General features: G+C 42.1%; 84 protein-coding genes, 1 tRNA gene and 1 pseudogene. 51 read left to right on the top strand and 35 right to left on the bottom strand.

Annotated elements, in window-relative coordinates:
* The 5 genes from OS173_RS09100 to OS173_RS09080 form a co-directional block, all read left to right on the top strand.
* Window positions 1–1,343: C-terminal helicase domain-containing protein (locus OS173_RS09100; RefSeq protein ID WP_267183969.1), on the top strand; the 1,343-nt coding region annotated here is incomplete at its 5' end.
* Window positions 1,344–1,632: 289 nt separating this feature from the next.
* Entirely contained in the window at window positions 1,633–3,762 is a 2,130-nt protein-coding gene (locus tag OS173_RS09095; RefSeq protein ID WP_267183968.1) for an McrB family protein, read from the top strand.
* Complete coding sequence (locus OS173_RS09090; RefSeq protein WP_267183967.1) at window positions 3,749–5,032, top strand: McrC family protein; 1,284 nt, start codon at window positions 3,749–3,751, stop codon at window positions 5,030–5,032. The genes OS173_RS09095 and OS173_RS09090 overlap by 14 nt, the downstream gene beginning before the upstream one ends.
* Before the next feature lie 410 nt (window positions 5,033–5,442).
* Entirely contained in the window at window positions 5,443–6,240 is a 798-nt protein-coding gene (locus OS173_RS09085; RefSeq protein ID WP_267183966.1) for a type IV toxin-antitoxin system AbiEi family antitoxin domain-containing protein, read from the top strand.
* Window positions 6,234–7,145: a nucleotidyl transferase AbiEii/AbiGii toxin family protein gene (locus OS173_RS09080; RefSeq protein WP_267183965.1), complete on the top strand. Its 912-nt coding sequence runs from the start codon at window positions 6,234–6,236 to the stop codon at window positions 7,143–7,145. Before OS173_RS09085 ends, OS173_RS09080 begins: the two co-directional genes overlap by 7 nt.
* A 266-nt stretch (window positions 7,146–7,411) precedes the next feature.
* Here OS173_RS09080 and OS173_RS09075 read toward each other — a convergent pair whose 3' ends face one another.
* The 3 genes from OS173_RS09075 to OS173_RS09065 all read right to left on the bottom strand — a co-directional run bounded on the left by OS173_RS09075 (window position 7,412) and on the right by OS173_RS09065 (window position 8,932).
* The gene (locus tag OS173_RS09075; protein WP_267183964.1) at window positions 7,412–7,909 is read right to left on the bottom strand and encodes a GNAT family N-acetyltransferase; all 498 of its coding nucleotides are present in this window, start codon (window positions 7,907–7,909) and stop codon (window positions 7,412–7,414) included.
* Window positions 7,910–8,103: 194 nt separating this feature from the next.
* Window positions 8,104–8,361, bottom strand: coding sequence for a cytochrome C oxidase subunit IV family protein (locus OS173_RS09070; protein WP_267183963.1), 258 nt, complete (start codon window positions 8,359–8,361; stop codon window positions 8,104–8,106).
* A gap of 4 nt (window positions 8,362–8,365) precedes the next feature.
* The gene (locus OS173_RS09065; RefSeq protein ID WP_267183962.1) at window positions 8,366–8,932 is read right to left on the bottom strand and encodes a cytochrome c oxidase subunit 3 family protein; all 567 of its coding nucleotides are present in this window, start codon (window positions 8,930–8,932) and stop codon (window positions 8,366–8,368) included.
* Between the two features lie 320 nt (window positions 8,933–9,252).
* Here OS173_RS09065 and OS173_RS09060 point away from each other — a divergent pair, with 320 nt between their 5' ends.
* Both OS173_RS09060 and OS173_RS09055 read left to right on the top strand, forming a co-directional pair.
* Window positions 9,253–11,139 carry a DEAD/DEAH box helicase gene (locus OS173_RS09060; protein WP_456085712.1) on the top strand — a complete coding sequence of 629 codons (1,887 nt, stop codon included), beginning with the start codon at window positions 9,253–9,255 and terminating at the stop codon, window positions 11,137–11,139.
* 118 nt (window positions 11,140–11,257) lie between these two features.
* Entirely contained in the window at window positions 11,258–11,638 is a 381-nt protein-coding gene (locus OS173_RS09055) for an endonuclease domain-containing protein (protein ID WP_267183960.1), read from the top strand.
* A 406-nt stretch (window positions 11,639–12,044) separates the two neighbouring features.
* Here OS173_RS09055 and OS173_RS09050 read toward each other — a convergent pair whose 3' ends face one another.
* Window positions 12,045–13,388 carry an MATE family efflux transporter gene (locus tag OS173_RS09050; RefSeq protein WP_267183959.1) on the bottom strand — a complete coding sequence of 448 codons (1,344 nt, stop codon included), beginning with the start codon at window positions 13,386–13,388 and terminating at the stop codon, window positions 12,045–12,047.
* A gap of 225 nt (window positions 13,389–13,613) precedes the next feature.
* Here OS173_RS09050 and OS173_RS09045 point away from each other — a divergent pair, with 225 nt between their 5' ends.
* Both OS173_RS09045 and OS173_RS09040 read left to right on the top strand, forming a co-directional pair.
* On the top strand, window positions 13,614–13,745 hold the full coding sequence (locus tag OS173_RS09045) for a hypothetical protein (protein ID WP_267183958.1): 132 nt from the start codon (window positions 13,614–13,616) through the stop codon (window positions 13,743–13,745).
* Complete coding sequence (locus tag OS173_RS09040; protein ID WP_267183957.1) at window positions 13,746–16,802, top strand: S8 family serine peptidase; 3,057 nt, start codon at window positions 13,746–13,748, stop codon at window positions 16,800–16,802.
* Between the two features lie 98 nt (window positions 16,803–16,900).
* Here OS173_RS09040 and OS173_RS09035 read toward each other — a convergent pair whose 3' ends face one another.
* The 3 genes from OS173_RS09035 to OS173_RS09025 form a co-directional block, all read right to left on the bottom strand.
* Window positions 16,901–17,389: an Hsp20 family protein gene (locus OS173_RS09035; RefSeq protein WP_407659816.1), complete on the bottom strand. Its 489-nt coding sequence runs from the start codon at window positions 17,387–17,389 to the stop codon at window positions 16,901–16,903.
* A 124-nt stretch (window positions 17,390–17,513) separates the two neighbouring features.
* Window positions 17,514–18,392: a 4-hydroxybenzoate octaprenyltransferase gene (gene ubiA / locus OS173_RS09030; RefSeq protein WP_267183956.1), complete on the bottom strand. Its 879-nt coding sequence runs from the start codon at window positions 18,390–18,392 to the stop codon at window positions 17,514–17,516.
* Window positions 18,393–18,991: 599 nt separating this feature from the next.
* Window positions 18,992–19,207: an addiction module protein gene (locus OS173_RS09025; protein WP_267183955.1), complete on the bottom strand. Its 216-nt coding sequence runs from the start codon at window positions 19,205–19,207 to the stop codon at window positions 18,992–18,994.
* A 409-nt stretch (window positions 19,208–19,616) separates the two neighbouring features.
* Between OS173_RS09025 and OS173_RS09020 the strand changes: the two genes are divergently transcribed.
* On the top strand, window positions 19,617–20,096 hold the full coding sequence (locus OS173_RS09020) for a hypothetical protein (RefSeq protein WP_267183954.1): 480 nt from the start codon (window positions 19,617–19,619) through the stop codon (window positions 20,094–20,096).
* A 129-nt stretch (window positions 20,097–20,225) separates the two neighbouring features.
* Here OS173_RS09020 and OS173_RS09015 read toward each other — a convergent pair whose 3' ends face one another.
* Window positions 20,226–20,675 (bottom strand): DUF4124 domain-containing protein, encoded by a 450-nt coding sequence (locus tag OS173_RS09015; protein WP_267183953.1) that lies wholly within the window; start codon window positions 20,673–20,675, stop codon window positions 20,226–20,228.
* 204 nt (window positions 20,676–20,879) lie between these two features.
* Here OS173_RS09015 and OS173_RS09010 point away from each other — a divergent pair, with 204 nt between their 5' ends.
* The 9 genes from OS173_RS09010 to OS173_RS08975 all read left to right on the top strand — a co-directional run bounded on the left by OS173_RS09010 (window position 20,880) and on the right by OS173_RS08975 (window position 24,777).
* On the top strand, window positions 20,880–21,077 hold the full coding sequence (locus OS173_RS09010) for a hypothetical protein (protein WP_267183952.1): 198 nt from the start codon (window positions 20,880–20,882) through the stop codon (window positions 21,075–21,077).
* Window positions 21,078–21,090: 13 nt separating this feature from the next.
* Window positions 21,091–21,369: a hypothetical protein gene (locus OS173_RS09005; protein WP_267183951.1), complete on the top strand. Its 279-nt coding sequence runs from the start codon at window positions 21,091–21,093 to the stop codon at window positions 21,367–21,369.
* Window positions 21,370–21,451: 82 nt separating this feature from the next.
* Window positions 21,452–21,730: a hypothetical protein gene (locus OS173_RS09000; protein WP_267183950.1), complete on the top strand. Its 279-nt coding sequence runs from the start codon at window positions 21,452–21,454 to the stop codon at window positions 21,728–21,730.
* Window positions 21,731–21,858: 128 nt separating this feature from the next.
* Window positions 21,859–22,044, top strand: a complete 186-nt coding sequence (locus OS173_RS08995) for a hypothetical protein (protein ID WP_267183949.1) — start codon at window positions 21,859–21,861, stop codon at window positions 22,042–22,044.
* Entirely contained in the window at window positions 22,032–22,337 is a 306-nt protein-coding gene (locus OS173_RS13410; RefSeq protein WP_407659815.1) for a type II toxin-antitoxin system RelE/ParE family toxin, read from the top strand. The genes OS173_RS08995 and OS173_RS13410 overlap by 13 nt, the downstream gene beginning before the upstream one ends.
* A gap of 67 nt (window positions 22,338–22,404) precedes the next feature.
* Window positions 22,405–22,638: a hypothetical protein gene (locus OS173_RS08990; protein ID WP_267183948.1), complete on the top strand. Its 234-nt coding sequence runs from the start codon at window positions 22,405–22,407 to the stop codon at window positions 22,636–22,638.
* A 74-nt stretch (window positions 22,639–22,712) separates the two neighbouring features.
* Window positions 22,713–23,003, top strand: a complete 291-nt coding sequence (locus tag OS173_RS08985; protein ID WP_267183947.1) for a hypothetical protein — start codon at window positions 22,713–22,715, stop codon at window positions 23,001–23,003.
* A 167-nt stretch (window positions 23,004–23,170) separates the two neighbouring features.
* Window positions 23,171–23,632 carry a tRNA (cytidine(34)-2'-O)-methyltransferase gene (locus tag OS173_RS08980; RefSeq protein ID WP_267183946.1) on the top strand — a complete coding sequence of 154 codons (462 nt, stop codon included), beginning with the start codon at window positions 23,171–23,173 and terminating at the stop codon, window positions 23,630–23,632.
* A 107-nt stretch (window positions 23,633–23,739) separates the two neighbouring features.
* Window positions 23,740–24,777: a phosphatidate phosphatase App1 family protein gene (locus OS173_RS08975; protein WP_267183945.1), complete on the top strand. Its 1,038-nt coding sequence runs from the start codon at window positions 23,740–23,742 to the stop codon at window positions 24,775–24,777.
* On the opposite strand, the gene uvrC is transcribed toward OS173_RS08975, so the two are convergent.
* Entirely contained in the window at window positions 24,774–26,609 is a 1,836-nt protein-coding gene (gene uvrC / locus OS173_RS08970) for an excinuclease ABC subunit UvrC (RefSeq protein WP_267183944.1), read from the bottom strand. The two genes, OS173_RS08975 and uvrC, sit on opposite strands and share 4 nt — an antisense overlap.
* Window positions 26,596–27,321, bottom strand: a complete 726-nt coding sequence (locus OS173_RS08965; protein WP_267183943.1) for a 3-deoxy-D-manno-octulosonic acid kinase — start codon at window positions 27,319–27,321, stop codon at window positions 26,596–26,598. The genes uvrC and OS173_RS08965 overlap by 14 nt, the downstream gene beginning before the upstream one ends.
* 54 nt (window positions 27,322–27,375) lie before the next feature.
* On the opposite strand from OS173_RS08965, the gene OS173_RS08960 reads away from it, so the two are divergent.
* Entirely contained in the window at window positions 27,376–28,416 is a 1,041-nt protein-coding gene (locus tag OS173_RS08960; protein ID WP_267183942.1) for a glycosyltransferase family 9 protein, read from the top strand.
* Between the two features lie 5 nt (window positions 28,417–28,421).
* On the opposite strand, the gene OS173_RS08955 is transcribed toward OS173_RS08960, so the two are convergent.
* On the bottom strand, window positions 28,422–28,835 hold the full coding sequence (locus tag OS173_RS08955; RefSeq protein WP_267183941.1) for a Slp family lipoprotein: 414 nt from the start codon (window positions 28,833–28,835) through the stop codon (window positions 28,422–28,424).
* Window positions 28,836–28,901: 66 nt separating this feature from the next.
* The gene (locus OS173_RS08950; RefSeq protein WP_267183940.1) at window positions 28,902–29,162 is read right to left on the bottom strand and encodes a hypothetical protein; all 261 of its coding nucleotides are present in this window, start codon (window positions 29,160–29,162) and stop codon (window positions 28,902–28,904) included.
* A gap of 129 nt (window positions 29,163–29,291) precedes the next feature.
* Here OS173_RS08950 and recQ point away from each other — a divergent pair.
* The 3 genes and pseudogenes from recQ to OS173_RS08940 form a co-directional block, all read left to right on the top strand.
* Window positions 29,292–31,079: pseudogene (gene recQ / locus OS173_RS08945) on the top strand (DNA helicase RecQ); the annotation flags it as partial.
* 36 nt (window positions 31,080–31,115) lie between these two features.
* On the top strand, window positions 31,116–31,406 hold the full coding sequence (locus tag OS173_RS13475; protein ID WP_456085711.1) for a helix-turn-helix domain-containing protein: 291 nt from the start codon (window positions 31,116–31,118) through the stop codon (window positions 31,404–31,406).
* Between the two features lie 21 nt (window positions 31,407–31,427).
* Window positions 31,428–32,504 (top strand): 4-phosphoerythronate dehydrogenase, encoded by a 1,077-nt coding sequence (locus OS173_RS08940; protein WP_267183938.1) that lies wholly within the window; start codon window positions 31,428–31,430, stop codon window positions 32,502–32,504.
* Here OS173_RS08940 and OS173_RS08935 read toward each other — a convergent pair.
* From OS173_RS08935 to OS173_RS08910, 6 genes are all read right to left on the bottom strand, one after another.
* Window positions 32,493–34,325 carry a nitric oxide reductase activation protein NorD gene (locus OS173_RS08935; protein ID WP_267183937.1) on the bottom strand — a complete coding sequence of 611 codons (1,833 nt, stop codon included), beginning with the start codon at window positions 34,323–34,325 and terminating at the stop codon, window positions 32,493–32,495. The two genes, OS173_RS08940 and OS173_RS08935, sit on opposite strands and share 12 nt — an antisense overlap.
* A 2-nt stretch (window positions 34,326–34,327) precedes the next feature.
* On the bottom strand, window positions 34,328–35,140 hold the full coding sequence (locus OS173_RS08930) for a CbbQ/NirQ/NorQ/GpvN family protein (protein WP_267183936.1): 813 nt from the start codon (window positions 35,138–35,140) through the stop codon (window positions 34,328–34,330).
* A 54-nt stretch (window positions 35,141–35,194) separates the two neighbouring features.
* A complete protein-coding gene (locus tag OS173_RS08925; RefSeq protein ID WP_267183935.1) occupies window positions 35,195–36,604 on the bottom strand; it encodes a cbb3-type cytochrome c oxidase subunit I in 1,410 nt (469 codons plus the stop codon).
* A 12-nt stretch (window positions 36,605–36,616) separates the two neighbouring features.
* Entirely contained in the window at window positions 36,617–37,051 is a 435-nt protein-coding gene (locus OS173_RS08920) for a c-type cytochrome (RefSeq protein WP_267183934.1), read from the bottom strand.
* Window positions 37,052–37,185: 134 nt separating this feature from the next.
* Complete coding sequence (locus tag OS173_RS08915) at window positions 37,186–38,409, bottom strand: alginate export family protein (protein WP_267183933.1); 1,224 nt, start codon at window positions 38,407–38,409, stop codon at window positions 37,186–37,188.
* A gap of 79 nt (window positions 38,410–38,488) precedes the next feature.
* Window positions 38,489–39,865 carry an L-serine ammonia-lyase gene (locus tag OS173_RS08910; RefSeq protein WP_267183932.1) on the bottom strand — a complete coding sequence of 459 codons (1,377 nt, stop codon included), beginning with the start codon at window positions 39,863–39,865 and terminating at the stop codon, window positions 38,489–38,491.
* Between the two features lie 14 nt (window positions 39,866–39,879).
* Between OS173_RS08910 and OS173_RS08905 the strand changes: the two genes are divergently transcribed.
* Complete coding sequence (locus tag OS173_RS08905; RefSeq protein ID WP_267183931.1) at window positions 39,880–40,101, top strand: glutaredoxin family protein; 222 nt, start codon at window positions 39,880–39,882, stop codon at window positions 40,099–40,101.
* Window positions 40,094–41,458: a DNA repair protein RadA gene (radA, locus tag OS173_RS08900; RefSeq protein ID WP_267183930.1), complete on the top strand. Its 1,365-nt coding sequence runs from the start codon at window positions 40,094–40,096 to the stop codon at window positions 41,456–41,458. Before OS173_RS08905 ends, radA begins: the two co-directional genes overlap by 8 nt.
* 97 nt (window positions 41,459–41,555) lie before the next feature.
* Here the strand turns inward: radA and OS173_RS08895 are convergent, their stop codons facing one another.
* Complete coding sequence (locus tag OS173_RS08895) at window positions 41,556–41,867, bottom strand: ArsR/SmtB family transcription factor (RefSeq protein WP_267183929.1); 312 nt, start codon at window positions 41,865–41,867, stop codon at window positions 41,556–41,558.
* Window positions 41,868–42,126: 259 nt separating this feature from the next.
* Between OS173_RS08895 and OS173_RS08890 the strand changes: the two genes are divergently transcribed.
* Window positions 42,127–44,982, top strand: a complete 2,856-nt coding sequence (locus OS173_RS08890) for a M16 family metallopeptidase (protein WP_267183928.1) — start codon at window positions 42,127–42,129, stop codon at window positions 44,980–44,982.
* Window positions 44,983–45,057: 75 nt separating this feature from the next.
* On the opposite strand, the gene OS173_RS08885 is transcribed toward OS173_RS08890, so the two are convergent.
* Together OS173_RS08885 and OS173_RS08880 are read right to left on the bottom strand one after the other, a co-directional pair.
* Entirely contained in the window at window positions 45,058–48,285 is a 3,228-nt protein-coding gene (locus OS173_RS08885) for an efflux RND transporter permease subunit (RefSeq protein WP_267183927.1), read from the bottom strand.
* An 18-nt stretch (window positions 48,286–48,303) separates the two neighbouring features.
* A complete protein-coding gene (locus OS173_RS08880; protein WP_267183926.1) occupies window positions 48,304–49,314 on the bottom strand; it encodes an efflux RND transporter periplasmic adaptor subunit in 1,011 nt (336 codons plus the stop codon).
* A 436-nt stretch (window positions 49,315–49,750) separates the two neighbouring features.
* Between OS173_RS08880 and OS173_RS08875 the strand changes: the two genes are divergently transcribed.
* A complete protein-coding gene (locus tag OS173_RS08875) occupies window positions 49,751–50,833 on the top strand; it encodes an endonuclease/exonuclease/phosphatase family protein (protein ID WP_267183925.1) in 1,083 nt (360 codons plus the stop codon).
* Window positions 50,834–51,013: 180 nt separating this feature from the next.
* Here OS173_RS08875 and OS173_RS08870 read toward each other — a convergent pair whose 3' ends face one another.
* Together OS173_RS08870 and OS173_RS08865 are read right to left on the bottom strand one after the other, a co-directional pair.
* On the bottom strand, window positions 51,014–51,277 hold the full coding sequence (locus OS173_RS08870) for a hypothetical protein (RefSeq protein WP_267183924.1): 264 nt from the start codon (window positions 51,275–51,277) through the stop codon (window positions 51,014–51,016).
* Window positions 51,274–51,735 carry a hypothetical protein gene (locus OS173_RS08865; RefSeq protein WP_267183923.1) on the bottom strand — a complete coding sequence of 154 codons (462 nt, stop codon included), beginning with the start codon at window positions 51,733–51,735 and terminating at the stop codon, window positions 51,274–51,276. Before OS173_RS08865 ends, OS173_RS08870 begins: the two co-directional genes overlap by 4 nt.
* A gap of 125 nt (window positions 51,736–51,860) precedes the next feature.
* Here OS173_RS08865 and cfa point away from each other — a divergent pair, with 125 nt between their 5' ends.
* Entirely contained in the window at window positions 51,861–52,979 is a 1,119-nt protein-coding gene (cfa, locus tag OS173_RS08860; RefSeq protein ID WP_267183922.1) for a cyclopropane fatty acyl phospholipid synthase, read from the top strand.
* Between the two features lie 42 nt (window positions 52,980–53,021).
* On the opposite strand, the gene OS173_RS08855 is transcribed toward cfa, so the two are convergent.
* A complete protein-coding gene (locus OS173_RS08855; RefSeq protein ID WP_267183921.1) occupies window positions 53,022–53,234 on the bottom strand; it encodes a TIGR02450 family Trp-rich protein in 213 nt (70 codons plus the stop codon).
* Window positions 53,235–53,297: 63 nt separating this feature from the next.
* Window positions 53,298–54,953, bottom strand: coding sequence for an amidohydrolase (locus tag OS173_RS08850; RefSeq protein WP_267183920.1), 1,656 nt, complete (start codon window positions 54,951–54,953; stop codon window positions 53,298–53,300).
* 147 nt (window positions 54,954–55,100) lie between these two features.
* Here OS173_RS08850 and OS173_RS08845 point away from each other — a divergent pair, with 147 nt between their 5' ends.
* The 9 genes from OS173_RS08845 (at window position 55,101) to OS173_RS08805 (ending at window position 65,724) form a co-directional block, all read left to right on the top strand.
* Window positions 55,101–55,529, top strand: coding sequence for an SUF system Fe-S cluster assembly regulator (locus OS173_RS08845; protein WP_267183919.1), 429 nt, complete (start codon window positions 55,101–55,103; stop codon window positions 55,527–55,529).
* Entirely contained in the window at window positions 55,526–56,998 is a 1,473-nt protein-coding gene (gene sufB / locus OS173_RS08840) for a Fe-S cluster assembly protein SufB (RefSeq protein ID WP_267183918.1), read from the top strand. The genes OS173_RS08845 and sufB overlap by 4 nt, the downstream gene beginning before the upstream one ends.
* Window positions 56,998–57,738, top strand: a complete 741-nt coding sequence (gene sufC / locus OS173_RS08835; protein WP_267183917.1) for a Fe-S cluster assembly ATPase SufC — start codon at window positions 56,998–57,000, stop codon at window positions 57,736–57,738. Before sufB ends, sufC begins: the two co-directional genes overlap by 1 nt.
* Window positions 57,719–58,894: a SufD family Fe-S cluster assembly protein gene (locus tag OS173_RS08830; protein WP_267183916.1), complete on the top strand. Its 1,176-nt coding sequence runs from the start codon at window positions 57,719–57,721 to the stop codon at window positions 58,892–58,894. The genes sufC and OS173_RS08830 overlap by 20 nt, the downstream gene beginning before the upstream one ends.
* The gene (locus tag OS173_RS08825) at window positions 58,888–60,090 is read left to right on the top strand and encodes an aminotransferase class V-fold PLP-dependent enzyme (protein ID WP_267183915.1); all 1,203 of its coding nucleotides are present in this window, start codon (window positions 58,888–58,890) and stop codon (window positions 60,088–60,090) included. Before OS173_RS08830 ends, OS173_RS08825 begins: the two co-directional genes overlap by 7 nt.
* Window positions 60,091–60,095: 5 nt before the next feature.
* A complete protein-coding gene (sufU, locus tag OS173_RS08820; protein WP_267183914.1) occupies window positions 60,096–60,542 on the top strand; it encodes a Fe-S cluster assembly sulfur transfer protein SufU in 447 nt (148 codons plus the stop codon).
* Window positions 60,543–60,547: 5 nt separating this feature from the next.
* Window positions 60,548–61,411: a hypothetical protein gene (locus tag OS173_RS08815; RefSeq protein ID WP_267183913.1), complete on the top strand. Its 864-nt coding sequence runs from the start codon at window positions 60,548–60,550 to the stop codon at window positions 61,409–61,411.
* Between the two features lie 18 nt (window positions 61,412–61,429).
* Window positions 61,430–63,313: a DNA topoisomerase IV subunit B gene (parE, locus tag OS173_RS08810; RefSeq protein WP_267183912.1), complete on the top strand. Its 1,884-nt coding sequence runs from the start codon at window positions 61,430–61,432 to the stop codon at window positions 63,311–63,313.
* A 170-nt stretch (window positions 63,314–63,483) separates the two neighbouring features.
* The gene (locus tag OS173_RS08805) at window positions 63,484–65,724 is read left to right on the top strand and encodes a putative bifunctional diguanylate cyclase/phosphodiesterase (RefSeq protein WP_267183911.1); all 2,241 of its coding nucleotides are present in this window, start codon (window positions 63,484–63,486) and stop codon (window positions 65,722–65,724) included.
* Here OS173_RS08805 and OS173_RS08800 read toward each other — a convergent pair.
* Window positions 65,698–66,720, bottom strand: coding sequence for a threonine aldolase family protein (locus OS173_RS08800; protein WP_267183910.1), 1,023 nt, complete (start codon window positions 66,718–66,720; stop codon window positions 65,698–65,700). The two genes, OS173_RS08805 and OS173_RS08800, sit on opposite strands and share 27 nt — an antisense overlap.
* Window positions 66,717–67,847, bottom strand: coding sequence for a Card1-like endonuclease domain-containing protein (locus OS173_RS08795; RefSeq protein WP_267183909.1), 1,131 nt, complete (start codon window positions 67,845–67,847; stop codon window positions 66,717–66,719). The genes OS173_RS08800 and OS173_RS08795 overlap by 4 nt, the downstream gene beginning before the upstream one ends.
* Window positions 67,848–67,981: 134 nt before the next feature.
* Here OS173_RS08795 and carA point away from each other — a divergent pair, with 134 nt between their 5' ends.
* The 8 genes from carA (at window position 67,982) to OS173_RS08755 (ending at window position 80,957) form a co-directional block, all read left to right on the top strand.
* Window positions 67,982–69,178, top strand: coding sequence for a glutamine-hydrolyzing carbamoyl-phosphate synthase small subunit (gene carA, locus OS173_RS08790; protein ID WP_267183908.1), 1,197 nt, complete (start codon window positions 67,982–67,984; stop codon window positions 69,176–69,178).
* Window positions 69,171–72,383: a carbamoyl-phosphate synthase large subunit gene (carB, locus tag OS173_RS08785; protein WP_267183907.1), complete on the top strand. Its 3,213-nt coding sequence runs from the start codon at window positions 69,171–69,173 to the stop codon at window positions 72,381–72,383. Before carA ends, carB begins: the two co-directional genes overlap by 8 nt.
* Window positions 72,384–72,405: 22 nt before the next feature.
* On the top strand, window positions 72,406–72,879 hold the full coding sequence (gene greA, locus OS173_RS08780; RefSeq protein WP_267183906.1) for a transcription elongation factor GreA: 474 nt from the start codon (window positions 72,406–72,408) through the stop codon (window positions 72,877–72,879).
* Window positions 72,880–72,894: 15 nt separating this feature from the next.
* Window positions 72,895–74,616 carry a single-stranded-DNA-specific exonuclease RecJ gene (recJ, locus tag OS173_RS08775; protein ID WP_267183905.1) on the top strand — a complete coding sequence of 574 codons (1,722 nt, stop codon included), beginning with the start codon at window positions 72,895–72,897 and terminating at the stop codon, window positions 74,614–74,616.
* A 75-nt stretch (window positions 74,617–74,691) separates the two neighbouring features.
* Window positions 74,692–76,143, top strand: coding sequence for a WS/DGAT/MGAT family O-acyltransferase (locus OS173_RS08770; RefSeq protein ID WP_267183904.1), 1,452 nt, complete (start codon window positions 74,692–74,694; stop codon window positions 76,141–76,143).
* 73 nt (window positions 76,144–76,216) lie between these two features.
* Window positions 76,217–76,783, top strand: a complete 567-nt coding sequence (locus OS173_RS08765; RefSeq protein ID WP_267183903.1) for a LemA family protein — start codon at window positions 76,217–76,219, stop codon at window positions 76,781–76,783.
* A 4-nt stretch (window positions 76,784–76,787) separates the two neighbouring features.
* Window positions 76,788–78,611, top strand: coding sequence for a DUF2207 domain-containing protein (locus OS173_RS08760; RefSeq protein WP_267183902.1), 1,824 nt, complete (start codon window positions 76,788–76,790; stop codon window positions 78,609–78,611).
* 81 nt (window positions 78,612–78,692) lie between these two features.
* Window positions 78,693–80,957, top strand: a complete 2,265-nt coding sequence (locus OS173_RS08755) for an AsmA family protein (RefSeq protein WP_267183901.1) — start codon at window positions 78,693–78,695, stop codon at window positions 80,955–80,957.
* Between the two features lie 216 nt (window positions 80,958–81,173).
* On the opposite strand, the gene uvrB is transcribed toward OS173_RS08755, so the two are convergent.
* A complete protein-coding gene (gene uvrB, locus OS173_RS08750; protein WP_267183900.1) occupies window positions 81,174–83,195 on the bottom strand; it encodes an excinuclease ABC subunit UvrB in 2,022 nt (673 codons plus the stop codon).
* 162 nt (window positions 83,196–83,357) lie between these two features.
* Between uvrB and OS173_RS08745 the strand changes: the two genes are divergently transcribed.
* Complete coding sequence (locus OS173_RS08745) at window positions 83,358–83,735, top strand: hypothetical protein (protein ID WP_267183899.1); 378 nt, start codon at window positions 83,358–83,360, stop codon at window positions 83,733–83,735.
* A 15-nt stretch (window positions 83,736–83,750) separates the two neighbouring features.
* On the opposite strand, the gene OS173_RS08740 is transcribed toward OS173_RS08745, so the two are convergent.
* The gene (locus OS173_RS08740; protein ID WP_267183898.1) at window positions 83,751–84,794 is read right to left on the bottom strand and encodes a cysteine synthase A; all 1,044 of its coding nucleotides are present in this window, start codon (window positions 84,792–84,794) and stop codon (window positions 83,751–83,753) included.
* Window positions 84,795–84,981: 187 nt separating this feature from the next.
* Between OS173_RS08740 and OS173_RS08735 the strand changes: the two genes are divergently transcribed.
* Window positions 84,982–86,514 carry a S10 family peptidase gene (locus OS173_RS08735; protein WP_267183897.1) on the top strand — a complete coding sequence of 511 codons (1,533 nt, stop codon included), beginning with the start codon at window positions 84,982–84,984 and terminating at the stop codon, window positions 86,512–86,514.
* Between the two features lie 203 nt (window positions 86,515–86,717).
* Here the strand turns inward: OS173_RS08735 and OS173_RS08730 are convergent, their stop codons facing one another.
* The gene (locus tag OS173_RS08730) at window positions 86,718–87,464 is read right to left on the bottom strand and encodes a hypothetical protein (protein WP_267183896.1); all 747 of its coding nucleotides are present in this window, start codon (window positions 87,462–87,464) and stop codon (window positions 86,718–86,720) included.
* A 302-nt stretch (window positions 87,465–87,766) separates the two neighbouring features.
* Between OS173_RS08730 and OS173_RS08725 the strand changes: the two genes are divergently transcribed.
* Window positions 87,767–88,165 (top strand): hypothetical protein, encoded by a 399-nt coding sequence (locus tag OS173_RS08725; protein ID WP_267183895.1) that lies wholly within the window; start codon window positions 87,767–87,769, stop codon window positions 88,163–88,165.
* 336 nt (window positions 88,166–88,501) lie between these two features.
* On the opposite strand, the gene truD is transcribed toward OS173_RS08725, so the two are convergent.
* Entirely contained in the window at window positions 88,502–89,542 is a 1,041-nt protein-coding gene (truD, locus tag OS173_RS08720; protein ID WP_267183894.1) for a tRNA pseudouridine(13) synthase TruD, read from the bottom strand.
* 211 nt (window positions 89,543–89,753) lie between these two features.
* On the opposite strand from truD, the gene OS173_RS08715 reads away from it, so the two are divergent.
* Window positions 89,754–90,713 (top strand): DUF6923 family protein, encoded by a 960-nt coding sequence (locus OS173_RS08715; RefSeq protein ID WP_267183893.1) that lies wholly within the window; start codon window positions 89,754–89,756, stop codon window positions 90,711–90,713.
* Between the two features lie 322 nt (window positions 90,714–91,035).
* Window positions 91,036–93,342 (top strand): winged helix-turn-helix domain-containing protein, encoded by a 2,307-nt coding sequence (locus OS173_RS08710; RefSeq protein ID WP_267183892.1) that lies wholly within the window; start codon window positions 91,036–91,038, stop codon window positions 93,340–93,342.
* Between the two features lie 82 nt (window positions 93,343–93,424).
* Here the strand turns inward: OS173_RS08710 and OS173_RS08705 are convergent, their stop codons facing one another.
* From OS173_RS08705 to OS173_RS08690, 4 genes are all read right to left on the bottom strand, one after another.
* Window positions 93,425–93,820, bottom strand: coding sequence for a hypothetical protein (locus tag OS173_RS08705; protein WP_267183891.1), 396 nt, complete (start codon window positions 93,818–93,820; stop codon window positions 93,425–93,427).
* Between the two features lie 27 nt (window positions 93,821–93,847).
* Window positions 93,848–95,260, bottom strand: a complete 1,413-nt coding sequence (locus OS173_RS08700) for a hypothetical protein (RefSeq protein WP_267183890.1) — start codon at window positions 95,258–95,260, stop codon at window positions 93,848–93,850.
* A gap of 539 nt (window positions 95,261–95,799) precedes the next feature.
* Entirely contained in the window at window positions 95,800–97,671 is a 1,872-nt protein-coding gene (locus OS173_RS08695; protein ID WP_267183889.1) for a GGDEF domain-containing protein, read from the bottom strand.
* A gap of 989 nt (window positions 97,672–98,660) precedes the next feature.
* Window positions 98,661–98,751: transfer RNA gene (locus OS173_RS08690), tRNA-Ser, on the bottom strand.
* 546 nt (window positions 98,752–99,297) lie between these two features.
* Here OS173_RS08690 and OS173_RS08685 point away from each other — a divergent pair.
* Complete coding sequence (locus OS173_RS08685) at window positions 99,298–99,747, top strand: peroxiredoxin family protein (protein WP_267183888.1); 450 nt, start codon at window positions 99,298–99,300, stop codon at window positions 99,745–99,747.
* The last annotated feature ends 184 nt before the right edge of the window (window positions 99,748–99,931 follow it).

Raw genomic sequence — 99,931 nt, 5'->3', positions numbered from 1 at the left:
TCTTTATGGGCTTGAATAAGCTCAATCCATTGTTCTTTGCTTCGGTAAGTTTTGCTCATGTAATTCACTGTGTTAAAAACACACAGTGTGCATCAGACATCAGAAAAATAGTAGAATGGGGTTCGCTTGGCGCTTACGTTCTTAATAAAGAAACCGACCCAAAAAGAAAAGTTATATTATTTACAGAATATACAGATACTGTAAGACACCTTAAAAAATATTTTGAAAATGAATTATTGGGTCGTGCAATGTTCTGTGATGGCGGAATTAGCAAAAAATTCGCAAAAGAATTGGATGCTAATTTTAACGCAATACACAATGAACAAGTCGATGATTTCGATGTATTGATAACAAGTGATAAACTTTCAGAAGGTTTTAACTTGAATAGAGCTGGGTTAATTATTAATTATGATATTCCTTGGAATCCAACTCGTGTTATACAGCGTGTTGGTCGTATCAATAGAATGAGTGCAAAAGTTTTTGATGAATTATATATTTATAACTTCTTTCCTACTGATCAAGGTTCTGACATTGTAAAAAGTAGAGAAATTGCTCAACAAAAAATGTTTTTAATACATAGTGCGTTAGGAGAAGATTCCAAAATTTTCAATGCTAATGAAGAACCAACACCCAGTGGATTATTCAGCAAAATAAGTGCAAACCCAGAAGAAAATGATGAATTAAGTACTTCAACAATTATACGAAATGATTACAATAAAATTGTTGAATCTCATCCAGAGGTTATAAAGAAAATAAGTGATTTGCCGAACAGAGTTAAAACAGCCAAGCAATTTGAGGAAAACAATGTTGTTGTTTTGCGGAAAAAAGGAATGGCCTTATTTTCAATAGTTCATCAATACGATAATGAAAAACCAAATGATAAGCCAACCGAAAAGACATTTGAGGAATTAATTGAATTTGTAAAATGTGGTCCTGACGAAGAACGTTTAACGTTAAATAGTGATTTTTGGAATTCGTACGAAGAAATAAAAACATATAAACCAAAATATAAATCAGGTAGAAGTGAGTTGGCTCTAGAGAATCAAGCAAATATTGCATTGAAAACATTACTTAAAGAAAAGAGAGACGATTTAGATCAGGAATTAGTATCCTTTATTGATACACTTTTAAAAGACATTAAAAAGTATAAAACACTACCAAAATATACGTTGAGACAATTAAAACTCTCAACAAAAAACAACAGCATTGATGAATTAATATTTAATATAAAGGATTTAAGGAGGCGATTAGGAGATGACTATTTGAATGTGATTTTAAGCAGAATAAATGACATTCAAAATGATGTAATTATAGCGGTCGGGAATAAGAAAGGTTTGGAATAACAATCAAATAACATGGTATAAATAATAAATAACATGGGACAGGCACTCTTTAAGACTATTCAATCCTAATGAAATTTTTATATTTTGCACTTAATTAAGAAAAAAATGATCCCCAAACTATCCAAATATTCCTCCCCGAAGGCTCACCGACTTCAGTTAAAGAAGCCGAGCTCACGAATCGGCTGATTAAAACCATTTGGTTTCCGCGGACGGCGATGGCTAATCCCGTTAAACATTAAATCAATCAAATATATTGTCCTCACTAATAAAAATAGATAGAGAAATTTAAATGACGAATTGGAAAGAATCAAAACAAAAGTTTTTAGAAAGATGGCCACTTGAAAAAGTTAAAAGTTTAACCTTAGAAGAATATACTAATACTGAAAGAAATGATTCTTTTACCTATTGGATGGAAACCAGAACTGAAGATGTTATAAGCATGTGGGGTGGTTCGGCTTATAAATTCGGTGTTTTTAAAAGAAATCCCGAAGCTGAACAAAAGCAATTACAAAGCAACCAAAAGAGTGATGGCGTATATGGTTGGTATTCAAAATATGGCGATTCACCTGAAGTAGCTTTTTCAGAAGTAAAGAACCAACTAATTAAGACTATTAAATCGGCACAAAATGAAGATTTTCATGAAATTGATGGCATTGACTTAGGACACTCATTCAAATGGAAGATAGCATACATGTATGCGCCTGAGAACACTTTGTTAAGGTTTGTAAAGGACGGCGCACTTAAATATTTAAGCCAGGAAATTTTAGGTAAAAAACTAAAAAAAGCATCTGAAATTCATCGGCAACTAATTGAAGCCAAGCCTGAAGATGAACCCTTTGACGATTATTCATCAAGATTGTGGGATATGTTCGATAAGAAAGATAAATTAAGTAAGGCCACTGAATCAGATAAGCAAAGTGACGGTTACAAACGCACTCAATCAGAAATAAACACGCCATTAAACCAAATCTTATTCGGACCGCCGGGAACCGGTAAAACCTATTCGACCGTTATTAAAGCTTTAGCAATTATTGAAGAGAATTCAGAAGCTGAAATAGAAACCGAAGACTATCCGAGGTTGAAAAAAAGATATGATGAGTATGTAAAAGAAGGCCAAATTGTCTTTACCACTTTTCATCAAAGTCTGGCGTATGAAGATTTTGTTGAGGGTATTAAACCCATTGAGCCTGAAAAAGAAGGTGATTCAATTAGTTATAAAGTTGAAGAGGGTATTTTTAAAAGATTATGTATTGAGGCAGGTTTTTCACTGGCGAAAGAAAGTAATTCTGTCTTGATTGATCATGTGGTTGACTTTTCACTGGCGTTTGATGAATTTTCACAACGTATTGAAGAAAAATTATCATCCAGTGAAACGGTTGAACTGAAAACTAAGAATGGTGGAAAGGTTATTGTTGACGGTATATCCTCTCAAGGTAACATTATAGTAAAGCATGTCGGGGGATCCAGAGCATATACAGTTTCAAAATCTCGATTAGCGAAGCTTCAAGAGGGCATAGACGATTTAGAAGAGGTCAATAACATTAATGATGAATTTAGGGCAATAATTGGTGGTAGTAATTCTTCTGCTTATTGGTCAGTTTTAAACTCAATTCAAGAACAATCCATACACTCAAACTTGAATAGAACGCCTAAAAAATATTCATGGAGCGATAAAGTTCAAGTTGTAAAATCTTTAAAATTGTCAGAATTATCAGGTAAAACGAGTAAGCCGTATATTCTTATCATCGACGAAATAAATCGGGGGGATGTGTCGGCTATTTTCGGCGAGTTAATAACATTAATTGAACTAAGTAAACGTGCCGGGAATGAAGAAGGGTTAGAAATTATTTTGCCGTATAGCAAGGAACCATTTTTTGTGCCCAATAACCTGTATATTATCGGCACTATGAACACCGCTGACAGAAGCGTTGAAGCGTTGGATTCGGCTTTAAGGCGGCGTTTTAGTTTTACTGAAATGCCACCGCAACCGGATTTAATAGAACAAGTGGGTGTGCGTTTTATTGACGCAATTGATGAGCCCATTGATTTAGTCAATTTACTGACGGTCATTAATGAGCGGATTGAAGTCTTGTTGGACAGAGACCATTTGATTGGTCACAGTTATTTTATGAAAATCACTGATATCGCCGGATTAAGGCATGCTTTTTATAATGAAATTATCCCACTGTTGCAGGAATACTTTTTCGGCGATTACGGTAAAATTTCGATGGTGTTAGGCGAGGGCTTTTGTCAGGCTGAGAGCGCTTCTGAAGTTAAGTTTGCCACGGTATCTACACATTATGATGATTATGATTACAGCGAAAAGCTAATATACTCTTTTCCCAATCATGAAACCGATGCTGAATTTATCGACGCCATCAACAAACTACTGAATAAGTCGGGTGATGAGAGCCAATAAAACCATCACTGTTTATGAACACGACCGTTTAAAGGTCGGTATGGTTTTTGATACGGGTAATCGAAAAGTTGAGTTTAAACAAAGTCATTTGCAAGCCTTAGAAAAGCACTATGGCAATGGTGGTTTAAATTACTACCAGCTCATTAACAAAGGTATAAAATTTAATCAATTCGTCGGTGTTTTACAGGTCGGTGAGTTAACCATTGAAGTGCTACCTAAAGTTGATAAAACGCATGATGAAAATCGTTGGCGGACTTTATTAATCGGCATGTTAAAAACGGTGGGGACTTTTAATATTCAAGCGCCGAGTTCAGCTGCTTTAAATACAAAAAACAACTTTATACTGGATTTATACTTTGCGCTTTTTCTGAAAGAAGTGGCGTACTTAGTCAACTTAGGCCTGGTTAAGAAATACACGAAAACCGAAGGCCAGTCACTGGCTTTAAAAGGGGCTTTACAGTTCGGGCAACACATCAGCAAAAATCTGGTGCATCAAGAACGTTTTTTTGTGCGTTATAGTAAGTATTCGTACCAACAGCCGCTCAATCAAATTTTATTTAAAACCTTAAAACTGCTTAAACGCATTAACTCCAACGCCGCTTTGCACAGCCGTATCGGTTCGTTGTTACTGCACTTTCCTGAGTTACCTGACATCACAGTCAGAGAAGCCGATTTTGAGAAAATTATTTATAACCGAAAAACCACGGTTTATAAAGATGCCATCGAAATCAGTCGTTTGTTGCTACTTAATTACCATCCTGATGTCAGTGCCGGTAAAAATCATATTTTGGCCATTATGTTCGATATGAATGCCTTGTGGGAACGTTTCGTCTATATCAGCCTGAGAAAAAACAGAGCTCAGTATCAAAATATAACAGCCCAAGCGCATAAATATTTCTGGCGACCTAAAAAAGGCAATCGCTCAAGTATTCGACCTGATATTGTGATTAAAAACAAAGTTAGCTCAGTCGGTGAAAAGCCTAAAGCGATTGTATTTGATACTAAATGGAAGAACATTCAATCAAGCAATCCCTCATCGCATGATTTAAGACAAATGTATGTTTACCACGATTATTTTAATGCAGAAAAAGTGGCTTTGGTTTATCCTGGAGAGATTAATCAACAAATATCAGGGCAGTACCTCAATAAGATTAACGGCCAAGAATCTAATAAAACCTGTGGCATCATTACGATCGGTATCCATGAGAATGTTAAGGTATGGCAAGATGAAATTTATAAGCAACTAAATGGTTGGATAGTTAACGCATGAGACAACCAACTCAGTTAAATAACTTAGTCGCCCCTGAACGATTTCGATGCCTGTCCTTAGTTAGAGTTAAACGGCTGGCCAGAATGGAAAGACAAAAAAGGCAACAGTTGTTGCAATTTTTGCAACATGTTGGATTTGTTGACATTTGGGTTGATTGAAAAAGCCAGTAAAAGCCATGACAGGCATGTCATTAAAATATAAATAGCTTACAAATTGATATTTTAATTTTGAATTATCAACAACCGCTATTTCTCAAAACAGCCAAATGTGAAATAAGCTGGTCGCTATCCTAGATAACAGATGAAATCCATATTAACGGTTTAAATATACTCCTATATGCGGCGAATAACGCCGCAAAAGCACTATCTAAGTAAACTTTTTTAGCTTTTTTAGTTTATAATTGTGCTTTAATGCGGCGATTAGTGCCGCATCAACTGATACTTTTAAACCTAATTATGCGTGAACAGAATAAATTAGAACGGATCTTACCTTTGGGTTTAGTCGCTACCCGGGCCTATATATTGGCACAAGGTATCGAGCGGCATAGGTTCGATAATGCGGTCAAGTCTGGGAAATTAAAGGCGGTCAGTAGAGGTGTCTATATACGCGAGGGATTACCTATAACCTGGCAAGGCGTGATGTCTTCTTTGGCCAGGCTAAATCCTGAAAATCCAGCTTATGTTGGTGGCGTTTCGGCCATCCAATTAAGTGGCTTTGGGCATTATGTTCAAGATTTGACAGTGGTTCATGTTTATTCCAATTCGCCTAAGCCAAGTTGGATAGATGGACTTGATTTGTCAGTTAAATTTAAATGGCATGGTTGCAAAAGGCTTTGGCGTGATTTGGATGTGGATGTTTTACAAGTTCAACAGTGGCGCGATGATGTATCTGTTTATTTTCAGGCTTCAGTTGAACAGGCTTGTTTGGAGCTTTTGTCTGGCGTTCCTCACAGTGTGAGTTTTGAATATGCGGATATGTTGTTCCAAGGATTAACATCGATGTCTCCGAAAAGATTAGATGGCATGCTAAAGCGTTGTAACAGTATCAAGGCCAAACGATTGTTTTTCTGGTTTGCGCAACGTCACAATTTTCAATGGTCGAAAAAGCTTAAATCATCTGATTATGATTTGGGTAGTGGTAAACGGGTTATCGCTGAACAGGGGCGCCTGGATAATGAGTTAATGATAACGGTGCCCAGTTCATGGTGAAGGTTTATCAACAACAAGTTAAGTTGGTGATTCAGCTTCTGGGCTTGGTGGATACAGAAACCTGTTTCGCTTTAAAAGGTGGCACAGCAATTAATTTATTTGTTGAGGATTTACCACGTTTGTCGGTCGATATTGATTTGGTTTACTTGCCAGATGAAGCGCGGAATGAGGCATTGGATCGCATTCGTGAAGCGTTGGATCGTTTGGCCGAAAAAATATCAGAGCAGTGGCAAATGGCTCAAGTCATTAAAGCATATGATGACAAGAATGATGCTTTGCGCTTAGTCGTTCAGCATGATGGTGTGGTGGTAAAGGTTGAATTATCACCTGTGTTACGTGGCACTGTTTATGAGCCTAAAAGGTTGTCTGTGATGCCTTCGGTTGAAGACCGGTTTGGTTATGCGGAGATGAACGTGGTGTCGAAAGCTGATTTATATGCCGGTAAAATGTGTGCCGCGCTCGACAGACAACACCCACGGGATTTGTTCGATGTGATGTTGTACTTCAGACACAATGAATGGGATACAGCATTGCGCAAAGCATTTCTGCTTTACCTCATAAGTCACCCACGTCCTATCAGTGAATTATTAAATCCACATTTGAAGCCATTAAATGCCGTGTTTGATGCTGAATTTAATGGCATGGCATTTGTAGAGGTGAGTTTAGATGAATTAATCAAAACGAGACAACAACTTATTGATACCATAATGAGCTCACTAACAGGTGATGAAAGAAAGTTTTTGTTGTCGTTTCAAAACAGTCAGGCAGATTGGTCATTATTGGGATTAGATGCCGTAGATCGCTTGCCGGCCATACAATGGAAAATGTTAAATATCAAAAAAATGACAAGCAAAAAGTTAACACAAGAATTAGAAACGCTAAAAAATATTTTAGGGATTGATTAATCATAACCACCCATTCAATCAATAATAAGGGACTGGCATTCTTTAGATAATTTTAAGCCGTTTATTTGATTGATAGACCATTAACTACCTGGTTGTTTACAGATAATTTTGAAAGGATTTTGACTGAGGTGTAGTCACACTATAGACTTGGTTGGTTATTAATGTTGAATCTGGTGTATGTCCTTAGTTAGATCATGACGACAATTCTGTTTGGCACTTCAGGAAAAATAAGGCTCAGACTCTTTCCAGGTCTGAGCCATTAGGGTTTAATTGATAACCTTTTCCATAAAAACAGCGTCCATTGAACTGCCATTACTTAACAGTTGTTTGGCTTCCTCAATTTTTTTGTAACCCATACTTTTATAGAATGAAATTGAGTTGATTGAAGCTTTGAGGTGTAGTTTGTCGACCGCTTTTTTGTTAGCGAATCGCTCAATTCTATTTAACAATCGCGTTCCTATGCCGATACCTGCGTGTTTGGGGTCAACGTACAATGATCTGATGCATTGCTCAGCGATCAAGTATATGGCTACACCCAATACTTTACTTTTTTTATTGGTGGCCACAAAACAACGAACGTTGTCATTTTTAATAAAAGCAGCCAACCATTGAATTCTTTCACTGTTTGGTTTAGGTGACCAGGCAGATAAGATCTGTTTGGTATAATCATCTTTAGGTATGGATTGAACCGCTTTAAATTGAACGGTTATCATGTCTTTGGCATCTTTAGACCTCGCGGCCCGGTATTCTATTTTATTTGTCATATCTATTTATACTAGCACATTGGCAAGCCGGTTTGGGATATTAATTAAAATAGTTCGTTTAGTCCTGATCAATCTATTGAGTCGAATACAGCTTTCAAACACACCTAAAATAAAAAAATATGTGAAATAACATGGGAATAACATGCGACAGGCACTTGATTACTTCATTAAATCCTTAGTTAGACCCCATTAATTCACACAAGTAAATAAGCCACGACGATGGCCAGACTAACGACAGTTATCCAGCCATACATTATGATTTTCCAGAGCAGTGACACGCCTTTTAATTCCATATAATCACGAATAATCATGACGCCTTTGGTAAGCGCAACAACCATTAAAATCAGCATAATGACCGTGTCATTAGCGTCTATGTAACTTAAGCCATAGGTCAATAAGGTCAGCAGGACCAGCATCAGCCAGACGGTATGTATATTGTAAATTTTATTCATTTTGTCACCTGATCACATAGATTAATGGAAACATGATGATCCAGACTAAATCGACCATATGCCAATAAGAACCTGCGGTTTCCATGGCATGGGTTTGGTTCGCGTTGTAATGTCCTTTCTGGGTTTTTAAGGCCACCACAAATAAAATCATCAGCCCTAAAATGACATGAAAATAATGAAACAGGGTCAATAAAAAATAAAACATATAAAACGTATTGGTGCCGATGTCGATGCCGGCAGACATTTTGTCATGAAATTCTAAGGTTTTAATCAGGATGAAGAGTGAACCGGAAGCGATTGCTGCATATAAATAACGGCTGCTTTTTTTGGTTGTGTTGTTTTTCAAAGCATGGATTGCCATGACAACGAAGTAACTGGCCGTAATCAGTAAAATCGTATTGATGGCACCCGTCTCACGGTTTAAAGTGAGCTGAGAGTCGTTGAACATGTCAACGTTATTAATTCGAACGACTGCGTAAGCAATGAAAAATATGCCAAACACCAACAGTTCAGCAAAGATGATAATCCACATGGCTAAGTCGCCGGGTATTGGTTTGGGGTATTTTTTCATGAGGAAATTAACTCAAAATAAGGCCAGGTTGGGGTATTCAAAACTTTAATAATTGATGTATTGTAATTGATTTAAAGCAACAAACATCAGCAAGTCATTAATCTCATAGGATATAGCTGACGTCAATAATGGTAAATAATATCGAACAGGCGTTATATAATAAATATTTTTTATCAGCTGGGCTGTATTTAGATTGGGTCTAAAGTGATTGTTTACAGTGTTATCTCTGTCGGCTTACTATATAATCCGCGAACTTTTCTAACCACTGCTCAAAACACTAAGCGAGCAGGTATCAATTAAATATCATGCCGAAATCTAATATGTCGCAAACCAACTCCCCACAACGCTTTGATGATTTGGGTTTATCCGCAGAGGTTCTTCAAGCCGTTAAAGAAAGTGGCTATGAGCAGCCTTCACCGATTCAGGCGGCCAGTATTCCGCCGATATTGGCGGGGGAAGATGTGCTGGGACAGGCGCAGACAGGGACCGGTAAAACCGCGGCCTTTGCTTTGCCGATTTTGTCGAATTTGGATGCAAACGCAAAAGGTGTGCAGGTGCTGGTGTTAACGCCGACGCGGGAGTTGGCAATTCAGGTGGCAGAAGCATTTCAGACCTATGCGCGTCATATTAAAGGTTTTCATGTGCTGCCGATTTACGGTGGCCAGAGTTACGACATTCAATTAAAGCAGCTAAAACGCGGTGTTCAGGTTGTGGTGGGTACACCGGGCCGGGTGATGGATCATATGCGGCGGAAAACCTTGAAGCTGGATCATCTGCGGACTTTGGTGTTGGATGAGGCGGATGAAATGTTGCGCATGGGTTTTATTGATGATGTCGATTGGATTTTAAGCCACACACCAAAAGATCGCCAAATTGCCTTGTTTTCAGCGACCATGCCGAAGCAGGTTAAAAAAGTCGCGGTGAACCATTTGCATCAGCCGGTTGATATTAAAATTGAAACCAAAACCACCACCGCCAAGAACATCAATCAACGCTATTGGATGGTCAGTGGCTTGAAAAAACTGGATGCCTTGACGCGGGTGTTAGAGGTCGAGGATTTTGACGGGGTGCTGATTTTCGTCAGAACTAAAATGGCCACTGAAGAACTGGCTGAAAAACTGCAGGCGCGCGGGTTTTCTGCGGAAGCCTTAAATGGCGACATGGTGCAGAAGCAACGTGAACGTTTGGTGTCGAAATTAAAAAGTGGGGCCATCGATATCCTGATTGGTACTGATGTGGTGGCGCGTGGACTGGATGTTGAACGGATCAGCCATGTCATCAATTACGACATTCCCTATGACATTGAGTCGTATGTACATCGGATTGGTCGCACCGGACGCGCCGGTCGTTCCGGTGAAGCGATTTTGTTTATCACCAAACGTGAACAGCGGATGTTGCGGATGATTGAAAAAGCCACCAAACAACCCATTCAGACCATGAATATGCCATCGGTGGATGACATCAATGTCAATCGCATGCGACGCTTTAAGAATCAAATCAGCGAGACGCTGGCGGCCAAAGATTTATCAATTTATCAACAGCTGGTGGATGAATTTGAGTCGGAAACTGACTATGACCCAAACCAAATTGCCGCGGCCTTGGCCTATATGATTCACGGTGACAAAGGTCTGTTATTGACCGAGAGTAAAAGTGAAGGGCATGAGCGCAACAAAGGTGTTAAAACCGGCTTTAATCATGACGCGGATCGCGTTAAATCACCCCGCCGCAGCCGCGGCAACACCGGCCATGATGACATTGACCCAACACCGGTACCATTACTTGAGCATCCTGAGATTGAAATGGAGCGCTTTCAGGTTTCAGTCGGCCGCGAGCAGGGTGTTAAACCCAGTAATATCGTAGGCATGATTTGTAATGAAGCGGAATTGGATCGTGAATACATCGGCCAGATTGATATCTATGATCAAATCACCACCGTCGATCTCCCGGCAGATATGCCCAAAGAAATCATGAACATCCTGTGGAATGCCCGTTTATGCGGACGCAAAAGCGAAATCAAGAAACTCGGTGCTTCATCAGGACGACCCAAAGGTCCTAAAGGCCCTAAAGGAGAACACGATAACGATAAGCCGAGCAAACGCAAATCCAAAGACCGTAAAAGCGAAAAAGATAAATCAGCCAACCGCAAGCCTCGCAGCAAAGCCAAACGAAAAGATGGTAAAAAGCCGGGCAGGAAGCCGAAGAAGTAAAAAAAGAAACACACCCCTCAATCCCCTCTCGAGAGGGGAGGTTTTGTAATAATTTATTCTCCCCTCTTGAGAGGGGGGTTAGGGGGTGTGTAAAATCGTTAAAAAAACCGCAGTTAACATGCGAAAGATTATTCCCTATAACCCAAAATTAAAAGAATTAGCCAGGCAGTTGAGGAATCAATCGACGAAATCTGAAATCAAATTATGGCAGTTTTTGAAAGGTAAACAGCTTAAGGGTTATCGATTCATCAGGCAAAAACCGTTACTTAATTACATCGTTGATTTTTATTGCTATGAATTGAAGTTGGTTATTGAGCTTGATGGTTATACGCATGATTTTGAAGAGGGTCAAAATAGGGATATTCAGAAACAGAAGGCATTAGAGGATGTTGGTTTAATGGTTGTTCGTTTTACAGATAAAGACGTGATGGATAATAGTGAGGGCGTCGTGACTCATCTAAAACGTGTTATTGATGGGATAGAGGAAAACCGGTTCTAAAAACATACACCTAAAGGGCATATATTGTTGTACTTTATGACATCCATGCCAACAGCCCTTCGGGTTGCTTCGCATGGTAAAACGGCAGTCCTGCCGTTGCCTTAATGGCCTACTGTTGGTGATCAGACAATCTATGCATTCCTTGCGTCCTTGTAAATCAATTTAGGTGTACAGCGATAGCAGGATGCGGTAACACCCGTCGTTCCCCTCTCGAGAGAGGAGGTTTTATTGGATCGATATTCAGGTTATATTTTCGAATTTTACGTGGTGTTTTGAAACTAATCAGGAGTAGTCACGCCAAATTCGTTTAGCTAAAAAATGGTCGGAATTTTGATTGTCTGAATATCTGGATAATTTTTGTAAACCCACTCAGGTTTTTACAAAATAGGGCTAGCCTGACATAGCGTCAGTCCTTAGTCGATAAAAGCCCTTTAAGTCGTCTGTGGGTGTAGAAGTAAGCTAACACAGCGCTGGAAAGCACAATCACGACAATGGACCAGAAAATGGCCTGTAAGCCATAATCCATAACTTCAATAAGCAGGTAAAATGCGATGATTGGTAGGATCATCTGCCGTAAGATTCCGATAACCAGTGGGAACATCGGTTGTTTAATGGCCTGTAAACTTGCGTTTGAGCAAAATAGCATGGTGTAGCCGTAAAAGGCAAAGGCATCGACGCGCAAATAATAGACGCCCACGGCAATTATTTCCGGGTTGTCGGTAAATTGATCCATCATCAAGGGTGATAAGAAGATCATGATGGGGATAAAGATGACAGAGACCAATAAAGCTAATTTTAGAGATTTTCTGTATATCTCATTGACCCGGTTGTATTTGCCTGCGCCGTAGTTTTGTCCGATTAATGCCATGACCGAGGCATTTAAACCCAATGCCGGCATTAATAGTAATTGCTCAAGCCGAATTCCGACCGAATAACCGGCGACCGGATTGTCACCAAATTGTGAGATAAAATAAATCGTAATATAGCCACCGATAATAATGGTCAGCATGTTCATGCTGGCGGGCATGATTTGCGCCAGTAATTGTTTCCAGTGACTGAAATCGTAGCCAGGTTTTGCATAGTGACCGGTTTCTGATTTAAGTTCTTTCCAGAGGTAGGCCGCTGATCCTAATTTGATGAATACCGTGGACCAGGCCAAACCGGCAACGCCAAAATCAAAGACAAAGATAAATAAGGGATTTAACAGCCAGTTAGCAACAAAACCGATCACCAGTACATTGCGGTAACTGGTGGTATTACCGTGGGCAATTAAAGCACCTGCAAAGGCGCTGGTGAGGTTAAAAAAGACATTGCCAAACAGTATTACTGAAGTGTAATCCCAGGCTTTATCAATAATCGCCTGGTCTTGGCTTAAGAATTTAAGTAAGTCTTTAGCGAACCATAAGCCAAGGACTAAAATCAGTAATGATAAAAACCAGGTTATGCCATGGGAATAATTAATCCAGTGCCGGACTTTTTCAGGTTTCTTGGTGCCTAAATCAGCCGCCACCATCGCAGATGTGCCACTTTGTAAACCCATGCCCAACGCTAAAAATGCCGCGAACACGATGCTGGCAATGGCCAGGCCCGATAAGGCATCATCCGAAATTCGCCCGGCGAACCAATTATCCGTGAGGTTATATAAGGTATTGAACAACATGCCCAAAGCCGCCGGAATACCGATACGGATCATGTGTTTATAAATCGAACCTCGGGTTAAATCACGTTGTTCAGCAGATTCAGATAACATCGCTTCTGATAAAAAGACAATTCGAGATTGTAGCAGACTATCGGCTGGGGATTGGGTGAATTATGTGGGCTTGAAAATAGATTGTTCTTTTGACTATTCGTCGGCTTTGACTAAGTCAGTTAATTAGTAAGAATGATAATTCCATGTGTGATTGTTAATATCACATATATTTACATTGTTGGTATTCGTTAATCCATTTCATTGGACCTTTTACCGGACATTTATATGAAACGTGATGTGGCCAATATTATCTTTATAGGAACACAGGCTTCAATAAAAATGGCAAAAATTATTTTAGTGGTTTTATTGATCAGAGATATCGGTATACAATGCAGCTCAAAAAAAGAGGTAAAATAAATGAAAATCAAACAGCAAATTCTTAAACCCACACTGTTAATGTCAGCTTTGGGTCTTGCCATGTCGCATTCTGTGATGGCATCTGAGTTAAAAGACCAACTGATTATTAAGTATAAAGATTCTGATATCTCATACATTCAACAAAGTGACAATAACATTAATCACCTCAGTGTCTTAACAGGTGTGTCCTTGATGCATCATCGTTATATGTACAATGATGCACAGGTGGTTAAATTGGATAAAGATTACTCTGACAAAGAGTTACAAGATATTTTAGCAAAAATAAAACAAGACAGTTCCGTTGAATATGTAGAAGAAGACAAGCGTTTATATCGATTTGCAACGGCCGATGATAGTTATTATGAAGATCAATGGCATTATTATGAAGCTGTTGGCGGTATTAATTTAGAAGCCGGATGGGATGTATCAACCGGTTTAGGTGTCACCGTTGCTGTGATTGATACCGGATATCGTCCTCATGTTGATTTGAATGCGAATATCGTTGGCGGCTATGACATGATGAGTGATGTATTCATGGCGAACGATGGAGATGGTCGAGATGCCGATGCCAGTGATCCCGGTGATTGGATGAGCGCCGGTGAATGTGGAAACGGTTATCCGCCTCAGAATCAAAACTCATCATGGCATGGAACCCATGTGGCCGGTACCATTTCAGCAGTTACCAATAACAATCAAGGTGTGGCCGGTATTGCCTATGATGCCAAAGTAGTACCAGTTCGTGTACTGGGTAAATGTGGTGGTCTTATGTCAGATATCGCTGATGCCATGGTCTGGGCTTCCGGTGGTACTGTGACCGGTGTACCGAATAATGCTAACCCGGCACAAGTTTTAAACTTAAGTCTTGGTGGTCAAGGTAGTTGTTCTAGCACTTCACAAAACGCCATTGATGCTGCTGTGGCCAATGGTTCCGTGGTGGTGGTTGCTTCTGGTAATTCCAATGCCAACGTATCCGGTTATAATCCGGGCAATTGTGATAATGTGATTTCCGTGGCTGCGACCGATCGCAATGCCAATCGTGCTTCTTATTCTAATTATGGCGCATTAATTGATATTGCTGCACCGGGTGGCGGTGGTGGTAATGGTGTGCTTTCGACACTCAATTCAGGCACCTCCGCTCCGGGAAATGATAACTATGCTTTCTATCAAGGAACTTCTATGGCGGCGCCACACGTGGCCGGTGTAGCGGGTTTAATGTACAGTGTTAATCCGGCTTTGACACCGGCTGAGGTTGAGGCGGCCATAAAAGTTTCTGCACGCAGCTTTCCCAGTGGGTCTTCCTGTAGCACCTCAAATTGTGGCGATGGATTATTGGATGCGGCAGCGGCTTTGGCTGTAATCAATGTGGGACCACAATTAACTGCCAATAGCACCAATCTAGAAGTCTGTAGCAATCAATCGTCGATTGATTATGTACTGAACCTGACCGATTTTACCGGTTCCACCAATATGTCAGTCAGTGGTTGTCCAAGTGCTGCGGCGTGTAACTTTTCAGTGAATCCGGTGGTCAGTCCGGCCAATACAACCAATCTAACAGTTGGCAATATTCAAAGTGTGACTGCAGGTCAATATAACCTGACCGCCACGGGTACAGACAGTGTTAATAGCAGTGAAACTGATGATGAGGCCTTAACGCTTTCAGTTCTCAATTTTCCGGCGATGCCAGGATTGAATAGTCCGGCTGATGACAGTTATGCAGGTAGTTTTAGCCCGACTTTAAGTTGGAGTTCAAATTTCGGTACTGACTTTTTGATTGAAGTGGACGATGATCCCGGGTTTGGCAGTGTTGATTTTTCAGGTAACACCTCAAATGGTGTCACAGAGGTTACCACCAGTCAATTAAACCCGGAATCCTGTTATTACTGGCGCGTCACGCCGAGTAATGTTTGTGGTAATGGCAGTACTTCTTTATCACGTCGTTTTTATACCGGAACTGGTCAGAACACCGGCGAAATTCCGAGTACAGATGTGCCTAAAGCTATTATCGATAACTCTTCTAATATTTCTACATTAAATATCAGCGGTGTTGGTGTTTTAAGTGACGTTAATGTGCTTAATCTGAGTGGAACTCATCCATGGATGGCAGATGTAGAAATTGAGTTAACCTCTCCTGAAGGCACTACGGTGAAAATCATGACATCCAGTTGTGGTAGTTCAGATAATTTTGATTTGAATTTTGATGATGAGGCAACACCGGGTAATTGGCCATGTCCGCCCACTGATGGTGGTACCTATCAACCCAGTAATCTACTGAGTGCCTTTGATGGTGAAAATGCCGATGGTACATGGATCTTGACAGTTTATGATATTGAGGACTTATTAGGGGGTAATTTAATCAGTTGGGGACTTGAGTTTGAATCTTTTGCCGATACCGGTAACCATTGTGCTGTTGCCAATGTGGATCCAACGGCCGTGAATGACACCGTCACCTTGACGGAAGATGATCCGGCGACCATGCTGAATGTTCTGGCAAATGACACTGATCCTGATGGTGGTCAGATGGATATTATGGGTGTGACGCAAGGTTCACATGGTACGGTGGTGAACCAAACCAGCTCAGTAACCTATGCACCGAATGCAGATTTCTGTGGCTCTGATTCCTTTACATATACCTTAAATGGTGGTTCCACAGCCACAGTCAATGTAACGGTTAATTGTGTTAATGATCAGCCCAGCATGACCGCCAATAAAGCCGTCTATATGCCTTTAGATTTAGTGGCTAATCCAGCTTCACAGACAGTTGTTTGTCAAATGGATATGGGCAATGTTCCAGAAAATAATAGCCAGCAAGTGAATGATATGCTGGTGAACATCGATGCAGATCCCAATGGTGTCTTAACATCTGTTGATGTGGATAATTCGGGGCAGATGAGCTATGTCTTTACCGGGCAATCCGGTCAAGCGCTGGTTTCTGTTTCAATGCAGGATAATGGAGGTACGGCCAATGGTGGTAACGATACCACCGAGCCTCACAGCATAACAATCCATGTGCATGACTATCTGTTTTTAGATGGTTTTGATAAACAGGCTTGCGAGTAAATCGTAATGATAAACCTGACAACGGTTGGGTTTATCTGGTAACAAAAAAAGCCCGGGTCGTGACCCGGGCTTTTAGTTTTACTTAAACCTAAATTCGTTTAGGCGATTTGTTTTTTATCGTCTTTGACGGCTTCAGGTTTTTGCTCAATGGTTTGACGACCACGGCCATTGCTGATTTCAATGGTGCGTGGCTTCATTGCTTCCGGAATTTCGCGTTCCAGTTCAATGTGCAATAAGCCATTGTCCATGCTGGCGCCTTTGACGCGTACATGATCAGCTAACTGAAAGCGGCGTTCAAAAGTCCGTGTGGCGATACCACGGTGGATGAATTTTTTATCCTTATCTTCACGTTCAGACTCAATTTTACCGCTGACAGTCAGGGTGTTTTGTTCTGATGTAATGTCTAAATCCTGCTCGCTAAAACCGGCTAAGGCCAAAGTGATGCGATAGTTGTTTTCATCCAAATGCTCGATGTTGTAGGGCGGATAACTGGGGGTTTGATCAATGCGATTAGCCTGATCTAACAGTTGTGCCATACGGTCAAAACCAATTGAAGTACGAAATAATGGGGTTAAATCAAAATTCATAATGTATTCTCCTATTAAGCAATACGTTAAGTTTAAAATGACTTGCCAAATGGCCAAGTCGGGTTCAACGGTTTGATGCCGAGATCGGCCACCAAACTCATAAGCTATATAGGTTTGATTTGGTTTATTTCAAGAGGAAATCAGCAAAAATTCCGGCAAATAAGGTCATACCAACCCAATTATTATGCAAAAAGGCCTTAAAGCAGCGTTCTTCATTACGTCCGGCGATTAATAATTGTTGATAAGCGAATAACCAGACGATAATAATCACCGCCAGATAGTACAGTCCACCCATGTCGGTCTGTTGCCCAAATAGGTAAAATGCCATAATGGTCAGTAGTTGAATAATACCAATAATGACTTTGTCCAGGTCCCCAAATAATATAGCCGTGGATTTGATGCCTATTTTTAGGTCATCCTTGCGGTCGACCATGGCATAAATGGTGTCATAGGCGATGGTCCATAAAATATTTGCCACAAACAACAACCAAGCCTCTTTGGGCACGGTGCCTGTTATTTGGGCGTAGACCATGGGAATTGGAAAAGAAAAGGCGACACCTAAATAAGCCTGTGGTAAATAGGTATAGCGTTTCATGAGCGGATAGGTCATGGCGATAGCTGCCGCTGCTAACGCCAAATAAAAAGTCAGTAGATTGAGGAACAGCAATAAAGAGGCGGATAGAGCGAGTAAAACAAAAAATAGTATCCAGGCTTGTTTTACAGATACTTCTTTAATGGCCAAAGGCCGCTGACGGGTGCGGCTGACATGGCCATCATACTTGCGGTCGGCAATGTCATTAATAACACAACCGGCCGAGCGCATCAAAAACACACCCAAAGTAAAAATCAACCACAAAGAAAACGGTGGCATACCCTCAGCGGCACTCCACAAGGCCCACCAGGCCGGCCATAATAACAGCAAAGTCCCAATCGGCCGATCCGCCCGCATCAGACGCAGATAAGGAACGGCCTGAGGCCAGTGTTTTTCAATCAGTTTAAGCATGGCGGTATTGTAAACCAATGCCTTAATTAGTTCATTTGATTTAAATATTTAAAAGCACCTATTTTATTTAACCGCAGAGGTCACAGCGGTTTTTACAAAAGGCATAAACTATTCATTTAATTGATTTTTATATTTACACTCAAAGACGCTGGTGCCAAACCCCCGGCTTTCTGCTGTTGTGCATAACAGCAACAATAAAAACAGATTTATTGTGGCTTGATAGATAACCGAATACGGGAATTTTGATAAAATGTATCTTTGAAAGTCCTTTTGAAAAAAGGGCCATGTTTGTGGCATGTCGGAAATAACTGCGTAGGCTGATTCTAATTCTCGAATAAAATCATCACCAAGACCAAGTGCTTGTTTTTGATACCATTGATAAGAGACCTTTGCATAATTCTGGGTTATTGTAAAAATGATTGAAATTCTGAAGATCAAGGAAGGAAACGCAAGTAATAGCAAGGCTATTGCTAAGTTTTCTGACGCAGAGATTCAGGGTTTCAGACATTTTTACTTAATTCACGATTTATGCAAAGGTCTCGATAGAAAGCTTGTATATCTTCAGAAACCTGAGGATGGAATTTCAATTCTAACAAGTGCTAGCCCTTAACTTGTTGTTTAATTTCTTGCCGTGTCATAGCTGTAACAGCACCTGAACGTAGTTCTTTTATGCGCTTTTCTGCTAATTGAAACCAGGCATTATCCACACCGTCATCTTGCTCAGTTTCCAGAGATGAAATCAGACAATGGGCCAGTAAGGCGCGTTCACTGCTATTTAGTTTTTTTGTATCTTCTAAAGCTTTTTGGATACTCATAATGTCAGCTCAATACGTCTTGTTCTATTATTTTGCCACAAAGATCACAAAGATTTTCACACAGGCATTAAGCCTAATATTTATCTTTTTATCTTTGAGAACTTTGTGATTCCTTAGTGTTCTCTGTGGTTAATAGTTACTTTAAAAGCTGCTTTCCAAAGCCCATCAAGTGGATTGTATTGATGCCTGGGATAATCAAGAAGGTCAGTGTTCTTTGCTTGGAACCACAGTGGTTAATATGACTTCAGTGAAACCAACTGAATTCAGGTTCTTTGAAAATTATAAATTTAAATTTATGATATAAAATTATTGGACTATTGACCTTAAATATTCAGGGTTTGTGTTTAATAGATACTTATTGCGTAGGTATCCTAATTCATCACAAATGCCATTAAGTAATAATTAATCGATGTTTAAAATTAAAGATAAGATAATTTATAAAGAACCTCAATTTATTATGAAGCGCTACGGTGTTGATCGATTGAGGGTCGTGGAGAGAGATTTAGTTAATCGAATTGGATTTGCATTTATAATTTTAATTAACTTATTTATGATGTTTTTATCTATGTCTCATTCGGGCATAGCAAATGTTTTTAGTCATTGGGTTTTTGTAACAGCTTGTGTTATGGGAGCTATCCTGCTTTTTTATGCTTTACGTTTAGGTTATATTGAATTTAATAACACCACACAAAGCGTCATTAAAAAAAGGTATCAGTATAAGTTTTTGTCGGCCAGAAAAATCCCCTATGCTGAAATTAGTCATTTTAATTTAAACTTCAATGAATCTGCGACTGATTCTGGCGAGCTGTTTACCAAGTATTTCTTTAAGCTAAGGCTGAAAGATGGTAGTCTCGTGCCATTATTAAATGTTACTAATGATAGGAAATGAAAAAAAATACAGGCTTGGATTAAAGGCCATTTAGAGTTTGAAACTGAGATCACAGAAAAGAAACTTAAGCTCCGGAAAAAACTATTTAATTTTGGCCAAAGAAAATGAAAAGAGGCCAAATGACTGATTTTAATTACAGTATTTTGTCACGGCTTGTTGTGCCCGTTGAATGATTTGCTCTCTTTTAAAGTCATCTAAATAGATGGTTTCACCGGTTTCTCGATCAATGCGGCTCATGCGGACTTGTTGTTGATATTTGGTGACGGCATGTTTGGCATCTAAACAGCGTTCTCTGTTTTTATTGGCCTGTTGCTGTGCTTTTTGTTTTTTCTCGCGTCGTTGTTCCAGATAACTTTTTTCTTCCGTCTCTTGCGAATTTTCTGGTTCCGCTTTTTCTGAGGTTTCACTTAACACCGGTTGCCTTGTGCTGATGTCCAATTCATCTGTCTGATTATTTTCGGGTTTTTCTGTGGAATAATGAATGCTGCCGTTTTCATCAGTCCATTTATAATATTTTTGCTTGGCAAAAGCCATATTTGAAATCAGTAGTGCGATTAAAAGGGTGGCTGCTTTAGTCATTTAAGATTCCTTTTTAGAAAAGAGAATTCCATTTGCTTGCGCAAAGGATTACTTGCAAGTAATACTTTAAACTGAGTTTGAAAATAAATAAACAAGTAAGTTATTTAAATATACTTTTTTTTGCTCTGCTTAACAGTATTGAGCAAGTATGTAAATATGATACGATATTGATGGATGGTTAAAAATATCTGCTGGAGAGATTAAATGAATAAGATTGGGTATTTGATGGCTTTATGCCTCTTATCAAGCTGCAGCTCTCAAGCGGTGTATAACAATATTCAGATAAACAATCGAACTGACTGCAGCCAAGGACCGCCTTCTGAATTTGAAGAGTGTTTTAAACGAACTCAAAAATCTTTTGAAGAATATGAACAAGAACGTAAAGCAGATAAATCACGATGAGTAATTGGTATAAATGGCTAACAAAGTAGAACCAAAAACACTGGCCGAACTGGAGAAAATGCATACCGGCACATTAATGACTCGGCGCAAAGCGTTGCTCAAATGTGACGAGTCTTTTGAGGTGTCCAATCAAACCAAACCATCGAACTCCGGAATGATTGAATTCAAAAATACCCCTGAGTGGAAAAAAGCTTATCAAGATCTTAAGACAGTTCTGGATACCCGAGAAAACCTACCTAATAAACAACAACGAAAAGCCATGCGCCAAGCGAAAGCCAAGGCCAGAAAGTAGCGGTGGCGCCACAACGGTAAGCGCCATAATTAGCAAGGTGATCATTAAACGAAACACGTGTATAAAAAATAGGGATTAATGAATGAGGAAAAAAACTAAAAACCAGTCACCAAAAATTAGAGCACTGAATGCCATCTATGCCAGTGTTTTACTGTTCTCTGTTATCTATATTTTAGTGGCCGGTGTAAAAGCTGTTGCTTTAGGCGCCATCGCAGTTTCACTGGTGGGCGCAGCCACGCCGGTTGTGTTGGCTGGTGAAGGTGTTTTCGATATTTTGTCTGGTATCTTAGAAGCTATATTTAGCGGTTTTATGGTGATTATCGAAGGGATAGCTGACATCATTTCCGGCTTTTTTGGGTAATTTAACTATAGCGTCCGGTACAAAGAGTCGAGAATTACGAGGCCGAGCACTACGAAATCATGGGGACATTCATAACTAATGCATATATAATAAATATCTATGTGCAAGAGAATAAAAGGTAACCGTTTATGAATACAGCAAAAGATGATGTTAAGTCGATTTTAAATAAACTTCCCGACGATTGCTCACTTGAAGATGTTCAATACCATCTGTATGTGGTAGATAAAATTAAAAAAGGCATTAATCGGGCTGAGAATGAAGGTTCTTTTAGTCAGGATGAAGTTGAGAAAAGATTAAGTCAGTGGACCACATAGTAAGGTGGTCGCCTGAAGCAGTAGAGGATATTGAGGCAATTACTGAGTATATCGCCAGAGATTCAGAGTACTATGCTCGAAGTATTGTCACTGAAATATTATCTGTATCACGGCACATTGCGGAGTTTCCCCACATCGGTCGCTGTGTTCCCGAATTGAGCGATGAAAATATACGAGAACGATTTATCCATAACTACCGTTTGATTTATCGAATTGAGACAGAATGTATTTTAATTGCCAGTGTGATTCACGGAAAGAGACTGCTTGAAAATGTTGAAGATCGGTTTGAATAAAATACAGAGAATTTGTGTCGTTTATTTTTCCCAAAGAATGTGAGTTAAAAATAATAAATTTAGATAAATGAAAGATAAATTATTTGAAAAATGGACAAAGATTTATTGGATCTTAATGACTATATATCTAATAGTAGGTGTGTCATTAGCATTTATTTGGGAGGAAGAGAAATCTTTAGAGTATGCAGCAGTTCTGATAGGTTACGGGATTATTTCGATCGATTTTTATGGCTTGATTATTTATGGAATTTTATCCATTCCAGTGTTGTTGTACATTAAATTTAAACGACACGATAAATAATATTTTCAAATACTTGTGTCCATAAGCTAAAGTAATTTTTTATATGCAGATGTGTTTTAAGTATTATATCTAATATGATTAAGCTAAAACTAAAGGATGAAATAATACTTAGTATTAGTATTATTAGTGCAACCACATTACTAATATATGGCAACCTTTCAACTGCTGGTGTTATTGGCATGAGTGTTTCCATCTTTTCAGTTATATTTATTTATTTTGTTTCAGAGTTTTTTGAATTCACAGTATCAAAAGAGCTTAAGAATATGTTGAGGGAGATGCCGGAGAATCAGAGAGAAGGCTATCTTAAAAAACAAGGGCTTACTGGAAAGGAAATTAATGAGATACTGAAATTAGTGAATAAGTAAAATCAATCACAGACTGGCTGAGTTATTTCATAGTCTCCGGAACATGGGAATGAGAAAAAAAATACGCTAATTAATTTTGAGCTTGTGCAGTTGGTTATTTTTTTCAATTATTTGTGAAATGACCTATCTCCGCATACAATAAATCTTTTAAAAATCACATGTCATGTATGCTTCATTTAGCTCTATACGAACCTGAGATTCCGCCGAATACGGGGAATATTATTCGCTTGTGTGCCAATACCGGGGTGCGGTTGCATTTGATTCATCCTTTGGGTTTTGCTATGGAGACCAAGGCGCTCCGGCGGGCGGGTTTGGATTATCGTGAGTGGGCGCAGGTTCGGGAGCATGATGACTTTAAGTCTTTTATGCAAGACACTGATTTTAATCAGATTTATGCGCTGACTACCAAGGCTAAAGACTATTCGCATGAAGTGGCTTATGCGGACAATGATTGTTTGTTATTGGGACCGGAGACCCGGGGTTTGCCGGAGGCTGTTCGGGGGCATGATTTGATTTATCCGGTGCGGATTCCGATGCGGGCTGATTCTCGAAGTTTGAATTTATCCAATACCGCGGCCATTGTTTTGTATCAAGCTTTAGGGCAATTGGGTTTTGAGGGTTTGCTGTAGTGATTCAGCGCCGGACTTGGCTTCGCAGCGGGCTGTTAATCATTATATGTCTTATTTTTGTGGTTGGCTGGGCACTTTGCTCAGGAACTGAAACATCTGAAGGTACAATGAAAAATACTGAATATGTGACTTTTTATCCGAGCTACGGTTACCAAAATGATGGTCTGTGGCGCATACCTTTGCGGGTGTGGGTGCACAAGCATGGTTGTTGGGGCGGTAAGCAATTATCGAAAATCGCCAAAAGGGTGGTTAAAAACAAAGCCGGTTTAGATGAGCTGCAAGAAGATCAGATTAAGATGTTTCGCTTTCGCTTTCGTGATTTCGTGGCCGACAGTCAATCTTTTGAGGCCATCTTTTTAACCTTTGATAATGATCCGCACAATGAGATTTTTCGCTTAAAGTCGCTCGATGGTGATAAACGCACGGATTTTAACGGCTTATTATTTGGCGAATTAAGCTTGTCATTTGAGCGTGCTAAGGAATTATTGGCGGCGCAGCAATCTAAAAATGGCTGGTTACGGTTTAGTGCCACCGGTAAAGATCACCTGGGCGAAGGAGGTATTCGCTTGATTAAGCCCCATGGTGATTCGGTCATTTCTGATATTGATGACACAGTGAAAATCACAGAAATCACCGAAGGCGAGGCGGTGGTGATGATGAATACCTTTTTTAAACCGTTTCAGGCGGTGCCGCAAATGAAAGCCCTGTACCAGACGTTTGATGAGGATGTGGCTTTGCATTATGTGTCCGGTGGTCCGTGGCAAATGTATCGACCTTTGGCTGATTTTTTGTTTAAAACCGTTGGCTTTCCGCCGGGCAGTATACACATGAAAAATGTCCGTTTGCACTTACTGGAAGGTGAGACTTACGGTGACTTCTACCGTTTAATTAAACTTGGTTCAAAGGCCTCTGAACAACAGAAAATACGGCAAATCACTGAGATATTAAATCATTTCCCGCATCGCATGTTTACCTTGATTGGTGATTCGGGTGAACATGACCCGGAAGTGTTTAAGCACATCAGAAAAACATTTCCCGGTCAGATAAAAGAAATAATCATTCGTGATGTCAGCCCGGACAATGATGATAAGGCCAATCGTTTTGAAGGGATGCGGGTTATCGATGCCGAGGTTAATTTAGATTAGGTTTTATTGCCATGTAACTGGTTAAAAACGTCTGTCGCCAATTTTTCGCTGATACCCTGGACTTTTTGGATGTCGTCAATGCCGGCCTGTTTTAGGCCTTGAATACCGCCAAAATGTTTCAGTAGGATGTTGCGTCTGGATTTGCCGATACCCGGAATGTCTTCTAACACGGATGTTTTTCTGGATTTTTTAAAAGCCTTGCGGTGACTTTTAATGGCGAAGCGATGGGCTTCATCCCGGATATGCTGCATCATTAAGGACAATAGATCATGGGGTCTCGGTGTAATAAACCGGCCGGTTTCGGGGATATAAATCCGTTCATTGCCGGCAGTGCGGTTTTCGTCTTTGGTAACGCCGATGATGCGAATCGAATCAATGTCCTGTTCCTTTAATATTTGCACCGCTTGGTTCACTTGGCCCTTGCCGCCGTCAATAATAAAGGCAGCAGGAAACGGCATGTCTCGTTTTTTAAGGCTGTTGATGCGTTTTTCAATGACTTGTGACATGGCGGCGTAATCATCGCCACCCTGAATGCCGGAAATAATGTATTGGCGATAGCTGTCTTTTACCGCGCCTTGGGCATCGAATACCACGCACGAGGCGCGGGTGTGTTCGCCCATTTGATGGCTGATATCAAAACATTCAATGCGTTCCGGTGTCTTTTCAAATCCCAATTCTGTTTGCCATAAATCCCATTTTTTCTGCCAAGTGGCGTATTTGTTGACCTGCACTTGTAAAGCGTTGTCCATGTTGTCAGTGGTTTGTTTCAGCAGTTTTAACTGTTGGCCCCGGGGCTTGGCGGTAATAAAGACTTTTTTACCTTTTATGACGCTGAGCAATTCCGCTAAATCAGTTTTATCGGCGGGCTCAAGATTGCATATTAAGCGATTGGGTAAAATGTCCTGGTCATAATATTGGCTTATAAAATCATGTAATAACTCAGGCAGTGATGTGCCCTTTGGGGTCTCGGGAAAATGATTGCGATTGCCTAAAAACTGACCATTTCTGACAGTTCCTACGGTAACAATGTACAAGCCGGCCTCTTGTCCCACAGCCAGAATATCCATCTGATCGGTGAGCCCAGTTTCCACGGCTTGGTGCGACTGGATGCTGCGAATGGCTTTAATTTGATCGCGCACTTCAGCGGCTTGTTCATAGTGTTGATGAGCAGATGCCTGTTCCATTTCCTTAACTAAACTGTCAACAACCTGTGATGATTTGCCTTCAATAAAGTCAATGGTGTAATTGATTTGTTTTTGGTAATCTTGTTTTGAGACTAAATCCACGCAGGGTGCTGTGCAGCGATTTATCTGATGTTGCAAACAGGGCCTGGAACGGTTGCTGTAAAAGCTGTTGGTGCATTGCCTTACTTTAAACACCTTTTGTAAGAAATTCAGGGCGTAGCGTACTGATGGTGAACTGGGGTAGGGGCCAAAATAACGACCGGCACGTTTTTTCTTGCCGCGGGCATAGGTAATGCGCGGGAATTCATCCTCACCAATAGAAATGTAAATATATGGGTAACTTTTACCGTCTTTTAAAAGAATGTTGTATTTCGGTTTATGTTTTTTAATCAGCTGATTTTCTAAGATTAAGGCATCACCTTCAGATTGGGTGATGTGGTAACGCATATTCGCTATTTGGCTGACCAAAGCCATGGTCTTGTTATCTTTAGCGGTGCCGTTGAAGTAGCTGCTGACCCGGTTTTTTAAGGAGCGGGCTTTGCCCACATAGAGGATGGTGTTGTCCGCATCATACATTTGATAGACACCGGGTAGGCCGGGTAAATCACGTATAAAGTCTTTGGCATTGAAATCTTTATTGGCTGTCATAGTCAGCCATGGCTTTTTGATAGCGATGAACCAATGCGTGCCAATGTTCAGCGTAATGTCGAGCGCAACTGCGTCCGGTCTCTTTTTCGATGGAGCGTTTTAAACGGGCGATATTGGCTTGGGGCCAATTTTTTTGGTGTGGCATACGTTGACCTTTATCAAAGTCAATAAGGTGGATGGTGTTGTCATCAATCAATAAATTATGAGCGTTCAAATCAGCATGATTAATTCCGGCAACATGAAAACTGGCAATGACCTGGCCAATCTGTGCCCACAAATCAGGTTTGGTATTTGTGGACACTAATTTTTTTGCAAAAGTTGTTTTATGTTGGATATATTGGGTAATAAGGTCGTTGGTGTAGAATAAGCCGGTTTTTTTGACCCGAACCGCGATGGGTTTTGGGCAAGGTAAACCTCTTTTGTACATGTATTGCAGTAAATTAAACTCGCTGACAGCTCGGGTGTTTTGCAGACCGCTCCAGAAATACTTATCACGACTTATCCTGGCGTATAACCCACCTCGATAGTAATGTTTTAAAACCCATTTACCGAGATCGGATTTTATAATCCATACCGAGCCACGGCCGGAGTATGTACCTAATAGTCGTCCCTGTCTGGACCAATATTGAGCATCGAACCAGTTTTCATTCGGCTTTGAATTAAGGTCATCGTGATACAAAAACCAGTGGTTTTTTATTTTAATGGGGTGCAAAGCTATGGGCTCTAAGTAAGGTGTTAAAATACATCATTTTAATTGATTTCAACGATGACAACAAACCAAGCAGTTAAATCTATTTGTATTTTTCGACTTTCTGCCATCGGTGATGCCACCCATGTTATCCCAGTGGTGAAAAGCCTGCAAGCGTGTTTGCCGGGTGTTCAAATTACTTGGGTGATTGGTCGTCTGGAACATAAATTACTGGCCGGTTTGCCCGGAGTGACATTTATTGTCTTTGATAAAAACCAAATGTGGTCCAGCCTTAAAAGCTTAAGACAAGCTGTGGGTGGTGAAAAGTTTGATGTGCTTTTACAAATGCAATTGTCTTTTCGAGCCAATTGGGTGTCACGTTTTATCCCTGCCAAAAGACGCATTGGTTATGACAAAGCGCGTAGTAAAGAGTTGCATGGTTTAGCGGTTAATGAGCGAATTGCGCCTTTACCCCGTTATCATGTGTTGGATGGTTTTATGCAGTTTGTGAGATATTTAGGTTGTCAACCATTGATGGATTGGTCGATGCCGACAAGTGACTCGGATCTTGCTTGGGCGCAGCGGCAAATTAATTCTGATTGTAAAAACATTGTTATCAGCCCTTGCTCAAGTCATGTGTTACGGAATTGGTCAGTGCAACGTTATGCGGATTTGATTGATGCCTGCTATCAAAAATATTCCGCCCATATTATATTAACAGGCAGTCCGGCTGCTAAAGAGAAGGCTTTTGTGGCAGACATTCAATCCCAATGTCAGTCACCTGTGCATAATATCGCCGGTGAAGACAGTTTGAAACAATTATGGGCTTTGATGACTTTAGCTGATTTGGTGATTTCACCGGATTCAGGGCCTTTGCATATCGCCGGAGCTGTCGGTACACCGGTGATTGGCTTAATGGCTGCCAGTAATCCGCTGCGGTCGGGTAGTTATCAATTTCCTGAGCTGTCGGTCAATAAATACCCCGAAGCCTGTCAGCGGTTTTTAAATAAACCAGTGGAGCAGGTTAAATGGGGCGCCAAAACTGAGTTTCCCGGTGCCATGGATTTGATAACGGTGACTGAAGTTATGTCTCAGGTTGATCGTGTATTAGGGAACTGACTGCTTTACCAGACATAGATAACATTGGCGTCAACCAACGGGTAGTTATAATCCAATTGATCAATTTTCTTAACCACCAGACGTTTCACCTGGCCGGTGACGGTAATGGCACGGTCTTGAAAATATTTCGGCTCAAGGAATTTGTTTTTACAGGCAATAAATCGACCTAAATCAACACGGTTTTGATAGGAGGGTCGACCGTACTCGTTGGGTACTTTCGCCATCACTGTTAAACAGCTGTGATCAGGTTTGTTTTCAACGTCAATAACAATGCCGGTCCAACGAATCCTTAAGTCTGTGACGGGGGTTTGCTGGTATTGTTGTGGTGGCATGGTGCTGTAGTCACCTCGCAGCGGTTTGGGTAGTTGCACGCAAGCCGATAAACTTAACGTTAAAACAAGCAAAAGTGATTTGATCATCGTATTCTTAGCAAAATAAAGATTATTATAACCAATGTGTTTAAACATAAGCTGAACTGTGTCGCGTTAAACGCGGATGAGTTGTCCATAAAGCATCATTAAACTGACAAATATTGCCAGCATGAGCATTAAACCCAAACATTCAGCCAACACCCGTGCCAACAATTGTCCGTATGCCGGATGCTTTATCAGCCAATAGCCACCATAACTGATTAGCGTACCCGCCACCATAAACACAAATATAATCGGCTTAAATATCAATAATGCGCTCAGCACCATAAGAATCAAAAGGCTGTAAAGATAAAAACGTTCAAATATAATCATCATTAAAAGTTATTGCATGAATGAGTCTTTATTTAAAACCACTCATGTCGCAAAAAGTGAGAATCGATGATTAATTTTTATTGTGATTGGAGTACTTGCTTCTATGACGTGTATTAATCTAAAATAATAGAGATGAACAGAGCAAAAAAAATATTAAACGAAACCTTTGGTTACAGTGATTTCCGAAACCACCAGGCAGATATTGTAGCCACTATTTTAGATGGTAAAGATGCCTTGGTTTTGATGCCCACCGGTGGTGGCAAATCCTTATGTTATCAAATACCATCGATAGTGCGGCCGGGTGTGGGGGTGGTGATTTCACCGTTAATTGCCTTGATGGAAGATCAGGTCAGTGCCTTGCAATTACTGGGTGTAGAGGCTGCGTATATTAATTCAACTTTATCTGCTGCGGAAGTGAAAGCCATTGAGGACAAGGCAGTCTCCGGCAAGTTAGATATGTTGTATTTGTCACCGGAACGGTTGGCAAATGATGATATGTTGGCTTTTCTGAAAACCATTAAATTGGCTTTATTTGCCATTGATGAGGCGCATTGTGTGTCTCAGTGGGGACATGATTTTCGTCCGGACTACCAACAGTTATCAGTGTTAAGTCAAGAATTCCCTGATGTTCCTCGGATTGCTTTAACGGCGACAGCTGATGAGCGCGTGCGTGATGAAATAGCCAATGAGCTAAACCTGCAGGATGCGCAACTGTTTGTCTCCAGCTTTGACCGTCCGAACATCCGTTATGCCATTGAAGAACAGGACCGTGGCAAGCAACAACTGTGGGAATTTATCAGTCAAAACCATGCTGAAGATGCCGGTATCGTTTATTGTTTATCTCGGCGCAAAGTTGAGTCAGTGGCTGATTATTTAACCGGTCAGGGACGCACCGCTTTACCTTATCATGCCGGTTTATCAGCCAGGGTCAGAGCCAAACATCAAAAAAGATTTTTAATGGAAGAGGGCGTCATTATCGTCGCCACCATCGCTTTTGGTATGGGTATTGATAAGCCGGATGTGCGTTTTGTGGCGCATTTTAGTATGCCCAAGAACATTGAGTCATATTATCAGGAGACCGGCCGTGCCGGTCGAGACGGCCAGCCAGCCAATGCGTGGATGGCGTATAACTATAAGGATGTGGTTATGCAACGTCAATTTATTCGTGACTCTGAGGCCGGTGATGAATATAAAAATGTGCTGCATAATAAGCTGGATGCTTTGGTTGATTTATGTGAACAATTGGAGTGCCGACGCATAACCTTGTTACGTTATTTTGGTGAAGAGTTGGCTGAACCCTGTGGTAATTGTGATAATTGTCTGAATCCACCTGAAAAAATAGATGCCAGCACTGAGGCACAAATGGCCCTGTCGGCGATTTATCGAACCGATCAACGGTTTGGTATCATGTACCTTATTGATGTCATAACAGGTAATAAATCAGAACCGCGTATCGCTGAATTTAAGCACGATAAACTTAAACTGTTTGGGCTTGGTAAAAACCACCCGAAAACCTGGTGGCGCCGTCTTTATCGACAACTTATCAGTCTTGGTTATGTTGAGGTGGATGATCAATTCGGGGCTTTAAAACTCAATGAAAAAGCCAAGCCCATTTTAAAAGGTGATGAGTCCTTTTATTTGCGGGATGTGGTTAAAGCCAAAAATAAGACCACACAAAACGACAAGCTGGAACTGGGTCGTCACGACACCATCTTATGGAATGCTCTACGTAAATTACGCACCGATTTGGCGGCGGAACATGGGGTACCGCCTTATGTGATTTTTAGTGACGCGTCTTTGTTAGAAATGATTAGAAAACGACCTGTTGAAGGTGAAAAGTTCATGTATATTTCCGGTGTTGGTGAATATAAATTGGCTAAATATGGTGAGGCATTTCTAAAAGTCATTAAAGACAATCCGTTACCTGAAAAATTGGATAATCGACTCGATGATGAGGTGAATGTTTCTTTAGATCACTTTCTGGAGTTAAAGTCGGTTGATGCAGTGGCAAAAAAATTAGATCTAAACACGAAAACGGTTTATGCCCATTTGGCGCAGGCCATTGCAGCTGGCTTGGTTGATCGTAAAGAGGTCACTGAATTAGATGACAATGAAATCGATTACATCGAAGAAACAGCGGAAATGACCGGTTATATGGAAGATAAAAAGCTAAAACCGGTGTTTGATGCCTTAGATGGTTTGTATGATTACGGTGTTTTGCGTTGTGTGCTGGCGGAACTGGAATAGTTTGGCAGACCACATTTAATAATGACTCAACCTTTGCGCGTCGTTGCTGATGAGAACATTCCCGGTTTAGATGAGGCATTACCTCATGACGTGAATATTCTTTATCTTCCCGGTCGGGAAATTCAACACCGTCATGTGCAGCAGGCCGACATTTTATTGGTGCGCTCAATTACACAAGTCAATGCGGACCTACTAAAAGGTACATCGGTTAAATTTGTCGGTACTGCCACCATCGGTTTGGATCATATTGATAGGGATTATTTGCATCATGCCGGTATCGACTTTGCTTACGCCCCGGGCAGTAATGCACAGTCGGTGGTTGAGTACGTGTTGGCAGCCATGGCATACTGGTTACAACAAGATAAAAAATCTTTTCAAGACTTAACCGTTGGTATTGTTGGGGTTGGTCGCATTGGTGGGTTGTTACAGACGTATCTTCAGCAAATGGGTGTGCGTTGTTTATTATGTGATCCGCCACGACAAGCGCAACAACCCGAACTGAATTTTTATCCGCTACAAGACATGGTTGAAGCTGATGTTATCAGCTTTCATGTACCGTTAACTGACACCGGCTTATGGCCAACTAAGCACATGATTACGCAGTCTTTTTTGTCGTCCTTAAAGACAGATCAATTGCTGGTTAACAGTGCCCGTGGTGCTGTGTTAGACAATGAAATGGCTTTAGCTCATGTGAAAAATAACTCGGCATCTCCGGCTTTGGTATTGGATGTTTGGGAGAATGAACCGCGGATTAATGTTGATTTAATGCAGCACTGTTTATTGGCAACACCGCATATTGCCGGTTATGCCATTGAAGGGAAATGGCGAGCTACGCAGATGCTTTGTCAGGCCTTAGCAAAACGCTTTAATGTTTCAGTGAATAGCACTCATTTAGATAAGAGAATACAAGTTAGTGATTCCTGGGTGCCGCATCCAAATGATGATTTGTTGGCTCGTTTGCAATATTATTACCCGATAGTGCGTGATGATACGGCTTTGCGAAGTGTGGTTGATGAATTACCGGATTCTTTTGATAAATTGCGAAAAAGTTATCCCACGCGGCATGAGTTTCTGGCACCACTGCCATCAAGTGGTTAATTGATAAAACAGCAAAGGTAATTTTTTGGGTAATTCTTCAATATGTTTGATGTGGACGAAGGATTGGCCACCGAAAATATAGGACAAATAGTCATGAGGTTCAATATCAACGGAAATACAAAATGGCACCAAGCCTTCTTTTCTGGCGGCGTTGACGGCATGTTTGGTATCTTCCATACCATAACGACCTTCATACTGATCCAAATCGTTGGGTTTGCCATCGGTTAAAATTAATAACAATTTTTGTCCGGTTTTCTGAACTGCCAGTTGTTTGGTGGCGTAGCGAATCGCCGCACCCATGCGGGTGTAAAAATTAGGCCTAATGGCGTAAACTCGATTACGCACTGTGTCGTCATAATCTTCATCAAAACCTTTTAATTGATAATAGCGAACGTGGCTGCGTAATTTAGATGCAAAACCGGTCATGGCAAAACGTTCTCCGGCGGCACTCAGGCATTCCCCAAATATATATAAAGATTCACGAATAACATCAATGACTTTACGATCACCGGATATATAAGCATCGGTGGATAATGACAAGTCTGCTAACAAAAGGGTCGATAAATCACGATTGGTCTGATGTAGTTGTCGGTATAAATTAGGATCAGTGGTACCGCGCCCCATAAACCGTTGAACACTAAATTCCATAAAACTGTTTAAGTCAACTTCATCACCTTGCTCTTGTCGATCAAGCCATTTTCTTTCGGGTTTAAGCGACTCAAATTGTCGTTTCAGGATTCTTGCCTGTTTTTGGGTTTGCTCACTCCATTGTGCCGGTTCGGTGATTTTTAGGGCCATGGTTTGTAAAGCACACTGCTGTTCAATCAATTGCTCTTTTTTATAATGCCATTCGGGCAATAATATCCCGCCACTTAGCACCACATCGTCATATTCTGCTGAGGGCAGATCTAAATCTAATTTAACCTTGCTGGCGGTCTTACCACTGCTAACAGTGATTTTATCGAGGTCATCGGCAATACTTTGTAAATCCTCATCGTCAGTGTCTTCCTCAGAGCGATCAAGATTTAAAAATTCAGACCAGGTAAACAGGCTTTCTAAGCGAAACGCAATAAGACCATCACCGGGATCGCGGTCATCCATTTGTTCCGCTTTGTATTTCTTGTCGCCAAGATTTTTGGAGGCCAATTTTTGTTCCTGATCTTGTTCATCCTGATCCTGCTGATCACGACGTTCTGCGACAGTTTTAATCGGTGATGGGTATAGCCATAGCATAACCGGTAAAGACTGAACATCATGGCCGACTTCAATGTCGTTTTCACACCAAGGATCTGCAATAACTTGTTGAATGGCACGTTCCACTGCTTGCAGTTTTTTAGGCAGGGTGCTTATTTTTGGACGGTGCTTTAACTGTAAACGCGATAAAGATTTATAACGAGCCCGTAGTCCCGGCCATTGTTTTAATATTTGTTGGCTCAGGTATTGGTTGTGTTTAATCCAGTGATTTTTATGGGGTGTGTGATTTAAGCTGGCCAAAGCGGTTAGCCAGTAATACAACGCCTCGTTGGATTTTTTTGACGGAAAACAGTCAATTTGATTGGGTAAAAAAAAGTATTCGTTATGAAAATGGGGCAGGGCTTGCTTTACACCGGAGCCGGCCATTTTTTGAAGAAAGGTACGGTGAGCAGAATGGATGTAATCAGAGGTTTCAGCAAGACTTAAACCAGGATCACCGCCTAAAGCCCGAAAATACACAGCCAAACGTTTGCCAAAATCTTTTAAGCTTACAGCAGCCTCGCGGTAGCGAATGGTGCTTTTATTGGTTATGTAATGGTGCCATTTAACACCAACCCATTCTTCCATATCTAATCATCGCCCAGTTGGGCATTCATCACTTCCATTAATGCCTCAACCACTTCAATGTCATCACTGAGTGGTTCAGCAATGGCGGCGCGACAGGCATCAGACACAGGAATGCCACTTTTAATTAAGGTGGCGGCATAAATTAATAAGCGGGTGGAGGCTGATTCTTCCAGGTCGTGGTCTTTTAGTTGACGGATATGGCTGGCCAAACGAGCCAATAATTTTGCAAGCTCTAAGTCAACACCAGCTTCTTTTGAGACAATTTCGGCTTCAAGTTCTTTGTTCGGGTAATCAAAGCTCATTGACATGAATCGTTGTTTGGTTGACGGTTTCATGCCCTTGAGTAAATTTTGATAACCTGGATTGTAAGACACCACCAGCATAAATTCAGGTGGCGCATGTAATAATTCGCCGGTACGATCGATGGGTAAAATACGCCGGTCGTCGGTTAACGGGTGCATCACAACAATACTGTCTTTACGGGCCTCCACCACTTCATCTAAATAGCAGATAGCGCCTTCTCGCACTGCACGAGTCAAGGGCCCGTCTTGCCAGTAGGTTTTGCCATCACCAATTAAGTGACGACCAATTAAATCAGAAGCGGTTAAATCTTCATGACACGCAACGGTATAAAGCTTGCGCCCCAGTTTTTCTGCCATGTGCTGGATAAATCGGGTTTTACCGCAGCCTGTAGGGCCTTTTAATAACACTGGCAATTGGTTATGCCAGGCAGATTCAAACAGTTCCACTTCATTGTTTTGTTCTTGGTAATAATTTAATGGAGTGGATTTTTCTAAGGTGGACGTATTAGTCATAGTATGGGTCAAAAAAGAGGGCGGCTGATTGAGCCGCCCGTGTAAGGGTTTGCGTTATGATTTGATGGCCGGATTTTTATGGGACACATCAATGTGTTGATCAGATTCACCTTTAATCAGGAAGCTGCTCAAATAAACCAGCAAACCAATCAAAAAGATAATACCCGCGCCTTCGCGCAGCCAGTAGAAAAACTGTAGTTTATCTTGAACAACCATATAAGGAAGCGGTTGGTCCCCCATACGTTGCAGATAGACTTGTACAATACCGGCAGCGGTTAAGAACAATGTAATAAATACCATGGAAATGGTCATTAACCAGAAGGACCACATTTCAACCACTTGCGCTTTATTAGAGTTAGCAACTCGACCACGTAATTTTGGCATGGCGTAAGAGATTATCGCCAACACCACCATCACATAGGCACCGTAAAAGGCCATGTGGCCATGAGCAGCGGTAATTTGCGTACCATGGGTGAAGTAGTTAACTGGCGCCAGGGTGTGTAAAAAGCCCCAGACACCTGCGCCTAAGAAGGCCATGACACCGGTGCCCAATGCCCATAGGACTGCGACACGGTTGGCATGAATACGTCGGCGTTTATTCACCATATTAAAGGCAAACAGGGTCATCAGGAAGAACGGAATGGGTTCTAAAGCACCAAATATCGAACCTAACCAAAGCCAATAACTTGGCGCACCCATAAAGAAGTAGTGATGGCCGGTACCGATAATGCCGGTGATTAATGCCATGGCGACAATAATATAAACCCATTTATCAACCACTTCACGGTCAACACCGGTGGTTTTAATCAATACAAAAGCCAGTAACGAGGCCAGAATCAATTCCCAGACACCTTCTACCCATAAATGCACAACCCACCACCAGTAATATTTATCAAGAACCAGGTTTTCAGGGTTAACAAAGGCAAATAAGAATAACAGGGCTAAACCAACCAAGCCGGTGAGTAACACCACATTAATGACGGTTTTACGGCCGGAAATGATGGTCATGCCGACATTATAAAGAAAGCCTAAACAGACAATAACGATTCCGACTTTACCGATTGTGGGTTGTTCTAAAAACTCACGACCCATGGTGGGTAAAAATGAGTTACCGGTTAATTCCGCCAGACGTTGATAAGGCAATAACAAATAACTGAGTACGATTAAAGCCGCGGCAATAAAGAATATCCAAAACAGGATTTTGGCTAGTTTAACCGAATGTAATTCCCGTTGAGATTCTTCGGGAACCATGTAATAGGAGGCGCCCATAAAGCCGAATAATAACCAAACAATCAATAGATTGGTATGCACCATTCGGGCAATGTTAAAAGGGATATAAGGAAACAGAAAGTCACCGATGACATACTGCAAGCCTAAAATAACACCAAAAATAATCTGCGCGACAAACAAGGCAATGGCAGCGTTAAAATACAGTTTTGACACTGCTTGAGATTGATATTTCATAATTTAACTCCGTTATCCTTGAATGTTGGGTGGCCAGTTTTGCGCATCAATACCGTTAACATATTTTAAAAACTCTGCTAAGGCATTGAGTTCTGCATCGGTAAAGTTAAACTGGGGCATGGAACGTCTGCCGGGTATACCGTTTGGTGGGCGGCTCATGATAAAGGCCTTGATGGCTTCAGTGCTTTGTCCAAAACGGTCATAGACATTGGCCAATTCCGGTGCAAAGTAGGCACCTTCACCCAATAAAGTGTGGCAACCCACACAGTTATTTTCTTCCCACAGGCGTTTGCCGTGTGACACTTCTTCTGTCAGGTTTTCTCTGTTATCAGTCGCCGGAATTCTTTGGTGCGTATCAAAAGTCAGCACCAAGAACAGCAGAATGAAAAACAGGGATCCACCATAATAAATGTTTCTGGCAACACTTTTGGTAAATAAATCTTTCATGTGATTCTCTTTTTTTACGTTAACGATATGCCCTGCCGTGTTAAGTGGCAGGGCTGTGGTTTAATCGTAGGCATTTTAGTTATTTAGGGTCACTTATTCATTGATCTGGGTCAATGTTCTGTCCGAAACTAAATTTACAAACGATAACTAAACATCAGCCAGACCTTTTGAGTGTCCTGGCTGTGGGTGTCGGCTGAATAATCGGCCGCTTTCAATAAAAGATCGGCTTTTTGACCGAGTTTCTTGGACAACGATACATCAAACTCACTTCCCAATTGGCCTGAGCCAGCTTCTGAATCAAATTGGTGGTATTTGGCTTGCCAACCCCATCCGTTGATTGAGCCTTTAACCCCGATAAAGGTGTCGACAATACCGACATCCGGTGTGCTCAAAAATTGATCCGCCCAACCGTTAAAAGCATGCAATGTCGCTAAGGGGGTTCTAAAAGCCGCACCCGCTTGTGTGTCACTGCCTTCTAACATTTCATAACCGGCAAAAAACTCGCCATTATTAAAGCTTAAAGCAACATCAAAGCGAAGATAGTCGGCATCATAATTAACCGGATTATTGTCGGCATCTGATTGACTGGCGTATTCAATACCGACTTTTAACTTTTGCGCACCGATATCAAAATGGGTGTTATAGCCAAACCCCAATGTATCAGTGGAAAAAGTTGCATCATCACTGTTTTCAATACCGTAATAATAAACCTTTACATGATGTTTGGCCGCCCAGGTTTTGGACCAATTACCTAATAAGGTTTTATTGTCATGGTCTCCGGCGGGTACATCTTCACCGAAAATCCGGTTAACATGATCGATATAGGCCAAAAACAATTGACTGTCGGCAATCTTGAAGTCAAAGGACAGGGCATCATAGGTTTGTTCATTCTGACGCCAACCGACACCGCCGACAAAACGCTGGTTATCCAATAAAATACGTTGCCGGCCTAATTTTGTTGTCGCCTTATCATTAAATTGGTAGCTCACCCAGGCTTGGTTAATTTCCGTGCCTGTGGGATCTGCAACCACCGGATATTGGGTGCGGTTTGGGGTATTGCCGGCACCGGCGTTATAGTGGTCGCCAAAAATTTCCGTGACATTATCGGCCTCAATAAAAAAACGCCAGCCATTGTAATCGGCAGTTTTGTAATTGAGTCGTGTACGAAGGGTTGAGGCGTTGGCATCTTTGGCGAAATTTGCCTGATCGACTAACTCATAACGATAGCGGAAAGACAAACTGGCTTCGCCTTTATTGTCTGATTGCGTTTCATCAGCTGCCTGTATAGACAACGGTGCAGTGGTTAAAGCACCGGCCAATAAAGCTGATGACAATAGGGATTTTTTAATGCTAATCATGGGCATAACCTGCTGGATAAGGAATCAAATGCAAGTATAGGTTTAGGATTTATAAATTTCATTGATATAAATCAATTGCCTAACATTCAATGATATTAACCGCCAGGCCACCGCGAGAGGTTTCCTTATAGCTGTCTTTCATATCGTCACCGGTGGCTTTCATGGTTTTGATGACTTTATCCAAGGAGACATAATGACTGCCTTCATTACGGTCAGCCATTCGAAAAGCACTGATGGCTTTGATTGAACCCATGGCATTGCGTTCAATACAGGGGATTTGTACCAAACCGCCAATGGGATCACAGGTCAAACCAAGGTTATGCTCCATGGCAATTTCTGCGGCATTTTCCACTTCGTCCATGGTTAAACCGCAAGCCGCAGCAAGTCCGGCGGCAGCCATGGAGCTGGCGACGCCCACTTCACCTTGACAGCCGACTTCGGCACCGGAAATGGAGGCTTTGGTTTTATATAAAATACCCACAGCCGCGGCGGTTAATAGAAAATCACGGATACCTTGTTGATTGCTGTCAGTAACAAAGTTAAGGTAATAATAAATGACCGCAGGAATTATGCCGGCTGCACCGTTAGTGGGCGCTGTAACCACACGTCCGCCGGCGGCGTTTTCTTCACTGACAGCTAACGCATAGACACTGACCCAGTCTAATACAGTGAGGGGGTCTGCTAAATCTTTGGCAGTTTTTTTATTTAACTCTCTGTATAGTTTTGAGGCACGTCGGGGTAAATTGAGCCCACCCGGCAAGGTTCCTTGCGTGATAAAACCGCGTTGCATACACTGTTCCATGGCTTGCCAAATGGTATCTAGCTGTTGATCGATTTCGGATCGACTACGCCAGGTTTCCTCATTGGCATACATGACTTCGGCAATGGTCAGGTTCTTTTGGTTGCAAATTTCAATCAACTGATCGCCACTTTCAAAGTGATGCGGCACAGCGGAATTGTCTTCCATAATATGTTGTTCCTGCATGTGGTTATGAGACAGCACAAACCCGCCACCCACAGAATAATAAGCTTTTTGAGCCAGTTCGTTACCGGCTTTATCATAAGCGGTAAATTGCATACCATTGGTATGTAGCGGCAACTTTTTGCGTTTGTGGAATTTGAGGTGGTCTTTGTCTTTAAAAACCAAGTTCAAATCTTGATTGATGATTTGTTGGGTGTTTTTAACGGTTTCCAGTATAGTTGGAATATTATCAGGATCCACGGTATCCGGTTGTTCCCCGGATAAGCCTAGGATAATGGCTTTATCCGTGCCATGGCCGCGCCCAGTGTGACTTAATGAGCCGTACAATTCAGAAACCACATGATGTGTTTTGGTGGCTAAATCATGATTATGCAGGTACTGCGTGAATAAATGTGCAGCCCGCATTGGGCCGACGGTGTGAGAACTTGAAGGACCGATACCAATTTTAAACAAGTCAAAAATACTAACAGCCATGATAAACTAAACCCATGAAAAAACTTACATTATATAGTAGATTAGAATGTCCTTTGTGCGAGTTTGCTGAAGAATTATTAGTGGCTGAAGGATTTACATTTGAAGTGGTCGATATTGATGATTCAGAAGAATTAATCAAGACATATCATATTCGGGTGCCGGTGTTATCTAACGGCTTAGCAGAGCTTGATTGGCCGTTTACTGCAGATTCAGTTTGGGAGTTCGCTCATGGCTAAGGAAAAATTACAATTCGTCTGCAATCAATGTGGTCATGTGACCAACAAATGGGCCGGACAATGCACTGCCTGTAAGCAATGGAATTGCATAGATGAGGTAAAAATACCCAAAACCACCAGCAGTGGTAAAAGTAACCGTTATGCCAATTATTCGGGCGACAATAAAATTCAGAAGTTAGGTCAGGTTAGTACTGAAAAACAAGCACGTACAGCCACGGATATAAAAGAACTCGATCGTGTGCTAGGTGGTGGTCTGGTCCCGGGTTCAGTGATTTTATTGGGAGGTGATCCCGGTATTGGCAAATCCACCTTATTGCTACAAGTAACCGCACACATCACACAATCTATAAACCCTTTATATGTCACCGGTGAAGAATCATTGGCACAAATAGCGATGCGTGCCAATCGTTTGGGACTGATGGTGGATGATTTATCTTGTATGGCCGAAACTTCATTAGAAACCATCATGGCAACGGTTTTACAGCAAAACCCAGACTTGGTGGTGATTGATTCCATTCAAACCTTGTTCAGTGAAGAGCTGACATCAATTCCGGGATCGGTTTCACAGGTGAAAGAAACTGCCGCTCAGCTGGTGAGAATGGCTAAACAACATAAAATCACCGTGATTTTAGTGGGTCATGTCACCAAAGATGGCAGCATAGCCGGACCCCGGATTTTAGAACACATGGTTGACACAGTTTTATATTTTGAAAGCGATGGTAATAGCCGTTTTCGGGTGTTGCGTGCGTTAAAGAACCGCTTCGGTGCAGTTAATGAGATTGGGGTTTTTGCCATGACTGAGCGAGGCGTTCGGGAAGTTGATAATCCATCCGCGATCTTTTTAAGCGAACATAAAGCCGATAAACCCGGTTCTGTGGTGATGGTAACCCGTGAAGGGACGCGGCCGTTATTGGTTGAAATTCAAGCGCTGGTGGATCAAAGTCCACTGGGTAATCCACGTCGGTTATCAGTGGGTTTGGAACACAACCGATTGGCCATGTTGTTGGCGGTGATGCACCGGATGTGTGGTTTATCGATTCATGATCATGATGTTTTCTTGAATGCGGTCGGTGGCATTAAAATCACAGAAACGGCTGCTGATTTAGCCATTTTAATGGCCATTTTATCCAGCTTTAAAAACCGTTACTTGCCGGCGGGAACTGTGGTTTTTGGTGAGGTGGGTTTAACCGGGGAGATCAGACCGGTACAAAACGGCGAAGATCGCCTTAAGGAAGCCTCACAACACGGATTTAAAACAGCCATTATTCCCAAAGCCAATGCCGGTCAGTGGACCAAAAATTTGGGGATGAAAGTAATAACAGTCTCGGAAGTTAATGAGGTCCTGGATTTGATTTAATGCCTTTTTGCTTGTTTCAAGTCTGCGTTTACCATCCCTGTACCGTACGGTGCAGGCGGTTCCCCCCCCCCAGTCATCTGATTGTGCTTACGCTGCTTTATTTATTGGGCTCACAATACAGTTTATGTAATAGGTTAATAACTTCAAGTGCTTTACTGTCGGCTAATGAGTATAAAATGGTTTGCGATTGACGCTTATTTTTTACCAGATTAGCTTTACGTAATTGAGCCAAATGTTGTGATAGGGCTGATTGCGATAAACTCGGTAAATGTTCATTAAGTTTGCCAACGGACATTTCGTTATCATGCAATAAGCACAAAATCATCAACCGTTGTTGGTTAGAAATTAATTTCAGTAATTCTGATGCCGAAGCTGAGTGTTCGACCATCGCGTTCATGGATTTTGACATATTATTAGTTCCTTAGATTTATTAGCCCGTTTATTTTGCCTTAAAAACATCACTTTGACAAACATTTGTTATTTATAATGCGCTGTCTCAAGTCCATTTAGAATCTGAATTTACTTGATTTACTTAAAGTTTAATGTGCAATTATGATGTGCCGTTTCAATTAAGTCACAGCAGATTATCAATCCATGACTTTTCCCACAGGTAATCTAACAGCGTTCTGATATAGTGATGGTTTTATAATTTTGTAAAGAGGGTACCTATGTCACTGTCTAAAATCCCATTCATTTTATTGCTGGCTTTATTAACAGCCTGTAGTCAGCCTCAAGAGATTAAACCCATCACTGAGGACCAATCAGCCAATGGAATTAATCTTGAGCTTGATTACCAGATGTTTACCTTGGACAATGGTTTGAAAGTGATTATTCATGAAGATCATTCAGATCCGATTGTGGCCATTGCCACCATTGTGCATGTAGGTTCTAATCGTGAAAAACCCGGTCGCACCGGTTTTGCGCATTTCTTTGAACACATGTCTTTTAATAATTCTGAAAATGTCCCAATGGGTGCCAACCGAAAAATGATTCCTGAACTGGGTGGCACCCGCAACGGCGGCACCTGGTCTGATGGCACCATGTATTATGAAGTGGTACCGAAAGACGCTTTTGAAAAACTCATGTGGATTGATTCCGATCGTTTCGGTTACATGATTAACACCGTTAAACAAGGCACCCTTGAGCGTGAAAAACAGGTGGTGAAAAATGAAAAGCGCCAGCGGGTCGATAACCGCGCTTACGGCCATACCTCGCATGTCATAAAAAAAGCTTTGTTTCCGAAGTCTCACCCTTATAACTGGACGGTGATTGGTGATTTAGAGGATTTGCAAAATGCCACTTTAGCCGATGTGCGCGAATTTTATGATGAATATTACACCCCCGGGAATGCCACTTTGGTGATTGCCGGAGATATTGATTTTGCCACCGCCAAAGCATCTGTTGAAAAGTGGTTTGGTGAAATACCTGCCGGTCAACAAGCCGTTGCCTTAGACCCCATGCCGGTGAACTTAGATAAGAACAAGCGTTTATATCATGAAGATAATTTTGCCAAATTACCGGAATTAAGGCTGACTTTTCCGACCGTCGAGCAGTATCACAACGATGCCTATGCTTTAGATGCTTTGGGTGAAATTCTCGCGGTTGGACAACAATCTCCTTTGTTTTCAACCCTGGTGAAAGAATCAAAATTAGCGGCTGAAGTGTCTGCATATAACAGATCTGAAGAACTGGCCGGTACCTTTACTATGCGGGTACGAGGCCACGAGGGTGTTGATTTGGATGCAGCCTTTGAAGTATTGCGCAATGCCTTAGCTGACTTTGAGAAAAAAGGTGTACGAGCCACCGATTTAGAAAAAATCAAAGCCCGACAAGAAACCGCCTTTTACAATGGTATTTCCAGTGTTTTAAACAAAGCGTTTCAATTGGGTATCTATAACGAATACGCCGGTGATCCTGCGTTTTATAAACAAGACATTGCCAACATAAAGGCCGTGACTGCCGGCGATGTGATGCGTGTTTATCATCAATATATTAAGGATAAACCGGCCATAATCACCAGTTTTGTGCCCAAAGGTCAAGTTGAATTGGCGTTAGCTGATTCCAAGAAAGCCGATGTGGTTGAAGAACAAATCGTTGCCGGACAGGAACCTGAGTTTACTGAAGAAGACAGCGATGATTTTGTCATAACACCGTCCCAACATGACCGCTCAGAACCACCATTGGGTGAGTTGCCGCCACTGAAATCACCGACGATTTGGCAAGCGCATAGTGATCATGGCATGGCCGTTGCCGGCATTGAACATGATGAAGTGCCTTTGGTGAATTTTACCTTGCGTATTAACGGTGGCCAGATGCTGGACCAATCAGATAAAGTTGGCACCGCGAATTTATTGGCACAAATGCTGGAAGAGGGCACTAAACATAAAACCGCGGCTGAATTTGAGGATGCCATAGGCCTATTAGGTTCCGGCATTCATGTCTCAGCAGGTAGCACGGCGATTACCGTTTCAGGGTCCAGTTTGGCCAGAAACTTTGCTAAAACCATGGATCTGGTCACCGAAATGCTGTTACAACCGCGTTTTGATGCGGTAGATTTTGAGCGCATAAAAAACAACACCCTCACCGATATTACCGCGGCTTACGGCAATCCCAACAGCATCGCTCAAAAAGTCTTTTTCCGACAACTTTATGGTCCGGATCATGTCGCCGGTCAGCCTTCGGTTGGCACTTTAGATTCGGTTAAAAATATCGAACTGGCAGATGTTAAAGAATGGTATCGGAACAATCTATCAGCACAACTCATGCAATTCAATGTGGTTGGTGCCATCGATAAGAGTACCGTTATGGGCGCAATACAAAAGCTGGACAAACAACTGCCCAATCAAGCCATCGATTTGGACTATCTACCTGCCAATGCACCCGCATCAACACCACAATTGTACTTTGTTGATGTACCTGCGGCTAAACAATCGGTACTCATCGTTGGTAAACAATTGCCGGTTGGTACCGACCCTGATTTCGCGGCCATTGATATTGTTAACAACCGCTTAGGTTCAGGGTCCAGTGCACGCTTAACACAAATGCTGCGTATCACCAAGGGCTACACCTATGGGGCTTATTCCTACCCCAGTCGCTCAGAATATTACCCCAGTGCTTTTGTGGCAGCCACGCAGGTACGCAGTAATGTCACCTTGGAATCCTTAGAAATTCTCAAAGACCTCATCGGCAATTATGCCAAAACCTTCACAACAGATGATTTAGCCACAACTAAAAATTTATTGAGCAAGGGCAACACCCGTCGTTTTGAAACCTTAGGGCAATTACTCAGCGGTTTAAATGAGGTGACACGGTTTGACTTAGGCAATGATTTTCTGGAGCGAGAACAGGCTGTTTTAAACAACATGACCTTAGCTGACGCGCACAATTACATTAATCAATATCTGGATGAGCAAGACATGATTTATGTGGTGGTCGGTGATGCTAAAACCCAATTATCTCGGCTTAAAGACTTGGGCTATGGTGAGCCGATTGTCCTTGATCGGGATGGTAATGCAATGAAATAGAAAATTATTTGCATAAAACGCTAAACACCTGTTAACTTCAAGTTATCAGGTGTTTCTTTGTTCAGCGGTCATACGTTAAGCTGCGGCAGCTGCTTTGTTATCTTGTCTCGATTGATACCAGTAAAACAACACCGGAATAACCACTAAGGTTAATAAGGTGGAAATTAAAATACCAAAGATCAGTGACACGGCCAGACCGTTAAAGATTGGGTCATCAAGAATAAAGAAAGCTCCCATCATGGCGGCTAAGGCAGTCAAGATAATGGGTTTAGCGCGAACTTCGGCAGATTGAATCACCGCAGTTTTCAAATCAGCCCCTGCGGCCAGTTGGATTAGAATAAAGTCCACCAACAGAATCGAATTCCTGACAATAATACCGGCCAAAGCAATCATGCCTATCATCGAAGTGGCAGTGAATTGCGCACCCAGTAACCAATGCCCGGGCAAAATGCCGATGATGGTTAAGGGAATTGGCGCCATAATAATGAGTGGTGCAAAGTAGGAATGAAAGTGGGCCACAATCAATAAAAAGATTAATATCAGTCCAACAGAATAGGCTATACCCATATCGCGGAAGGTTTCATAAGTTATTTGCCACTCACCATCCCATTTGATGTAGGTGTTATCTGTAAACAGCGGTTGCTCAATAAAATATTGATCAATCTCCGGATGTTGCTCTTCAATCAGTTTTTTAACGCCGAACATACCATAAAGCGGTGAATCCGCACCACCGGCAATGTCGGCGGTAACCATGGTCATAGGTCGGAGGTCTTTATGTTGTATTGATTTCTCAATGGTTGTGTTTTGCATAGTCACCAATTCACCCAACTGAATAAAATGACCTTGATTGCTTTTAATTGGGACGGTCATCAACTGGGTTAAGTCATTTTGTTTACCGCGGTCTATTTCGATGCGAATGGGTTGTGCGTATTTATTGTGTTCATCACGCAAGAAGCTGACGTCACTACCCACCAACGCAGTATTCACAGTGTTGATAATTTGTTGTTGCGAAATACCAGCCAGCATGGCTTTGGCTAAATTAATTTCAAGAACTTGTTTTGGCGCATCAAATTCGATGGTGGTGTCAATGTCGACCAAGTGATCAACTTCGTGGAATAATTTTTCTATGTCCTTGGTGGCGGCAATTTGGTCAGGATAGTGGTTGCCGTAAACTTCTGCCACCAGTGGGGAAATCACCGGTGGTCCAGGTGGTACTTCAACAATTTTCAATGAAGCATCGTATTTTTGTGCCATGGCATGAAGAATTTCACGCATCTCCAGAGCAATTTGATGGCTCTGCTTATCACGATCATACTTATCAGTCAGCATAATTTGAATGTCGCCAAGGTGTGATCCTTGACGTAAAAAATACTGTCTAACCAGACCGTTAAAGTTAATCGGTGAAGACATGCCGGTATAAGCAACAGCATGTTTAACTTCTTCAAATTCGTTTAATTGAGTAACCAGCTCAACCATTAATTGGTTGGTGGTTTCTAAGGTGGTGCCTTCTTTCATGTCTACGATTATCTGTAGTTCTGATTTGTCATCAAAGGGTAGCATCTTTAAGATCACTTGTTGGAAAGGCACCAACATAATGGACAAGATAAGTAACAAAACGACAGAGCCAATGAGTGCATAGCGTGGTTTGCGACCACCCTCGCGCTTCAGGAAGACCGGTAGGATACGTTGAAAAATAGAATCTTTTTTGGGTTGTTCATTTTCATCGGTATGTTTTTCAGAGTGGCTGTGTCCCTTGCCGATAATTTTAATATATAACCAAGGCGTTACAATCAGTGCAATCAACAATGATAGCAACATGCCCATACTGGCATTAATGGGTATGGGACTCATGTAAGGCCCCATCAAGCCACTGACAAAGGCCATTGGCATTAACGCGGCAATCACCGTAAAAGTCGCCAGAATGGTGGGTCCGCCCACCTCATTGACCGCCGGTGGAATTATATCGCTGAGTTTGTCTTTATTATTCTTACTGCGCCGATGAATGTTTTCCACCACCACCACCGCATCATCCACCAAGATACCGATGGAAAATATCAGGGCAAACAATGAAACGCGATTTAAGGTAAATCCATAGGCCCAAGACGCGAATAGAGTAATCGCTAATGTAATACTGACAGCCAAACCCACCACCAAAGCTTGACGCCAGCCCATGGCAATCAGCATTAAAATAATGACAGATATGGTGGCAAAAATTAACTTCTTAATGAGCTGATTGGCTTTATCATTGGCGGTTTGGCCGTAGTCACGGGTGATTTCCACATGCACGTCATCAGGTATATGGCTGAGCTTTAATTGTTCTAAGGACTGAATAACTGATTGGGTTATTTGGCCGGCGTTACTGCCTGGTTTTTTACCCACGGCAATGGTTACAGCCGGCGCATAATCCGGTGCCAGACCTTGTCCCCAGGCATGGCCGGAATGAATCCAGGTATAAGATTCCGGTGAATCTGCACCATCATGAATTTTGGCAATGTCTTGCAAATAAACCGGCTTGCCTTCTGCAGTCACTTTTACAATCAGGCTTTTAAGGTCATCTACGTGGCTGAAGGAATAACCGGTTTGTACTTGAATAAGCCGATTATCTTCAATGCGTTTCGCTAAGGGTAAACTGTAGTTACTGGCCTGTAAAGCATGGGTGATATCTGTAAATCCGACTTTGTAATTAAGCATGTCGACCGGATTCATTTCAATGTGCACAATTTGCTCGCCGCCACTGAAACTGCGGATAATTCGGGTCTCGGGTATGCGTTTTAACTGGTTCTCAAGACTGTGTGCGATTTTAAGTAAGTCGGCATTGGTTTTATTCGGATCATCGCTCCATAAGGTGGCCGTTAAAACCGGAACATCATCAATGCCCATGGGTTTAATGACTGGGGTTGTTGCGCCTAAATTATAAGGCAGCCAATCACTGTTAGACTGGACTTGGTTATAGAGCCGAACGATGGCGTCATTTCGTTTAATACCCACTTTAAAGCGTACCGTAATGATTGACATGCCGGGGCGGGAAATCGAGTATATATGTTTAATGTCGGACAATTCATCCAAAACCTGTTCTGCTGGGATGGTAATGAGTTGTTCCACTTCCTTGGCGCTGGCACCGGGTAGACCAATGATGACATTGGCAAAGGTGACATCAATTTGAGGTTCCTCTTCCCGTGGCGTGACCACCACAGCAAAGGCACCCAATAAAACCAATACCAAGGCAATTAAAGGCGTTAGTTGGTTGTTCTGAAAGTATTTAGCCAGAACGCCCGAAATGGATAATTTATGTTGATTGTTCATAGTGTTCGCAATCTATTTTTATAAGTTTTTCGGGTCTTGTGTTAACGACGAGGATAAAGGGCTAATGGCTATAAAGTCGCCCGGGCTTAACCCGGAAACCACCTCTGTCATGTTATTGTATTGCTGGCCTGTTCTAATTTGTCTAGGGACTTTTTTATCGTCGTGTTTTACATACACTAAAGTCAGCTCACCACGATGAATAATGGCATTGTTTGGGATTAAAGTGGTTTCTTTCTCGGCTGTGATGAAATGGGTTTTAACAGACATGCCGGGGAATAAACCGGGTGTTTTTTCAGGTAAATTAATACGCAGCTCAAAGGTTTTGGTCTTTGGGTCTGCATACGGGAACAAGGTGAATTCTTGGCTTTCAATAATTGTGCCGTTAGCTAATTCAATGCGAGCATGACCATTGTTGTTAATTGTATGGGCCAATGATTCAGGCACCTGAGTGATGACCCGTAAGTGATCAAGCGATAAGCCCGACATCAATGGGGTTCCGATATTAACGGTCTCACCTTGTTCAACGTGACGGGCAGTAACGATACCGTCAAATGGTGCCTTAACTAAGGTGTAATCAAGTTGAGTAAGTGCAGTTTCCAATGCCGCTTGTTGGGTTTTAACAGCTGCCACCGCGGTATTTTTCTGGCTTTCAGCTTGATCATAATCGCTTTGAGAGATTAGTTTACGCTCAAATATGCTTTGAGCTCGTTTGAAACTTGCCACGGCTTGTTTTTCGGTGGCTTTGGCTGCTTCCAAATTGGCTCGAGCTCTCTGCACTGCCTGTTTCTGTTCAGTGTTGGTGAATTCAATGATAACATCGCCGGCCGCCACAAAATCATCCACATCATAATGAATCTCTGCCACTCGGCCATTTGTTTGGGCGGAAACCGTGGCGTACTGAATGGCTTCAACCTGACCTTGAAAAGTTCTGACAACCGGTTCAGTGCTGAGCTTAATTTCATGCCAAGTGGTTTCGCTAATGGCCACGCTGTGGGTAAAAATAAAAAATATGGAAATTATTGTCTTCATGGCGTTGTTATTGATGGTTAGTAGATGTATCAAGAAAATTCTCAACTCTTTTGTATTTGTTAAATCTAATATAGCACCAATTCCGTTTAGTTCAAGTATTAATTGATTTTAAATTAAAAGAAGCCTTGTTTGGGGCTTTTTCTATCACTTTAAAACAGATTAATTTTGAAAAGTGAGTGAATGAATTATTTTATTTATCATAAACTTAATGTGGCTTTTTATATAATAGAGGCCTTTGAATTAATCGTGAATCGAGTTAAAAAGTCTAAAATTACACCACTCTGCGTTCTGAAGCTGCCTAATGGCCCTACTTTTGGTACTAATAACGGCGTATTAGACTGCGTTTCATGCCTTGATTGGTGTAATTTTAGTTCTTTTTTCCATCGGTTCAGATCAATTCACAGGCCTCAATTAATTCCTTTGCCGGTTATCTGCCATGCCATTTGTTGACAGTCAAATCTATTTAAGTGTTTTAACTGCGGTGGTGTTGATGTTTGCTTTAATGCCATACATCGAGCGGCGTATTTGGTGGGTTCGGGCTTTTGACTTTGTTCGTATTCAAGGTTTGGTGCTGGCTTTGTTGCTGTTAATGGTGGCGCCATTTTTCTTGGGACTATTAACGGCAGTCGATTTTTTGATGCTGGGTTTGATTGCTACCGGCTTGGGTGTGCAGATTTACTATTTGTTTCCTTACACCAGATGGCATAAAAAAGAGGTGGCAGATTTTAATGAAGTGAATTGCCAAAGCCAATTTAAATTGATGCTCAGTAATGTATTGATGAAAAACGAACAATATGCAGCCTTGCTGGATTTAATTGAAGCGCAACAACCGGATGTATTGGTTTGTATGGAAACCAACCAGCAATGGCATAAAGCACTGCAAAAGCTACATCGCGATTATCCCCATCGAATCTGTGAACCCAATGAGAAAATGTATGGCATGCATGTGTTTTCAAAATTCCCGCTCAATGACATTCAGGTGAAACATTTGGTTCAGGATAAAGTCCCGTCTATTCATGTTCGTTTGGATTTAAACGGCTCACCAGTGCTGGCCCATTTTATGCATCCGGCACCACCCAGTCCCTCAGAGAACGATGAATCCACAGAACGTGATGCGGAATTACTGGCGTTAGCACGTAAATTAAAGAATATGACTGAGCCTTTATTGATGGCCGGTGACTTAAATGATGTGCCCTGGTCAAAACCGTTGCGGGCTTTTAAGAACATCAGTGGTATGCATGATGTACGTGTTGGCCGCAGGTTTTTAAATACCTTCCATGCTTCTATTCCTTTACTGCGCTGGCCTTTGGATCATGTCTTTGTCAGCCGACATTTTCAATTGATTGCGTTGCAACGTCACCGCCTAAAGGGTTCCGATCATTTTTCAGTGACCGCCGAATTGGCTTTGGTTACAGAAGCGGATTTGGCCGATGACCGGAATGCCCAAGCTAAAGACCGATCCTATGCCGATAAAGTCATGAAGGATCAGGATATTTCTGAGAAAGATGTGCCGAAATAAATAATAAAACCATTTCGCTCTGTTCTCAGCTTAAAAGGTTTGAGGTAGACTTGATCATTACAAGCTTAAGATGACTGAGCCTGTCGGAGCTTTTACCCACCTAATCTGTATCTTTCCGGTCTTAAATATTGCCTTCGCCGGACTCAGGCTGCTTTTGTTTTTGGCGGGCTTCTCTATGGATTATTTAAACTGATTTGTTTTAGTTTGTAACCAATCTTTCATCAATGTTTTAATGTGCGTTTGGTATTTCAAACCTTGTTGTTCACATTGGAATCGAAATGTGCTGAGTAGCGGGATGGGAACTTTGAGGCTAATTAGTTTGCTCGGTTGGGATTGGTGCCCATGTAGCTGGCGGAAATCTTCTAAGAAGCGGGCGATTTCCTCGGCGCTCATTTGTTGGCCTCTGGCGAGTGATTCGGGGCTGTGGATTTGTAGGGCTTTCATGGTAGTTTCTTGAGTGCTTTGATGTCCTCTAAATCCTGAGGTCTGGCTGCTTGTTTTTTCATGGTGATAAGGTCTTTTTTATTTAATAACTGGACGGTGGTGGTGCCGACGGTTTTGCTTAGGGTTTTTTTGTTAGATAAATCAAAGGTGATAATTAAATCCACTTGTTTACTCAAGTCTTTTGGGTGATAAAAGTGCCAGGCAAGCAGTTGTCGATTGTTTATATATTCGTCTTTAAAGTGAAATAATTGCTCGGCATCAATGGGCAATTGTGAAACCAAACCCAAATCATGTAAACAGGTTTCAACGGCTTTAAGTTGTTCTAATTTCCAGTTGATCACGAAATCGATATCAACCGTACCGCGAACAGCCCCATGTAAAGCCACAGCGTAGCCGCCGACCAGGGCATAGCGAACCTGATATTTTTCTAAGGATTGACATAATTCGGTTAAAAACATAGCTAAAGTATATACCGTATATACCATAGCTGGCAATAATGTTTAAAATCAATCTGGGGTCTTGTATAATAATTGATGAATATTATCCGTCTATTGATTTGTTATTTAGGTATCAGGGTAGTGATATGAATAAACCTAAAATTCAAAAAACCGTTGAACAGTTATTAGAGTCGGCAGATGTTGAAGTTAATGGTAATCGGCCCTGGGATATCCAGGTTCATAACGACGATTTTTATGCGCGGGTCATGGCGCAAGGTTCTTTGGGGTTGGGGGAATCCTATATGGAATCCTGGTGGGATTGTGCGCAGTTAGATCAATTTTTCTTTAAAATCCTGAGTGCCGATTTGGATGAGCAAGTTAAAACGTTTAGTGGTTTAATGGCGGTGCTTAAATCTAAAATTATTAATTTACAAAAACCTTCCAGAGCCTATGAAATCGGTGAAAAGCATTATGACATCGGCAATGAGCTGTTTGAACATATGCTGGATAAGCGCATGATTTACAGTTGCGGCTATTGGCAGTCGGCGGATAATCTGGATCAGGCACAGGAACATAAGCTCGATTTGATTTGCAAAAAACTTGGGCTGCAACCGGGTATGCGGGTGTTGGACATTGGTTGTGGTTGGGGTGGTGCAGCATGTTTTGCCGCTGAGCGTTATGGTGTGGAGGTGGTGGGTCTCACGGTTTCCCGGGAACAACAAAAGCGCGCTCAAAAAACCTGTCAGGGACTGCCGGTTGAGATACGGTTACAGGATTATCGCCAGCTGAATGAACAGTTTGACCGAATTTTTTCAGTGGGAATGTTTGAGCATGTCGGCTATAAAAATTACCATGACTATTTTCAAGTGGTCAGAAGAAATCTTAACCATGATGGCTTATTTCTATTACATTGCATCGGCGGGAATCAATCGCATACCCAAACTGATCCATGGATAGCCAAGTATATTTTTCCCAATTCCATGATACCTTCGGCGCAGCAAATTACCGCAAGTTCTGAAAGCGTTTTGGTACTGGAAGACTGGCATAATTTTGGGGTCGATTACGACACCACCTTAATGGCTTGGTATGAAAACTTCATTAGCCGCTGGGATTTGATTAAACACAATTACAACGAAATCTTTTACCGGCAATGGTGTTACTATTTATTGTCTTGTGCCGGCTCCTTTCGCGCCAGAAACAACCATTTATGGCAATGTGTATTTTCTAAGAACGGCTTAGCCGGTGGTTATCAGTCGTTGCGGTAATCGACATTGTGTTCGGGTAACAGCACTCATGCATCATCGGTTTTAAAGCCAGCCTTGTAACCATTTTTCCGGGTTTTTAAGGTCTTGCCAATCCACTAAGAATAGTCGTTTACTGTGAATGGATAGTAGCTGACAGTGGTTCACTTGACCACTTTTTTCGATTTCAATTTTAGTTACCAGGCAATGCTTTTCTTTGTTAACGGGGTTAACGGCTGTCCACTTGCTGTTGATAAGTTTTTTGGGGTTTATGGTCATTAATAATTTTAAGGGATATCAATGAGGGTGCTGTCATCTTGTATCACAGCACCCATTGTGTTTTTATTGCTTGCTAAAAACTTTTTTGCCGTTAACCCAGGTTTCTAATACTTGGGTGCGCCAGATATCTTTGGGGTCAATGTTGAAAATATCCTGGTCAATAATAATAAAGTCGGCGTATTTACCGGGCTCCAGGGAACCATTGTTTTGTTCGTCGTGGGCGGCGTAAGCAGCACCGATGGTGAAGGCTTTGAAGGCGTCTTCGATGGATAAAGATTCTTCAGGATACCAGCCGCCAACCGGTTGGTTATCACGGTCTTGGCGGGTCACGGCGGCATGTAAACCATAAAATGGATTAATCAATTCCACCGGAAAATCAGAGCCAAAGGCTAAATGAACCTTATTATCAAGCGCGGTTTGCCAGGCATAGGCACCGGCCATGCGGTCTTTGCCAATACGTTTTTCAGCCATGTTTTTATCGCTGGTGGCGTGGGTGGGCTGCATGGAGGCAATGATGTCATGATCGGCCAGCCGTTTAATATCCTCCGGGCGCATAATTTGGGCGTGTTCAATGCGGTGCCGCAGTTGCGTTGAAAACGCATTGTTTTGGGCCAGTAGGTTGAGCACTTCGGTGTTGCCACGATCACCGATGGCATGGATGGCGGCCTGGAAACCGGCAGCGACTGTGGATTGAAGCTTGGTGCCAAGGGTGATTAAATCCTGTACATAGGCACCGTGGGTGTCCAAATTGTCGCTGTAGGGTTCATGTAATAGCGCACCATAGCTACCGAGGGCACCATCCACCATCATTTTAACGGCGCGCATTTGATAGCGGTTGGCGATATTGACTTGGCCTTGATTTAACAGTTGTTCAAATTGTGGATCCTGAGAGGCCAGCATGGCATAAACACGAATCGGCATATTGTCGGATTCTGCCATTTCCCGGTATAAGACATGGTTATCTGCAGAAATGCCGGCATCATGCACATAGGTTAAACCGACGGCGTTTAAGTCTTTAAAAGCTTGCTGGAGTGCGGATTTTTTGGCATCAGTAGAATAATCAGGAACGTGCCGGTTAATTAAGTCCATGGCATTGTCAATCAGGATGCCGGTGGGTTCGCCCTTATCGTCCTTAATAATTAACTCATTATCGGCAGCGATTTCAGCGGTGATACCGGCGGCTTGTAAGGCGGCTGAATTGGCCCAGCCGGCATGGCCGTCAACTCGGGTCAGCCAAATGGGTGGCTGCTTTAGACCTAAATTATCTAAATCAGATTTATTGGGGAAGTCTTTTTCCGGCCATAAGGCTTGGTTCCAGCCACGACCCAATAACCAGTCATCACTGTTGTGAGTTGCTAAAGCTTTTTCTATGGTGGCGGTAACTTCATGAAAACTTTTAATGTCCTGTAGTTGCACATTGGTCTGTGACAAACCATAACCCAGTACATGGCCATGGGCATCATGTAAGCCGGCTAGAACAATCTTGCCTTGACCATCAATGGTTTCGTTAAATTTATCTATTTTATTGGCATCAAGCAAGCGACCACTGTTGCTATCAAATGCCAATTGTTGGTGTTTGATTAATTGCTCACCATTATGGCTGTAACCGTTGATGTTTTTAATTAGAACAGTTTTGGCATTGGCGGTGATGCCGGTTAATGCTAAAGCGGCACATAAGCCGAGAGTAATGGGTGATATTTTATTGATTTGCTTGCTCATTGTTTGGTTATTGATTGGACAGAAGAGATTAGTATAACAGTAAAGCATGTCTGACAAAAGTGATGTCAACGGCTGACATTAGGTATAATTATTAATTTGTATTTTATATGGTACCAATTTAGTCCTATATGCGCTAAAATAGCGCCCATGATAAAGATGGCGCGACTAACAGAATATGGGTTTATGTTGATTATGGCTTTAAAAAAGTCATCACATCCCGTATCTGCAGAATATCTGGCGCAAACTGTCGGCTTAGAAGTGCCAACCGTCAGTAAAATTCTCAAACAGTTACGCAAAGCCGGTTTATTGGATTCAAAACGTGGCGCTTATGGCGGTTATTTTTTAATGAAAAGAAAGCGCGACATCAGCTTGCATGAGGTGATAGAAGCCATGGAAGGGCCTTTGGCCCTCACCGAGTGTGCAGATTTAAACGGTGATTGTCGATTAATTGATCATTGTTATATGAGTGCCGGTATGCGGCGGGTCAATCAGGTGATTTCACAAGCCTTACAAAATGTAACGGTCAGTGAAATCATGGACACAGACAGAAAAATTACATTACAGCTAAAATCATGAGTGAATTAAACACAAACGTAGTTGAAAACCAACTGGTTAAAGAACGTGCCAGTCAACGCTATAAAGATGGTTTTGTGACTGATATTGAATCAGTCACCATTCCACCGGGTCTTAATGAAGACACCATTCGATTAATCTCCAAAAAGAAAAAAGAACCCGAATGGTTACTGGAATATCGACTGAATGCCTATCGTCACTGGCTGACCATGCCGACGCCTGACTGGGCGAAACTAAATGTGCCCGAAATTGATTTTCAGGCGATTAGTTATTATTCCTCACCACAAACCAAGGCTGAAAACGCCCCCAAATCACTGGATGAAGTGGATCCGCGAATATTGGAAACCTATGAGAAATTAGGGGTGCCGTTGCATGAGCGTGAGCGTTTGGCCGGTGTGGTGGCGGTGGATGCTGTTTTTGATTCGGTTTCTGTGGGTACCACGTTTCGTAAAGAATTGGCCGAAGTGGGCGTGATTTTTTGTTCATTTTCAGAAGCGGTTCAAGATCACCCGGAAATTGTTAAAAAGTATTTAAGTACCGTGGTATCGGCTCGCGATAATTATTTTGCGGCGTTAAATGCAGCGGTATTTAGTGATGGGTCGTTTGTGTATATTCCCGAAGGCGTGCGCTGTCCCATGGAATTGTCCACTTATTTTCGTATTAACGCCAACCATACCGGTCAGTTTGAGCGCACTTTGATTGTTGCTGAAGCCGGTTCGCATGTCAGTTATTTAGAAGGTTGTACCGCCCCGATGCGTGATGAAAATCAGCTGCATGCGGCAGTGGTTGAGTTGGTGGCCATGGATGATGCCACCATTAAATATTCAACCGTACAAAATTGGTATCCCGGTGATGAAAACGGTAAAGGCGGTATTTATAACTTTGTCACCAAGCGTGGCAACTGTCTGGGTAGAAATTCTAAAATTTCATGGACTCAGGTAGAAACCGGTTCCGCGATTACCTGGAAATACCCCAGTTGCATTCTGCGTGGTGATAACTCCAGCGGTGAGTTTTATTCTGTGGCATTGACCAATAATTATCAACAAGCCGACACCGGAACCAAGATGATTCACATTGGTGAAAATACCAAGAGTACCATTATCAGTAAAGGTATATCCGTAGGTAAAAGCCAAAACAGTTATCGTGGCATTGTGCGGGTGGCTAAAAGTGCGGATAATGCCCGTAATTTTAGTCAATGTGACTCATTGCTTATTGGTAAAGAATGCGGGGCTCATACGTTCCCATATACGGAATCTGCCAATATGACGGCCACCTTAGAGCATGAGGCGACCACCTCAAAAATTTCCGATGACCAAATGAATTACTGTCTGCAGCGTGGTATTCCTGAAGAAGAAGCCATTTCGCTGATTGTGGATGGATTTTGTAAACAAGTATTTAAAGAACTGCCGATGGAGTTTGCCGTGGAGGCCAAAGCCCTGTTGGATGTTTCATTAGAAGGAGCGATAGGCTGATGTTAGAAATCAAAGATATATACGCCAAAGCAGGCGATAAAGAAATTTTAAAGAACTTAAATCTATCGGTTAAACCCGGTGAGGTGCATGCCATCATGGGCCCTAACGGTTCCGGCAAAAGCACCATGGGTAACTTATTAGCCGGGATGCCGCACGTGACAGCGACCTCAGGTTCAGTCACCTATCAGGGTAAAGATTTGTTACAAATGGAACCCGAAGATCGGGCGGCTGAAGGGGTGTTTTTAGCCTTTCAATATCCGGTAGAAATTCCCGGCGTCAACAACATGTATTTTTTGCGTACCGCTTATAACGCACAACGCAAACACCGCGGTGAAGAGAATTTAGATTCAGCCAGCTTTTTACGCATGGTAAAAGAGAAAATCAAGCAGTTACACATGAGTGATGATTTACTTAAGCGACCGGTTAACGTGGGTTTTTCCGGTGGTGAGAAAAAACGTAATGAAGTCTTTCAAATGGCGGTTTTAGAACCGAATTTGGCAATTATGGATGAAACTGACTCAGGTCTGGATATTGATGCCTTAAGAGTGGTTGCCGATGGTGTTAACCAGCTGCGTTCACCGGATCGTTCATTTGTCATTATCACCCACTATCAACGTTTACTTGATTATATTGAGCCGGATTTTGTCCATGTTTTGGTGGATGGTCAAATCGTTAAATCAGGCACCAAGAAACTGGCATTAGAACTGGAGGAGCAGGGCTATGGCTGGCTTGAAGATTGATTGGTTGGCAGACGCTAACCAGCCCAATTCTAATGTCGATTGGCCGGCGTGGATGCAGGCCAAAAAAGAATCTGCTCTAGAAACGTTAAGTCATTTGCCGGGTCCCCACCGTAAACTTGAATTGTGGCGTTATAGTGATGCCAGTCGCTTACAAAAAAGTGAACTTAGTGTAACGGAAAAAACAGACCAGGAACTTCCTGATGCTGCGGATGCAGTGGTCATTACACTCAGCGATGCAGGCATTGACCTTGGAGAAAGCTTACCGAGCTGGCTAACCATTCAACCGATTCAGGAATTACCGGAAAATCAATGGCTTGACATGGATTTATCAGGTGCTTTAGCGAAAGAATTGGTGGTGCAATCTTTAAACCAAGGGTTGTTCACCCACGGCGTGGTGGTGAATGTAACGGCCGATGCACCTAAAGATGCAACCGTGGTTTTACGATACCAAGTGAATGAGCCCAATCAATGGACTTATTTGCGCAATGCAATAAATCTGGCGGCTGATGCTGAAGTCATTATTGATGAGCAGTTTATCAGTGGCCGCATTAATGTGGTTAACCATTATCATGTCGCGGACAATGCGCGTTTAACCCGTCATCAACTTAATGTTCTGGAAAGTGGTCAGCAACATGTCAGCTTACAGCATTTCACACTGGCGGAAAAATCTTTTGTGCAGTCTCAAAACCGTCATGAATCAGGTGATCTACAGCACCATATTCATTGGGTTGATTTTACCGCCGAAAATGCAGAATATCGCTCAGGCTCAGTGAATAAAGCCGGTGATAACAGCCATATTGCTGATATCGTGGTGGTTAATCATGCTTTTAAAAACAATGTGTCAGATGTGACGCATCGCAGTCTGGCTGATGATTCAGCACAAATTTTTAATAATGCCAAAGCCGTGGTTGCCAAAGGTGCTGATGGTTCAGAGATCATTCAAGATTTAAAGAATATTTTGCTGTCAAAAGATGCCAAAATCGCCAGCAAGCCGGAATTGGAAGTTTATGCCGATGAAGTGGTGGCCGCACATGGCTCGACCATTGGCACATTGGACGATGAGATCCTGTTTTTCTTGCGTTCTCGCGGTATTGGTTTAGCACAGGCCAAAGCCATTCTAATGGTGTCATTTGAACAAGAGGCTATTATATGCTGAGAGAGGCGTTTCCTTGTTTGCACCAACAGGTGAACGGCAAGCCACTGGTTTATTTTGATAATGCCGCCACCGCCATGCGACCGCAAGTGGTCATCGATGCTGTAACTGATTATTATTGTCACCATAATGCCAATATTCACCGCGGCGTACATTGTTTAAGTGGACGAGCCACCGACTTATACGAACAGGCGCGTGCATCCTTAGCACGTTTAATTAATGCCCCATCGCCGGATAATTTAATTTTTGTTCGTGGCTGTACTGAGGGTGTCAATTTAGTGGCTCAAACTTTTGTCAGAGAACGTTTGCAACCCGGTGATGAAATTTTAATTTCTCACTTAGAACATCATTCCAACATTGTTCCCTGGCAAATTGTGTGTCAACAAACAGGTGCTAAGCTGAAAGTCATTCCTATGAATGACCAAGGGGAGCTGGTGCTGGATAATTTCGATACATTAATGACTGAGCGCACCAAGTTCATGTCTGTGGTGCATGTGTCCAATGCCTTAGGAACCATTAATCCGGTTAAAGAGCTGGTGCAAAAAGCCCATGCCAAAAATATTCCGGTGATGATTGATGGCGCGCAGGCAACACCACATTTAAAAGTGGATGTGCAAGACATTGGTTGTGATTTTTACACCGTCTCGGGGCATAAAATGTATGGCCCAACCGGTTCCGGTGTTCTTTATGGTAAAGCTGAACACCTCGATGCCATGCCGCCATATCACGGTGGTGGCGAAATGATTAGTAAAGTGACTTTTGAAGAATCTATTTATAATAAAGTACCTGCTAAGTTTGAAGCCGGCACGCCTAATATTGCCGGTGGCATTGGCTTAGGCGCCGCGGCTGAATTTATAATGGATGTTGGTATTAACACCATTACAGAGCGAGAAGATGTGTTAAAGAAATACACCGAACAGGCGTTACAAGGCATTGATGGATTACGGATTTTAGGGCAGGCGCAACATAAATCTCCGGTATTTTCATTTTTAATCGATGGCATCCATCCCCATGATATTGGCACCATTATTGACCATCATGGCGTTGCCATTCGTACCGGTCACCATTGCACCATGCCCATTTTTCAATTTTTTGATGTACCCGGAAGTTGTCGTGCGTCATTGGCTTTTTATAATACTGAACAAGAGGTGGATATTCTGGTAGAATCGCTCAACCAAGCCAAAGCGATGTTTGCCTAACCCTGATGAGTGACCTGAATAAACTCTATAAACAACAAGTCTTAGAACACAACAAAAATCCAAAAAATTATGGACAACCCGCCCATTGGACTCACCACGCCGAGGGTTTGAATGCCATTTGTGGTGATCAGGTGCATGTCTATTTAACGATTCAAGATAACACCATAGAAGCCGCACATTTCGCCGGTGACAGCTGTGCCATTTCCATGGCTTCGGCATCCATGATGACTGAGTTAATAACTGGTCAGAGCACATTTGATGCTTTACATTTATTTGCTTCGTTTAAACAGATGATGAGCCCAGAGGGTTTGCCGGATGCTGAGCACATACTGGGCCCGGTGGCTTGTTTAGTGAGCGTCAAAAAATTCCCGTCCCGTATTAAATCAGCCTTATTATGTTGGTATGCCCTGAATGCAGCCCTAAACGGTCAAGCCACCGCCACCACAGAATAATAGTTATGAATTTTCATCAGCAACCCGAACCCAAACAAACTCTCAACTGGCCATTAGGTAAACAATGGCTCGGCCAAGGAATTAAACTTTTTCAACAAATGCAAAAGCATTGGTATGCCACTTTATTATTGGTGGGTATAGCGATTATGGTATTGTCAATGGCATCTGCACAAGTGGCGATGATGGCGTTGATGTTGGCCATGCCCTTGATGACCGCCTGGTTTTATTTATTATGTCGGACACAACAAAATAACAACAATTATCAATCGATGACTCAACTGTGGTCATCTTGTTGGCAGTTACTGATAACACGATTTAATGTACTGTTGTTACTCGGTGTATTAGCTGTGATGCTGAATTATCTTATGCATGCAGTTCAATTGGGACTGCTTAATGCATTACAATTACCGCCACTGACCCCGGATATGGCTGAAGAAATTTTATTGTCTGAGGCCTTTTTGCGGTTATTGGTGAATATATTGACTGGTCTGCCGGTGGCGTTACTAATGGCATTTTCACCGGCGTTGGTGATGTTTAATGGTGATACACCATTTCAAGCCATGATTCGCAGTGTGAAAACAGTGCTTTTTGCTTGGCAGCCAATACTTAGTTTAACCCTTTGGTTGATGTTGCTGGCGATGGCAGCGGCGTTTATGCTGAGTTTGTTAATGGGATTGCTGGCGGGTGCGTTTGGTATGGGCATCGTTAATATTATGATGCTGTTATTTATGAGTGTCATGATGGGGGTGGTGTTTTCAGCCAACTATGTGACCTATGATGCGTTGTATCCGGTCAATAAGAATAATGACAATGACCCCGATAAAGCCGGTTCAACATCAGAATCTGGATCTATATATAAAGAAATTTAAACGGAAATCCATTTAACTATGAGCAACACATATCAATCAGAAGACATTGAAGTCCTGTCAGGTTTAGAGCCGGTTAGACGCCGACCGGGAATGTACACTGATACTGATCGCCCCAATCACTTGGTTCAGGAAGTGGTTGATAACTCAGTGGATGAGGCCTTAGCCGGTTACGCTAAAAAAATCACCGTACAATTATATAAAAACGGCGTGATTGAAGTCACTGATGATGGTCGTGGCATGCCCATCGATATTCACAAGGAACATGGTGTCTCCGGTGTTGAGCTGATTTTATGTAAATTACATGCCGGTGGTAAATTTTCAAATAAGAATTACACCTTTTCAGGTGGTCTGCATGGTGTGGGCGTGTCTGTGGTTAACGCCTTGTCTTCACGTTTAGATGTCTGGATTAAACGCAATGGCCAGGAACATCACATTGCTTTTGAGCAGGGTGACAAGGTCAGTGAATTAACGCCGGTTGCTGAAGTGGGACAACGCAACACCGGTACCCGAATCCAATTTACCCCGGAACCTAAGTATTTTGATCATCTAAAGATAGATGCAAAACGGTTACGGCGATTGTTAAAAGCAAAAGCAGTTTTATCACCGGGTTTAACGGTGGTTTTTCGTGATGAGATGGCAGACACAGAAGACATCTGGTGTTACGAAAATGGCTTAAGTGATTATTTTAATGACGCCACTCAGGCTTCTGAAACCATCCCCGCAGACGGTTTTGATGGTGCTCATCAGGATGATGAGTTTACCGTGGATTGGATTCTGGCCTGGGTGCCCGAAGGTGAGCTGATTACAGAAAGTTATGTCAACCTGATACCGACACCTTTAGGTGGTACGCATGTCAATGGTTTGCGCACCGGTCTAACGGAAGCCTTGCGGGACTTTGCCGACAGCCATCATTTATTACCACGGGGTGTTAAATTGGCACCGGACGATGTTTGGGACCGGGTCAGTTATGTCTTGAGTTGCAAAATGAAGGAACCGCAATTTTCAGGGCAAACAAAAGAGCGATTATCATCCAGAGCCATTGCCGCTTATGTCACCGGCACCATTAAAGATGCTTTAACGCTGTGGTTAAATCAAAATGTAGATGCCGCTGAATTGATTGCCAATTTAGCCATTAATGCCGCTCAAGACAGATTGCGCCAAGCCAAAAAAGTGGTGCGCAAAAAAATCACACAAGGCCCAGCATTACCTGGTAAATTAGCGGACTGCACCACCGATGATCCAAATGTCAGTGAGATTTTCCTGGTTGAGGGGGATTCTGCCGGTGGCTCGGCAAAGCAAGCCAGAGATCGCGAATTTCAAGCCATTATGCCGTTACGCGGTAAAATTCTCAATTCTTGGGAAGTGGACCCGAATCAGGTTATGGCATCACAGGAAGTACATGATTTGGCGGTGGCCATCGGTGTTGATCCCGGGACCACTGATTTAGAAGGCCTGCGCTACGGTAAAATCATTATTTTAGCGGATGCCGATTCTGATGGATTACATATTGCCACCTTATTATGCGCTTTGTTTTTACGGCACTTTGAACCGGTGGTGCGTGCCGGTCATGTGTTTGTGGCCATGCCGCCTTTATTCCGAATTGATGTGGGTAAAGAAAAACATTATGCGGTGGATGCCAGTGAAAAACAGCATATTCTCGATACCTTAGAAAAAAATAACAACAAGAAGAAGGTCAGCGTCACCCGATTTAAAGGCTTGGGTGAGATGAATCCGATGCAGTTACGAGAAAGTACGATTTTGCCGGATACCCGAAGACTGGTGCAATTGACCGTGGAAGCAGGGGATCAAACCCATGAAATGATGGATATGTTATTGGCTAAAAAGCGTGCGGCTGACCGTAAATCTTGGTTACAAGACAAGGGTGATCTGGCCATCATTTAACATTGATTTGCGCCAACCACCCTGTCACTAACAACATAAGTCAAAACGTACAAGTAAGTGATTTTAATCATAAATTCATCTATATGTGAATTGCTTGATTGTTTTTTAAAGTATTCTCATGCTATTCTGTTTCAACTTTGTGGCGAGTGATTAGTGGTGCTGATTAATGATTGAGGGGTCTGACAATTAAAAGACTATTTGATAAGTCCTATTTATCTGCATGGATTGTTGCCATTGTATTGTTTTTGGCAGTGACTTTTGTTGCTTACCAAATTAGGCAGTCTCAAATCAACACCATGAATCAAATCCTCAAAGGCCAGAGTGATCGCACGCAAGCTCAAATCATTTATACTTCCCAAGAACTCACCAGTGATTTGGCATCTATGGTTAATCGTTGGCTGGTTAATCAGGGCACGCCGGAGTTAAAATGGCGTTCTGATGCCCGTAATTTCATCGAACGAACCCCCGGGGTCAATGAAATATGGTGGATAGATTCTGATCTCACAGTGCAGTGGAGCGAGAGTCTTAAGCCGCTTCATCATATTGATATTAAGTCCATTATCAGTCAACCGGGTATTCAGACCAAACTGGCATCGGCACAACGAGACAACTTGCCTGAATATAGTCCTGTGATTAATACCGATGATGGCTATAACATTATTTTCATTCTGATGCCGATTGTTTTTGATGCACAGTTTGATGGTTATTTTGCCATTGAGATATACATTGATGAATTTCTGGCGCGTATTTTAAATGATCCAGTCAATACCGGTTTTTACACCAAAGCCTATGCCGGTCAAGAGGTGGTTTATGCCGACGGTCCACAATTACAACAGAACAGTTATTTAGAGTTTTTTGAATTAAACTTAGATGCTGACATCGATGGTTGGACCTTCAAGATTTATCCGACTGATACTGTATTAACTACCATTTTATCCCCTTTACCTTACGTGGTATTGACCGGTGGTATATTGATTGTTTTTATGTTGCTGATGACTTTGTTGTCGCGGCACAAAGCAAAAAATCAATCACATCAGCTGTCTTTAGAAATTAAGGAAAGGGAAAAAGTTCAACAGAAACTGAGTTACCTAGCGAATCACGATAGTTTAACCAACTTGCCAAATCGTCATTATATTACCCAATACATAGAGCAATATATAGCCAACAGTGATAAAGCAAAGATTCCATTTACTTTGCTTTTTATTGATTTAGACCATTTTAAAGATGTTAATGATACCTTGGGTCATGCCATGGGTGATCAGTTGTTAAAAAAATTACCTGAACTGTTTTCCAGGATATTCAGAAATCATGACATCATTGCCCGTATGGGTGGTGATGAATTTATTATTTTCTTACCGGATAAAATACGCGAAGAAAATGTGATTGCTTTGGCAGAACGGTTCATGAAACAGTTAAAGTATCCGGTTGAAATTGAGGGTCACCAGATTCGTTTAACCGGCAGTATTGGTATCGCCATGTATCCACGTGACGGCACCACGGTGAATGAACTATTATCAAACGCTGATGCCGCACTCTATCGTGCCAAAGATAAAGGCAGAAACACCTATGCCATTTATGACTCAGTGATAGAGCATAAAGCCCAGGCCCGTCTTAAATTGGTCAATCAATTACACGAGGCACAAGAGCAACAACGCTTTGAGATGTTTTATCAACCCCGATATGATGCCCAAGGTCATATGGTTGGAGCTGAAGCGTTAATGCGTTGGCGACAGGCAGAAAACGATTACCAAGAGCCCAAAGCATTTATTGAGTTATTAGAAGACACCGGTTTGATTGTGTCGGTGTCATGGCAGCTATTGAGTGAATCATGTCAACATTTTAAAACTTTGCTGTCATCCCATAAAAACATTGTCTTAAGTTTTAATGTTTCAGCCAGGCTTTTAGAACATCCGGAGTTTTTGAGCCGACTCAAAAATATCCTGGATGAACATCAATTTCCTTATGACCGTCTGGAATTGGAATTAACTGAGCAAACGTTGATTCAAGATGTTGAAAATAGCCAGTATATTTTAAATCAATTAACCAACTGGGGTATTAATGTGGCGATTGACGATTTTGGCACCGGCTATTCTTCTTTATCTTACCTGAAGAATTTTCCGGTTCACGCGCTGAAAATTGATAAATCTTTTATTCATGATATGAATGAAGATCAAGATGATTTGGAACTGGTTAAAACCATGATTGTTATGGGTAAAAACTTAAATATCACCACTGTAGCAGAGGGTGTTGAAACTTATGGGCAATTACAAAAATTAGTGGCCATGGGCTGTGATGAGTTTCAAGGTTTTTTATTTAGTCAGCCAATTCCGTTCGGCACCTTGCAATCACACTTACAACAATTGTCTGACATTGATTTTGCAGCTTTAGATATTGTTGATGGCTCGAATTAATTGCTCAGTATCTTCGGTTTTAGTGGCAAAAGAAAACACCAGTCGGATAACGCCTTCTTGTCCGGGCCAGCGATGAAATAAAAAGTCTTGCTGTTCTAAACTGTTGATCTGTTTTAACGGTAAACGACAGAACACTTCGTTGGCTTCTACCGGATATAAAAGGGTAACTTCTTGGTTGACCGACTTCACAAAAAGCTGAGCCTGTTGATTGGCGTGATGCGCCAATTGTAGCCACAAATCATTTTTTAAATAAGCCAGCAATTGACAATTAACATAACGCATTTTACTGATTAAATGACCGGCTCTTTTTCGTAAACGTTTGATTTGTTTGTTATAAACAGGGTTGAATATGACCAGTGCCTCAGCCATCATGGCGCCATTTTTGGTGGCACCAAAGGACAATAGATCAATTCCCGATTGCCAGGTGGCTTCGGCAGCGTTCACACCCAAAGTCACCAAAGCGTTGGCAAATCGGGCACCGTCCATATGCACAGCTAAGCCATATTTGTCAGCTAACTTTTTGATTGCTTTTAATTCCGCCAAAGAATAAACCGTACCCGATTCAGTGCATTGTGTCAGACTAATTGCAGCGGGTAATGATTCATGCTCTCCATGGTGACCGCTGTTTTCTAAACGGTCGTTCAATCTATCAATATCGATTTTGCCGTTATCGCCGGTTACGGTTATCAGTTTAGCGCCACCACTAAAAAACTCAGGTGCGCCGCACTCATCGACGTTAATATGGCTGTTTGGGTGGCAATAAATGGCACCGTAAGGAGGTGTGGTTAATGCTGTGGCGATACTGTTGGCCGCAGTACCTGTTGTTAAAGGCAGCACCTCACACCAACAACCAAATAGTTGTTGGAATTGTTCTGTTAATTGTTCGCTGTAGACATCATAGCCATAGGATTCACTGAAACCCTGGTTTGCATCAACCATTGCCTGCAAAATGTCAGGATGAACCGGTGCTTCGTTATCGCTTCTAAAATTTTTCATGTTTCGGTATCAAAAAATCGATATAAGTGGTGGTCTAATTGTTTCAATTGTGTATGTGAACAGCAATAAATACCCAAATCTTCGGCGCGAGATAAACTGTAACTGTTCAAGGGTTGATAACTAACCAACATGGCTTTACTGGATATCCCTCCGGCAAAGGTTTTCAAGGTATCTAATCGATAAATGGCAGTATTGGCAGCAGAGTTATCATCATCACTTTTTGAAAATTTACGGGTTTTACACTCAATGACATGCAAACGGTTATGGCTCATGGCGGCCACATCAATTTCATTTTTAACTGTGCCATTGTGGCGTACAACATGTAAGCCTTTGGCCACATCTACAATATGTGGACGACTTTTACGCATGCCGTAGACAAGAGAAAACACATGGTTTTCCAACCATCCACCATTGCAATAAAAGCGTGCATTGGCATCTGTAAATTTGAGTTTTCGGCCACGTAAGGTCAACATGCCGGCGGCTTCAAACTGACCCAACACAGTTAACAGACCTTGGTTTTTTACTTGGTGGTGGTCCAAAGCATAACGGTTGTCTTTGCTGGCCATCATGGCCATGTAATTCAGTTGTGCAAGGTGCTTGTCGTAAGTGCCAATATGACTAATCAGCCAATGAGTTAGTTCACGGGAGGTCGCAGGTTCAGGGGTTTTATCACCAGCAAACAGCTCATGGGTATTTAATGTTTTAAGGTATTCATTAATTTTAATTTCGTGACTTAAATGATGGTCAGCAGTGGGCTGATCCGCACGATTTTTAAGCCAATAGAGCTCATCGGTAAATTTATCAACCAGGAAAATAGGGTAGCCATAGGCATTAAATTGTTCAAAGGCGATTAAAATCATTTTCTTATAACCGCTGGAAGCATTTAAATACAAATGTTCAGACTGATATTGTTCTAATAATTCACTCAAATGCTCTCTCAATCGTTCGGTATCGAAATCTATCACCTGAGAGTGACAGCGAATGCCGCGACTGTTGAGTGCAGATTTAATGCCGGCAACCACATCTTCTTGTCGGTGTAACAAAATAACCTGATCGGCTTGTAAATCAATGGCGGCACTTAAAATGCCTGTGCGACGAGGATGAAAAATGGCAATATGAATCTGCATCTGAGTATTATAGAGAAAATGTTGGTTACTGTGTGGTGTTTACCGACAATTTAAGCTAAAATCCGCTTTCAATTCTACACATTGTAAATGGTCGGTGCATTACCGGCTTTTTTTACGCCTAACTGAGTTGTGCCATGTCTAAATTAAAACAATTATTGTTCCCCGAAAACCGTCCGCCAGCTATATTGGCTCTAGCCGACGGTCGTGTCTTTCATGGTTTTTCCTTTGCTGCCACAGGTAGTCAAGTGGGTGAGGTGGTATTTAATACTGCCATGACCGGCTATCAGGAAATTCTGTCAGACCCTTCTTATGCCGGTCAATTGGTGACCTTAACTTATCCGCATATCGGTAATACCGGAATCAACACTTTTGACAATGAGTCGCCCAAAGTTCAAGCGGCGGGGCTCATTGTTCGTGAGTATCATGAGGAAGCCAGTAGCTGGCGTAGCCAAACCCGGTTAAGTGATTATTTAAAAGAACAGGGCATTGTTGCCATAACCGGTTTGGATACCCGAGATTTAACCAACCATTTGCGTGATCACGGCGCCATGAAAGCTTGTATTGTGACCGGCGATTTTAATACCCCGATTGATGAACAAGCAGCCATAAAAAAAGCACAAGATTTTGCGGGGTTAGCCGGTCTGGATTTGGCCAAAGAGGTGACTATTGATAATCAGCAAAAATGGCAAGAAGGCCGTTACGATCTGGCCTCGCAGAATTTCAAACAGTCAACAAACACACCGTACCATGTGGTTTGTTATGATTTTGGTATTAAACAGCAAATTGTGAGAATTTTGCATGATTTGGGTTGTGACATCACTTTGGTACCGGCACAAACTTCGGCCGCCGAAGTATTGGCAATGAAACCCGATGGTGTGTTTATGTCCAATGGCCCGGGTGATCCGGCGGCTTGTGATTATGCCATCACCGCTTGTCAGGAGTTACTGGCTGCTGATATACCCTTTTTTGGTATCTGTTTGGGACATCAAATTTTAGCCCTTGCTTTAGGTGGTGAAACTGAAAAAATGAAATATGGCCACCATGGTGCCAACCATCCGGTCATGGATGTGGCTACTAAGCGGGTCATGATTACCAGTCAGAATCACAGCTTTTGCGTTTCTGAAGACAATTTACCGGCTGAATTAACCGTCACCCATCGTTCATTGTTTGATCACACCATACAAGGTTTTCGCCATCGAAGTAAACCGGCTTATGCTTTTCAGGGACACCCTGAGGCCAGCCCTGGTCCACATGATGCCTTACCCATTTTTAATGAATTCATAACTGCCATGACAAGCTATCGACAACAACAGGAGAATGCCCATGCCTAAGCGCACTGACATTAAGCGTATTTTGGTTATCGGTGCCGGCCCCATTGTTATTGGCCAAGCCTGTGAATTTGATTACTCCGGTACTCAGGCCTGTAAGGCCCTGAAAGATGAAGGCTATCACGTTATTTTGGTGAATTCGAATCCGGCCACCATCATGACTGATCCTGAAACAGCCGACCAAATATACATTCAACCCATTACCTGGCAAACGGTGGCAAAAATTATTGAGCGTGAACGTCCCAATGCCATTCTACCGACCATGGGCGGGCAGACCGCATTAAATTGTTCGTTGGATCTGGTCAGCCAAGGGGTGCTAGAGAAATTTGGCGTTGAAATGATTGGCGCTTCCCGTGAGGCGATAGACATGGCTGAAGACCGTGAGCAATTCCGAGTGGCGATGCAAGAAATCGGTCTGGAAGTGGCTCATTCGGCCATTGTTCATGATATGGAAGAAGCCAGAGAAGTACAAAAAACCATCGGTTACCCGGTGATTATCAGGCCTTCATTTACCATGGGCGGTACCGGCGGCGGTATTGCTTATAATTTAGAAGAATTTGAGAACATCACCCGTGAAGGCTTACGTTTATCACCAACCACTGAAGTATTACTAGAAGAGTCTTTATTGGGTTGGAAAGAGTTTGAAATGGAAGTGGTGCGTGATAAGGCGGATAATTGTATTATTATTTGCGCCATTGAAAATCTTGACCCCATGGGTGTGCACACCGGCGATTCCATTACTGTGGCACCGGCACAAACGCTCACCGATAAAGAATATCAAGTGATGCGTGATGCGTCATTAGCGGTGTTGCGTAAAATTGGCGTGGAAACCGGTGGCTCTAATGTGCAATTTGCCATCGATCCTGACAGTGGCCGCATGATAGTTATTGAGATGAATCCGCGGGTATCTCGGTCATCGGCTTTGGCATCCAAAGCCACTGGTTTCCCCATTGCGAAAGTGGCGGCTAAGTTGGCTGTGGGTTACACCTTGGATGAACTGGACAACGAAATTACCGGAGACACCATTCCCGCCTCGTTTGAACCATCCATTGACTATGTGGTGACCAAAATTCCACGTTTTGCATTTGAAAAATTCGCCGGCAGTGTTGATCGCTTAAGCACCCAGATGAAATCGGTGGGCGAGGTCATGGCCATTGGTCGAACCTTCAGTGAATCATTACAAAAAGCCTTACGTGGTATGGAAATGGGCTACAGCGGCTTACAGCCGATGGTCACAGCCGAACAAATGGCACAAGGCTTTGATTTGAATAAAGAAATCAGAGAAGCTTCGTCACAACGGTTGTTTTATGTAGCTGATGGCTTTCGGCATGGCTATTCTTTAACAGACATTCACCGTTTATCGAACATTGATCCCTGGTTTTTACAAGCCATTGAGCATTTAGTTAAGGTAGAACAGTCCTTAACCGATACGGCCATTAATGAATTAGATGGTAAAGATTGGTTGGCCATAAAACGCTTGGGCTTTTCAGATGATCGCTTAAGTCAGTTATTCAACTGCTCAGAACAATTGGTTCGAGAAACACGACTATCCTACCAAGTGAAGCCGGTTTATAAACGGGTGGACTCTTGTGCCGCCGAGTTTGCATCACCAACGGCTTATTTTTATAGCAGCTATGAACAACAGTGTGAGGCGAGACCTTCTGATAACCGCAAAATTATGATTTTAGGTGGTGGTCCCAATCGCATTGGTCAAGGTATCGAATTTGATTACTGTTGCGTGCATGCCTCCATCGCCCTTAAAAAAGCCGGTTTCGAAACCATTATGGTGAACTGTAATCCGGAAACTGTGTCCACTGATTACGACACATCTGATCGGCTTTATTTTGAATCACTGACATTGGAAGATGTGTTGGCGATTGTTGATGTGGAGAAGCCCGAAGGTGTGATTGTGCAATATGGCGGCCAGACACCCTTAAACTTAGCGGAAGATCTGGCCAATGCCGGGGTACCGATTATTGGCTCATCACCTGAGTGTATTGCCCGTGCAGAAGACCGCGAGCAATTTAAAACCATGCTGAATAAACTGAATTTAAAGCAACCGCCCAATGACACGGTCAGTTCCATTAACGAAGCTTTAGAACGTGCCGACGCCATTGGTTTTCCGTTGGTGGTGAGACCATCTTTTGTACTCGGTGGTCGTGCCATGGAAGTGGTTCATTCAGTGACTGAATTAAGCCGCTATATGCAAGAAGCGGTATTGGTGTCAAATGATTCACCGGTGTTGTTAGATCGATTTTTGGACCACGCCATTGAGGTGGATGTGGACATCATTAGTGATGGTCATGACGTGTTGGTGGGTGGCATTATGGAGCACATCGAGCAAGCCGGTGTTCATTCAGGCGATTCAGCTTGTTGTATTCCGCCATTTACTTTGAGTGATGAGATTCAACAAGAGCTGATCAGGCAATGTACCCTTATGGCGAAAGAATTGAATGTGGTGGGCTTAATGAACACCCAGTTTGCCATTCAGGGTGATAACATTTATATTATTGAAGTTAACCCACGGGCTTCGCGAACAGTGCCTTTTGTGTCTAAAGCCACGGGTTTACCACTGGCGCAAATCGGCGCATTGTGTATGGCCGGCATCAGTCTCAAAGAGCAGGGCGTTCAACCACGTTTGAAACTAAATCACTATTCAGTCAAAGAACCGGTGTTTCCGTTTTCTAAATTTCCGGGTGTTGATCCTATTTTGGGGCCGGAAATGCGCTCCACCGGTGAAGTCATGGGAACCGGTAAATCATTTGGTGCTGCGGTGGCAGCCTCAAGAATCGGTGCTCATGTTAAGATACCTCAAGTGGGCAAAGCTTTTGTCAGTGTTCGAGATGCCGATAAAGATAAATTGGTGCCATTAGCAAAACAATTGAGTGCGTTGAATTTTGAACTGGTGGCCACACATGGTACCTGTCAGCTGCTTAGAAAAGCCGGTGTCTTTTGTGAAAGTGTCAACAAGGTCATTGAAGGTCGGCCGCATATTGTGGACCGTATTAAAAGCCAGGAAATTGATTTTATCATTAACACCACAGAAGGTGCCCAAGCGATTGCAGATTCAGCTTCAATTCGGACTGAAGCGCTGAAACAAGGTGTGCATTACAGCACCACATTAGCCGGTGCCGCCGCCACCATAGCTGCTTTTGAGTATGTTAAAAACCCGGAAATTTACGCACTCAGTGAATTACATGACGCATAAACATGACTATTAAGGAGTTAACATGAGAAAACCCATTACCAAAAAAGGCGCAGAACAGCTCAAGGCTGAACTGAAGCGTCTTAAAAACGTTGAACGACCGAAAATTATTGAAGCCGTCGCGACTGCCCGAGATCATGGTGATTTGAAAGAAAATGCCGAGTACCATGCCGCCCGTGAGCAGCAATCCTTTAATGAAGGTCGCATCGGTGAGCTTGAGAGTTTATTAGGCCATGCAGAAATTATTGATGTCAGTAACTTAAATGTTGGTGATAAGGTTGTTTTTGGCGCCACCGTGGTGTTAGAAGATGAAGACACTGGTGACCATGTGACTTATCAAATTGTGGGTGACGCGGAAGCCAATATTGATGAAGGCAAAATATCCATCAGTTCGCCCATTGCGCGGGCTTTGGTGGGTAAAAGTGTCGATGATGAAGTGCATGTCCAAGCCCCGGGTGGTGAAAAAACCTATTTCATCGAAGACATTCAATATATTTAGCCTATTCCTGAAATTGTGGTTCGTATTAATCGTCGAGATATTTCTAACGAACCGTTACCGGGCGGCGAACACCTGCCGCCCTTAATTCAACGCATTTACCGTGCCCGCGGTATCAAAGATGCCAGTCAAATTGAATACAGCTTAAAACACCTCAGTCACGCCGATGCCATGCCCGGTATTGACCAGGCTGCTACATTAATTATTGAGGCCATCGGTCAGCAAAAAAAACTATTTATCGTCGGTGATTTTGATGCCGATGGTGCCACCGCCACGGCTTTGATGGTGCGGGTTTTGCGGCAATTGGGGGCCGACAATATTGATTATATGGTGCCAAACCGGTTTGATTACGGTTACGGTTTATCCGAAGGCCTGGTGGATGAACTGGCCAAACATGGCTGTCAGTTTATTGTTACTGTAGATAATGGCATCAGCTCCACAGAAGGTGTTAAAAAAGCCCAAACATTAGGCATGCAAGTGGTGATCACCGATCACCACTTACCGCCGGCCACATTGCCTCCGGCCGACGCCATCGTTAATCCCAATATGAAAAATAGCGATTTTGGCAGTCCGGCTTTGGCAGGTGTCGGGGTGGCTTTTTATTTATTAACACGGGTTATTCGTCAATTAAAAGATGTCGCTGATTATGCGCATCTTTCGACAGCAGGCGTGTCGCTCAGTAGGTACCTTGATTTAGTGGCTTTGGGAACGGTGGCTGATGTGGTGCCGTTGGATCACAACAACAGAATTTTAATTGCTGCCGGACTAAAACGTCTGCGACAAGGTACCGGAAACTGTGGTTTGTTGGCTTTGTGCCGAGCGGCCGGCAGCGATTATAGCCGTGCCGATGCTCAGATGTTGGCTTTTATGTTAGCGCCTCGTTTAAATGCCGCCGGTCGTTTACAAGACATGCAAGTTGGTATTGAATTATTGCTGACTGAAGACCCGGACCGCGCAGATCAACTGGCGCAAGAGCTCAACGTCATTAATAAAGAACGCAAAGCCATTCAAGCCAATATGCAAAACATGGCTGATTCAGTGATTAAAACCTTAAAAAAAGACCATAAATTAAGTGCCGCTGTATGTATTTATCATAGCCGCTGGCATCAGGGCGTGGTGGGCCTATTGGCATCAAAAGTCAAAGAATACACCCAACGACCGGTGGTGGCTTTTGCTGATGAAGGTGAGGACTCACAATGGGTCAAAGGTTCTGCACGAAGTATTGACGGACTCCATATTCGTGATGCGCTGGTGGCAGTGGATCGTGATAATCCGGGTTTAATTAAGAAATTTGGTGGCCATGCCATGGCAGCCGGCTTAACCTTAAAAAAAGACCATATGGCTGAATTTAAAAAACAACTGTGCCAAGTGGTCAACGACTGGGTGGATAATCTACCGGATCATCAACAAGTTGACAGTGACGGCGCAGTCCCGGTGGAGGATTTATCATTATTTATGGCACAGCAATTGGCGGATGCCGGCCCTTGGGGTGCCGCTTTTGAGCCACCTTTATTTGATGATTATTTTATTGTCAAAGAAAAGAAAGCGGTGGCTGAGATTCACACCCGACTGCGTTTACAAACCATGGATTTAAGCAAACAAATCGAAGCCATTGCTTTTAACTTTATTCCGCATCAATTCCCGGAAGTGGATGAAAAAGTGCATGTTTGTTACCAGATGCAAGTCAATGAATTTAGAAATCGGCAGCGGTTACAACTATTAATAAAACACCTCGTTTAGTATCTGCCAATTTCTCTGCTATGTATTTTAGCGTCCATTCTTTATAATAAAGGTTGTTCATTTTTATAAGCATCCATGCTGCAATATTTTGACGGTAAAAAAGATCCCATGCGTAAAGTCGATACCGCCTGGTTACGCATGGAAACACCGCATAATTTAATGATGATTACCGGCATGATGTTTTTAGATCAACTGCCGGATATTGATGTTTTTAAAACCGTTTTAGTCAAAAAATTCCTGACCTTTCGGCGTTTTCGCCAGTGTGCCAACCAAAGTAAAACCGGCTGTTTTTGGCAAGAAGACAAATATTTTGATATGGCGGCCCATGTCAGACGAGTGGCTTTACCGGGAGCGGCTGATTACCGTGAGTTACAAGATTACGTCAGTAATTTAGCCTCATCACCCTTAGATAAAAACAAACCGCTGTGGTCCTATCATATTGTTGAAAATTACGTCAAAGGCCCGGTGGTGGTGATACGAATTCACCACAGTTATGCCGATGGCATTGCCCTTGTTCAGGTGTTGTTATCCATGACCAGCATCAGTCGCGAGAAAAGTTTACAGCTCGATGCCGAGGAATCTCAGCAAGAACAGCATGAAAAACTGGATTTATTGCATCAGGTGATTAACCCGGCTAAAAAACAGTTTAATCAATCCCTCAAATTACTCAATGAAATCGCCGGCTTAGGCAAAGATGTGCTGAGTAATCCCGCTTTGCTGGAAAAAGGTGTGGGCGAATCCATTAACCTGATGGAAGAGCTGATTTCAGCCCTGGCCTTAAGTAATGACCCGGAAAGTGTTTTTAAGTCAGAGTTATGCACGCGCAAGCGGGTCGCTTGGTCCCAATCTTTGCCATTGGATGAAGTCAAAGCCGTGGCCAAAGCCACCGGAACCACCGTCAATGATGTTTTAATTGCCAATTTGGCCGGTGCTTTACGGTCTTATATGTTGGATAAGGGTGACAATCCCGATGAGAAAGTGATTCGTGCCACGGTGCCGGTCAACTTACGGCCTTTAAAGCATGCCAAAGAATTGGGTAATCATTTTGGTCTGGTGTTTTTAAACCTACCGGTGTTTGAAGCCAATCCGTTGGCACGCTTGGCTTATGTTCATAATGAAATGAATGAACTGAAAAAATCCAAACAGGCCTTAGTCACTTTAAGTTTATTGAGCTTGGTGGGCTTGGCGCCGACTGCCATTCAAAATCTGTTGTTACATCAGTTTTCTAAAAAAGCCACGGCCGTGTTAACCAATGTTCCGGGCCCGCAAGTGCCACTTTATATTGCCGGCTGTAAAATTAATAAAATGATGTTCTGGGTACCGCAAAATGGCACCGTGGGCATGGGTATCAGTATTTTGTCGTATAACGGCTCAGTTGAATTTGGCTTAATTGCGGATAAAAACCTGGTGCCACAACCGCATGAAGTGATTGCTAATTTTCCACGGCAATTTGCCCAATTCAGTGAGCTGATGATGCTGCATCCCTGGGATGGTGAAATTCACGCTGAATTATTTGGGTTCATTTAACCGTCTTTTTTAATCATTCAATTTTGTTGGCGCTGGGGTTATAATCAATGGGTTATTTTAGAGCGGAGATTTCATGCGAACCATGAGTGTTTTAATTATCTTAATTTTAGTGGTGGCAGCCATCGTGGTATGGGCTGTTGGTCTGTATAACCAATTGGTGAAAAAGAAAAACCATGTGGAGGATGGCTGGAGCGGAATCGATGTGCAGTTAAAACGTCGTTATGATTTGATTCCAAATCTGGTCAAAGTGGTCAAACAATATGCCAAGCATGAAGCGGAAACTCTGGAAAATGTTATCCAGCTCAGAAATCAAGCGAAACAGGCAGACACACCGCAGCAACAAATCAAACAAGAACAAAAACTCTCCCATGCACTGTCCGGTTTGATGGTTCAGGTGGAAGCCTATCCTGATTTAAAAGCCAACACCAACTTTCTGGATTTACAACAGCAATTACAACAAATCGAAACCGATATTCAATATGCGCGGCGTTATTACAATGGAGCAGTGCGTGAATATAATACCCTGGTTCAATCCTTCCCTTCTAACATCATTGCCCAGAAATATGATTTCAAAGAGGCTGAATACTTTGAAATAGAAGACCCGGCACACGCAGAAAACCCGGATGTTGCCTTCGATTAATACCATGCAACGACAGATATGTGTTGTCTTATTGTTGCTGTTTTCAGCGGCAGCACCGGCAGCAGAAAAAATCTTGTCCTATGACAGCGACATTACGCTGCATGTGGATGGCGAAATTGAAGTGGTGGAAACCATTCAGGTGCAGGTTGAGCACAATAAAATCAGACGCGGTATTTTTAGAGACTTTCCCACCATTTACAAAACACCCATGCTAACCAAATCCACGGTTGGTTTTGAAGTTGATCGGGTATTACGCAACGGTAATCCTGAGCCATATCACACGGAACCATTGGCGCTTGGAGTCAGAGTCTTTATTGGTAGTCAAAATAAAATGGTACCCCGAGGCTTACAGACCTATACCATTGCCTACCGAACCGACCGACAAATGGGTTTTTTAGATACCTATGATCGTTTTGCCTGGAATGTGACCGGTAATGGTTGGAATTTTCCTATTGATAAAGTGACCGCCACAGTCTATCTGCCCGACAACCTGCCCATGGCTGCGATAAAAAAGCGTCAGGCTTGGACTGGTTATGAAGGTGACGAAGAAACAAATTACCAAACTGAGATTAACAATCAAAGGGTCTTGTTCACAAGCAGTCGTGCGTTACAGGCCTATCAGGGTCTGACTTTTCAAATAGATTTCAGCAAAGGTTTTTTCTCCAATAACCGTTCGGCGATTATAGATTTTTTGAACGATAATTTATTTTGGTTATTAATGGTTGTGACCTTGCTAAGTCTGATGGTGTTTTATTGGATGGCCTGGGACCGTGTCGGTCGAGATCCGGAGCCCGGTGTTATTGTGCCTCTTTTTTATCCACCTGATGGCATGTCACCGGCGGCGGTGCGTTATGTGCTCAATGAAAAAGCAGACGGCAAAAGTTTTACCGCTGCCTTAATTAATTTAGCGGTTAAAGGTTATATCCAACTCACAAAAAAAAGCAGTGGTTACAAATTAACCCGCCAAAAACAAGACCCCAAAGAACAAGCCTCCAAAGGTGAACGATTAATCTTGCAGAAATTATTGCGATCCAGCGATTCCATGGTGATTGATAAAAAATACAACAGCAAAGTAAAAACCGCACAAGCCGGTTTAATCGCTAAAATTAAGCAAGAATACAAAGAAAAATGCTTTAAAAATAATTGGATATACGCTTTTATCGGCATGGGTATCAGCGTGCTGGTGATGCTGGCTTTATTGTTGCATCATAATCCAGGTGATCGAAGTGCTTTTGGCGTATTGGGACAAATCGCTGTGTTTGCACTGGTGATGTTTTTTATCTTTAAATCCAAACCACTCGGTTGGATACCTGTTATTGCTGTTTTTGTTTTCATGTCCAACTTAAATCTGTCAATTGAATTAATCATTATGTTGGGCTTTTTAATTGTGGTTAATCTGCTGTTTATTTACTTACTGAAAGCGCCGACACCTTTTGGTCGTGAATTAATGGATAAAATTGAAGGCTTTAAGCTGTATTTATCCACTGCTGAACAAAACCGATTGGAGATTATGCATCCACCACAAATGACCCCGGAATTGTTTGAAAAATACCTGCCTTATGCCTTGGCCTTAGGTGTGGAGAATCAGTGGTCAGAGCAATTTGCGACCTATTTAAAACAAGCCGCCTTGGATCCCGAGGAGTATCAACCCACTTGGTACAGCGGGCATAGTTTTGATTTAAGCAGTACCGGTAGTCGCAGTTTCGGCGCCATTTCAGGCGGTATGGCCAGCACCCTGTCATCAGCATCAACTGCCCCGTCTTCATCAGGCGGTGGCGGTGGATTCTCCGGCGGCGGCGGTGGCGGTGGCGGCGGTGGCGGTTGGTAAACAATTAGTCTGACTTCATTTCATGCTTTTTTAATTCTCCGCATGTTATATTAAACGTGTTAAAAATAACTCCTCATTTATATGAAAAAATTAGTTAAATGGCTTTTCGGCATTTTGGTTACGGTTGTTTTACTGCTTGTTTTAGCCGTGTTATTGTTGCCGATATTATTTGATCCCAATGATCATAAACCTGAAATTCAGCAGGCTGTACAGAACCAAATTGGTCGCGAAGTCAGTTTAAACGGTCCCATCGGCTGGTCTGTTTTCCCCTGGATAGCCATTGAACTTAATGACGTCACGGTGGCCAATGAACGTGATTTTTCAGGCGACAGTTTAGCGGACATTGGCACCTTATCTGCCCGGGTTAAATTGATGCCACTGCTTAAAAAAGACATCCAAGTGGATACCGTGGAATTAATGAGTCCCCGTATACATTTGCAGGTGGCACAATCCGGCCAGAGCAATTGGCAATCGATTATGGATCACCTGGCCAGTGAGGACGAGACCGCGCAATCTGATACCAAGTCGAACATAAAAATCAATATAGAGGGTATTAAGATATCCGCTGGCCAACTTAACTACCGCGATGCCGCCGCCGGATCCACCCTGAAACTGTCTGATTTAAACTTTTCCAGCACCGCCATAACCGCCGGTAAACCGGCTGAAATGACGCTAAAAGGTCAGTTGGAGATGGTTGAAAATAAACTATCGGCAGACTTATCCTCTGATTTTGTGGTGAACCACCTGTTGTCTGAACAGGCCATGGTGGTGGATATTAAATCACTGGCATTAGCCGGTGAGATGGATGGCATACCGCTCAAAGTCAGAACCCAAAAAGGTGGCCAATTGGATTTAGGCCAGGACAGCTTAAAAATTCCTGAAATTAATATTGAATATGCCAACGTTCGCTTAAAAACACCCTTAACAGGGACTCATTTAAGCAGCCAAACAGCCAATTATTCCGGTCAGGTCACAATCAGTTCGTTTAATGTCGCAGAATTTTTACAACAATTAGGCGGGGGTTTGGATAACCAGGCCGCTAATCAACTGTCCGCCTCAACGGACTGGTCAATGCGCGGACAAGTATTAACTTTAAATAATATCAAAGCCCAATTAGATGACAGCGAATTAACCGGTCAAGTGACCATTTCCGATTTAGAGCGCATGGCCGGTGATTTTAAATTAAACCTCAATCACATTAATCTCGACGATTATCTGCCACAAACTGAATCTGAAGCAACGGTACAAGACAGTGAAGATGCGGTTGATTTTGGCTATTTAGATGGTGAGATTACCATTGGCCGATTAACCGCCATGGGCACCAGCTTGGACAATGTTAAGTTACATATGACCACCCGTGGCAGCGAGCTCAACTTGCGACCATTAACCGCGGTTTTCTATCAAGGTTTGTTAAAAACAGAATTGACTTTGGCACCGGATAAAGTCACCGATAAACTGGTGATTAAACACAGTATGCAAGATATCCAGGCCGGGCCTCTACTGACTGATTTAATGGGCAATGGTTTTTTAAGCGGATTGGGGCAATTACAAGCAGATATTCGCGTGAGTCAGCTTTTTGCCGCTGCACCACTACGCAGCGCCAATGGTCACTTGTCTTATCACCTCAGTGATGGTGAAATTAAAGGCATTGATTTGGTGCTGATGACACAAAAGGCTTTGAGCTTATTAAATAAATCTGAGGCTGCAGAAGCCAATAAGGCTTTAGAAACCGAGTTTGGCTCGATGGCTCTAGAGGCCGATGTGGTCGATGGCGTGATTAAGACCAAACAACTGGCTTTAAAATCACCTTATTTTGATTTAATCGGGGATGTGGAAGTGGATTTGGTGGAACAGTCCATCAAAGGCACCATACAGCCGATGCTGATTAATATACCACCCGGTGTATTGGACGCGCGCTTTGAGCGCTTATTGAATCACCGCATTCCGGTGAGTTTGTCAGGTTCCATGCTGGCGCCCAATTTTGGTATTGATATTAAACAATTGTTGATTAACACCCAAAAAGAAAAAATTGAGGCTAAGAAAGAGGAATTAAAACAGGAGTTATTCGATTCGCTGTTGGGTAAAGATAAAAAATCGAAAGAAAAACTGGTTGAGACAAAGCAACAAGCAGTGGATGACAATGGCGAAAATAAAGCCATCGAAAACGCAGATGAGACCACAGACGAGACCGTTGAGAGCGAAGCACAAGAAACGCCCAAAGAAGACAGTAAGGACCGGCTGAAACGTGAATTACTTGAAGGTTTATTCAAAAAGTCTAAAAAAGAGCCTGAGCCGGATAAGTCTGAATCAGAACCAGGCTCCGAGCCTCAACCCGACACGATTTAGTTCTAACATCTGCAGCTCATAAATCTGTCCTGATATGTATTGCCGAATAGGGTTCTAGCAACAAACCTGGCTTTGGGTTACGTCATATTTTGTAGCTGCGAGGCTAGCACTTGTCTGTCACGCATCAGAAACCAATATTGACGGTTAACCCAACGACATGGATTGTTTACAGGGTTATGACTGCTTGAAAGACTCCGCGAGGGCGCAGCGATAATCTTAAAATACAGCTTCTTTAATTCGTTCAATCTCGTCACGTAAATCTGCCGCTTTTTCAAACTCCAGATCAGCGGCATGTTGCTGCATTTGTTTTTCTAACTTCTGCAGTAACTGACCCACATCTTTGGCTTTATCAAGCTTGTATTTAGATTTATTATCCGCCACTTTGAGTAATTGTTGGGGATGATCCTGCTCATACACCGCCTGTAAGTCATGAATTTTTCTGATCACCGATGTTGGGGTAATATTATGTTCTTCATTGAAATCAACTTGAATGTGCCGACGACGATCCGTTTCATCAATCGCCGTTTGCATGGCGGCGGTGATGGTATCGCCGTATAAAATCGCTCTGCCGTGAACATTGCGACTGGCACGACCAATGGTTTGAATCAGCGAACTGGCAGAACGTAAAAAACCCTGTTTATCGGCATCCAATATCGCCACCAATGAAACTTCCGGCATATCTAAGCCTTCCCGTAGCAGGTTAATGCCCACCAACACATCAAATACACCTTGCCGTAAGTCGCGAATAATCTCCACCCGTTCCACGGTGGCAATTTCACTGTGCAGATAGCGAACTTTCACACCTTGTTCCGCTAAGTATTCAGTTAAATCCTCACTCATGCGCTTGGTCAGCGTGGTCACCAGAACCCGCTCATTGACTTTAACGCGCTTGTTGATTTCCGACAATAAATCATCCACTTGAGTGGCCACCGGCCGCACTTCGATTTGTGGGTCAATCAACCCGGTTGGACGCACAATTTGCTCCACAATTTGTGCCTGGTGTTCGGCTTCGTATTTACTGGGGGTGGCGGAGACAAACACCATACGCGGCGTCCGTTCTTCCCATTCTTTGAATTTCAATGGTCGGTTATCCAAGGCACTGGGCAAACGAAAGCCAAAGTTGACCAAATTCTCTTTGCGCGATCGATCACCCTTGTACATGGCGCCAATTTGTGGAATGGTGACGTGAGACTCATCAATCACCAACAGCGAATCAGACGGTAAGTAATCAAACAAGCAGGGCGGCGGATGCCCGGGTGGTAAACCGGTTAAGTGCCGCGAATAGTTTTCGATACCCGAACAGTAACCCAACTCTTGCATCATCTCTAAATCATATAAAGTCCGCTGCTCTAAGCGTTGCGCTTCCACCAGTTTATTCTGTTCATACAAAACCTTAAGCCGTTCTTTTAATTCTATTTTGATGTTCTCGATGGCACTTAACACCCGTTCTCTTGGGGTTGCGTAATGGGATGTCGGGAAAATATTAATCTGCTGTTCACGACTGATACTGTGACCGGTGAGTGGATCAAAAAATTGTAAAGAATCGATTTCATCATCAAACAGTTCAATGCGCACCGCCTCCCGCTCTGAATCTGCCGGGAACACGTCAATCACTTCACCGCGAACCCGAAAAGTACCGCGTTCTAACACCAGGTCATTGCGGGTGTACTGCATTTCCGCCAGTCGACGCAATAAAGTGCGTTGATCAATGCGCTCACCAACGGCCAGTGAAACCAACATATTCAAATATGACTGCGGGTCACCCAGGCCATAAATGGCCGACACGGTGGCCACAATGATGACATCTTTACGCTCCATCAGTGCTTTGGTGGCCGATAAACGCATCTGCTCAATGTATTCGTTAATCGAGGCATCTTTTTCAATGTACATATCCGAAGCCGGAATATAGGCTTCGGGCTGATAGTAATCATAATAAGACACAAAATATTCCACCGCATTATCGGGGAAAAATTCTTTAAATTCGGTGTATAACTGAGCCGCCAGGGTTTTGTTGTGCGCCATTACCATGGTGGTTTTTTGCACCTTTTGAATCATATGCGCAATGGTAAAAGTTTTACCGGAACCGGTGACGCCCAGTAAGGTCTGTGCTTTTAAACCATCTTCAAAACCCTGTGCCAGTTTTTCAATGGCTTGCGGCTGATCACCCGCCGGCTCAAAGGGGCTGTTAATCCGAAAAGGTATGGTTGATTTATTTATCTGTAAATTGACAATATCCATGGTCTGATTATAACAATTTGTGACGTTACATAAGGTGAATTGCGCAAATTATCACGTTAATAAAGTCACTCAGGCTCAAGCCAAAAGTACATGAAAATACCATTGATGCATGCAATATTAAGTCAAGAGTAATCTATTTGTTGTTTATGGAGAGACTTAGCCATGAAGTTAAAAGAAATCGTTTCATGTTACCAGACAAAAACATATGTCTGTGACAAAACCACATTTGATAAAGCCATTGTCGCTTTTGACAAGCATGCCAATTCATTTGAGAATGATTGGCGAAAGTTGATCAAAACAGCTCATAAAGTGGTTTACAAAAAAGGCTCGCCAGTGGCGCTTACATTTGATTATTCCTCTGGTTTAGAGGTTCAGGTCATTTTTGATTTTGATTCAGAAAATAAGCAGATGACAGTGCGTGTTGGCAACTGGGGTTTTCCATTTGAACCACTTATGGCTAAGCAGCGCTATGTGGAACTATTGGACAATATTCACAGTTTCATTATGGATTCTGTTGTCGTACATGAAATGTGCGCATAATTTAAATCCAAATAATCAATTTTTGACATCAACAGTTTGGTCCGCCATTGCTTGATATTGTTTAAGTAACTGATCAGCAGTTACCGGCTTGGCCGGCATGTTGTTACGGGCTAAAAATTCGGGGTTGTATAACTTGGAAAAAGAGCGCTCGCCTAAATCACAGGCAAAAGTTACGATATGTTGGTTTTTAGGTCCTTGGGCTGCGGCAAATAAAGCACCCGCGACATTTAAAGCACCGCTGCTGCCAAGTAAGATACCATCATGGTAAATAAGATGTTGGGCAATGGCGACTAAATCCGCATCCGGTAAGTTGATGGCGTAATCAATATTTGCCTGTTTAAAATTAGCCACAGCCCGCATGATGCCGATACCTTCGGTAAAAGAATTACCTTGAGATTTAAATTCACCGGTTTTTAAATATTGATAAAGGCCAGAACCATCAGGATCTACTAACCACGTTCGGATCTTCTGATTCTGTTCCTTTAAATATCGGGTGACACCGCCAATGGTACCGCCGGTTCCGCTGACTGACACCACTGTCGTCACTTGGCCTTCAGTCTGTTGCCAGATTTCAGGACCGGTGCCTGTGTAATGGGCTTTGGCATTGGACGTATTCTCGAACTGATCGGCCCACCAGTAATCATCGCGCTCATCGGCCAGCCGTTTGGCGGTGTGATAAAAATGCTTTGGATCGGCAAACGGGCAGGGATCTACCAGCTTTAATTGCGCACCATAGAGTTCGATCATGCGCTGTTTTTCAAGGGCTTGACCCTTTGGCATAACCACCAACATATTAAAGCCAAGGGCTCTAGCCACCAAAGCCAGACCAATACCGGTATTACCGGCGGTGCCTTCGACGATGGTCATACCCGGCTTTAATTGGCCGTTAGCTATGGCATCTTTGACCAGCTGCAATGCAGCCCGATCTTTAATCGAACCGCCCGGATTTTGGAACTCACACTTTAAATAAATATGAGAACCGGATAGCCTGGAAAGCGAAGGTATCTTGACCAAATCGGTGTTGCCGATGGCCTCAGTGATGTTGTTTGCCGTCTGCATTGAATTATTTTTTTGATTAAACTTATTGAGGTGTTAATCATAACATTTAATTAAAGGTCTCTATTATCGAATGTGCAAAAAAACCATGCTGATTAATCTAAGTCAAAGTATCTGTGCCAAAACCCTGATTATCTGAATTTTTTTTTCTATAATGAGTACCTATTCTTAGATGGATTCACCAGTTACTATGAAAAAATTAGCTCTCACACTTTGTTTACTAATCACAGTTTCTGTCTTTGCACAAAAAGATGAGAAATCACCTCAGGATGAAGCGATCGGATCTTTTAACAGAAGCATTGATATTGATTCTAAAGTGGTCACCCAAAACAAGGTAACAATCAAGGGTAAAGTGATTCCTTATACCGCAACCACCGGAACCCAGCCTGTTTGGAATGCAGAGGGTGAGGTGTTGGCGACGCTGTTTTATACCTACTATAAACGCAACGACATTAAAAATGATGCCGCCCGACCGATTATTGTTTCCTTTAATGGCGGCCCCGGTTCGGCGTCTGTTTGGATGCATGTGGCGTATACCGGACCGCGGGTTTTAAAGATTGATGATGAAGGCTATCCGGTACAGCCTTATGGTGTTAAAGAAAATCCCCATTCGATCTTAGATGTGGCCGATATTGTCTATGTGAACCCGGTCAATACCGGTTACTCCAGAATGGTGAAAAACAAAGACGGGGAATACCCCGATAAAAAGCTGTTTTTTGGGGTTAATGCTGATATTGATTATTTATCCAAGTGGATCACCACTTTTATGTCACGCAACAACCGTTGGCAGTCACCCAAATACATTATCGGCGAAAGTTATGGCGGCACCCGTGTCATGGGCTTAGCGGCGACCTTACAGAACTCAGAATGGATGTATTTAAACGGTGTGATTATGGTGTCACCGGCTGATTATCAAGCCATGGGTTCTGACCCGGCCATATCCACGGCCATGGACTTTCCTTATATGGCGGCCACCGCTTGGCACCATAACATGCTGCCCGCTGAGCTGCAAAGCCAAGATTTAACCGAAATCTTACCGGAAGTGGAGGCATTCGCCATCAATGAACTGATGCCAGCCTTAGCCAAAGGCGGTTTTATTACCGATCAAGAACGTAACGCTGTGGCTGCAAAAATGGCCCACTATTCCGGCTTAAGCGAAAAGTCAATTCTACAAAATAATTTAGATGTGACGCCGCGATTTTTCTGGAAAGAATTATTGCGCGATAAAACCGGTCAAACCCTCGGCCGCTTAGACTCACGATACTTAGGTATTGATAAAGTGCTGACCGGTGACAGCCCGGATTACAGCGCCGAACTGACATCATGGTTACACTCCTTTACACCAGCCATTAACTACTACTTAAGAGAAGAACTTAATTATAAAACCGATGTGCCGTATAGCATGTTTGGTGACGTCCGTCCCTGGGACAGAACCAACAACACCGTCCGCGAAGGCCTGCGCCAAGCCATGGCCCAAAACCCCTATTTGAAGGTACTGGTACAATCCGGCTATTACGACGGCGCCACCACCTATTCAGCGGCCAAATACACCCTTAATCAGATCGACCCCAGCGGTCAAATGAAAGACCGACTGATGTTCAAAGGCTACCGCAGCGGCCACATGATGTACTTACGTAAAGAGGATCTGGAAAAAGCCAATGACGACATCCGAACCTTCATCAAAAACACCACCACCAATGGCAGACCGGCTAAGTATGAATAAAATTTTTTGAGGCTGAGTATTGGCAATATAGTCTGGGTAAATTCTGTAGGTTGGAACTGAGCAACGCGAAGTCCAACATCAAATGATAAACTACAGGATATTAATACAAATACTCGACTAAAATTTACGATTAATATTTCTTAAAGTGATTTGTAATTTTTGATAAAAATTGGGCTGCGCGTTGTTCAGCTCAGCTTATCTTACTAATTACACCAAACTTCGCAAACTTCCTTTCGATTTTGGTTGTAAATTTTTGCGGTAGCACAAGCACCAAATGCATTTCCATCTATAAAGATTACTTTATCACCTTCGTTCCAGAAGTTGCAAAATGTTTTAGCCTCAAACTTTTCATCATTAATTATGAAAAAGACATCATCGTATGAGTGTTCAATATAAAATGATGCTTTACCACCTGATTTTTTTGTGGTTTTGGAAGTAAGAACATTAGTTGAATCAGAGGTCAATTCAGTAGCTTTTTCCTCAGCTTTTATAACTTTTAAAGCTTCTGATGCTGTTAATAATGAATGGTCACAGAGAGATGAATAATTGCCATTCAAACATGTTTTTAAATTAGTTTGTCTCTCTGCCGTTTTTACTTCAATTAATTCATGTTTGGATAGCAATGAATAATTACATAAAGATTTATAATTTCCGTTCATGCATGTTTCAAGATTTACAGATTTTTCCGCAATTTTAACATCAACAAGTTGTTCTTTAGTTAGTAATTCCTTATCACATAAAGCAATATACTTGCCAGTAATACAAATTTTTAAATTTTCACGTTTTTGTGCCAAGTAAGCTTGCTTTTTCTCATTTGATGATAGTAATGAATAATCACAAAGTGTGGCATATTTTCCAGATAAACATGTAGAAAGGTTATCGCTTGCTAAAATAGCGGTTGAAATTTGAATTAAAAGTAAAGTGAGTGCAAACTTAATTAACATTCTCATTTTAAATGCCTCCTATAAGTCATGGTACACATTAGAAAATAATGTAAAAAACAATATAAGTATTTAGTGCTGTGAATCCATAAGTATTAATATTGAAAATTATTAATAACCTAGAATCCGGTTATAGCAAAAGTCTATCTGTTTAACTGTAATTAAATTAAAATCTTTAAACATTTTGGAAAATAGTTGCATTCGCAAACTATAACTATTATTCACTAAACAGACCAATATTTTAGATATCTCTTTAAAAGTACGACCAATGGTCGTATAATTTAATTATTACTTAATTATAGAATTAGAATATGAGGAAATTAACAAAAGAAACCATAAAAAACGCACGAATTAAATCAAAATTAACTCAGCAAGAGGCTGCGGATATTGTTTGTGTCAATTTAAGAACTTGGCAAAGATGGGAATCTGGAGACAGAAATATGAGTGAGACTGCTTGGATCTTGTTTGATAATGCGAAAGATATAGTATTTTTACATAATAAGTTAGGTAGTGCTTTTCCTGGCGAATTCAAAGTGTATAAAAATTTTTTTTCTAAAAACTCGATTTTTGTTTACTACACATTTACAAAAGATAAAATTTCATATGTTCATCCTATTGATATTGAAATTAAAAATAAGGGGATTGATGAAATTTTATTAGAAGCAGAAAAAGAAATTGTTAAGTTTAGAAGCTCCCAATTAGCCTCTTAGGCATTATTAAAATTTAATGATTACCGATTACTACTTAATCTAAATGAAACCATATTGTTAGTTAATTGATATTAATGGTTGTTACTTAGTTATATTGGAAATGACAAAACTGATGAAGATTCCTCCACTCGCTTCGCTCGGTCGGAATGATAGTTCTGTTTAAAAAGTAAGACGTAGGCTGGGCTAAGCCTGCGCAGCCCAGCACGAGGTAGGTGCGTTGAGTTGTCTAAGAAAGCCTTAATTTTACTCTTATCTTATTGTAAATTAACAACCAACTAACAATCCAATAAAAATTAACAAGATAAAATCACAAATAACCAGGAAAAAGAAGATTTCTCAATCACGGGTCTGAATAACTTCGCGCAGAACGCTGGTGGCGTAGGCGCCGGGTTGTAGTTTGAAGCTGAGGTGTAAGGCATTGTCCTGCCATTGATGTTGGAGCTCATTGGGGTAGACACGCATGGCGCGGCGGTCTTGTTTGACTCGGTGTTTAATAAAACCGGATTGATACTCGGGTAGTGTGGCGGCGATGCTGGTTTCAAGTTCTGCGCATTGCTCACTACTTTGCACCTCATCTTCGCCCCAAAGAGCTGCTGTTAGGTGAATATCAAAAGCCGCAATGCGTTCTGTTAATTCGGTTTCTGTGGCATCACTGGCCGGAAACCATGAATGACTTTGATCCAGTTGTAAAATATCACCGGGTATCACTTGTTGCCACAGATCGTGTTCGATGCGGTGGGCTAGAATCAGATTAAAAATATGACTGCGGGCGGTGGATATCAGAATGCCGCGCAGTTTTTTATTGTTAACGCGGATTTTATCGGCAAACCAGTCCTTAGCTTGTTGAATATTGTTTAAATCATTGCCAAAGCGCTGTGGGCCAAAGTAATTGGGCACACCCCGTTGTTTAACTAAGGCGATGTTTTCTTCGATGGCGGCTTGGTCACCGGTGACGTTCCTGATCACCAAAATAAATTCGTTGAATTTTAACTGTCCGGTTTTGATTTTTGATTGATGCCAATGGTGTTCGAGAATTGTTATTTCATCAGGCAATTTGTCTTTAATAAGTGCTATGTCGGATATCTTGGGTAATTGCACGCTGAACCATTGTTGGGTGATGGCATGGCGATCTTTCATCCCGGCAAAGCCCACTTGTCGCGCTGGCACCTTACAGGCACTGGCCAATTGTGTCGCCACCCAAGCGGTGTTGCTGTGAGTTTTCTCGATTTTAAACCACAGGTGTTCGCCGCTTTCAGTGAAATCCACTTCATGGTGTTCAATGACCTTAAAGTCTGCGGCTGATGTTCTGATATCGCCTTCAGCAGTGATTGTGTTAAGAGTCGGGAATAGGGTATTGAAATTACTTGTCATACTCATTTGGGATATAAAAAACGCAAGCTGCCCATTATAGGTCTTTTGCAGAGGTCTCATCTTAACAAACTGACAAAAACTATTTTTCCTGCTTTTTCTATCAAAAGTTGCTGATGTCCTTAAACGACATGCAATGTCCAACAGATGTCCTGATAAATCATTGCGTCACATTCATAATGATATCGACTTAAAAGTAAATATTGTTGAGAGAAGAGCAATGAAAAATAGCATAAAGGTTAAATACTGTATTGTCTTGTTAATGATTCTTAGTGGTTCGACTACTTTTGCGGGGACAACTGAATTATGTCAATATTATAATCATTTGGGATCAATGGATGCGGCTGCTGATTTTTGTCCAAATCATATACCAGCGGCTGATAAGTCTTTGGGTCAAGTTATTAGTCTTAAAGGCGCACCAACCACATCCACGTCATTTGTTTTTGAAATGAAAAACGACAACTTCTATACCCATCCTGTGAATGATTTCTCGGCACAGACTTATGTTGGAGGCATCACAGCCAGTATTTATGCCATGGCATTTGATGAAACCGGCGAAACCTTATATGGACTTGAAAATACCGGAAAAAACCTGGTGACAATTAATCAAACTAATGGCGCGCTGACGGTCGTGGGTCCATTAACCAATATCATTGCCAATGATTATGTTTCAGGTCTTGATATTACACCTAATGGAACGTGTTATGTGACCAGTAATAATGGCACCACTTCGAGTTTTTATAGTTGTGATTTAACGACAGGTGCATTGACGTTGATAGGTACCCAATCAACGACCCCCTTATTGATTGGCATTGCCGCTGATTGTGAAGGCAATATTTATGGCCACGATGTTGCTCATGACAGCATATATTCAATTAATGTCCTAACAGGTGCCGCTACTCTGATTGGTTTAACAGGTCTTAATGCCAGTTATGCACAAGATATTACCTATGACCGCCATAAAAAAATATTATACGGGTATTTTTATACCGGCAACAGTGAAACCACCTATGGATCAATCAATGTGCTGACCGGGGAGGTGACGCAGTTGTTGGTGGACAGTCCTACCGGGGAGTTTGCCGGTGCCTCTAAAACAGTTTGTGCTTTACCCGATCTCATTTTCAGAGATGGATTTGATAACAGTGATTTAATTTTCTTCAATGGTTTTGAAGAATCGTGATTGTTAAAGAAGTCTGATGTCAGGTTTTATTTCAGACTTTTTTATAATTCGGCATGAACAGTGTGGCTTAACAGTTCGCAAACACTCAGGAGAAAATATGGGTTAACAATGCTCAGCTGGTTTACTGTATTTTTGGATAAATTATCGCAATATTTCTAAATGTAATGACTCTTAATTCTTAATAAAAATGACAACTTAATTTATAGTCTCGCAGTTAAAGTTCCCTATGAGTCTTAGATTCTTAATAATCTAAGATAATTTAATGAAAATGTGTAAAATAGATTAACGATGTTTTTATCACATTCTTTGTTAAGTGGATTTTATGGGTGCTCAAACAACGCTTGATTATCAGTTCTTAGATTTTCATCTGTCTCGGAATCAACAGGCTTTATATTACAAAGGTAAAAAACAAACCATCAACACCAAAGCCTATCATTTGTTATTGGAATTTGTTGAAAACCAAGGTGAAATTTTATCTAAAGATCACTTAATAAATACTGTTTGGCACGGACAGATTGTTACCGATGCCGCATTGGCTAAGCAAATACTTCGCTTAAGAAAAATAATTCATGATGATGATTTAACCAACCCCATTATCGAAACTCACAGGGGTGTTGGATATCGGTTTACCGCACCGGTCAACACTAAAAACGCAGAGTCAGGCAAAAAATCGTATAAAACAGGCTTATTTGTCTTCATCATATTGTTGGTAATAGTTGCCGCTATACTATGGTCACAAAATACCACGACAAGCACTGAGACCGAGGTAACAGCAGACGATGTCAACGTGGTGGTGCTGTCCAACAGTGAGGATTTATCACCAATCAATCTGGGAACCCTCAGTTACCTGGTGTCTTTACTTGAACAAGATAAATCAATCAATGCCTTTTATCCGCAGATTACATGGCCGACTAAAAACAGCCCGGATGAACTGGCGATTGATATAACCTCGAAAGGCAAACTTGATTATGCAGTATTGGTTAATTTTTCCGAAAACGCCGGTCGTTTTGAAGCACAAGTCACATTGCGCAATCAGGACAAGGTTTTTTCAAAAACCACATTAGAATCAAATCAGCTGTTGAGCCTGACTCAGAATATCAGTCAATGGATTAATCAAAGCTTATCTACCATAGATAATGTTTTACCGTTATCCGAAAATACTCCATTAACAAATGATGATTATGCACTGCAAAGTTATATTCAGGGGATTACTGCACAACAGTTGAAACAGGATTTTTCTAAAGCAAAGAATTATTTTGAAGCGGCGGTGCATAAAGATCCGCAATTTAAAGCAGCCTGGGTGCAATTGGCCTATGTGAAGATTAAACTTAATCAATTGACCGAGGCCATCAGCATTGCCGATACATTTTTACCGCAAGCCATTATTGATAATGACAAAGGGCTGCAGTTTGATTTGCATTACATCAAAGCAGTTGCTTATAGCCAGTTGCAAGAATTTCAAAAGGCCAAAGAAAGCATAGCGCAATCTATTCAATCGATTGAGGAAAATCCAAATCCTATTCAGAAAATCCATGGTTTAAAATCGATGATCTTAATGAATCATCTGATGAAAGACTGGGATTCGGCTTTAAAAAATCTTAATGAGCAATTAGAGCTAAGTGAAAGTTACTATCCCTTAGACCATCAGCTGGCGTCAATATACCTCGATCAAGCGCTGGTTTATGCTTATAAAGCGGACTTTGACCAAGCCAGACAAACCCTGACTAAAGCCATTCATTACTATTCGCAAGATTATAATCCGGATAATATGATTGAAAGTTATGCTTTGATGAATGGCATTAATCTGACAGAGTCTAACTATGAAGAGGGTCTTCAAATTGCCAACCAAGCGGAAAATCTACTCAATAAAACAAACCTACCAAAACAGGAGATGCGTTATTTAATGTCCACTGCGGTTATTTTTAATTTAACCGGACGTTTTGATCGCTCCGAGAAGTACATTGCACGAATGGCTCAATTGGCTAAGGAAACCAACAATAAAAGATATTACCTGATGGTGGAAGCGGTCACCATGCATGCTTTTTATGTACAAGATAAGTTTATTGAAGCCTACAACCATGCCAATACCATAAAAGCCACCTTGGAAAATAATTATGTGGCCGAAGAGATGCCCATTTTTTACAGTTGGATCACACTGATAGCAAGTCGCGTGTTGCCGCCGGAACAAGCGTTAGATTTTTATCAAGATATGCAGGTTAAATTACCTGTATTGATGGAAGATTTCGCCACCGATATGAACCGTGCTAAAGGCCATATTTTGGTCAGACTGGGTCAAGTGGAAGAGGGTTTAGAAGTGCTTCAAGATGTTGAAAAAAGCTACCGCGAAAAGAATGAAAAGCATGTCGCCAATTACGTCGGCTTTGAAATTCTGGCGATATTATTGCAACACCCTGATAAAGAATACCAATCCGTCATAAATCGACTTGACTCAAAGACCCAATATGATTATTTATTCTTTAAACTAAAAGCTCAGTTTAAAGCCAGAGAGTCAGACTATTTAGCTGCTGCCATGCTGATGCAGGAAAATAAACTCAAGGCCAATCAATTATGGACGGCTAAGGATCAGTTGTTGTTGGAGGACTATATGGAGAAGAGTGCCCAGGAATAATATTTTTTTATTTTTATCATTCAATAAATAAAAAAGCCGGCGAATACACGCCGGCTTTAAATGCTTTTAAAAAGTTAAAAACTTATTGCCACTGGCCCTGGTCCCAGTTCATTTCATCCCAGTTATTCTGGACGTTACCACAGACAATCGAGATGGTATCGTCACCGCCGGCCGGCATCACACCGGATGCCGGTGTGATGGTGCAGTTTTGTGGTGTTGGGTTATTGGGCTGGGTTGTCACTGTTAAATCCCAGCTGGCACCTACCATAACTTGCAGCGAAAACACAAAGCCACCGTTTTGGTCAATCGCTAAGGTTTCAGTCATAGACGATGAGGATAGTTTAACTTCTAAGCCTGTCGAACTAAGACCCGACACGGTGCCGGAAACCAGTCCGGTGTTTTCAAAGCCGTTAAGATAAATTAAATCACCAGCGGTGGCCCCGGTCGTTATCAGCATGATTAATAAAAGTTTTTTCATTTGAATTCTCCTTAATAAGCATGCGATTTATTGATCTTCAAATAAACTGCCTGCGACCCAGTCATGATTACCAGTTGCAGTCCTGCTTAATCCGCCACTGACACTCGAAAAACTTCCATTGGCTGAATTACTTTCACCCCCGCTGATACTTGTGGATTGACCATCAGCAATATTTGTTGAACCGCCTGAGATACTTGTGTTATGACCACTGGCTGTGTTGTAAACGCCCCCGCTGACAGTTGTGGATTGACCGGCAGCAGTATTCGAGGTACCGCCGGAGACGCTTGTATATTGACCACTGGCAGTGTTATCAAATCCCCCGCTGACACTTGAATATTCATCATTAGCATTACCTAAGTAGCCGCCAGATATGCTTGAATAATCACCACTGGCTGTATTACTACCACCACCGGTGACGCTCGCATATAAACCACTTGCAACATTAACAGCACCTCCGCTGATACTTGAATACATTGCATTGGCACTATTGTTAAAGCCACCGCTTACACTTGCTTGTGGGGAGGAAGCAATATTATCGGAACCGCCTGAGACGCTCGTTTGAGCATGACTGGCAGTATTGTTAATACCTTCGCTGACACTTGAGGCTTGACCACTCGCAATATTGCTGCTACCACCAGATACACTTGAATAATCGCCACTGGCTGTATTACTATATCCACCACTAATACTTGAAGTGAGACCACTTGCAATATGCCCTGTTCCTCCGCTGATATTTGATAGTTTCCCACTTGCTATATTTGCACTCCCGCCGGTGATGCTGGTAAAGGCTTCATTAACTATATTGTTAGCACCCGCTACAAGTGATCCATAATCATCATAGGAATTACGGTAGCCAATGATTAGATTATGTGAGCCACGGCGTACATTACTATCCCATATTTCGCCATTGGTGTAGCAATCGCTAAAGTTATCATATAGAGGGTCCGAACAAAATTCAAAAGCATTTATATGGGTTTCGTTATAACCAATGGTTAAATTCCCGAGGCCATTGACCGGACCATTGGTGTAACCCGAACCACTGTTGACCTGGACATTAACAGCAGTAAATTCGGCGGTGTCATAACCGTTTATGGTGGACAGTTTTAATAAACCATCAAGGTCCAGAACCGTATTGTTTTCCACTGCCGCCAGATCACTTTGTAATTGAGTTATGGCGGCCTGTTGATTGTTAATGGTACTTTGCATCGATATAATCAAAGCCTCCAATATGTCGAGCCGGGCGTCATTATCATCGACTTCGGTTTTTACGGCATTAAAGTTCTGATTGACTTCAGCCGCCAACGCCGGTGTGTTGGGTGTAAAGGTGTTAGGAATAGTTAAATCACCTGCTGCTACGTTAAAAGAAAATACGAAGCCAAGGGTCATTAAGCCTGCTGGTATAGTATAAGCTGTTGTAAAAGTTTTGGTGTTTAATTTCATTTTGTTTATCCTTAAAATAAAAAGTAGTCATAAGTAAGTACGCAAAGTGTCAGTAATGACTGCCAATTATTTTATAAGGAACTGATGGAATAACTCCTGTATTTCACGGTTTTAGCGCTTTCGGTTGTAAAATAAGTTACAAAAAACCTATTGAATGTAAGCTCTAGGAAGTAAATGATAAAATGTGCTAATATTGATTTTATTGGTATCATCTTGATATCCCCGTTCAGTCCGCATTCAAGATTAAGTGTATTGATTGTTTTGACGGAGTTTAAGAAGCTTTCACAACGTATCTGCCTGAACGGTATTCGACAGCCAATAACGATAGTTGTTTTATCTAATGTAGAGAATAAGGATAAATCATGTAGGTTTAAGATGCTGCTAGGTAAAATTTGATAGGGATTGTATGAAATACGTCCTCTATTTCAGGCTCAGCGCGCTTTCGGCGTGAAAAAGTTTCCGGAAATCATTTTCATATAACCCGTAAGGAATTTTGCTTCGATACCGCAGTTGAATGCATGTTGTACTTCTGTTTCAGCCTATAATTTTAGTGAACTGACAACTGTTCGATTGCGGCCACTATTTTTCGCCTGATACATGGCCAAGTCAGCGCACTTGATGCATTCGGTTATGACTTGATTGTAACGACACTCACTTAATCCCGCGGAAAAATGTATCGGTGGACATTCCGGGTGAATTGTAGTGTTGATGTGTTGTGCTTGTATACGTAACGTCTCTATTTTTTTGCTAACCTGATCGGTATTACTGTCAACTAAGACCAACAAAAATTCTTCTCCACCGAATCTACCAGCCAGATTGGGTGCTGTGATGTGCTGTTGACACAGTTGACCCAGCTGGATAAGCACTTGATCACCGGCATCATGTCCAAATTGGTCATTGATTTGTTTAAAATTGTCTAGATCAAGCATCACCAGATGAATGCTTTGGTTGGTTTTAAGCCGCGCATGTATCTGTTTCAATAATGTCATAATATGTGATCGGTTGAATAAACCGGTAAGTTGGTCGAAATTAGCCAGCTGATAGAGTTTGGCTTGTTGTTTTTTGTTGTAAATAACGGCAAATATCAATAGAAATACCAGGCTCACAGCGGCAAAAATGCCCATCATTAATCGTTGGTTTTGTTGTTCTTCTTTTACCAGTTGGAGTTTTTGTTCGGCGTTTTCTTTAGCCAGAATGGAGTTTTCCTTGGCTTGTGTTTCTGATTCAAACTTGACCCTTAATTCATGTAGTTTTTGGGCGCTGCGTTTTGACATCAGCTGTTGCTTTTTATGGATTGTGCTTTTAAGCTGTTCATAAGCTTGTTGATAAAAGCCTTGCTGGGCTTTGACTTCGGACTCCAGCTCAGCCAGAGAAATGGCCTGGACGGGCATGCTGTCGGCATCTAAATACTTTTTAGCCAGTTTCATGTGGTGTAATGACTTTGGCTTGTCGTCCATCTTTAAATACAGTTGGGTCAAGGTACTATGAATATCCAGTAGCATAAATTTGTTTTGACTACCACTAAATAGCCTGGCTGCTTCTGTGAGCATTAAACTGGCTTGTTCAAAATCTTCAGACTTTATATACAAAGGCGCCAGTTCTTTCAAAGCATATGCCACACCCTGATCATCACCAATGGCCCGTGAAATTGCTAAGGACTCCTGTAATTGTTTTTGACCTGTTTCAAGTTTACCTATGTTTTTGTTGGCACGGCCTAAACCGTACAGTGCGATGGATAATTCCAGCTGGTTATTGTTTTGACGCTGATAATCGACAGCTTCCTGGAAATAGGGGATGGCCAATTGGTCTTCCCGCCGATATTCATAAACCAATGCCACACTACCGGCGATGGCACTTTTGCTGTTCGTGCTGCCACTATGTGGCGCCATATGATAAGCGCGCAATAACGCTTCTAATGCGGTTATGTAATTACCCAAAGTGATTTCAAGATAGCCTTGCGCGACCAGGGCATTAATGATCATATTTTGATTGTGATTGGATTCAGCCCATTGAAGGGCTTGTTTGACTAAAGGTAAACCTTCCTGGCTTTGGTTTTTAAGGTCTAAGGCCTGGGCTTTGGTGATGAGTAAGGCGTGATACAAGGAGTCGGGCTGTTTTTCTGGCAACAAATGCAGGGCCTTATTGGCTGCTTCAAGTGCTTGTTGTGGGTAAACTAAGCTTAAATAAGCTTCACTCAGAATATAGTGGTATTGTGCTGCCAATTCGCTTTGTGGTTGATTCGGAGGATTGGCCAATAATTCATCAACGACCAGTTGAGGGTTATCACTGATACGTGTATATAAATCTTCATATTCCGGCGATAAGATTTGGGTTGAAGGCTGGGCGAGTGAAAACTGTAAGAAAAACAGCAAACAAAGACTGGAAAAAGATATGAAATATTGAGCCTTCATGGTGTTCATTTAAACAAAAATAATCGATTAAATTTTAGCTTATTAATAACAAAAAAACCATGAGCGACACGCGCATTAATCATGAATAGAGTTAAATCAATCGCAGTGATCTTAAGGAAAATCAGAAAACAAGAAATATCTTTGCTGAATTTAAATTATCCAGCCTCAAAGCATGTCAAACAGTCATTACTTATGACTATCCGGACGTCAAAGGTGTGAAAACAATTTAAGGGAAACTTTTCATGTAACAGTAGGGCCATTCACATGGATGTGAATGGTAAAAATGTTCCTGACATTTTTTTATTCGTATCGTCCTGATACTCACCCCTTCGGGGCTTGCGTGAAAAATATTTCTGGAAAATATTTTCATGTAACCTGTAAGGACATTCACAGGGAAGTGAATGGTAAAAATGTTCCTGACATTTTTTTATTCGTATCGTCCTGATACTCAACCCTTCGGGGCTGGCGTGAAATTTTGTTCCTGACAAAATTTTCGAACGGAGGTTTTTCATTACTATCTTTCCGCCATTTTTATTGAAAAAGACCAATAAAGCGAGGAATTAGCTATTGTTATGTTAAGTATTACTGGGAATTTAGATTTTGAGTGTTGTTGGAGAGGGATTGATGAAATACGTCCTGTATTTCACACTTCCTGAGCCTTTGGATTTAACACAGGAGATTCTTGGTTTATTAAACTCTCTTAGGTAATCTAAGTATTTAGATAGGGATAGATCAAATACATCCTGTATTTGCCACTGCGTGCGCCTGCGGCGTCAAAAAAGTTTCAGGAAAACTTTTTCATGTAACCTGTAAGGCCATTCACAGGGAAGTGAATGGTAAAATTTGTTCCTGACATTTTTTTATTCGTATCGTCCTGATACTCACCCCTTCGGGGCTTGCGTGAAATTTTGATCCAGACAAAATTTTCGAACGGAGGTTTCTCATTACTATCTTTCCGCCTTTTTTATTGAAAAAAGCATCAATAAAAATGGCGGAGAGACAGGGATTCGAACCCTGGGTACGCTATTAACGTACGCTGGTTTTCAAGACCAGTGCATTCAACCGCTCTGCCATCTCTCCGCATTGTGTGATGTTTTTAATGAGTCATCTGCTCAGGACTGAAACAGCACTGGTCTTGACAAGACCAGCTTAGACATCGTGTTATGGCGGTTTTGACGCAGTCAAAGAAGCCTTCACTAAGATGTCGTTAAAAGCGTGCATTCAACCGCTCTGCCATCTCTCCGCATTGTGTGATGTTTTTAATGAGTCATCAACTCAAGCTTACAACAGCGCCGGTCTTGACAAGACCAGCTTAGACATCGTGTGATGGCAGTTTTGACGAAGTCAAAGAAGCCTTCACTAAGATGTCGTAAAAAGCGTGCATTCAACCGCTCTGCCATCTCTCCGCATTGTGTGATAGTTTAAAGAGTTATCAGCTCTAAAATTTGCAAAGAACAGGTCGGAGACCACTCGCTGCATGGGTTGCGTACTTTATCTTAATTGTTGTGTTTTTTCCAGAAATATTTATCCACTTTTTACTTTATTTGATGTGGAAATGGCGGTGGCCTTTTTATTTTAGAAGAAAACGGCTAAAATACGCCGTTTCCTTGAAAGTTGATTTGAATTATGTCATTAGAAACGGGTGATAAAGCACCAGATTTTTCATTGATTGCCGATAATGGCAAACCTTATAAATTATCATCCAAGGCAAAAACCAAGATGATGTTGGTTTTCTATCCGGGTGATGGCTTACCAATTTGTGAAAAACAATTTTTAGACTATAAAAAAGAAGCGGACGCTTTTAAAAAACAAGGTGTGGAAGTCATTGGTATTTCCGGCAATGATATGAAGACCATTAAGGCATTTAAAAAACAGCATAACCTACCATTTACTATGCTGAGTGATGAAAAAGGTGAAGTGGCTGAGCAATACAATGCGTTTGGGTGGTTTGGTGTGAAAAGAGCTGTTTATTTATTGGACAAAAATTTAGAGATTTTATATCGGCATATTGAACCGGTGTCTATTTATGCGAGAACCGCAGACGAGCTGCATGCTGTGATTGAACGAAAGTCATGATATGAGCTTTATTAAATTTAAAAAACCGGCTGTTATGCCGGTTTTCAGACTGCTGACAAAGTCCCCACTTTTGCGTGGGGATTTTTTATAATAGCAATATGCTAAAAAATCATCCCCCCATCCAAACAAGCTATGAGTTTGTCAGCCTTGAGGATTTAGTGCCTCAAGACCACTTAGTCAGAAA

The organism is Marinicella gelatinilytica (assembly GCF_026410405.1).
In the GTDB taxonomy this organism is placed as follows: domain Bacteria; phylum Pseudomonadota; class Gammaproteobacteria; order Xanthomonadales; family Marinicellaceae; genus Marinicella; species Marinicella gelatinilytica.
This window is presented reverse-complemented; position numbering and strand designations above follow the sequence as displayed.

Bases quoted from the DNA above. Each gene is read 5' to 3' on its own strand.
- OS173_RS08980 (WP_267183946.1), top strand. From the start codon at position 23,171: ATGCTTCATTTAGCTCTATACGAACCTGAGATTCCGCCGAATACGGGG.
- OS173_RS08700 (WP_267183890.1), bottom strand. From the start codon at position 95,260: ATGAAATTAAACACCAAAACTTTTACAACAGCTTATACTATACCAGCA.
- OS173_RS09050 (WP_267183959.1), bottom strand. From the start codon at position 13,388: ATGTTATCTGAATCTGCTGAACAACGTGATTTAACCCGAGGTTCGATT.
- OS173_RS08770 (WP_267183904.1), top strand. From the start codon at position 74,692: ATGCTGCAATATTTTGACGGTAAAAAAGATCCCATGCGTAAAGTCGAT.
- OS173_RS08895 (WP_267183929.1), bottom strand. From the start codon at position 41,867: ATGTCAAAATCCATGAACGCGATGGTCGAACACTCAGCTTCGGCATCA.
- OS173_RS09040 (WP_267183957.1), top strand. From the start codon at position 13,746: ATGAAAATCAAACAGCAAATTCTTAAACCCACACTGTTAATGTCAGCT.
- sufB (WP_267183918.1), top strand. From the start codon at position 55,526: ATGAGTGAATTAAACACAAACGTAGTTGAAAACCAACTGGTTAAAGAA.
- OS173_RS09085 (WP_267183966.1), top strand. From the start codon at position 5,443: ATGCGGCGATTAGTGCCGCATCAACTGATACTTTTAAACCTAATTATG.
- cfa (WP_267183922.1), top strand. From the start codon at position 51,861: ATGAATAAACCTAAAATTCAAAAAACCGTTGAACAGTTATTAGAGTCG.
- OS173_RS08795 (WP_267183909.1), bottom strand. From the start codon at position 67,847: ATGCAGATTCATATTGCCATTTTTCATCCTCGTCGCACAGGCATTTTA.
- OS173_RS08765 (WP_267183903.1), top strand. From the start codon at position 76,217: ATGCGAACCATGAGTGTTTTAATTATCTTAATTTTAGTGGTGGCAGCC.
- OS173_RS08735 (WP_267183897.1), top strand. From the start codon at position 84,982: ATGAAAAAATTAGCTCTCACACTTTGTTTACTAATCACAGTTTCTGTC.
- ubiA (WP_267183956.1), bottom strand. From the start codon at position 18,392: ATGCTTAAACTGATTGAAAAACACTGGCCTCAGGCCGTTCCTTATCTG.
- OS173_RS08695 (WP_267183889.1), bottom strand. From the start codon at position 97,671: ATGAAGGCTCAATATTTCATATCTTTTTCCAGTCTTTGTTTGCTGTTT.
- OS173_RS09095 (WP_267183968.1), top strand. From the start codon at position 1,633: ATGACGAATTGGAAAGAATCAAAACAAAAGTTTTTAGAAAGATGGCCA.
- OS173_RS08955 (WP_267183941.1), bottom strand. From the start codon at position 28,835: ATGATCAAATCACTTTTGCTTGTTTTAACGTTAAGTTTATCGGCTTGC.
- OS173_RS08975 (WP_267183945.1), top strand. From the start codon at position 23,740: ATGAAAAATACTGAATATGTGACTTTTTATCCGAGCTACGGTTACCAA.
- OS173_RS08985 (WP_267183947.1), top strand. From the start codon at position 22,713: ATGATTAAGCTAAAACTAAAGGATGAAATAATACTTAGTATTAGTATT.
- OS173_RS09045 (WP_267183958.1), top strand. From the start codon at position 13,614: ATGAAACGTGATGTGGCCAATATTATCTTTATAGGAACACAGGCTTCA.
- OS173_RS09065 (WP_267183962.1), bottom strand. From the start codon at position 8,932: ATGAAAAAATACCCCAAACCAATACCCGGCGACTTAGCCATGTGGATT.
- OS173_RS08920 (WP_267183934.1), bottom strand. From the start codon at position 37,051: ATGAAAGATTTATTTACCAAAAGTGTTGCCAGAAACATTTATTATGGT.
- OS173_RS08760 (WP_267183902.1), top strand. From the start codon at position 76,788: ATGCAACGACAGATATGTGTTGTCTTATTGTTGCTGTTTTCAGCGGCA.
- OS173_RS08740 (WP_267183898.1), bottom strand. From the start codon at position 84,794: ATGCAGACGGCAAACAACATCACTGAGGCCATCGGCAACACCGATTTG.
- OS173_RS08875 (WP_267183925.1), top strand. From the start codon at position 49,751: ATGCCATTTGTTGACAGTCAAATCTATTTAAGTGTTTTAACTGCGGTG.
- OS173_RS08925 (WP_267183935.1), bottom strand. From the start codon at position 36,604: ATGAAATATCAATCTCAAGCAGTGTCAAAACTGTATTTTAACGCTGCC.
- OS173_RS08940 (WP_267183938.1), top strand. From the start codon at position 31,428: ATGACTCAACCTTTGCGCGTCGTTGCTGATGAGAACATTCCCGGTTTA.
- OS173_RS09035 (WP_407659816.1), bottom strand. From the start codon at position 17,389: ATGAATTTTGATTTAACCCCATTATTTCGTACTTCAATTGGTTTTGAC.
- OS173_RS09010 (WP_267183952.1), top strand. From the start codon at position 20,880: ATGAATAAGATTGGGTATTTGATGGCTTTATGCCTCTTATCAAGCTGC.
- OS173_RS08755 (WP_267183901.1), top strand. From the start codon at position 78,693: ATGAAAAAATTAGTTAAATGGCTTTTCGGCATTTTGGTTACGGTTGTT.
- OS173_RS09080 (WP_267183965.1), top strand. From the start codon at position 6,234: ATGGTGAAGGTTTATCAACAACAAGTTAAGTTGGTGATTCAGCTTCTG.
- greA (WP_267183906.1), top strand. From the start codon at position 72,406: ATGAGAAAACCCATTACCAAAAAAGGCGCAGAACAGCTCAAGGCTGAA.
- OS173_RS08730 (WP_267183896.1), bottom strand. From the start codon at position 87,464: ATGAGAATGTTAATTAAGTTTGCACTCACTTTACTTTTAATTCAAATT.
- radA (WP_267183930.1), top strand. From the start codon at position 40,094: ATGGCTAAGGAAAAATTACAATTCGTCTGCAATCAATGTGGTCATGTG.
- OS173_RS09055 (WP_267183960.1), top strand. From the start codon at position 11,258: ATGCGAAAGATTATTCCCTATAACCCAAAATTAAAAGAATTAGCCAGG.
- OS173_RS08710 (WP_267183892.1), top strand. From the start codon at position 91,036: ATGGGTGCTCAAACAACGCTTGATTATCAGTTCTTAGATTTTCATCTG.
- OS173_RS08930 (WP_267183936.1), bottom strand. From the start codon at position 35,140: ATGACTAATACGTCCACCTTAGAAAAATCCACTCCATTAAATTATTAC.
- OS173_RS08830 (WP_267183916.1), top strand. From the start codon at position 57,719: ATGGCTGGCTTGAAGATTGATTGGTTGGCAGACGCTAACCAGCCCAAT.
- OS173_RS08905 (WP_267183931.1), top strand. From the start codon at position 39,880: ATGAAAAAACTTACATTATATAGTAGATTAGAATGTCCTTTGTGCGAG.
- OS173_RS08745 (WP_267183899.1), top strand. From the start codon at position 83,358: ATGAAGTTAAAAGAAATCGTTTCATGTTACCAGACAAAAACATATGTC.
- OS173_RS09005 (WP_267183951.1), top strand. From the start codon at position 21,091: ATGGCTAACAAAGTAGAACCAAAAACACTGGCCGAACTGGAGAAAATG.
- OS173_RS08990 (WP_267183948.1), top strand. From the start codon at position 22,405: ATGAAAGATAAATTATTTGAAAAATGGACAAAGATTTATTGGATCTTA.
- OS173_RS08715 (WP_267183893.1), top strand. From the start codon at position 89,754: ATGAAAAATAGCATAAAGGTTAAATACTGTATTGTCTTGTTAATGATT.
- OS173_RS09000 (WP_267183950.1), top strand. From the start codon at position 21,452: ATGAGGAAAAAAACTAAAAACCAGTCACCAAAAATTAGAGCACTGAAT.
- OS173_RS08685 (WP_267183888.1), top strand. From the start codon at position 99,298: ATGTCATTAGAAACGGGTGATAAAGCACCAGATTTTTCATTGATTGCC.
- OS173_RS09060 (WP_456085712.1), top strand. From the start codon at position 9,253: ATGTCGCAAACCAACTCCCCACAACGCTTTGATGATTTGGGTTTATCC.
- OS173_RS09090 (WP_267183967.1), top strand. From the start codon at position 3,749: ATGAGAGCCAATAAAACCATCACTGTTTATGAACACGACCGTTTAAAG.
- OS173_RS08880 (WP_267183926.1), bottom strand. From the start codon at position 49,314: ATGAAGACAATAATTTCCATATTTTTTATTTTTACCCACAGCGTGGCC.
- OS173_RS09025 (WP_267183955.1), bottom strand. From the start codon at position 19,207: ATGAGTATCCAAAAAGCTTTAGAAGATACAAAAAAACTAAATAGCAGT.
- OS173_RS09075 (WP_267183964.1), bottom strand. From the start codon at position 7,909: ATGACAAATAAAATAGAATACCGGGCCGCGAGGTCTAAAGATGCCAAA.
- carB (WP_267183907.1), top strand. From the start codon at position 69,171: ATGCCTAAGCGCACTGACATTAAGCGTATTTTGGTTATCGGTGCCGGC.
- OS173_RS08800 (WP_267183910.1), bottom strand. From the start codon at position 66,720: ATGAAAAATTTTAGAAGCGATAACGAAGCACCGGTTCATCCTGACATT.
- uvrB (WP_267183900.1), bottom strand. From the start codon at position 83,195: ATGGATATTGTCAATTTACAGATAAATAAATCAACCATACCTTTTCGG.
- OS173_RS08950 (WP_267183940.1), bottom strand. From the start codon at position 29,162: ATGATGATTATATTTGAACGTTTTTATCTTTACAGCCTTTTGATTCTT.
- truD (WP_267183894.1), bottom strand. From the start codon at position 89,542: ATGAGTATGACAAGTAATTTCAATACCCTATTCCCGACTCTTAACACA.
- parE (WP_267183912.1), top strand. From the start codon at position 61,430: ATGAGCAACACATATCAATCAGAAGACATTGAAGTCCTGTCAGGTTTA.
- OS173_RS08995 (WP_267183949.1), top strand. From the start codon at position 21,859: ATGAATACAGCAAAAGATGATGTTAAGTCGATTTTAAATAAACTTCCC.
- OS173_RS09070 (WP_267183963.1), bottom strand. From the start codon at position 8,361: ATGAATAAAATTTACAATATACATACCGTCTGGCTGATGCTGGTCCTG.
- carA (WP_267183908.1), top strand. From the start codon at position 67,982: ATGTCTAAATTAAAACAATTATTGTTCCCCGAAAACCGTCCGCCAGCT.
- uvrC (WP_267183944.1), bottom strand. From the start codon at position 26,609: ATGACAGCCAATAAAGATTTCAATGCCAAAGACTTTATACGTGATTTA.
- OS173_RS08725 (WP_267183895.1), top strand. From the start codon at position 87,767: ATGAGGAAATTAACAAAAGAAACCATAAAAAACGCACGAATTAAATCA.
- OS173_RS08850 (WP_267183920.1), bottom strand. From the start codon at position 54,953: ATGAGCAAGCAAATCAATAAAATATCACCCATTACTCTCGGCTTATGT.
- sufC (WP_267183917.1), top strand. From the start codon at position 56,998: ATGTTAGAAATCAAAGATATATACGCCAAAGCAGGCGATAAAGAAATT.
- OS173_RS08865 (WP_267183923.1), bottom strand. From the start codon at position 51,735: ATGTTTTTAACCGAATTATGTCAATCCTTAGAAAAATATCAGGTTCGC.
- OS173_RS08855 (WP_267183921.1), bottom strand. From the start codon at position 53,234: ATGACCATAAACCCCAAAAAACTTATCAACAGCAAGTGGACAGCCGTT.
- OS173_RS09015 (WP_267183953.1), bottom strand. From the start codon at position 20,675: ATGACTAAAGCAGCCACCCTTTTAATCGCACTACTGATTTCAAATATG.
- OS173_RS08910 (WP_267183932.1), bottom strand. From the start codon at position 39,865: ATGGCTGTTAGTATTTTTGACTTGTTTAAAATTGGTATCGGTCCTTCA.
- sufU (WP_267183914.1), top strand. From the start codon at position 60,096: ATGAGTGACCTGAATAAACTCTATAAACAACAAGTCTTAGAACACAAC.
- OS173_RS08935 (WP_267183937.1), bottom strand. From the start codon at position 34,325: ATGGAAGAATGGGTTGGTGTTAAATGGCACCATTACATAACCAATAAA.
- OS173_RS08885 (WP_267183927.1), bottom strand. From the start codon at position 48,285: ATGAACAATCAACATAAATTATCCATTTCGGGCGTTCTGGCTAAATAC.
- OS173_RS08960 (WP_267183942.1), top strand. From the start codon at position 27,376: ATGACAACAAACCAAGCAGTTAAATCTATTTGTATTTTTCGACTTTCT.
- OS173_RS08915 (WP_267183933.1), bottom strand. From the start codon at position 38,409: ATGATTAGCATTAAAAAATCCCTATTGTCATCAGCTTTATTGGCCGGT.
- OS173_RS08845 (WP_267183919.1), top strand. From the start codon at position 55,101: ATGATAAAGATGGCGCGACTAACAGAATATGGGTTTATGTTGATTATG.
- OS173_RS08890 (WP_267183928.1), top strand. From the start codon at position 42,127: ATGTCACTGTCTAAAATCCCATTCATTTTATTGCTGGCTTTATTAACA.
- OS173_RS08825 (WP_267183915.1), top strand. From the start codon at position 58,888: ATGCTGAGAGAGGCGTTTCCTTGTTTGCACCAACAGGTGAACGGCAAG.
- OS173_RS08870 (WP_267183924.1), bottom strand. From the start codon at position 51,277: ATGAAAGCCCTACAAATCCACAGCCCCGAATCACTCGCCAGAGGCCAA.
- OS173_RS08815 (WP_267183913.1), top strand. From the start codon at position 60,548: ATGAATTTTCATCAGCAACCCGAACCCAAACAAACTCTCAACTGGCCA.
- OS173_RS08705 (WP_267183891.1), bottom strand. From the start codon at position 93,820: ATGAAAAAACTTTTATTAATCATGCTGATAACGACCGGGGCCACCGCT.
- OS173_RS09020 (WP_267183954.1), top strand. From the start codon at position 19,617: ATGTTTAAAATTAAAGATAAGATAATTTATAAAGAACCTCAATTTATT.